Here is a 115,343-nt window from a genome sequence, read left to right on the forward strand (position 1 = left end):
TCAAACTGATAGAGCAAATCCAATGCCTGATCGATACCTGAAACAGCTTCAAGGTACAGTTTAGGCATTAAACGATAACGCAGAGTCAATGTTGCCAGCGAATCGAAAATACCGACACCATATTTCACCTGTAAACCGGGTAAAACATAACCGCTGACCACAACCTGAGAGCTATCCCCTACACCCTGCGTATCCAGTGCCAGATTGCTGACACCGAATGCTTCACCGATTTTACCCACAAGTTTACCACTTTGCGCAACCCCCATACCGATAAGCATTGACGTCATCGCACTGCTGTCAGCACCCGAACTGTCTAAACCTTGCCCGCGAAGCAGGTAGGACAAGGCTTCTTCCTGTGACATCGTCGGATCTGAGAATATTTCAAGTTTAGGTGAATCAGCCTCGCCGGTGACCCGAAGCCCGGCTATCACGCTATTTTCGGTTGAGTCTGGGTTACGTATCGCTTCCAGACTGAGTGACGGCTGGTCGGCCGGACCAGAGAACAACAACTGTCCTTTACGCACGATCAAATCTTGCCCGTATGCGCGGAAGCGACCCGATGGAATATCAATCTGACCGTTCAGACCCAGACCGCGCTTATCCTGCGCCACTTTAAGTGCGCCTTTCAGGCGAGCTTTCAGACCAAAAGCGTCTAGCCTCACATCATCACCGATGTTAATCATCAGGTTGCTATTGATAGGAATCGACGTTGAGGCCGCGGCTATCGGCTGGTGCTGATCGTTAAGCATCACTTCGTCAGGCGAGACGCCTACCGCACTTTCAGGCAGTTCCTGTACGGTGATACGCGCCCACGGAATATCGACACGACCATTAAGCGAGAACAATTGCGGCGTGGCTTCAAACACGATGTCCGGTGACACATCCATACGCACCATCGGCGGGATAGAGACGCGAACACGATCGCCCTTCGCAGCGATTTTAGCGCGCCACGCATTCAATTCACTCCAGTCAGCGTTCCCGTTGAGTTCGAGTTGACCATGCGCGGTACGTACCACGCCTTCCATCAATGACGACATACCGTTGAAGTTGACGTTGAGATTGCCGCTGGTCACGTCGAATGGCATAAACTGTGCGTCAAAATCAATATCAGACAGCGACAACTTGCCAAAGATCTGTGGCTTTTGCGCATTTCCGCCCAAACGAAGATTAGCATTGAGCATGCCAGAAGCCTTTTCACCTTCGGCAAGCAGCGGTTGTAGCAATGCCACAGATATTTTGGTGATATTGACATTGCCACTCAGATCGCGACGATTTTGCGGATCGATAATTTGAACGTTGCCATCAAATTGGCCGTTATTGGCAATTTTGACCAGCCAGTCAAAATTAGCGCGACCATTATTGAGTCCAGCATTGAGATTGAGTGAATCGAAGGCCAACGGCAGCCAATTGCCCTGGATCAGCTGTTGTACCTTCACGCGATTTCCCACTAGCGAGAGGCTTGCTTGTGGCAATCCGCCACCCGCCTTCCAACTCACATCCGCTTTGCCGCTGAAAACACCACTGAGTTGAGTGTCATCGCCGAGCAAAGGCTTAAGCATAGCCAGATTAAACCGATTAAGCAGTAGGCTGGCCTGTCCGCTGGCACCCGCATCAATGGTTTTTGGTACACACAGATCGGCATTGGGATTTTGCCAACAGTGCGGCCCGACGGTTACCCGCTGATCTTTATTGAAATACTCCAGCGCAATCGAACGATTAAGACGCCATTCACCGACCGGCGTATCAAACAGCGTATTGCTAATGCTGCCTTTCCACTGCTCAGTCGTACGGTCGAAGCTACCGGTCAGTGCCAGATGACCAGATACCGGCTTACCTTCTATATTAAGCTTCAGCTCATGCTGCTTTTCGTTGCCTTTAGCATCCAGCGTCAGGTCGCTGATTTTAAAAGCATCCTGTTTAAGATCCTGGACCCGAACGGCAAGGTTTCCCTGGATCTGATCGTCAGAACTGACGTCACCTTTGACAATGACACGGCTGATAGTCAGCGCCTGCCATTTAAGGCCCGTCGCGGTGAGATCGGCCAGCAGCTTTGGTGCTTTCAGATCACCCCGCAGTTGCAGCATACCCTTCGCCACACCGCCTAACCCAGGCAGCGCACCATCCAGATGCGGCGCATCAATTTTGGCATCCAGCGCCCACTTTTCGCTAAGCTTGCCTTTCACGTCGATATTATTGCGACCTAGCTCGAGATGCAGCTGAGGGATATCCCACTGACCATAATTATTTCCACGCAGATTACCGCGGGCTTTGACCAGATTATTTTTCACGTTGCCATCAAGCTCCAGCACCGGCACCTGTACTTGCCAACTGCCGCCATACAGGCTACCGCGTGTGGTGATTTTGCCCTGCAACTTGGCTGGCCAGTCGGGGTACTGCTTGGCTGTGTTGATGTTATTGAGCGTCAGTAAGGTGTTCCAGCTGATCGCTTTACTCCAGTCCACGACACCGGTCAGGTCAGCATTGCCCTGCAACGCAGCGAGTCGCAGCAAGGTGAGTTGGAATTGCTCGACATTACCTTTGCCGTCAATGCTCAGCGTAGCTGGCGGAATTTGATCGCCGCTGAAATCAGAGTGCAGTGAAAGTGTATAGTCTGTCACTTTACCGCTAAATTTTAGTTTGAAACCTTTAGCCTGAAACTGTGGTGTACCGGCCAGCGGCCATTGCAGTGCATTACTCTGCAGCGCCAGATTCAGCGGCAGACCAGCTTGCGCCAGTTCAGTTTGCATGGAAAGCTGAGCCCGAACCGGGCCGGAAAGGTTCAGACCGACATCCAGCTTATCGCGCAGACCGCCGCCCACTTTCAGTTTGATTTTCTCGCCTTTAAGCGGATCCACATTCAGCACAGTATTCACCGTCATATCGACCGGCCAGTGACCATTTAGCGTGGCCTGCCCGATACCGTCCAGCGATCCCTGCGGCGAACGCACCTGAAGCGCCTCGAGTTTCACTACCTGATCAAGCGTGCTGGCCTTCAACATAAAACGGGTGATCAGCACATCGGTATCACCGGTCAGCCGCAAATTGTCGGCGGTCAACTGATCAATATTCAGATCCAACGGCAGGCGGAAGTCAGGCAACTCGGGTAGCAGAGGCTTGGCAAATAACGTCTGCAACGTCTCACCGAGCGGTTTCTCCGGAACGACGACAGGTTTTTCAATGGATTTGCCGGTGACTTGCTCTGTCACTTTCTCGACGGCTTTATTCTGTGCCGCCTGCACGACATCAGGCAGCGGGTTAACCGGCGTTTTTGGCAGAGCAATCAGCAGACCGCCGATATGGGTCGGTAGCAGATGCAATGAACGGCCCTGCCACTGCGCTCCCGTGCGAAACTCTCCTAAAGAGATCGCGCGATCATCAATGGTGACATTAACGTTATTGAGCGTCAGCACGCGCAGAGTGATGGGATAGGGAGTACTAAGATTAGTCAGCGGTTCGCTGTTTTCAGGCTCTGCAACAGATTCTGCAGGCTTCATCTCTTGGGTGTGAACCGCAACGTTTATATCGCTCAGCCGCAATGCATTGATACACAATGCACTGTTTTTAAAACAGGAGAGATCGACCGAAAGATGGAATTCCCCAGCCTTAACGTCCACGCCGGGCATTTCGTAATGCAGTCCTTTAAGCGTCAGATTACGCCAGCCACCCTCGACGCTGGCAATATTCAGACCAGGAACAAACCGCTGCGCACCGTTGATGACAAGATGTAAGCCGGTTTGTGTTCCGATAAGAAACGCCAACGTACCAATCAATAACAGGAGAACAATGAGGAAACCCAGGCATAACTTCTTAAATAAACTCATAATTCCGGACCCAAACCAATGTAAAACTGCAATCCATGCTCGTCCTGGTCGCCGACCGGCGCCGCAATATCAAGCTTTATCGGCCCTACCGGTGAGGCCCAACGCACACCGACACCGGCACCGGTTTTAAGGTTACTTTTGGCCAGATCATTGGTGGCCTCTCCGGTATCAACGAACACCGCACCCCACCACTTTCCTGTGACGTTATATTGATATTCCACCGAGCCAGTCGCCAGTTTTGACGCGCCGGTCAGCTTGCCGTCACTATCTTTTGGCGACAGCGATTTGTACTTATAACCTCGAATGCTGCGGTCACCCCCGGCGAAGAATCGCAGGGATGGTGGCACACGGTCGAAGTCATTGGTTTCAATCCACCCAAGGTTGCCACGCAGGACAAACCTGTTCTTCTCGGCAAATGTGCGGATCCATACGTTTTGCGCCTGAATCACCGCAAAGTCGATATCAGAACCCCACGTTGTGTCGGATATATCCAGTGAATAACGCTGTGAGTCGCCCCAAGTGGGCATCAACCCACCACGCTGGCGGGTACGGTTTATGTTCACGCCCGGATAGAGAAGCATAGTGGTGTTGGTCACACTGCCCTGGGTAAAGTGATCGAGACTCCAGCGCAGGTTAACGGCGCGCTGCCAGCCGCTGTTTAGCTCCCAATAACGCGCGAGATTGACGGTGCTGGAGTCTGATTTGGTGTCATTGAGGTCTTCACGTTTAAAGCCTCCCTGCACCAGATAGTATTGTTCGAGAGGCGCTTTCAGGAGCGGGATTTTATAACTCAGATCGAGAGATTGCTCTGGTGCCGAAAGATTAACCGTACTCTCCAGGCTGTGACCACGATCGTTGACCCAGGGTTTTTTCCAGTTGGCTTTTAGCCGCGGTCCGACGTCGGTCGAGTAACCAATCCCGGTTTCAAGCGTATTGTGCGTGCGCGGCGTCAATACTGCATTCAGCGGCAGCGTCTTAGTTGTTTTGGCATCGGTAAACTCAGGGGAAACCACGACTGAATTAAACCAACCCGTCGCTGCCAGACGGCGGTTCAGCTCCGCCAGATCAGTTGAACTGTAATAATCGCCTTGATGAAAAGGCACCAGGTTCTGGAGATACTCTTCACGGATCTGCGAGCCATGGAAATTAACTGCGCCAAAATGGTAGCGTTGTCCACTGTCAAACTGGATATCCCAGAACGCTTTGTGCTCGTCCTCTATAACGCCCAACTGACTCTTACGCATATCAGCATCAAAGTAACCTTTACGAACGGCCATGCCTGTCAGGGCGCTTTTAAAACCGTCATAGGTTCCGTGATTCAATATGGTGCCAACGGCAGGGACGCTTGACTTTTCTAGCGCGGCAAACTCATTGTCTTTAGCCGCCTGGCCGTCAATCACCACGTGGGTGCCTGCGATCTTGACCGGCGTTCCCGGCGTCACTTTTGCAATCAATACCGGACGGCCCGGTGGTGGCGTCTGGCGGAAATCAAAATCAATGGTCGGTTGGTAATATCCTAAAGGACGCAATCCCTGCTCGATAGCCGCGCTGACGCGAGCACGAAACCGTCCATTGGCTCCCACTTCATCACTCTGAATTGAGGAGAGCCTGACCCGCACATTCTTTTCCAGGTCACCTTCAAGACCTTCTAGCTGCAAGCGCACTTTAGCAGCCATGGAAAGCGAGGGAGCCAGCAACAAACCTAATAACAAAAATTCCCGGTGGTATCGTGGCACGCGCACTCCTGCTAATTCATCTGTCCTGTTAAAATATCAGATGCCGGTCAGGGAATTAATGCCAAAGCACGGCATATTCACCTATTAAAAATATGATTAAGGCATTTTAGTGCTAATTCCCGAAAAATCATCATCGACAAGGCAACGTTACCTATATTGTGTGCAAAGTCGCAATCAGATACAACTAACCATAGCCGATTGACCGCGACCGGTTATTAAACAAACAGCTGGAGTCTCCTGCAATGCAACTTTCCGATAAAAATCTTTTTGATAAAAACCAGATTGTGAAGCAGGAAGATGCTTTGCCAGGCCGCATAACCCCGATGCCGGTCGCCACCACACATGTGGTAAACGGTCATTCGATGACTTACGTCCCAGACCATATGGAAGTGGCAATTTTCGCCATGGGTTGTTTCTGGGGAGTAGAACGCCTGTTCTGGCAACAGGACGGGATTTACAGTACAGCGGCCGGATACAGCGGCGGCTTCACACCCAACCCAACCTACCGCGAAGTTTGCAGTGGCCAGACGGGTCATGCTGAAGTGGTTCGGGTGGTCTTTGACCCAGCAATGATCAGTTATGAACAACTACTGCAGATCTTCTGGGAAAATCATGACCCGGCGCAAGGCATGCGTCAGGGAGGAGATTTAGGCACACAGTACCGCTCAGCAATTTATCTGTTAAGCGCAGCACAACAAGATGCAGCGTGGGCGAGTTTGCAACGGTTCCAACACGCGATGGACATCGCAGGCGATAAGCGCCACATCACCACCGAAATCACTGAAGCGCTGCCGTTCTATTATGCAGAAGACGATCATCAGCAATATCTGTACAAAAATCCTGAAGGCTATTGCGGTCTGGGTGGGATCGGCGTTTGTCTACCTCCTCAGTAAAGTATAAAGAGCGGGATTTTTAAGCGCTGGCGGCAATCTCTACCCTACTGCTATACTACTTCGGGCCGCAAATGTGGCCCGATAAAAGCGTTTCTTACTGTTATATTTGATTTTTTCGCCCTAAATGATGTTTTCTTTTATACAGCAACCCAATGAGTGCCCTCCCATGCCGGTCTTTGAACCGGTGTTAAACGGATAGATTATGTTAAACAGTATCTTACTGATTCTTTTACTTATCGCGGTCAGTGCCTTTTTCTCCCTCTCGGAGATCTCGCTGGCCGCTTCCCGAAAAATTAAACTTAAGCTTCTGGCCGATGAAGGAAACATCAACGCTTCGTATGTATTGAAATTACAAGAAACACCAGGTCGGTTCTTCACCGTGGTTCAAATCGGACTGAATGCCGTCGCCATCCTCGGTGGTATTGTCGGTGATGCTGCGTTTTCTCCTGCTTTCCAAGTGTTCTTCCTCCGCTTCATGTCGCCGGAAATGGCCGATCAAGCCAGCTTTATCTGCTCCTTCGTTCTGGTCACCAGCCTATTTATTCTGTTTGCTGACCTGACGCCGAAGCGCATCGGTATGATTTCACCCGAAACGGTTGCTGTCCGTATAGTCAACCCGATGCGTTTCTGCTTGTTCATATGCCAGCCGATGATCTGGTTCTTTAATGGACTTGCTAATACCATTTTCCGCCTGTTCAAGCTGCCAACCGTGCGTAATGACGACATTACCTCGGATGATATCTATGCCGTAGTGGAAGCCGGTGCACTGGCGGGAGTGCTTCGTAAGCAAGAGCATGAGCTGATTGAAAACGTGTTTGAGCTGGAATCGCGTACCGTACCCTCATCGATGACGTCGCGTGAAAGCGTTATTTTCTTTGACCTGCGCGAAAGTGAAGACAGTATTAAAGAGAAGATATCCACTCACCCGCACTCCAAATTCCTGGTGTGCGACGGGCATATTGATCAGGTGGTCGGTTATGTCGATTCAAAAGATTTGCTCAATCGCGTGCTTGGCAATCAGAGTCTGATGTTAAGCAGCGGCGTGCAGATCCGTTCAGCGCTGATTGTGCCTGACACACTGACGCTCTCCGAGGCATTGGAAAGCTTCAAGGCGGCGGGGGAAGACTTTGCCGTGATCCTCAACGAATATGCCTTGGTGGTGGGGATTATTACGCTCAATGACGTGATGACCACATTGATGGGTGATTTAGTCGGCCAAGGTATGGAAGAGCAGATCGTCGCACGCGATGAGAACTCATGGCTTATCGAGGGCGGCACCCCAATCGAAGACGTGATGCGCGTACTGCATATCGAAGCGTTCCCGCAGGCTGGCAATTATGAAACCATCGGCGGTTTTATGATGTTTATGCTGCGTAAGATCCCTAAACGCACCGACTTTGTGAAGTTCTCCGGTTATAAATTTGAAGTAGTCGATATCGACAGCTATAAAATTGACCAGTTGCTGGTCACTCGCATCACCGATAAACCCGTCGCACCGTTGTTACCAAAAACACCGCAAGAAATAAAAGATGAGAAAAATGCCCTGAGGCTTGCTGAAAAAAACGGCGATCACTCATCGTGACGGTATCAATATCAGAAACACGAACGGCCCTGAAAAGGGCCGTTTTTTTTGGTGCTGACGACGGTGGTTGCCATCATGCGCCGGGCACTTAGCCCACTTCCGTTTGCAGGTGTGTTACCTGACGATTAACTTCTGACATCACGCTAAAGTGGCGCTTATCCCGTATTTTTGGCAACAAAATTTTGCCTTGGTCGAACTCAAATGCACCGACGTCTTTAATATAAAGACGACCACGGAACAGCGTCTTAACGTACTTGGCTACTTTCAATGGATTGTAGCGCTGGAAGATTCTCATTTTTCTACTTTCCTCCGATAAATCACTGCATATTCAGGCTGGGTAAAGCTGCGATGAAAGCCTAAATGGGATCGTACTTGCAGTGAGTAGACATATAACATAGCAGGGAGTTCAGGTTCTTCCAGTCAATTTAACTGCTTTTACTTGTCTTGACAGTACACCTTTCAGGATTGTCGTATCCATGCAGTATAACCCCGCAAATTGTGTCATTTCTGTAATCTATAACACACTGTTAACACACCAACAGGACAGACCACTTGTGTGGTTCTATGATTGTCGGGTCAGCCTCTTTTTACAGCCTCGTTGATTGGGAGTATGTATGATTTTAAAAAGCCTGCTTATCATGTCCATGATTGTCTTTCCGTCACTCGCTTTTGCACACAATCTCACCCTTGGTGAACGCCTCCCCGCCGTGGGTGTTGATGACAAGGGTGAGCTAAACTACATTAATAATGACTTCAGCTACAGCCGCTGGAACAGTGCCAAACTGCAGGGAAAAGTCCGCCTGGTACAACATATGGCCGGACGTTCCAGCGCGAAAGCGTTGAATGCACCATTAATTGATGCCATCAGAGCCGCCAATCTACCGCGCGATCATTACCAAACGACGACAATAATCAACACCGATGATGCCATTATCGGCACTGGGATGTTTGTACGCAGCAGCATTGAAGATGGCAAGATGGAGTTCCCTTGGTCACAGGTGATTGTCGACAGCAATGGCGTGGTGAAGAAGGCCTGGCAACTGGCATCGAAAAGCTCGGCTGTTGTGGTGTTAGATAAAAATGGGGTAATAAAATTTGCCAAAGAGGGTGCGTTGAATCAGACCGAGATCAAGCAGGTGATTGATCTGCTGCATCAGTTAGTGAAGGAATAAAAAATGGAGCATAAAAAAGCGCAAATGCTGCGCTTTTTAAAGTTCAGTGAATCAAAATAACGATACCCGGAACCCCGGATTAAGGAACGACTCTTTCGGGGTATATAGCAGTGGCTGGCCAGCCCAGTCATGTACCGTCGCACCAGCAGCCATCGCCACCGCGTGCCCCGCACCGGTATCCCAGATATTGGTTGGCCCGAATCGGGGATAGAGCTGCGCTTCACCTTCAGCGACCAGGCAGAACTTAAGTGAAGAGCCGATAGCGACCGTTTGATGCTCACCCAGCTGCGACAAGTAATCCTGCAACTCATGATCGTTGTCGTAGTGCGAACGGCTGACGACGACCAAGGGTGGATAGGCTTCCTTCACCTGGATTGGTTTGCACTCACCATTCTCTTCTTTCCAGGCTTTCCCCTCAGCGGCGCTGTACATCACTTTGGTTACCGGCACATACACCACGCCCAGTACCGGCACGCCATTTTCGATCAGTGCGATATTGACGGTGAACTCACCGTTACGTTTCAAAAACTCTTTGGTGCCGTCGAGCGGATCCACCAGCCAGTAACGGGTCCAGCCCTGACGTTCGCTCCAGGTTTGTGGATCCTCTTCTGACAGCATAGGCGTTTGCGGATCAAGCAACGCCAGCCCGCTCTTAATCACGTTGTGCGCAGCCATATCAGCCGCCGTCACTGGCGAGTCATCTTGCTTCTGCCGGGCATTAATGGGCTGTGCGCCGTCATAAACCGCCATGATGGCATCACCGGCATCACGTGCCAGCTGGGAAATTTTCTCTAACATTTTCCACCTCAGTACTCTTTCAGAAACGCTAAGTCATACATGAAGCCTAGTTTTTTTTAGGCGGAATAGCCATCCCGTAATCTACGTCAGTTAACAAGTACACTGCGCATTACTGGTTACATCTCACAATTACTTATGACAACTAATTACATTCTCATCAAATTTTGAGATATATATCGAGTTTTTCCTTTATGGATATTCCCCTTTCTGGAGGCACTGCAATGATTACTCGTCATCTGACGTTATCTCTTTTGGCCACGCTGGTTGCCGTTTCAGCTCACGCTTCGCAGGTGGATCTGCGGATCATGGAAACCACAGACTTACACAGCAACATGATGGACTTCGACTACTACAAAGATAAACCGACGGATAAATTCGGCCTGGTGCGAACCGCCAGCCTGATCCACGCCGCGCGGAATGAAGTCACCAACTCCGTGCTGGTCGATAATGGCGACGTGATTCAGGGCAGCCCGCTTGGCGATTACATGGCGGCTAAAGGCCTGAAGAAAGGCGATATTCATCCAGTCTATAAAGCGATGAACACGCTGGATTACGTAGTCGGTAATCTAGGTAACCATGAGTTTAACTACGGACTGGATTACCTGAAAAAGGCGCTGTCCGGGGCAAAATTTCCTTACGTGAATGCCAACGTTATCGACAGTAAAACTGGCGAGCCGCTGTTCACACCGTTCCTCATCACCGACAACGCTGTAAAAGACCGCCAAGGCAAAACCCATAATCTACGCATCGGTTATATCGGCTTCGTGCCACCGCAAATTATGGTTTGGGACAAGGCCAATTTACAGGGAAAAGTCACCGTTGCGGACATCACCGAGACCGCGAAAAAGTGGATCCCGGCAATGCGTAAACAGGGCGCAGACATTATTGTCGCGATTCCGCACTCCGGTCTGTCGGGCGATCCGTATAAAACCATGGCGGAAAACTCGGTCTATTACCTGAGCGAAGTGAAAGGCATCGACGCCATCATGTTCGGCCATGCCCACGCCGTCTTCCCGAGTGAAGAGTTTGCCAGCATCAAAGGTGCGGACATCAAACAAGGCACGCTAAACGGTATTCCAGCGGTTATGCCGGGCATGTGGGGCGACCATTTGGGTGTGGTAGATTTGGTGCTCAATGATAATGATGGCAAATGGCAGGTAGAAGCCGCCCGTGCTGAAGCACGGCCAATTTATGACAAAGCCAACAAAAAATCGCTGGCCGCCGAAGACCAGAGTCTGGTGAAAGTGCTGGCGGAAGATCACAAAGCAACGCGGGATTTCGTCAGCAAGCCGGTCGGTAAATCGACCGACAACATGTACAGCTATCTGGCGCTGGTGCAGGACGACCCGACGGTGCAGATCGTCAACAACGCGCAGAAAGCCTACACAGAGCATTTTATTCAGGGCGATCCAGATTTGGCGAATTTGCCAGTATTATCTGCCGCCGCGCCGTTTAAAGTCGGCGGTCGTAAAAATGACCCAGCCAGCTTTGTCGAAGTGGAAAAAGGCGATCTCACCTTCCGTAATGCCTCCGATCTCTATCTCTACCCAAACACTCTGGTTGTGATGAAAGTCAGTGGGCAGGAAGTGAAAGACTGGCTCGAATGTTCCGCCGGGCAGTTCAACCAGATTGATGTACACAGCAGCAAGCCGCAGTCTTTAATCAACTGGGATGGTTTCCGCACTTATAACTTTGATGTGATCGACGGTGTGAACTATCAGATTGATGTCACACAGCCCGCGCGTTTTGACGGCGAATGTACGCTGATCAACAAGGATGCCGAACGAATTAAAAACCTGACTTTCAACGGTAAACCCATTGATCCGAAAGCGACGTTCCTGGTCGCAACCAATAACTATCGTGCCTACGGGGGCAAATTTGCCGGAACCGGAGACAAGCACATTGCGTTTGCTTCGCCGGATGAAAACCGCTCGGTAGTCGCGGCCTATATCGGGGCTGAAACGCAGAAATCCGGAGCCGTGACGCCAACGGCAGATAACAACTGGAAACTGGCACCGATAGCCGCAAGTCAGCCGCTGGATATCCGCTTCGAAACGTCACCGACGGAAAAAGCGGCAGCATTTATTAAGACTTATGCGCAATATCCGATGACCGCCAAAGGCACCGATGACGTCGGTTTCGAGGTGTACCAGCTGAATCTGCAAACCCCGCAGAAAATTCAGTAACTCTTCATAAGCTAGAAACGTAAAAAAGGGCGCAAATGCGCCCTTCAGATTGCTGTGCTTTCTGTTTTTATACTTCGGCAGAAATTACAAGATTTCCAGCAGCTCAACTTCGAAAGTCAGTGCGCTGAAAGGTGGAATGGACGCGCCAGCGCCACGTTCGCCATAAGCCAGGTTATGAGGGATATAAAGCTCCCACTTAGAACCTACTGGCATCAGAGTCAGAGCTTCGATCCAACCTGCAATAACACCGCTTACCGGGAATTCTGCTGGCTCGCCGCGTTGCACGGAGCTGTCAAACACAGTGCCGTCGATCAGTTTGCCGGTGTAGTGAACACGCACACGGTCCTGACGGCCTGGGATCGGGCCTTCGCCCTGGGTGATCACTGAGAATTGCAGACCAGATTCGGTACTAGTGACACCATCGCGCTGTGCGTTGGTGGTCAGGAACGCCTGGCCTTCCACTGCCAGCGCTTCCTGACGCTCCAGGCGCACTGCATCCGCACGTTCGTGAACTTCACGCAGCGCACGATGCACCACATCAACCGGAACGGCTGGCGTATTCCCTTCCAGTGCATCGCGTAAGCCTGCCAGCAATGCGTCAGGCTCTAAACCCTGTAAACCTGATTCCTGCAATTGTTGACCGACCTGCAAGCCGATACCGTAACTTGCCTGCGCTTCTACACTGTCAAATGAAGGGGTTGTCATGGAGTTTCCTTTAGTCTTTAAATAAGTCGAACGCGCAGCATAACAGTGCGCGGCTTTTGGGTAAAATTCTCTATAGCGCAGAGAGACACTGACTGCAGATTTGCACGCCATGGATCGAATTTATGATACTTGTTGTGCATAAAGAGACCATTTGCGTGCTATTTATGCTTTGTTCCTTTTCGCATCAAGCAGTTAACCAGCTATACTTAGCGGGTATATCCGACAGAATAATCGGGCATGATTTTTTTCTGTTAACTCTGCCAGCTGTGAGTAAGAAAGAGAGGTTGTCATGGGCAGAATCCCGCCCAGGAGAAGGAAAGCCATCCGTATTTATCAACCAATGTTGAGATCGTGGATTGCCATTATGAAAAGGCCGATGCGTGGTACTACGCCGCTGTCTGAAAACGACGAATCTCCGGAGCAGCAAAAGGTGCAGCCATCAATGATGAGCAAAGCCAAAGCGCTGGCCTGTAAAGGCTGGCATATGAGCGATAATTTTGATTGGATGTCGCCGCTGCCTTACGGGCACCGCCGCTGGATTATTGTCAGTGTACTGGTGGTCCTGCTGGCGTTATTGTGGCCCTATTCACCCCCGAACAGCTATTCGCCGTCACAACCGCAGCAACCAGCGTCGATTCCAATGCAAGCTGACCTGAGAAATGAGCAGGGACGCACGACGCAACTTGCACAACCCCAGCCACAACAGCAACAAGCGACCGAGGAGCCACCTCAACCGCGTGCTGAAGAGAACTGGAAGAGTTATCGCATTCAGTCCGGTCAGACGCTGGCACAACTGTTCCGTGATAATAATCTGGCAGTAGGCGATGTCTTCGCGATGGCGCAGGTTGAAGGGGATGAAAAACCGCTGAGTAATCTGAAGGCCGGACAAGAAGTGAAAATACTGCGTAATACGCAGGGAGCAGTGACTTCACTGCAAATTACTAATGAACAGAATTCGACAGTGCTCTTTACTCGCCAGGCAGATGGCACGTATAAGCGCAGCCGATAGTTGATAGTTGATAGTTATTGCTTCCTCCGTTTTACGTCCTAAACAGTGACCTTCCGCTAAAAAGCAAAACGCCGGCACAAGGCCGGCGTTTCAAAGGTTAACTTCAGCGTTATTACGCTTCAGAAACCACAACGATATTCAGTTTAGCGGATACGTCTGTGTGTACCTGGAACTGAACTTCATGTTCACCAGTGGTACGCAGAACGCCATTCGGCAAACGAACTTCGCTTTTTGCAACTTCAACGCCAGCTGCAGTCACTGCATCAGAAATATCGCGAGTACCGATAGATCCGAACAATTTGCCTTCGTCGCCTGATTTAGACGCGATGGTGACTGAACCCAGTTCGTTGATTTTAGCTGCACGAGCTTGAGCAGCGTTCAGAACGTCAGCCAATTTGGCTTCCAGCTCTGCACGACGTGCTTCGAAGAACTCAACGTTTTTCTTGGTAGCTGGAACAGCTTTGCCCTGTGGCACCAAGAAGTTACGAGCGTAGCCCGCTTTAACGTTAACTTGATCACCCAGGCTGCCCAGGTTTGCTACTTTATCAAGCAGAATAACTTGCATTACCTTAACCTCTCAAAGTCGTTTATGGACAGTGGCCAATTACTGATGACGATCAGTGTATGGCAACAAAGAAAGGTAGCGAGCGCGCTTGATACAACGAGCGAGCTGACGCTGGTATTTTGCACGAGTACCGGTAATACGGCTCGGGACAATTTTACCACTTTCGGTAACGTAGTTTTTCAGCGTAGCGATATCTTTATAATCAATCTCTACAACGCCTTCCGCGGTGAAACGGCAGAACTTGCGACGACGGAAATAACGTGCCATTAGGCTAGTCTCCAGAATCTATCAATTCAATCTGCTCGGCATGTAACACCACTTTGTTCAGTCCATTGCGCCCTTGATGGCAACTAATGAATCCAGAAACAGTGAGTTGCGTGCCGACCGTTATACTGTGAGTTAATGCTTGTGACGCTTGTCCACTGACAACCACGGGCATTCTGCACCATGCTTGTCGGTTAAATCCGGCTTCTTCCTGCTGTGAGCGGTGCTCTAGCACAAACTGACAGTGAGGGATGCCCGAAGGACTGACTTTACGAATGGGCGTCTTGCACACTGTGCCGGACAACACCAAACGATTCGCCGTCACGGCAATTACTCTTCAGAATCCCCAGCTTCAGCATCATCATTAGCTTCAGCAAAATCTTCACGACGATCACGACGTTCGTCTTTCGCTTTAACCATTGGAGATGCTTCAGTTACCGCGTGTTTTGTACGCATAACCATGCTACGGATAACGGCGTCGTTGAAGCGGAAGTTTGTTTCCAGCTCATCGATCGCTTCCTGCGGGGCTTCAACGTTCAGCAGAACGTAGTGAGCTTTGTGCAGTTTGTTGATCGGATAAGCCAGCTGACGGCGGCCCCAGTCTTCCAGACGGTGAATCTGACCAGCAGCGTTAGTGATTACTGCACTGTAGCGCTCGATCATGCCCGGAACCTGTTCGCTTTGGTCAGGGTGTACCATAAATACGATTTCGTAATGACGCATAGAATTGCTCCTTACGGATTATTCAGCCTCCTGTCAGGGTCAACCGCGGCCCATGGAAGCAAGGAACGTGTTATGTGTGCGGTCGAAAAAATGACGCGCAATTATATGTACAGCCCCAGCGAAACTCAAGGAGAAAGACAGATTAATTTCTCTACAGCTTTTTCGCGAAGAATGCGGTCGCTTCTGCGAGCGCATGCACCGTCACTTTATGCTTCGCTTCGGACTCAGAAATGAAGGTCAGATGGTGGTCCGCACCACTGCCCGCCAGTTCCTGTTGCAGCCGTAAACTTTCACCAAACGGCACCACGTCATCCTGCTCGCCGTGCCAGACAAACAGCGGTTTACCCATGATTAACGCCGCTTTCCCGCTGAAATCGAGGCTGAGTAACGGCGCGGATTCACGTTCAAAAACCTCGCGCTGTGCGCTGTCGCCGGCGGTGAAGGCAGGGAAAAGGTGATGCGATAAACCCGAGAAATAGCCCGATCCCATCAGGTTTGCCGCGACTTTTACCCACGGAAATTTCACCAGCGCGGCCATGGTTGTCATGCCGCCCATCGACACACCGCCGACGCCCAGGCGCTCGGGATCTGCCAGACCGCGCCTGACAAACACCTCTTTCAGCACCACCAGCTCTTCCACGTTGTTCTGCAGAATGCGCCAGAAATGCGCCACACATTTTGCCTCATCACTTTCGGCACGAGCACCGTGCATAAGTGCATCCGGCAAGATCACGCGAAAACCGGCCTTCGCCAGCATATAGCCAAAATAGGAGTACATCTCTTTTGAGGAGAGAAAACCGTGGTAGAAAAAAATCGTCGGGAGTTGTTGCTGATATTGTCCGGCAGGCACCGCGTGAATGACCTGGATCCCTTCAATATTTTCTTCGTACATCTCAACCATCTGATACTCCTTTTTGCGCATGCTGGAAAAGAAAGCCACCTGAGTCTGTTTTTCATTTTACGGGCAGGAAGCAGGACGATCAGACCTTTTTCGTATGATTTATAACTTGTTATGTAAAGCAGGCCGAGTCGGCCGGTTTCATCTTAATTCAAATTCATAGCCCCATTATTATTTCATTGATTTAGATCAACATTGCATGAAATAAATCGTTACATATGATCATTAATCCTTTCCGGTTTTTCGCCGTTAGTGCGCTATCAAAAGCTAACGGAGAATATTATGGGGATGACATCAAAAAGCTCAGTCCGACGATGGAGCATAGGCGCAAAAATGGCAGCTCTCGCCTCTCTTCTGGTTGGAGCCTTATTTATTATTTTCACGTTGTCACTGACGCATTCCGCTGAAAAAAAGGTCAATGAATTAGCTGTCAGCGCTATCTCTGAGCAAGTGACTGGCGTGGTAGACATGATCGAAATGTATAACGCCAGCCTGACTGCCGAAGTGGACAGCTATACACGGTTATTCAGCCACTTCCTGCCGGAAAATTTCGAACTGGATACCAGCAATCTGGTCAGGGTCGGCGATCAGTCAGCGCCCGTGATAAAAGCTGGGGGGAATACGCTGAATCTAGACAGCAAGATCCCCGATGATTTTCTGGTGCGTACCGGTGCAATTTCCACCATATTCGCCCGACGTGGCGATGATTTTATCCGCGTGACCACATCCCTCAAGAAGCAGGACGGCACACGCGCCATCGGTACACTGCTCGACAATGCCAGCCCAGCGTATGCGAAAATCATAGCCGGAGAGTCCTTTAGCGGGCTTGCCACACTATTTGGCAAAAAATACATCACCAAATATCAGCCGGTGCGTGACGCACAAGGCAACATCATTGGCATTCTGTTTGTTGGTGTCGATATCACCAAAGAATACACCGATATGCGGGCGAAGATTCTATCGAAGCGCATCGGTGAACAAGGGTATTTCTTCGTACTCAACAGCTCGCCGGGTAAAGATGCGGGTAAATATCTGATCCACACTACCGATGAAAATAAAACACCGGCTTGGCCGAACGGCGTGCTACAGCAGGTCATGTCGCAATCGCGTGGTGAACGTGAATACACAGATCCTAATAGCCAGCATCAGCAATTTATTGTTTATGCAAATGTGCCAGCCTGGCACTGGGTCGTAGTGGGCAGTACCGATAAAGACAGCCTACTCGAACAGGTGACCCGCACACGCAATCATTTCCTGATGATAAGCCTGCTGGCACTGCTCTGTTTTGCGACGCTGTTTATCTGGCTGACGCGCAAACTGGTCAGCCGCCCGCTCAGCGACGTCGTGCGTATCGCCCAACAATATGCCAGCGGCGATCTGCGTGCCCGGGCTGAGACGCAGCGCGTCGATGAGATAGGCGCACTGATGCATGCCATTAACGGCATTGGGCAAGGGCTGGAGAAAATCGTCGGCGAGGTACGTCAGGTTTCTTCCGAAATCATGCACAATACGCAGGTATTATCATCCGACAGCGAACAGATTAATCAGCAGATCAGCACTCAGGCCAGTAGTCTGGAAGAAACATCGGCCAGCATGGAGCAGATCACGGCAACGGTTCAGAGTACGGCGGATAACGCCACGCAAGCCACGCAACTCGTGCAGCAGACAGACACCGCAGCAACGGTCGGTGCAGAGGCGATGGATCAGTCCGTCGAGAGCATGAAGGCCATCAAGCATGCCTCAACGCGCATAGCAGACATCACGACAGTGATCGAAGGCATAGCCTTCCAGACCAACATTCTGGCGCTTAATGCTGCCGTAGAGGCCGCCAGAGCCGGTGAACACGGTCGTGGCTTCGCGGTTGTCGCCTCAGAAGTTCGCGCGCTGGCGCAACGCAGTTCAAATGCGGTGAAAGAGATTGAAAACCTAGTTGCCGATTCCCTAAATAAAGTTGAAGACGGGCATAAGAGCGCAGAAAAAACGCAGGCAAGCATGAGTAATATCCTGCAGGGAATCCGTCAGGTGAAAATACTGATGAGCGATATTGATGTAGCGTCACACGAGCAGTCGGCGGGTATTTCGCAGGTGAATATCGCCATTATGCAGATCGGCAAAGCGACGCAGGAGAACGCCACGCTGGTGGAAAACTCACAGCAAACGGCCGCCGCGCTCAGCGAGCAGGGTCGCCATCTTTCGCAGCTGGTCAGCGTGTTTAAGATTTCCGAACGTTAAGACGTGAGTCGCGCGGCAATAAACGCCGCGCAGACTCGCCAGCGCGCCGGTGAAAGGGCTACACTCTGTGTATTACCCTCTTACCGGATATCACGATGAAATCCCTCCGAATCCCCGCTGCGCTGCTGTTACTGGCGGCACTGAGCGGTTGCAGTAACCTGATGCAAACCACCCCGGTTCCGCCGCCCGCGCCAACGGCCAAAGCGCAGGAAATCACCCGTGCTCAAACCTTTACGCTGACCAAAATCGGCAGCATCACTGCGGATGTGATTGGCAGCCCGATGGACGCCGAAGCGGAAATCCAGCGTAAAGCCGATGCGGCCGGTGCGCGGTATTACGTGATCATGTTTAACAGCGAAACCATTGTGCCCGGACGCTGGTATTCCCAGGCCACGCTGTACCGTTAAACGCTATTCTGCGCCGATGGCACGGCTGATCAGCAACTGACACAGACGTTCCGGCAGCAGCGTTTCGCCGCGCGGGTCAAGCACCATCCTGCACCAGGCGTCCGCCATCGGTGGCGAGGCGAATTCCAGCATTTGCGTCGCCGCCAGCAGATTGAACAATTGTCCGGTCAGCCAGCGCCCCTGCGCTTCCTCCGGCGCACGCAGGTGTTGTAAAAACTGACGGGCTGCGCGATCGAACACCCGATTCTGGCCGCGCGCCTGATGCAGTGTCTGTTGCAAGAGTTCTCCGCTGGCTGGCAGCTTCCTGATCGTACGCAGTACATCGAGACACATGATGTTGCCCGAACCCTCCCAGATGCTGTTGACGGGCATTTCACGGTATAACCGCGGCAGCTCGCTGTCTTCGCAATAACCGATCCCGCCCAGCACTTCCATCGCCTCCGCCACGAACGGTATGCCCTGACGACACACTTCGAATTTGGCGGCAGGCGTCAGTAACCGGCACAGCAGTTGCTCGGTGAGGTTCTCCTGCGCACCGGACGCCGCCGCCAGACGCATCAGCAACATGGTCTGCCCTTCCAGCAACAGCGCCATGCGGCTCAGGGTCTGACGCATCAGCGGTTGTTCGATCAGCGGCTTGCCGAAGACCTGACGCTGAAACGCGTGATACAGCGCCACCGAGAGCGCCCGGCGCATCATCGCGTGACTGCCCAGCGCGCAGTCAAAGCGCGTATGACCGCCCATCTTCAGAATATGGCGGATACCCTCGCCCTCCTCGCCCAGCAGCCAGCCGGTAGCATTGCGAAACTCCACTTCACTGCTGGCATTAGACCGGTTTCCCAGTTTGTCTTTAAGACGTTCGATGCGGATTGCGTTACGTTCTCCGTCCGGCAATACACGCGGCAGGAAAAAGCAGGAAAGCCCGCCGTCGGCCTGAGCCAGCACCAAATGCGCATCACTTTGCGGTACCGAGAAAAACCATTTGTGACCGACCAGATGATAGGGTTTTCCGCTGCCGCGCCCCTCCAGTGCCGACGCCCGCGTGGTATTGCTCAGCACGTCCGAACCGCCCTGCTTCTCGGTCATCCCCATACCAATCAAAACGCCTTTTTTCTGATCGCCAGACTGTAAATGCGGGTCATAACGATCGGACATCAGCGGTTTCAGCCAGCCACTGAACTCTGCGGGCAGGTATTTTTGCAGCAAGGGGATCGCGCCAAACGTCATGGTGACCGGACACAGTGTTCCGGCTTCCACCTGCGCATGGAGAATAAACCGTGCCGCGCGCGCTACCGCCGATCCAATACGGGCATCTTCCTGCCACGGCAGATTATGTACCCGGTTGGCGATCAGTCCCTGCATCAGCAGGTGCCAGGCCGGATGAAATCGCACGTCGTCAAGGCGTTCACCAGTGGTATCAAAACGCAACAATTCAGGTGGGTTAACGTTAGCCAGTCGCCCAAGTTCCAGAGACTCAGCGGAACCTAGCTGCTGACCAAGTGAAGCCAAAACGTCGGCATCCCATCCGGCCTGCTGGCGGCTCACCGCTTCACGCAGCGGTGAGTCAGAGAGAAATAAATTGCTGTTGCTGAGTGGTTTAGGCTGATTAAAAACCCGATGTGTTTCCCAATCCATGATGTTCTCCCTGCCGGGTTGTTAAGGGCAAAGTGACGATGGGATTAAGTATGGTAAAAATTGAGGGATTAACAGGCGGATGGATCACAAAGGCAGGAATGTCTGATGGGAACCCTGAGGTTCCCATCAGATTGCTAGCACGTTCGGTTTTAGGTCAGTCTTTCAGTGCACGCTGACGCACAGCTTCGAACAGGCAGACGCCGGTTGCTACTGAGACGTTCAGCGAAGAGACCGAACCGGACATCGGAATGCTGATCAACTCATCGCAATGTTCGCGGGTCAGACGGCGCATACCTTCACCTTCTGCGCCCATGACCAGCGCCATCGGCCCGGTCATTTTACTCTGATACAGATTGTGATCGGCTTCGCCGGCGGTGCCGACAATCCAGACATTGTGCTCCTGCAAAACACGCAGCGTGCGGGCCAGATTAGTCACGTTAATCACGGGGACATTTTCAGCTGCGCCGCTGGCGACTTTTTTGGCCGTCGCATTCAGCTTCGCAGAGCGGTCGCGCGGAACAATCACCGCGTGCACACCGGCGGCATCGGCAGTCCGCAAGCAGGCACCGAGATTATGTGGATCCGTGACGCCGTCCAGAACCAGCAGGAACGGGCTTTCCAGGCTTTCCAGCAGCGCAGGCAGATCGTTCTCCTGGTACTGACGTCCTTCGCGGATGCGGGCAATGATACCCTGATGTACGGCACCTTCTGACTTGTCGTCCAGCCACTGGCGGTTCGCTACCTGAATCACAATGCCGCTGGCTTCCAGCTCATCGATCAACGGTTTCAGACGTTTGTCATCGCGCCCTTTCAGAATGAAAACTTCAAGAAAGCGTTGCGGGTCGGTGTCGAGTAAAGCTTTAACGGAATGAATACCGTAGATAATTTCGCTCATGATGCTCTTTAAAATAGACTTGCGGAAAGCATGCTGTCCGCAATTTAACTAAGGTTACGGGCGATCCTATCATCGACTGAGTTACCCTTCATACTTCGAGTTGCAGATGTGTTGGCTGCGCTTGAAGTATGAAGGACAATAACAATCGCCTGAAGGGTTAGCTGTCAGACTGTTTTTTCTTCGCGCGCTTAGCTTTGGTGGCGTCCGCGATTTTCTGCGTCTGGTCAGAAGGCTTTTTGGCTCTCTTCGGCTTGCCATCTTTGCCTACCGCACTCACCGCTTTCTCTTTCTTCGGTTTCGCCGGTTTTGTTGCTTTTACATCGTCTTTACGGAATGCACTGTCAGGCTCAAAATTCGCGCCTTTCTTCGCTGTACGACGCCGTCCGCCGTTGGCAGGACCGTTCGGGCGCATAGTACGCTCACCCGGTTTCTTGGCACGATCGCGGGCTGTTTTACCGTCACCGCGAGGTTTGCGGCTGCTGGAAACCAGCGCAAAATCGATTTTCCGCTCATCCATATGTACGGCTTCAACGCGGATTTCGACAGTATCACCGAGGCGATAGACCATCCCGGAAGATTCACCGATCAGGCGCTGGCCGATATTGTCATAACGGTAGTAGTCGTTATCCAACGTGGAGACGTGAACCAAACCGTCGATGAACAAGTCATTAAGGCGCACGAAGAAACCAAAGCCGGTAACGCTGGCGATGATCCCATTGAACACTTCGCCAACGTGATCCTGCATGAAGTCGCACTTCAGCCAGTCGGCCACGTTACGGGTCGCTTCATCCGCGCGGCGCTCGGCCATCGAACAATGTTCGCCCAATTGCAGCATGTCATTGTATTCGCTGTGCCAGCCGCCGGTTGGCGTCCAGCGATCTTTCAGCGTGCCGTGCTCTTTTGCCAACAGATACTTAATGGCGCGATGCAGGGCGAGATCAGGATAACGACGAATCGGTGAAGTAAAGTGGCCGTATGACTGCAGGGCCAGGCCGAAGTGTCCACGATTTTCTGGATCATAAATCGCCTGTTTCATCGAACGCAGCAGCATGGTTTGAAGCATTTCACGATCAGGACGACCGGCCAGCTCATCCATGATCTTGGCGTAGTCTTTAGGTTCAGGCTTCATACCACCGCCCATCACCAGCCCCAATTCACCCAGCACACTTTTCAGCGCTGAAATGTGGTCGTCACTTGGACGGTCATGAACGCGGAAAAGTGCAGGCTCGTTATGTTTTTCAACAAAACGCGCGGCCGCAATATTCGCCAGAATCATGCACTCTTCAATCAGTTTGTGAGCGTCGTTACGCACGGTCGGTTCGACACGCTCAATACGGCGTTCTGCGTTAAAGATAAACTTGGCCTCTTCTGTTTCGAAGGCAATACCACCACGTTCTGCACGCGCCTGATCCAAAGCTTTGTACAGGTGATGCAGTTCTTGTAGGTGTGGGACCAGTGGACCGTACTGTTCGCGCAGCTCTTCGTCGCCATCAATAATGCGCCAGACTTTGTTGTACGTCAGGCGCGCGTGGGAGCTCATCACCGCTTCGTAGAATTTAGAACCGGTTAGTTTGCCCTGCGCTGAAATGGTCATTTCGCAGACCATACACAGGCGGTCAACCTGCGGGTTAAGCGAGCAAAGGCCGTTGGACAGCACTTCTGGCAGCATCGGGACGACTTGCGATGGGAAGTAAACGGATGTAGCACGGCTGCGGGCTTCGTCGTCAAGCGCGGTACCGTGGCGGACGTAGTAACTGACGTCTGCAATGGCAACCCATAAGCGCCAGCCTCCACCGCGTTTTTTCTCACAGAATACGGCGTCATCAAAGTCGCGGGCATCTTCACCATCAATGGTGAGCAGCGGTAAGGCGCGCAAATCAACGCGACCTTTTTTGGCCTCTTCAGGGACCTGCTCGCTCAGGCCTTCAACCTGTTTAAGCACCTGAGGTGGCCAGACGTGTGGGATCTCATGGGTACGCAGCGCGATATCTACCGCCATGCTCGTGCCCATTTTGTCACCGAGTACTTCGACAATTTTACCGACCGCCTTGGTACGACGCGTTGGACGTTGAGTCAGCTCAACCACCACCATATAGCCCATGCGTGCACCATTAATGGCATCGGCCGGGATCAGAATGTCAAAGCTAAGACGACTGTCGTCCGGCACCACAAAACCCGCGCCTGCATCAGTAAAGTAGCGGCCCACAATCTGGCTGACTTTAGGCACCACGACGCGAACGATACGGCCTTCGCGACGGCCTTTGCGATCGGTGCCAATAGGTTGTGCGAGGACCACATCACCATGGATGCACATTTTCATCTGTTCAGCGGAAAGATAAACATCATCTTTTTTCACGCCTTCAAGGCGCAGGAAGCCGTAGCCATCACGGTGACCAATCACCGTGCCTTTTAGCAGGTCCAGGCGCTCCGGCAACGCGTAGCACTGCCGGCGGGTGAAGACTAACTGACCATCACGCTCCATCGCCCGCAGACGACGGCGCAGGGCTTCCAGCGCTTCTTCGCCGGATAAATCCAGTTCAGTACTCAGCTCTTCACGGCTGGCTGGCGCTTCGCGTTTGGCGAGATGCTCAAGAATGAACTCGCGGCTCGGAATAGGTGATTCGTATTTTTCTGCTTCTCGTTCCAGGAATGGATCTTGTGACATAGCGGTTCCTCCGTTGTCATCAGCAGTTTGTTGAAACTTTTTCATTCAACAAGCAATAATTTGTAGAGCGTTGAATTGTCCCTGACCATGTCAGCCAGAGTGTACTGATTCAGCTCATCAAGAAAATGTTCAACAGCAGTGTGCAATATCTGCTTAAGTCGACACGCGGGCGTAATGTGGCAGAAATCCCCTGCGCAGTTCACCAGCGTCAGAGGTTCAAGTTCACGTACCACGTCGCCAATACGGATAGTTTCAGCGGGCTTACCCAGCTTAATACCACCATTCTTACCCCGTACAGCAGTGACCAGCCCAGCCCGGCTCAACTGATTGATGATTTTCACCATGTGATTTCTCGATACACCATAAACATCGGTGACCTGAGAAATGTTAGTCATCTGATCGTCTGGCAATGACGCCATATAAATCAGTGCCCTCAAACCATAATCAGTAAAACTCGTTAACTGCACACATACCTCAGAGTCGTAGTTTACCCGGTCTTTCTACGCCAACTATGACAACAGGGTGAAGAAGATTGTTTAAATTTGCTATTAAATGATAAACCAGCCACGAAGTTTGCAGCTAATCATTTAGATAGTGGATGCTTTATGGAAAGTAAACAAGCGCAGGTGGGTAGAAAAAAACAAACCGGACACGAGGCCCGGTTAGGATTCTATTGAAGCATTTGCAGCCAACAGACGAGTCTGTTATGCGTCAAATGGGTCGCGCAGGATCATGGTTTCGCTACGATCCGGACCAGTCGAAATGATATCAATCGGAACTTCGGTCAATTCTTCGATGCGCTTGATGTAGTTAATTGCTGCTTGTGGCAGTTTATCGAATTCTTTCACGCCAAAGGTGGTTTCGCTCCAGCCAGGCATGATTTCGTAGATTGGCTCGATACCTTCCCAGCCTTCTGCTGCCAGCGGAGTAGTGGTCATTTCGCGGCCATCAGGCATGCGATAACCAATACACAATTTAACGTCTTTCAAGCCGTCCAGCACGTCCAGTTTGGTCAGACAAAAACCAGACAGGGAGTTGATCTGCACAGAACGACGGACAGCGACGATATCCAGCCAGCCACAACGACGGCTACGACCCGTGGTCGCACCAAACTCGTTACCTTGCTTACGCAGGAACTCGCCGGTTTCGTCAAACAGCTCCGTTGGGAACGGACCAGCACCCACACGGGTGGAGTAGGCTTTAACGATACCCAGAACATAATCGACGTAACGCGGACCGATACCGGAACCCGTAGCAACGCCGCCAGCAGTGGTATTGGAGGAGGTTACGTAAGGATAGGTACCGTGGTCAATATCCAGCAAAGTGCCTTGTGCGCCTTCGAACATGATCAGATCGCCACGCTTACGCGCGCCATCCAGCAGCTCAGACACGTCAACAACCATGGCGGTCAGGATGTCGGCGATAGCCATGACATCATCCAACGTTTTCTGGAAATCAACGGCTTCGACTTTGTAGTAATTAACCAGCTGGAAGTTATGATAATCGATGATTTCTTTCAGCTTGATAGCGAAAGTTTCTTTGTTGAAGAGATCGCCAACGCGCAGACCACGACGGGCAACTTTATCTTCATAAGCCGGGCCGATGCCACGACCGGTAGTACCGATAGCTTTATCGCCACGCGCTTTTTCACGCGCCATGTCTAAAGCGACATGATAAGGCAGGATCAGCGGGCAGGCTTCAGAGAGTAACAGACGTTCGCGTACAGGGATGCCACGAGCTTCAAGTTCGCCCATTTCTTTCATTAAGGCGTCAGGCGCCAGTACAACACCGTTACCGATGATGCTGGTGACATTTTCACGCAGAATGCCAGAAGGAATTAAATGAAGAACGGTTTTTTCACCGTTGATAACCAGAGTGTGACCGGCGTTGTGACCGCCCTGATAGCGCACAACATATTTAGCCCGTTCAGTCAGCAGGTCGACGACCTTGCCTTTCCCTTCATCACCCCATTGAGTGCCGAGTACGACGACGTTCTTACCCATCTCAAGAATCACCAGGTTGCTTAAAAAAGGATTCTAACATCTCAATCCTGGGTTTCCAGCACTTTTAGTATACGGTTACGTGAAAATTTTAGAATACGTGCTACACATCAAACAGCGAAGTCGCAGTCAAAATGTAACGAATCGTTACCCACCGGTCTTATTACGCAACATGTAGTAAATTACGAAGCCTGCAACCACAAGTGCCCCGCCAAAGCGGCGTAATATGCTGTCAGGAAGCTGAGTCATTGATTGGATCATTTTTCTCCACCCTTTTGGATAAAGCATTGGTCCCAGACCCTCCAGGACCAAAACCAACCCCAATGCTAACCATATACTCGAGTTCATTTTGCAAATTTCTCAGTGTGCTTATCAGGTCCACATAAAACAAAAGGCCCAGTTAAGGGCCTTTTGAATACCGACAAACCATTACGGTTTGGTTTTATCCGGGGACTTCATAAAGCGGAAGAAGTCGTTGTCCGGACTTAATACCAAGACATCGTTACCGCTCTTAAAGCTCTCTTCATATGCACGGAGGCTACGAATGAAAGCATAGAAGTCGGGAGCCTGACTGAAGGCATCCGCAAACAGTTTCGCTGCTTCGGCATCACCTTCACCACGCGTTATACGAGCTGTACGTTCAGCCTCAGCCACGGTACGGGTTCTTTCGTAGTCAGCAGTCGCACGCAGCTTCTCTGCCTCCTCCTTACCTTGGGAGATGTGGCGCAAAGCAACCGAGTTACGTTCAGCACGCATACGGTCATAGATTGCACTCGACACTTCATCCGGCAGGTTGATTTGCTTGAGCCGCACATCAACGACTTCGATACCCAGTGCCGCCATACTGTTCGCATTCACCGCTGGCTGTTTACCTTTGGTTTCCTGTTCAACACGTTTGGCTACTGAGGCTATCGCGTCATCAGCTTCCGTTGTGGCTTCCACTTCTTCAGTAGAACCATTGTTAAGAGCATCCCGAACATCCTGCGTCATACGCCCGCGGGAGTCAGTCACGATGTCTTTCACATCCAGACGACCGATCTCAGAACGCAAACGGTCACTCAGTTTACGTTTCAGTAGAACTTCGGCCTGGGAGACATCACCACCACCGGTTGCCAGATAGTAACGGCTAAAATCGCTGATACGCCATTTCAGATAGGAGTCAACGATCAGGTCTTTCTTCTCGCTTGTTACAAAGCGGTCAGCCTGATTGTCCATGGTCTGAATACGTGCATCCAGAGTTTTCACAGATTCGACAAAAGGAACCTTGAAGTGCAAACCTGGCGAATAGATCAATGGCTTGTTGTCGCCGTCACGCAGTACTTTGCCGAAACGCAGAACGATGCCACGCTCGCCTTCCTGAACGACAAACAGTGAAGCATAAAGCGCCACCAGCACCACAACGACGATAAGTAAAAATGACTTACGCATTGTTATTCTCTCCCTACGCGAAGTGTATCGTCACGCTGTGCGTTAACACGACGTTGGTCCATGACACTGCCAGAAGAACGGGAACCGCTGTTATTAGCACTGCTGCTTTTTACGTTACCGTTTAAACTCGATACTGACGGTGAAAGCCCGTGATCTTCGCTATCCGTGGCTGTACTGGCATTATTGCCACTCAGAATTTTATCTAACGGCAACATCATTAGATTGTTACTCTTATCATTCACCAGAACTTTACGTGAATGGCTAAGAACGCTTTGCATCGTTTCTATATAAAGACGCTCGCGGGTAATTTCCGGCGCAGCTTTATACTCAGGCAGTAATTTGGCAAAACGTGCCACTTCACCCTGAGCCTCCAGGATGGTACGGGCTTTGTACGCTTTGGCATCTTCTAGCTTACGCTGTGCTTCACCATTAGCCTGCGGCTGAATCTGGTTAGCATAGGCTTCGGCTTCACGGATAGACTGTTGCTCTCTCTCACGTGCGGCAATCGCGTTATCGAAAGCGGCCTTCACCTCTTCCGGCGGACGCGCAGTCTGGAAGTTGACATCCTGAATGGTGATGCCCATTTTGTATGGCCGGATAGTATCTTCCAGCACACGTTGGGTATCACTACGGACCGTGGTACGACCTTCGGTCAGGATCTTGTCCATAGTGTACTTACCGATAACACCACGCAGCGCACTGTCAGTTGCCTGACTCAGACTGTCATCAGGATTAGCAACGCTGTATAGATAGGCCTCAGGATCGGTGACGCGATACTGCACGTTCATTTCAACGCGCACGACGTTTTCATCGGAGGTCAGCATGACGCCAGAGGCAGCCAGTTCGCGGACAGACTCGACGTTAACCGCACGAACCTGATCGACAAACGTTGGCTTCCAGTTCAGACCGGGTTGTACCAGATGGCTAAATTTACCAAAACGGGTAACAACGCCGCGCTCGGCTTCTTTGATGGTATAGAAACCACTGGCAGCCCAAATGACAACAACCGCAACGACAGCGATGCCGACAATACGTCCGCTCATACTATGTTGCGGGCCCGATGCATTACCGGTTCCGTTACCATTACCCGAACCTTTACCTCCGAAACTGCTCAGTTTTTTACTGAGTTTACGGAAGATATCATCAAGATCTGGCGGTCCTTGTTCTCGGCCGCCCTTTTTATCGTTACCACCAGAATTATTTCCACCAGAGTTGCCGCTATTATTGCTGCTTCCCCAGGGGTCGCGGTCCTGTCCGTTATTACCGGGCTGATTCCACGCCATGTTATAGCTCCATTATTCTATGATTGGTGTTCTTCAGGCCAAATCAGACAGGTTCTGGTTGCAGACATAACCACTCAGTTCCTGCTCTTGTTTGCAGAGGCGGTGCCAGTCAACAATGGGCATTCGCACCATAAGACCGATACTTCCATCCTCTTCAATCCATTCTTTCTCAATAGCCTGAAGCTGGTAAAAACGGCTACGAAGGCGGCCGGCCTCTGGTGGTAAACGCAATTCATGCTGCGCTATTTCACCAGAGAGACGCTCCGTCAACGCCTGAAATAGCAACGGAATACCTTCACCGGTCACGGCTGAAAGCCAGACCCTGATCGGTAAATTCTCCTCGTTGCGGTCGATACGCGGGACAAAGTCATCCAACATATCTATTTTATTCATCACTAACAGCACGGGGATGTCATCTGCTTCAATCTCTGCCAGCACCGTATTCACTGCGTCGATATTTTCTTCAACGCGAATATCCGCTGCATCAACGATATGTAGTAACAGAGTCGCCTGTCGGGTTTCCTGCAATGTTGCTTTAAAAGCAGCAACCAAATCGTGGGGCAGGTGACGAATAAACCCTACGGTATCTGCCATCACCGTTTCACCAACATCTACAACCATGATGCGGCGCAGCGTTGGGTCGAGGGTGGCAAACAGTTGGTCGGCGACGTAAACGTCGGCCTCAGTGATACGGTTAAACAACGTGGATTTACCGGCGTTGGTATAGCCAACCAATGAAACAGTTGGAATATCAGCACGCATCCGCGAGCGACGCCCTTGCTCACGCTGTTTAGCGACTTTTTCAAGCCGGCTGAGGATCAAAGTGATCCTGTCGCGTAATAAACGGCGGTCAGTTTCGAGCTGGGTTTCCCCCGGGCCTCTGGCACCAATACCCCCACCTTGGCGCTCAAGGTGCGTCCAGCCGCGAACGAGTCGGGTAGCAATGTGACGTAACTGCGCCAGTTCTACTTGTAACTTCCCTTCGTGAGTTCGTGCGCGCTGGGCAAAGATATCTAAAATTAATCCGGTACGATCAACCACGCGACATTCGCATAGCGCTTCCAGATTTCTTTCCTGGCCGGGCGTCAGTGCATGATCGAACAAGATAACAGATGCACCAGTTGCTTTAACAGCATCTGCAATTTCTTGGGCCTTTCCTTCACCGACAAAGTACTTAGGGTGCGGGGCCTTGCGGCTACCCGTGATGACCTGGAACGTCTCCACACCTGCAGAAGATACCAAAGACTCAAACTCGCTTAGGTCTTCCGTGTCTTTGTCTCGCGAGAAATAGATATGAACCAGTACGGCCTGCTCACCGGCTTCATAACGGTCAAACAAGCTGATGACCTCTCATTTTTAAAAAAACTGCCAACCAGGGACTCATAAGCATAGTCGGAATACTTATGGGCCCCATCATGATTGACCAGCAATGCGCTTTATTCAGCGTCATCGCTTTCCTGCACAGGTTGCGCAGAAGGCGTACTACCTTGATGATAGCTACTGGTACCACCACTGCTTGGATTATTACTATGGTGAGAAACCGGGCGGGAAGGCACAACGGTGGAGATTGCGTGTTTATACACCATCTGGCTTACCGTGTTCTTTAACAGAATGACAAATTGATCGAAAGACTCAATCTGGCCTTGAAGCTTAATACCATTCACCAAATAAATAGAAACCGGAACACGTTCGCGACGCAATGCGTTCAGGAACGGATCTTGCAAAGATTGCCCCTTAGCCATTCTATCTTTTCCTTATTAGTTTGTTGTTTGTAACTCAGAGCCTATCGGCTCGAAAATAAATCACATCAAAAGTTTGCGCGTTGAGTACTAATCAATTGTACACAATCACCCAACCTATGCACTAACAACCTGAATTACACGGCGTAAGGCTTCGTCTGGCTTTTCACTGTCCAACCATTCAACCCCCTCCCAGCCACGCAACCAAGTCATCTGACGTTTGGCCAGTTGTCGTGTCGCGCAAACACCACGATAAACCATTTCATCGTAGTCGGTTTCACCAGAAAGATATGACCACATCTGGCGGTAACCCACACAACGAATGGAAGGCAAATCCGTATGCAAGTCGCCTCGGGCTATCAGCGTTCTCACTTCGTTTTCAAAACCATTCAACAACATCTGACTAAAGCGTTGTTCTATACGTTCATGTAACAACTCGCGCTGATTCGGCGCAATCGCAAACTGATGTACGTGATACGGCAGCGATTGACCAGAAATTTTAGTCAGTTCGGTTAAAGTTTTACCTGAAATATAAAAAACTTCCAGTGCTCTGGACAGTCTCTGCGGATCATTCGGATGAATTCGCATTGCTGCTACCGGATCTACCTCACGTAATTGGTCATGGAGGCTCTCCCATCCGCACTCTGTTGCCTGGATTTCGATGCGCTGTCGAATGGCCGGATCCGCCGGGGGCAACGGCGAAAGACCTTCTAATAACGCTTTGAAATACATCATCGTGCCACCGACTAACAACGGAATTTTATTCCGCGCAGTGATCTCAGCCATTTCTCGCAAGGCATCAGCGCGAAAATCAGCGGCTGAGTAAGCTTCACGGGGATCGAGGATGTCGATTAACCGGTGAGGTGCATCGCGTAATTCCTCTTCAGTCGGTTTGGCGGTGCCAACATCCATGCCGCGATAAATCAGCGCCGAATCCACGCTGATAATTTCCACAGGAAGATGCTCAAGTAATGATATCGCCAGCGCCGTTTTGCCGGAGGCCGTCGGCCCCATAATGAAGATCGCCGGAGGTAAAGGATGTGTATTCAAGTCAGTCACGCTTCAATGCCGCCAGAGTAGGCTGTAAATCAACAGGTTGCAGAAGACCAGACGGAGATGACTTCACGAGTTGCGGGCAAAGACGCTCTACGTCTGTAAGTAATTGTATCGCTTGCGAAATGGTCCAGTTCTCATGATCGCTACCCATGTAGCGGGCAAACCACATAGCTACCGCATCAGGCGTCACCTCCTGCTGAACAACAAGGTAGCCTAACAGGTCGGGTATCAACTTTTGTAAATTTTGTTGGCGTAAAGGTAAAGGTACTGCGCGTAATGTCACACGCTGATGATCAATCACCATCTCTAGACCAAATTTTTGCAGCAATGCCTGATGCTGAGTAAACGCTGCGCGCTCTTCTTTGTTTATATGGAGTTTAAGTGGGATAAGTAAAGGTTGAGGACGTAATCCCTCTTCAGGCGGCGTTAATTGTGCCCGCTTCAGCCAGCGCTCCGCGATGGGTAGCGATAACAGCACCAGCTGTTTCCCACGCTCAAGCAGCGCATATTCCGGCGCGCAGATCGTCAGAACACGCCCGAAACTCTGGCTGTGCGAGTCCAACGTCGACTCAGGTAACTGACTATGTGAAATTTTGGTCGGTAGCGCCGCTGCCGGCTCCTCGACTTTCAGCACCTGCCCGGTCGGTTGCAGTAAGCGCTGATACACATCGCCCTGTCGTTGACTGTAAGGCGGCTTGTCATCTTTAAACAGCGCTTCACGTGGTTGACTGACGCGCGACGTTGCAGGAAAGACATTTTCCCGCACGGCGCGTGATGCGGCGTCATGCTTCACAGCCGGTTGCGAGAAGTGATTTCCTCCCGCAGCCTGGCGGTTTTCGGGCTGCCAGCGCCGTGCATCAATTTCCACACCGTCTTCATCGACAGGATTTGTAGCGAGCAGATCAGGTTTCGCGGCCTGCTGCAATACCGTCATCACAGCCTGATAAATAAAATCATGCACTAATCGCGACTGATGGAAACGGACTTCATGTTTGGCCGGATGAACATTTACATCCACTTGATGCGGATCTACGTCCAGGTAAAGCACGAAGGCAGGTTGCTGATCGTCTTTCAACTGATCCTGATAGGCCTGGCGGATCGCATGGTTAATAAGACGATCTTTCATCATACGATTATTGACGTAGCAATATTGCATGTCGGTCAGGCTGCGCGATCCGGCAGGATCGGCGACCCAGCCGTGGATCCCCAAATCGCCATGTTCCCACTTTACCTCAAGCGCATGTTGCACAAACGTCGGGCTACAGATAGCTCCCAGCCGTCGCAACGACTGCGCAGGGTCTGTCACCGCACGGTATTGTCGCATCAGCTTACCGTTATGCGTGAGATTGACGGCCACATCAAAGCGCGCCAGCGCAATGCGCCGAACTACCTCGTCGATATGTGTAAATTCAGTTTTCTCGGTGCGCATAAATTTGCGCCGGGCGGGTGTGTTGAAGAACAGGTCAAGAACTTCGACTGTAGAACCCTGTGGATGCGCCGCCGGTTTGACCGTAACGGCCATATCGCGGCCTTCGGCATACGCCTGCCAGGCTTCGGGTTGCGTTGCAGTGCGTGACGTCAACATCAGACGGGAAACTGAACTGATGCTGGCCAGGGCTTCTCCACGAAAACCCAGGCTGACTATGGCCTCAAGGTCATCGAGGCAGTGGATTTTACTGGTAGCATGACGCGCCAGGGCCAGAGCCAGTTCGTCTTTAGCAATGCCGCAGCCGTTATCACGGATGCGGATAAGCTTAGCCCCGCCGCGATCGATATCAATGTCTATACGCGTTGCCCCCGCGTCAAGACTGTTCTCCACCAACTCCTTCACCACCGAAGCCGGTCTTTCCACAACTTCACCCGCCGCTATCTGATTGGCTAATTGCGGGGGCAGAACCTGAATCGGCATAATGGCTCCAGAGGTAAATCGTCATAACTCGCCGATACTAAAGGGCCGAATTATGACTGCGGAATGGTTAAGGTTTGGCCGAGTTGTACCTCACCAGACTTCATGTGATTGGCCGTTTTGATATCATTCATGCTGACCCCGTACTTCGACGCAATCTCTGACAGCGTATCACCGCGGGTGACTTTATGTTTTTCCACATTCTTTTTGACCGCAGCATTTTTCTGGCTGTTTACCGATACCGCTTTAGTCCCCGCGGGCACTTTCAAGCGTTGTCCAACCCATACGCCGTCCTTCTTCAGCTTGTTCAAATCACTCAACGCGCCCACAGTCGTACCATATTTAACGGCAATGCCTGTCAGCGTTTCACCGCGTTTTACCTTATGAATCTGCGTTGCGCCACCTGAGGCCGCCGTTGCTTCAACTGGCCCTGGCTGGCTCATGGAACTGTTAACGGAAGTGCTGCTATCAACCGCCGTTGCTGAGGCCAGCAACGGACGGTTTTCGACCTTTGGGCCGGATTGCAACGGATGCGAGAGGAAGTAATTGTGCAGACCAGAATAGATAGCCTGGGCAATTTTATCCTGATACGCACTGCTTCCAAGCAGCCGCTCCTCATGACTGTTACTGATGAAGCCGGTTTCCACTAACAAAGAAGGAATATCCGGTGAGCGCAGTACGCCAAGGCTGGCATGTTCGGGTTTGGCTTTATGCAATGCTCCAACGCGGCGCAGTTGAATTAACACTTTCGACGCGATGTCATAACCGACGCGTTGCGAATGACCAAACTGTAGATCCAGTACCGCCTGACTTAAGTAAGGATCAGCAGCAGTATTTGCCAGCATGTCACCCGCACCACCAAGCAATTCAGATTGCTTCTCATGCTGCTCCAACCAGTTACCCATTTCACTGTTGGCCCGGCGGTTGGACAGTACCCAGACCGATGCGCCGGTAGCGCTGCGGTTAGGTGCGGCATCCGCATGAATAGAGACAAGCACATTGGCGCCTTTCTTACGGGCAACATCTGAACGTCCCATCACCGAAATAAAGTAGTCACCATCACGAGTCAACACAGGTTTAAACATCGGATCGCTTTCGAGTTTGGCTTGCAGTTTACGGGCGATGGCAATAGTGACATTTTTTTCTTTCAGGCCATTAGCCCCAATAGCTCCGGGATCTTGCCCGCCATGCCCCGCATCAATTGCCACAATCACTTGATTACTGCTGTCACTTCCACGAGTTCGCGGCGTGAGTGTCGCGTCTGACTTAGGCCCGCGAGTTACTGCTGTCAGTTTACTGCCGACAAAGGGGCTTGGTTCGCGGCTTTCCCTTGTTAAAGCTGCATTTGGCGACGGTGTTGACGTACTCGAAGGAACAGAACGCCTCGCACTTTTTGTACCTGCAGCGTTCATCGTGAAGACAACACTATTTCCCTGAACCACCGCATTAGTTTTCACTTTTTGCGTCAGCTCAAATACGAGTCGTTGGCTGTGAGCATCTTGTGCATTACTAGAGCGCACCCGATTCACCAGATTCTGACCATTAAAATTCAAGGGCAGACCTTTTATTACACCGCTTTGTTTAATGTCGATGACTACCCGTTCAGGATTATGCAGCGGGAAGAAAGCGTAGTCAGGCTTCCCATCAAAAGTAATGGTGATTATCGACTGGGTCGCTCCGTTGGAAACATTGATATTTTTCATGCCTGCTGCCGATACAGACAGTGGTGTCAAAGCAAAAAATAGCAAAATCGACGTAAAAAACAGCGCCGTAGTAAGGAAAATCTTTTTGAAGCAATCACTCATCGCACGATGATCCTTGCTGTTGTACCAGATGCAGTAAACTTATTCCGCGGGCAGAAACCCCTTTCAGTGTCACTTTTCGCCCATCATTCTGATATTCCAGTGTTAATTCAATATCGGGCTCAGGCAGGACTCCGGCGCCCTGCTGCGGCCATTCAACCAGACAGATAGCGTCTTGGGCAAAATAATCACGAATGCCCATAAATTCCAGCTCTTCCGGGTCGGCAAGACGGTACAGATCAAAATGATATACCGCCATCGGATGTAACTGATAAGGCTCTACCAGAGTATAGGTAGGGCTTTTTACATTGCCCTGATGCCCAAGCGCCTGAAGAAAACCACGGCTAAAGGTCGTTTTTCCGGCGCCTAAATCGCCGAAAAGATGAATGACTGTCGCACCAGTACAAGCTTTGGCCACCGTGGCACCCAGTTTAAGCGTTGCGGCTTCGTCCGGCAGAGAGAGTTGTAGTTGATTCATTGGGTGATATCTTTTTTTTAAAGTCAGGATTAACTAACGGAGCAATTACCGCTAAAAGATCAGTCGCCAGCATGCCGCGTGTACCTTGCAAAAGGGCTATCCGGTCAGCGGCTGCGCCGTGCACTACCGCGCCAGCACAGGCTGCGTCAAACAATGAAAGTTGCTGAGCTAACAATCCGCCGATAATACCAGAAAGTACATCGCCCATGCCGCCGGTCGCCATACCAGCGTTGCCGACGTCGGCCAACGCCATTGGTCCGCCATTCTCTGCAATCAACGAGCCCGCACCTTTGAGGACGACAACACCGCCGTATCGTTCTGTCAGCTTGCGTACTGCAAGTAAGCGGTCACTCTCAATATCTTTCACCGAACATCCCAACAAACGAGCTGCTTCGCCGGGATGTGGCGTTAACACTCGATTTTGCCGTTTCTGAGGAGTGATTGCCAGTAAGTTCAACGCATCAGCATCGAACAGAGCAGGTTTCGTGCTCTCAGATACCTGTTTGAATGCCGCTTTACCCCAGGCTTTCTGCCCCATGCCGGGTCCGACGACCACGACGTCGGCCCACTCAAGGCTGATTGACAGTGATTTTTCATTAAGCTCCTGCACCATGAGTTCGGGCCTGGCGGTCAGAATCGGTCCAGCATGTTGTTTGTGAGTAAGTACTCGCACCATTCCAGCACCCGCTCGCAATGCCGCTTCTGACGCCATAAGGATCGCGCCCGCAAAACCTATATCGCCGCCAATCACCAGTAAATTACCGTGATCGCCCTTATGTGAGCATGGGCGACGCAGAGGTAACCAGTCACCCAGTTGGGTGGCGTCAAGTCGCTGTAAAACGGCTGGATATCCGCCCAGCCAGCTACGTAGACCAAGAGACTCACAATGTAATCTCCCAACATGATCACGCGCTTTACCGGTCAGCAGACCAGGTTTGAGGGCAATGAAACTGATGGTCAGGGTAGCCTGCACCGCTTTACCAGGTACAGTCCCCTTCTCTGCATCGAGACCTGAGGGGATATCCAGAGACAACACCGGGGCTTCATGAGCATTGATCGCAACAATCAACGCGTCATAGGGCGCACACGGTGCTGAGGCTAAACCGGTCCCGAGCAGTCCATCAATAATGAGATCAATATCTGGTGGCCAGCGGGTATCTGCTGCACCGACCGCCCCACCGGCGCTAAGCCAGGCATTCTGCGCCGTCTGCGCTTCATCAGGTAAGGGCTTAGCGTTTTTCACCGCCAAAAGCGTCACGCTTATGCCAGCAGATTTCGCCAGTCGTGCGACTTCATACCCATCGCCGCCGTTATTGCCATGCCCACACAGCACCAGCCAGTGGTGAGCTGCCGGGAACGTCGTCCGCGCCAGATGAAATGCCGCCACCGCCGCGCGTTGCATCAACGTAAACAACGAAATACCGATTTCCTGCGCGGCATGACTTTCCGCCTGACGCAGCCAGTCCGCAGAAAAAACAGAATGTGGTAAACTCAGTGCGTTACGTTCTTCACTTTGGTTAGTCATGACACTCCCTCTTGATCTTGTTCACCTGGCCCAGCTTATCAAGCAATGGGGCCAATCCCTTGGCTTCCAGCAGGTTGGTATCTGCGATACCGATCTTTCTGCTGAAGAGCCAAAATTGCAGGCATGGCTTGATAAACAATACCATGGCGAAATGGAATGGATGGCTCGTCACGGCATGCTGCGCGCGCGCCCGCATGAACTTCTGCCCGGCACGTTACGTGTCATCAGCGTTCGAATGAATTATCTGCCCGCCAACGCCGCTTTTGCCAAAACACTGAATAACCCTGAACTGGGCTACGTCAGCCGTTACGCACTCGGGCGTGATTATCATAAATTGCTACGGCAACGCCTGAAGAAACTCGGTGACAAAATTCAAGCACACTGCACTGAACATGCTGATTCAATAACAATTGATGGTCAGAAAAAGCATGGCACAGAAATCACTTTCCGGCCTTTTGTCGACTCAGCGCCAATTATGGAACGCCCGCTGGCGGCGAAAGCAGGGATTGGCTGGGTTGGTAAACACTCACTCATTCTCAATCGTGAAGCGGGTTCGTGGTTCTTCCTCGGTGAATTGCTGATTGATTTACCTCTGCCAGTTGACAAGCCTCAGGAAGAAAAATGCGGCAAGTGTGTTGCCTGCATGACCATCTGCCCGACCGGTGCAATTGTCGCGCCTTATACCGTAGATGCACGGCGCTGTATTTCTTATCTGACGATTGAACTGGAAGGAGCGATCCCGGAAGAATTTCGCACGCTGATGGGCAACCGTATCTATGGTTGCGATGATTGTCAGTTGATTTGCCCCTGGAACCGTTATTCGCAACTCACCGACGAAGAAGATTTCACACCGCGCACCGCATTACATGCTCCGGAGCTTATCGATCTCTTTGCCTGGAATGAGGATAAGTTTTTACGGATAACTGAAGGTTCATCTATCAGACGCATTGGTCATTTACGCTGGTTGCGTAATATTTCGGTCGCATTGGGCAATGCGCCTTATGCAGAAAATGTACTTTTGGCGCTGCAAACGCGGCGAGGTGAAAATAGCCTGCTGGACGAACATATTGAATGGGCTATAGCGCAACAACTGAAAAGAAGGAATGAAAATAAGGTGGAAGTGCAATCTTCGCAGACGAAACGGCTGATTAGAGTGGTCGAAAAAGGATTACCACGCGATGCATAAGTGTCAATTACAAATGTTTCAATGCCACCTTTTTATCTGTGCATAAAAATATAAATGCTTTGACAATCAAGTGCAAAAGAAAGAGCAAGTGATCAAGATAACGTTTTTTCATAAAAAAATGTTATTTGAATTCAGCAAGTTATTTTCTAACAAAATAAACAGACCAGAAAACGCACTGTGTAAAAATCCAACTAAAACTGTGGATAAGTCTGTTCAGAAAGTTACTACAAAGAATGTAAAGTGATGACGTAACGCGCCTGTAAGTGGCGTGCTGTCTGGCCTGGAGATTGAATGAATAAAATGGAGCGGGAAACGAGACTCGAACTCGCGACCCCGACCTTGGCAAGGTCGTGCTCTACCAACTGAGCTATTCCCGCATTGAGATGTATGATACATCCTGCTGTTAACTGGTTTGTTGGAAAACCACAGCATCACTTCTGAAGATACACATTTTGGAGCGGGAAACGAGACTCGAACTCGCGACCCCGACCTTGGCAAGGTCGTGCTCTACCAACTGAGCTATTCCCGCGTCACATGGCACTTATTTCTAAACTTGATCAACTACTTAAAATTTGGAGCGGGAAACGAGACTCGAACTCGCGACCCCGACCTTGGCAAGGTCGTGCTCTACCAACTGAGCTATTCCCGCTCTGCGCACCCAATGAAATTGTTCACCGGTACGGGGTGCGCATTATACGAGAAATCCTTCCCCTAGCAAGCCCCTGAAAGCAAAAAAACATGTTTTTCGTTCAAGTGCCGATTAAAAGAACAAACCGGCGATTTAATCAACACATCGGAAGGATTGGATGTTCTTCAGTAGGTTAAAAAGATTTTAAAAATAAATAGCCTAAATAATGCGAGTTGCAGAAAGGCCGCAAACGCACGGCTTCCGATGGTCTGACATGAATCAGTGATTCAGTGAGAGAAGACAACCCGGACATGTGCGGCTCGCAGGATAACCGATGATCACAGTTGGATAAAATGCTCGCGGTAGTACGCCAGCTCGGCCACGGATTCACGAATATCATCCAACGCCTGATGGGTATTCTGCTTTTTAAAACCACCCAGCACTTCTGGCTTCCATCGACGCGCCAGCTCTTTAAGCGTACTGACATCCAGATAACGGTAGTGGAAGTAAGCCTCCAACTGCGGCATGTATTTGAAGAGGAAACGGCGGTCCTGCCCAACACTGTTACCACAAATCGGTGATTTACCTTCAGGTACCCACTGTTGCAGGAACTCTATCGTTTTCAACTGCGCCAGATTGTCATCAAAAATACTGGATTTCACCCGCTCAACCAAGCCGCTGCCGGTATGAGTGCGCACGTTCCAGTCATCCATCATCGCCAACTGCGCATCTGACTGATGAACCGCCATCACAGGACCTTCGGCTAAAATATTCAAATTCGCATCGGTCACCAAGGTGGCAATCTCAATGATGCGGTCACGTTCAGGGTCAAGCCCGGTCATTTCCAGATCGATCCAGATTAAGTTACTGTCATTTCCTGCCATGATATTTCCTGTTAACAGCCTGTTATTGGTGCTATTGCATCAACAATCAGAAGTTTATGAGAGACGTCTTGAGTCACCGCCAGCCAGCAACGGTTAATAAATACGTAATAGCTGGTATCATAGACGTTTTGGTCGCAACGAGCGATTAAAGCCAGTCAAGTGAGGCGTAGTGACTAAGTCAAAACTGTCCAAAGGGCAACAACGTCGCGTTCAGGCTAACCACCAGCGTCGTCTGAAACCGACCGACAAACGTAAAGAGCTGGATGACTCCCTGCATGGCGCACCGCAAGACGGCGTGGTGATCAGTCGTTTTGGGATGCATGCGGACGTTGAAGCTGCCGATGGCAGCCAGCACCGTTGCAATATCCGCCGAACTATCCGCTCCTTGGTTACCGGTGACCGAGTCGTCTGGCGCGCGGGCGAAAATGCCAGTGTCAAAGGCATCGTAGAGGCTGTACATGAGCGAACCTCCGTACTGACTCGCCCTGATTTCTACGACGGCGTAAAACCCATCGCCGCTAACATCGACCAAATCGTCATTGTTTCCGCCATTTTACCTGAGCTGTCACTCAATATTATCGACCGCTACCTGGTGGCCTGCGAAACCGTGGAGGTTGAGCCGCTGATTGTGCTCAACAAAATTGACCTGCTCGATGACGAAGGGCGCAAGTTCGTCGAAGGTATGATGGATATCTATCGCAAAATTAATTACCGCGTGCTCGAAGTTTCTAGTCAGACCGGCGAAGGGATGCCCGAGTTTGAAAGTGCCCTGATTGACCGTATCAGCATCTTTGCTGGCCAATCCGGGGTAGGCAAATCTAGCCTGCTGAACGCATTACTGCCACCAGAAGAGAAGCAGATCGTTGTGAATGTGGTGTCCGACAACTCAGGTCTGGGCCAACACACCACGACGGCCGCCCGCCTTTACCACTTCCAGCATGGCGGTGACGTCATCGACTCCCCAGGCGTGCGCGAATTCGGTCTGTGGCATCTGGCACCGGAACAAATCACACAGGGCTTTATCGAATTCCGCCCATTCATGGGCTACTGTAAATTCCGCGACTGCAAACATGGCAGCGATCCAGGTTGTGCCATTCGCGATGCGGTAGATCGTGGGGATATAGCCGAAGAGCGTTTCGACAACTATCACCGCATACTGGAAAGCATGGAAGACGTAAAAACACGTAAAAATTTTGATGCGTTGTAATAGCTAACTGATTGAGTTGTTAAGCGATGAGCTGGATTATTAGCTCATCGCTTAACAGGATTCATTAGCCGGTATTGAAGCGATGATTTACCCTCGTTACAATCCGCAGCCTTAAACTGAGTCGCTGCATTAAAAGGGCCAATCATCACGCTCAGTGGTGCGCTGAGGTAGAGTGCTCTGCCGCAGAATACCTGCCTATTTTCCGCGCCGTGAATTCCGGCGCGATGACATCACCCAAGAGGTTCTCCGTGCTGGACAGTATCAAAATCAAACTTCAATACTTACTTCCTAAACAAGGATTAACCCGTCTGGCTGGCTGGGGCGCAGAGAAGCGTGCCGCAATGCTAACGCATTGGGTTATTAAAGGTTTTGCGCGCTATTACCATGTTGATATGAAAGAAGCAAAGGATCCGGATCTCAAATCCTACCCGACCTTCAATGCATTTTTCGTGCGCCCGCTGCGCGATGGCGCACGTCCCGTCGTCAGTGGTCTGGATATGTTGTGCTTGCCCGCTGATGGCGCAGTCAGCCAGTTAGGTGCCATTACTGACGGTAAACTGTTCCAGGCCAAGGGCCACTTTTACTCGCTGGAAGCATTACTGGCGGGAAATTACCTGTTGGCTGAGCAGTTCAAAGAGGGGCAGTTTGCTACCATTTACCTTGCGCCACGTGACTATCACCGCGTACATATGCCATGCGATGGCGTACTGCGTGAAATGATTTATGTTCCAGGTGATTTGTTCTCGGTTAACCCACTGACCGCAGCTAATGTTCCGAACTTATTTGCGCGCAATGAGCGAGTTATCTGCCTGTTTGATACGGAGTTTGGCCCTATGGTGCAGATTCTGGTGGGTGCAACCATCGTAGGCAGCATTGAAACCGTATGGGCAGGCTGTGTAACACCACCGCGCGAAGGCATTATCAAACGCTGGACGTACCCTGCAGCGGGCAGTGAAGGCGCTATCGCACTCGAGAAAGGCGAAGAGATGGGACGCTTTAAACTGGGCTCAACCGTCATCAACCTGTTTGCTGCGGGTCAGATCAATTTCATGCCTCAGCTGAGTAACGGCACCGTCACCCGCATGGGCGCACCTTTTGCTGAAGCCATTCGCCAGAGTACCAAGGTTAAAGCTGAAACTGCTGTCGTCCAAACCGATCCCATCGTTGTTGATGACATAAAGACGCCGACAGAAACTACACCCGTTCCGGCAGGTATGGCGCAGGCCGGAGTGACCAAGCCTGCGGCACCACCGGAAGAGATCTGACACCTTCCCTGCCCCAAAATATTAAAGGAAATATTGAGTGCGTCTGATCCCTGCGTTACTGATGAGTTTACTGCTGGCCCTGCCGATGATAGCCAGCGCGGCACCGTCGGAGAGTCAGCTCAAACAAGAGCTGAAACAGGCTGAAGCCAATAAGGAAATGGCAAATCAGGCGCAGGTGGTCGAAGCATTACAAAGCGCACTGAACTGGCTGAGTGAAGCGCGTGCCTCAACGGTACGCGCCGAACAGTATCAAAAAGTGATCGATGACTTCCCTAAGCTGACTCAAGGTTTGCGCCAAGAGTTACAAGCGCAGGGTGATACGCCACTGCCGGTCGATAACACCCTGACGGCTGCTCCGTTGGACCAGCAAATCCTGCAGGTCAGCAGCCAACTGCTGGAAGAGGCCCGCCAGTTGCGACAGGAGCAGGACCGCTCGCGCGACATCAGCGATTCCCTCAGCCAAATCCCGCAGCAGCAGTCAGAAGCGCGCAATGCGCTCAGTGATATTGAACAACGCATACAGTCAAGCGTGACATCCGGCAATACTTCGCAACTTAGCCAGGCACAGATGAATGCTTTACAGGCTGAGTCTGCCGCGCGGAAAGCCAAAGTAGATGAGCTGGAGCTAGCTCAGCTTTCCGCGAGCAACCGACAAGAATTGTCGAGAATGCGCGCCGATTTGTACAAAAAACGCCACGATCATCTCGATCAACAACTTCAGACGTTACGCAATAACCTCAACAGCCAGCGCCAGCGCGAAGCCGAGCAAGCTATCGAAAAAACCGAGCTGCTGGCAGAACAAAGCGGTGAGCTTCCCGCCTCAATCAACAAGCAGCTACAAGCCAATCGCGAACTCTCTCTGGCGTTGAACCAGCAAGCGCAGCGCATGGACTTGCTCTCTTCCCAACAACGTCAGGCTGCCGCCCAAACCCTGCAGGTCCGACAGGCACTGAGCACTATCCGCGAGCAGGCACAGTGGCTGGGCGCATCAAATCTGCTGGGCGAAACCCTGCGTGCGCAGGTGGCGAAATTACCTGATGTACCCAAACCGCAGCAATTGGACCGGGATATGGGTCAGTTACGCGTTCAGCGCCTACACTACGAAGACCTGCTCGATAAACAGGCACTCTTCAGGCAGGCGCGTCAGGACGACGGCACACCGCTGACCGCCATACAGCAGAAAACCCTTAATGCGCAATTACGTACCCAAAGTGACTTACTCAATTCGTTGCTTTCCGGGTGTGACTCACAAATTTTGGAGCTCACCAAGCTGAAGGTGGCCAACAACCAACTGGTTGAAGCGCTCAATGATATTCATGAGGCCGCTCACCGCTACCTATTCTGGGTTGCTGACGTCAGTCCTATTAGCTTCTCTTATCCGCTGCAGGCAGCACATGACCTGACACGCCTGCTGTCGCTGGACACTCTGTCACAGCTCAGCAGCGCCTCGCTGATGATGGTTACCAGCAAAGAGACGTTAATCCCCTTGTTTGCTGCCCTGATTCTGGTGATTGTCAGCATCAGTTCGCGACGTCATTATTACGCGTTTCTGGAGCGATCCAGCAGTCGGGTGGGTAAAGTCACGCAGGACCATTTCTCACTGACAATGCGAACCGTGTTCTGGTCGATTCTGGTGGCACTACCGCTGCCGGTGCTGTGGGCTGCGCTTGGCTTTGGGCTGCAAAATGCCTGGCCTTACCCCATTGCCGTCGCTATTGGCGATGGGGTAACCGCCACCCTGCCTATCCTGTGGGCGTTTATGATAAGTGCCGCACTGGCACATCCGCAGGGATTGTTCGTGGCACACTTCGGTTGGCCACAGCGCGCGGTTTCCCGGGCGATGCGCTATTATATGATGTCAATTTGGCTTATCGTGCCGCTGATTATGGCGCTTATCACCTTCGATAACCTCAATGACCGTGAATTCTCCAACACCCTGGGCCGCTTATGCTTCATCCTGCTTTGTCTGGCGCTAAGCCTGGTAACCCATAGCCTAAAACGCGCCGGGATCCCACTCTATCTGGATAAGAAGGGTAATGGAGAAAACCTGCTCAACAATGCTCTCTGGTGGTTGCTGTTAAGCGCGCCAATGGCTGCTGCATTGGCATCACTCATGGGCTATCTGGCGACAGCGCAGGCGCTGCTGGCAAGGCTCGAAACATCAGTGGCCATCTGGTTCGTTCTGTTGGTGATTTATCATATTATCCGCCGCTGGATGCTTATTCAGCGGCGCCGGATTGCTTTTGAGCGTGCGAAACAGCGGCGTGCCGAAATGCTCAGCCAACGCGCACGCGGTGAAGAAGAGTCGCAACACGCTAACAGTAACGAAGGCACCGTCGAGATCGAAGAGCCCGAAGTGGATCTCGATACGATCAGCGCCCAGTCTCTGCGTTTGGTGAGATCTATTCTGACCATGATCGCGTTTGTTTCTGTGATCTTCCTGTGGTCAGAGATCCACTCAGCATTCTCCTTCCTTGAAAATATCCATCTCTGGCAGGTCTCTTCCGTCAATCAGGGGGTGGAAAGCATGCAGCCGATCACCCTCGGCGCAGTGTTGATCGCCATTTTGGTATTGATCATCACCACACAGTTGGTGCGAAATCTGCCTGCGCTGCTGGAACTGGCGCTACTGCAGCATCTTGATCTCTCGCCCGGCACCGGCTACGCCATTCTCACGATCACCAAGTACGTGCTGATGATCGTAGGTGGCGTGAGTGCTTTCTCACTATTAGGGATCGAATGGGCAAAGTTACAGTGGCTGATCGCAGCACTCGGTGTTGGTCTTGGTTTTGGTTTGCAGGAGATCTTCGCCAACTTTATTTCTGGTCTGATCATTTTGTTCGAAAAACCGATCCGCATCGGTGATACCGTGACGATCCGCAACCTCACGGGTAGCATCACGAAGATCAATACCCGTGCAACCACCATCGCTGACTGGGATCGTAAAGAGATCATTGTTCCAAACAAGGCGTTTATCACCGAACAGTTTATCAACTGGTCGTTGTCTGACTCGGTTACTCGTGTGGTATTAACCGTTCCAGCCCCTTCAGAGGCTAACAGCGAGGAAGTCTCTCAGATCCTGCTTAGCGCGGCGCATCGCTGTTCGCTGGTACTTGATAACCCCGCACCAGAAGTCTATCTGGTCGATTTGCAGCAAGGTATTCAGATCTTCGAACTGCGTATGCACGCAGCCGAGATGGCACACCGTATGCCACTACGCCATGAAATCCACCAACTGATCCTGGCAGGCTTCCACGAGCACGGCATCATATTGCCGTTCCCTCCATTCCAGGTCCGTATGGAAACGCTACGCCGGGCGCAAAATGGCAGCAACGCGACGTTCACTACCTCCAGCAGCGGTAACATGACCAGCAGTAGTGCGCGCTCAGCGGGTGATTTGTAATCTAACTCAAGACACCTGACTGACTGAGTTACCCACTAAAAGACAACTAAAAGACAAAAGGCCGGCAATTCACATTGCCGGCCTTTTGTAACAACGTCTTCTGGATTCCAGAATATTCCCCTTTTAGGCTCTCATCACCGGGAATGCCAGGATCTCGCTGAGGCTATCGGCACCTAACGCAATCATAATCAGGCGGTCAACGCCCAGCGCCACACCGGAACATTCTGGCATACCGTGTTCCAGCGCATCGAGCAGGTTGTTATCTACAGGCTGCACCGGTAAACCGCGCACGGAACGCTTCTGGTTGTCCTGCGCAAAACGCTGACGCTGCTCTTTGCTGTCGGTCAACTCGCGGAAACCATTCGCCAGTTCGACGCCTTTGTAATAAACCTCAAAGCGCTCCGCCACTCGGTGATCTTCGGTACTAATTTCAGCCAGAGAAGCCTGTGTGGCGGGGAAGTGGTAAACAAACGTCGGTTTATCGCGGCCTATATGCGGCTCAACACCCATGGTGAACAGCAGCTGCAACAGCGTGTCGCGGTCCTCTTCGGTGTCAGCAATGTTCGACAGATCGAGTTTTGCTGCCGCTTCACGCAACTGGGTTTTGTCGGCCGAAAGCGGGTCAACATCGAGATGACGAGTAAACGCCTGCTGGTAAGAAAGCGTTTCTGCCGTTTCGCAGTCCAGCACTTGTTGCAGAAAGTCATCCACTTCATTCATCAAACGGTACATGTCATAACGCGGGCGGTACCACTCCAGCATAGTGAATTCAGGATTGTGGTGACGCCCCGCTTCTTCATTGCGAAAACTTTTACCCATCTGATAAATCGGCCCACTGCCCGCTGCCAGCAACCTTTTCATGTGGTATTCAGGGCTGGTCATCAGATACAGTGTCATGCCATCAGCTGCACCTGGCCCTACAAACCGCGTGGTGAAAGGCACCAGATGAATATCGGTGACTGTCGCCTGGCTCATCGCCGGCGTTTCTACTTCTAATACGCCACGATCGGCAAAAAAACGTCGAATCTCAGCGACGATTGCCGCGCGCTTCAACAAATTGGCGATAGGAGCACTGGGTTGCCAGCTTGCTGTTTCGCTCATGGTTCTTAACTCCGAAGTGAGAAAGGGCATGCAGTCTACCTGCATCCATAAAGGCAAACAAATATCTCATTCTGTGCCCCAAAGCGATAAGAGAAGAGATATAAAGCCGAAATCAGCATTTACATCAAATTCCCTGGTCTACCCCTTAGGTATAATAATCCCTTACAAAAAATAAGAATACTCACCTCTGAGACCGTACCTGCGTGCCATCAGAGTCAACGAAGCCATCAATAGTACTGGCTTCTCAAAGGGTCTTAAGGCCCAAAATCATGATGATAGTGGAGGAATGCAGTGCAAACCTTTAACGCCGACATTGTAATTATAGGCGCTGGTGGGGCTGGCTTACGTGCAGCCATAGCCGCAGCGGAAGCCAATCCCAGCCTTAACATTGCGCTGATATCTAAAGTTTACCCAATGCGCAGTCATACTGTGGCTGCAGAAGGTGGCTCGGCCGCTGTCACACAGGATCACGACAGCTTCGACTACCATTTTCAGGATACCGTATCCGGTGGTGACTGGCTCTGCGAACAGGATGTAGTGGATCATTTTGTCCACCAGTGTCCAAAAGAGATGGCACAACTCGAAATTTGGGGCTGCCCATGGAGCCGTAAAGAGGATGGGTCAGTCAACGTGCGGCGTTTCGGCGGTATGAAGATCGAGCGCACATGGTTTGCGGCTGATAAGACCGGCTTCCATATGCTGCATACACTGTTCCAAACCTCGCTGAAATACCCGCAAATCAAACGATTCGATGAGCATTTTGTTCTGGATATTTTAGTCGATGATGGCCGTGTTCATGGGCTGATTGCTATCAATATGATGGAAGGTACGCGGATACAAATTCGCGCCAACGCCGTGGTAATGGCTACCGGTGGCGCAGGCCGCGTTTATCGCTACAACACCAATGGTGGCATTGTTACCGGCGATGGCATGGGCATGGCATTCCGCCACGGTGTTCCGCTTCGTGATATGGAATTCGTGCAATATCACCCGACTGGCCTTCCCGGTTCAGGTATTTTGATGACGGAAGGTTGCCGTGGTGAAGGCGGTATTCTGATTAATAAAGAAGGCTACCGTTACTTGCAGGATTACGGTATGGGGCCGGAAACGCCATTGGGTGAGCCGAAGAACAAATATATGGAACTCGGCCCGCGTGACAAAGTGTCCCAAGCTTTCTGGCATGAGTGGCGTGCAGGTCGTACAGAATCGACCCCGCGCGGCGATGTGGTCTATCTCGACCTGCGCCATCTCGGTGAGAAGAAATTGCGGGAGCGTTTACCGTTTATCTGTGAACTGGCGAAAGCCTACGTCGGCGTTGATCCAATCAAAGAGCCGATCCCGGTACGTCCAACAGCGCACTACACCATGGGCGGTATTGAAACCAATGCTCAGTGTGAAACCCGTATCAAAGGCCTGTTTGCTGTAGGTGAGTGTTCATCCGTTGGCCTGCATGGTGCTAACCGCCTTGGCTCAAATTCACTCGCAGAACTGGTGGTGTTTGGTCGTATGGCCGGTGAACAAGCCGCGTTACGCGCAACTGAGCAAATCCCTTCAGCTAACAATGCCGCACTCGATGCGCAGGTTGCCGATGTTGAGAAACGCCTGGCAGATCTCATGGCACAGGAAGGCGACGAAAGTTGGGCAAAAATTCGCGATGAAATGGGCATGTCGATGGAAGAAGGCTGTGGGATTTATCGCACACCTGAACTGATGCAAAAAACCATTGATAAGCTGGCCGATCTGAAAGAACGCTTTAAACGGGTAAAAATCAAAGACACTTCAAGCGTCTTTAATACCGACCTGCTGTACACACTCGAACTGGGTTACGGGCTGGATGTTGCTGAATGCATGGCGCACTCTGCTTTCAACCGTAAAGAGTCTCGAGGTGCTCACCAACGTCTTGATGAAGGTTGCACAGAGCGCGATGACGTCAACTTCCTCAAACACACTTTGGCCTTCTACCAGCCCGACTCTGCTCCACGACTGGAATATGGCGAAGTGAAAATCACTACGCTGCCACCAGCCAAACGTGTTTATGGTGGCGAAGCCGAAGCTCAGGACAAAAAAAACAAGGAGCAATCTCATGGCTGAGTTGAAAAGCCGGAAAGTTGAGATCATGCGTTACAACCCAGAAACTGACAGTGCGCCGCATCCGGTAGTGTATGACGTACCTTTCGATGAGACGACATCACTTCTCGATGCCCTGGGCTACATCAAAGATAATCTTGCCCAAGATTTGTCCTACCGCTGGTCATGTCGTATGGCGATCTGCGGCTCATGCGGCATGATGGTCAATCGTATACCTAAACTGGCCTGTAAAACCTTCCTGCGTGAATACCCGGAGGGCATGCAGATCGAAGCTCTGGGCAACTTCCCGGTTGAACGCGATTTAGTGGTCGATATGACTCACTTCATCGAAAGTCTGGAGGCGATCAAACCTTATATCATTGGCAACACACGTGACACCGATCAGGGCCCAGGGAAACAAACGCCAGCACAGATGGAGAAATATCATCAATTCTCCGGCTGTATCAACTGCGGTTTGTGTTATGCCGCCTGTCCGCAATTCGGTTTAAACCCCGAATTCATTGGTCCTGCGGCCATCACGCTGGCGCACCGCTATAACCTCGACAACCGCGACCATGGCAAACAGCAGCGCATGCCGCAATTAAACGGCCAGAACGGCGTCTGGAGCTGCACATTTGTTGGTTACTGCTCCGAAGTCTGTCCGAAGCATGTTGATCCTGCGGCGGCTATTCAGCAAGGCAAAGTCGAAAGCATGAAAGACTTCATGATCGCGAGGCTTAGACCGCAATGAGGGAACCGAATATGATAAATATGCCAAGCAAACGTAAAGCTTACGTCCGAGAAATGAAGCCTAATTGGTGGCAAAAATCGGGATTTTACCGTTTTTATATGCTACGTGAAGGCACCGCGATTCCTGCGGTCTGGTTCAGCCTACTGTTGTTGGCCGGGCTGTTCTCACTCAAAAACGGTGCAGAAAGCTGGGTCAGTTTCGTCGGTTTTTTGCAAAATCCCATTGTGATGGCCATTAATTTGATCGCTCTGCTGGCAGCCTTACTACATACCAAAACCTGGTTTGAACTGGCACCGAAAGCATCAATTATCATCGTTAAAGGCCAGAAAATGGGGCCGGAGCCGGTGATTGCCGCCTTTTGGGCAATCACGGGTATTGCCACGCTGGCTATTCTGGCTATCGCCCTATTCTATTAATGGAGGAGATAATGAATAAAATGCTTCCAAAACGCTCTGATGAGCCTGTTTTCTGGGGCCTATTCGGCGCAGGCGGTATGTGGAGTGCCATTTTTGCTCCAGTGATGATCCTGCTGGTGTGCTTTCTGTTACCGCTGGGTTTATTCCCAGGTGATGCGCTGAGTTATCCGCGCATCATGACTTTTGCACACAGTTGGATCGGGCAATTATTCCTATTGCTGATGATCGTTCTACCTTTGTGGTGCGGCCTGCACCGGATCCACCACGCCATGCATGATGTAAAGATCCATGTCCCGGCAGGCAAATGGGTGTTCTACGGATTGGCATCCATCCTCACCATCGTGACTATTATTGTTTTGATTAGAATTTAATCTTTCCTCACGGCCCGACCCTCGGGCCGTTTTCCCGCCGTTGTATTGCCTCTTTCCCTCATTATTACCTACACTTAGAGAACACCCTAAGGAAGGAACTGTCATGCGTATTTGGTCAAAACTCAGCGTTGTACTGTCGGCGGTCATGTCGGTCGCCTGCAGCATCACGCCGCCTTCCGACGTAAAAGTCGTTAATAACTTTGAATTAAACCGCTATCTCGGTACCTGGTATGAAGTGGCGCGACTGGATCACAGCTTTGAAAGTGGATTAGAGCAGGTTACAGCCAATTATAGTCTGCGCGAAGACGGCGGTGTAAAAGTCATAAACCGCGGTTTCAACCCGGAAAAACAGAAGTGGCAGGAAAGTGAAGGCAAAGGCTATTTCACCGGACCGAATACCCGCGCGGCGCTTAAAGTCTCCTTCTTCGGCCCGTTCTATGGCGGATATAACGTCATCGAACTCGACAAGGATTACCAATATGCGCTGGTGTGTGGACCGGATAAAAGCTATCTGTGGATTTTATCACGTACACCGACACTCAGTGATGGAGTGAAGCAGAAGTTGCTCAACACAGCTCAGCAATACGGCTTTGATACCCATCAGTTAGTGTGGGTTAAACAACACGAGTGAGCGTAGCGGAAAAAGAGGTGCTGCCTGCATGCTACTGCAAGCAGCATCTACATTAAGCGGGGATTTTAGACGCAAATTATTATTGCGCGCTTTTTTGGATAGCTTTTCCACCAGCAGAAACATCCTCACCCACACCACGAGTGGTGTTACAGGCAGTCAATGCACTGGACAGCACCAAAACAGACAAAACAGTGAGAATACCTTTCTTCAGCATATAAATTTCCTTCCTATAAGAGAATGTAAAGTATGACCACTTAAGTGTAGTAAAAAAAAAGCAACGCAAGGTTTAAATGAGGATTTTAGGAAAGAGAGAAAATTGCGGCTGAAGGGATCAACTCTTTCTGGAGATAGCGCCACCCAGATGCTGGATATCTTCACCAAAGCCGTGAACGGTATTACAGCCACTTAGGATAGCTAGCAGCAATACAGAAACCATGATAAACACCATTTTCTTCAACATCGTTAAAGTAATCCACCGAAAAAGTGATGAGTTGAAAGTCACGGTAGGTTTAAATCTACCGTGACTTTCGCTGGCGTTATGTCGTTGTCGACTTACTTAACGCGGGAAACATATTCGCCAGAGCGGGTGTCACAACGGACAATTTCGCCGATCTGCACGAACAATGGGACCTTAACTACTGCGCCGGTACTCAACGTAGCAGGCTTGCCGCCGGTGCCCGCAGTATCACCTTTCAGACCTGGGTCCGTGTCGACGACTTCTGCTTCGATAAAGTTCGGTGGCTGAACAGCGATAGGACGGCCGTCCCACAGAGTGATGATACATTCCGCATTGTCCTGCAGCCATTTCGCCGCATCAGCAACAGGTTTAGCATCAACCTGGTGTTGTTCGAAAGTCTCAGGGTGCATAAAGTGATAGAACTCACCATCGTTGTAGAGGTAAGTCATGTTGGTATCTACCACGTCTGCACCTTCGCAGGAATCCGTAGATTTGAAGGTTTTTTCTACACGTGAACCTGTCAGCAGACGACGCATTTTCACACGTGCAAAAGCCTGACCTTTGCCTGGTTTTACGAACACACTGTCTTCGATAGCGTAAGGCTCGCTTTCGAACATGATTTTAAGACCCGGACGGAAATCGTTGCTAGAATAAGTCGCCATGATGGCCCTCTAATTTTAAACTGGTATTAGCCAAAAAATGGCAAACATTGTAACCCTAAATACGCCATTTAGAGAAGATTGGTTGTATCAACTCGGCGATGTTATTACAGACCCGGATGAACTGCTTACTCTTCTGGCACTTAACGATAATGCAGAGCTGCAAAAAGGGCGTGATGCCCGTCGTTTGTTCCCGCTACGTGTTCCGCGTACCTTTGTTGCGCGCATGCAACCGGGTAATCCGCACGATCCTCTACTGTTGCAGGTCCTGACCGCACGCGAGGAGTTTATCACCGCGCCGGGCTTTACGACCGACCCTCTGGACGAGCAACGCAGCGTCGTCCCGGGACTTTTGCACAAATATAGTAATCGCGCATTGTTGCTGGTCAAAGGCGGTTGTGCGGTGAACTGCCGCTACTGCTTTCGCCGTCATTTTCCGTATCAGGAAAACCAGGGAAATAAAGCCAATTGGGTTCAGGCGCTGGATTATATCCGCACACACCCTGAACTCGATGAAATTATTTTCTCAGGTGGTGATCCCCTGATGGCGAAAGATCACGAACTTGACTGGTTGATCACAGAGTTGGAGGCCATAACGCATATCAAACGGCTGCGGATCCATAGTCGCTTACCGGTTGTGATCCCGTCACGCATTACGCCAGCACTCTGTCAGCGCCTTCGCGAATCACGCTTACAGGTGCTCATGGTGACGCATATTAATCACGCCAACGAGATTGATGAAGAACTGTGCAATAGCATGTCAAAGCTGAAGCAATCAGGAGTAACGCTGCTTAATCAAAGCGTGTTGTTGCGCGGTGTTAATGACTGCGCCGATACTCTTGCGCAACTGAGCAACGCATTGTTCAATGCGGGGATCCTGCCGTATTACATTCATGTGCTGGATAAGGTGCAAGGTGCTGCGCATTTCATGGTCGGCGATGATGAAGCACGGATGATCATGAAAGGACTGATGGGCAAGGTTTCCGGTTATATGGTGCCTAAGCTGACGCGTGAGATCGGCGGTGAGCCAAGTAAAACCATTCTGGATTTGCGACTCAAGCAGTCCTGAATTGGCTGAAAGTCAGGATCAAAAAGGGATGCCCGGTGGCATCCCTTTTACTATTTCGTGTATTGCTCAGGAGAAAGCCCGCCCGCTTAAGGACACTTATACACCTGGCCAACCATTTTGCTGTCTACCGGCACGAAACTGGACAGTAAATTTTGTGTCGGACTGTTTGCACCATAAATAGTGTTGCCACCCATTGATGCCGCTTTGTTACGCAGGTCGTTTGCCGCGCCGCGCATTGAGCTGCCGTCACCGCCACTGCCTGAGAACCAATTGCTTTGCGCACCAGTAACATCACCGATCAGCTGGCATTCGCTGCCAGGTTTAGTATCGGTGAATTTTACCTGCTGGCCCGCTGCATCAAGTTGATGAGTGGTACTGCACCCGGCAAGCAGCATGGCAGCTGACAGGCCCAGTAACATTTTAATCCGCATCACTTTCCCCATTTGATATTGAAATCTCTTAAAGCCTATCAGAGAACGCTTGGCTCTCTTAGGCATCCGTTGCCACGTTTACCTAGTGTTCAACGCGTTACCTGAGATAAACAGGCAATGGCGATAGGCTACAGTTTACACGTTAAACTCCAGAGACAATGAGAGTTATCTTACTGAATCGGGCGAAAAAAGGTCAAATAAAGAAACCCGGCCATAAATGACCGGGTTTCTTCAACATACAAAAGGCTTTCGCCATTCATACGCCTAGCGGATAAACGCCAAGGGGATGATTTACATCATGCCGCCCATGCCGCCCATTCCACCCATACCGCCAGCACCGCCCATGTCGCCTTTATCATCTTTCGGCAAGTCGGTGATCATGCACTCAGTGGTGATCATCAAGCCAGCAACAGAAGACGCGAACTGCAAAGCAGAACGGGTAACTTTAGTTGGATCCAGGATACCCATTGCGATCATGTCGCCGTATTCTTCGGTGTAAGCGTTGTAGCCGAAGCTGCCTTCACCTGCTTTCACTTTATTTGCGATAACAGAGGCTTCTTCACCGGCGTTAACGACGATCTGACGCAGTGGAGATTCCATCGCGCGCAGAGCAACACGGATACCGACGTTCTGGTCTTCGTTGTCGCCTTTCAGGCCAGCCAGAGTGTGAGCAACGCGGATCAGCGCAACACCACCACCAGCAACCACACCTTCTTCAACAGCAGCACGGGTAGCGTGCAGTGCATCTTCAACGCGGGCTTTCTTCTCTTTCATTTCAACTTCAGTCGCTGCGCCTACTTTCAGAACGGCTACGCCGCCTGCCAGTTTAGCCACACGCTCTTGCAGTTTTTCGCGATCGTAATCAGAGGTCGCTTCTTCGATCTGCTGACGGATCTGAGAAACACGGCCCTGAATGGTCGCTTCTTCGCCAACACCGTCGATGATGATGGTGGTGTCTTTGTTGATAACAACGCGCTTAGCCTGACCCATGTCTTCCAGCGTCGCTTTTTCCAGCTCCAGACCAATCTCTTCAGAGATAACGGTACCGCCAGTCAGGGTTGCGATGTCCTGCAACATAGCTTTACGACGGTCGCCGAAGCCTGGTGCTTTAACCGCAGCCACTTTCACGATGCCACGCATGGTGTTCACTACCAGAGTCGCCAGGGCTTCGCCTTCAACGTCTTCAGCAATGATCAGCAGTGGTTTACCGGCTTTAGCAACAGCTTCCAGTACTGGCAGCATTTCGCGGATGTTAGAAATCTTTTTGTCAGCCAGCAGAATGAACGGGCTTTCCAGTTCGATTGAACCGGTTTCTGGTTTGTTGATGAAGTACGGAGACAGATAACCGCGGTCGAACTGCATACCTTCAACCACGTCCAGCTCGTCTTGCAGGCCGGTGCCTTCTTCAACAGTAATAACGCCTTCTTTGCCAACTTTTTCCATCGCTTCAGCGATCAATTTACCGACGGTTTCATCGGAGTTAGCAGAGATAGTCCCTACCTGTGCGATAGCTTTAGAATCTGAGCAAGGCACTGACAGTTTTTTCAGTTCTTCAACTGCGTGGATGACAGCTTTGTCGATCCCGCGTTTCAGGTCCATTGGGTTCATGCCAGCAGCAACGGCTTTTAAGCCTTCGGTGATGATGGCTTGTGCCAGAACAGTTGCGGTAGTGGTACCGTCACCCGCTGCATCATTCGCTTTGGACGCGACTTCTTTCACCATCTGTGCGCCCATGTTTTCGAACTTGTCTTCCAGTTCGATTTCACGTGCAACAGAGACACCATCTTTAGTGATGGAGGGTGCGCCGAATGATTTGTCCAGGACAACGTTACGGCCTTTAGGACCCAGGGTAACTTTAACTGCATCAGCAAGGATGTTTACGCCACGCAACATTTTTACACGAGCGTCGTTGCCGAATTTTACGTCTTTAGCTGCCATTGTTATTTACCTTCAATTCGTTCAGTTCAGAAAAAGTGATCGGGAGCGGATTATGCTTCGACGATGGCCAGAATGTCGCTTTCAGACATGATCAACACTTCTTCATTGTCGATCTTCTCTGCTTTCACGCCGTAACCGTCGTTGAAAATAACGATGTCGCCAACTTTGACGTCCAGCGCTTTCACTTCACCATTTTCCAGGATGCGACCATGACCGACGGCAAGGATTTCACCGCGGGTAGATTTACCAGCAGCAGAGCCAGTCAGAACGATGCCGCCAGCGGATTTAGATTCAACTTCTTTACGCTTGACGATAACACGGTCATGCAATGGACGAATTTTCATTGATAACTCTCCTGTGAGCGGGGTCCATAACTATTTTAGGTTTGAATGCCTGGCAGTCATCTGCCCGGCCTCGTGGTTTGTTTAATGGGGGCGTTACGCCGTCCTTCAAGGGGAGAAAACAAAAAAACATTTTTTCTTTTCCATTTCAAAGATCATTTAGTCGACGCTTGAAATGCCCTTTTCAACAATAATTCAACAAGTAACACCGCGAATCTTAACGATCACGACGATCAATGTCGTCCTCTTTTTCAGGCGAAACCAGACGCTCTTGGTGTTCTTCGGTACGTTTAAATTCACCCTCGAAAGTATTTCCGGTCGGCTGGCTTTTTCCCCAATTGCCGCCAGAACGAACAATATTGAGATGCGGCATCAGTTTTAGTGTCAAGGATTTCTGCACCGGCGGCAATAACAGTAACAGCCCCAGAAAGTCGGTAAAGAAGCCTGGAATCAACAGTAAGAAGCCAGCCATCACCAGTGATACACTTTTAACCATTTCGGCAGCCGGACTTTCGCCAGCAGCCAGTTTCTGCTGCAACTGCATAAAGGTTTTCATACCCTGATTTTTTACCAGCGACACCCCCACGCAGGAAGTGAAAACCACCAGCAGCAAGGTCATGGCGACACCAATAAAGGCGGCGACTTTGATAAATAGGGTTATTTCGATGTAAGCCAACAAAAATAATACCAGCAACGGTAACCAGCGCACCGCATTCTCCTTGTGATGAAGTCCCGGTTAGCCCAAAGCGGCACCATTCCAGAACTATAAAATAAGGCTTGGGGGATCTGCGAGATCGCAATGCCGCAAGCTTGTCTACAATGAAATGGTAGCGAAGGCCGCTGTTTTCAACCTGTGCTGAAGATTTAATTCACTGAGCGAATGATTTGTGAGAGTTCTCACAGATACAGAAATAGATGCCCCGTAACAGTGCAACAGAGTGATCTTAGGGTGTGCAATTCGCTAACAGCAGCATATGATCGCCCTCGTTGTAGCACGAACGGTTGATCGTTTTTAATTTCCCGCTGTTAGTAACATAATTATTAACATCACATAACGCGTTTCCGCACCAAGAGAAGGTTCTCATGTCAAATACGATTCGTATCGAGGAAGATCTGCTAGGTACTCGTGAAGTTCCGGCCGAGGCTTATTATGGAATTCACACCCTACGGGCAATTGAAAACTTCTACATCAGCAACACTAAAATCAGCGACGTGCCGGAATTTGTCCGGGGCATGGTGATGGTTAAAAAAGCAGCGGCGTTAGCGAATAAAGAATTACAGACAATCCCCCGTCATATCGCAGATATCATTGTTCAGGCCTGCGACGAAGTTCTCGATAAAGGCAAATGCATGGATCAGTTCCCGATTGACGTCTTTCAGGGCGGCGCGGGCACTTCGGTTAATATGAACACCAACGAAGTTCTGGCAAATATTGGCCTCGAACTGATGGGCCACCAGAAAGGTGATTATCAGTATCTGAGCCCGAACGACCATCTGAATAAATGTCAGTCCACCAATGATGCTTATCCAACCGGTTTCCGTATCGCGGTTTACGCCTCCTTACTGAAACTCATTGATGCGATTTCCCAACTTGGCGACGGTTTTGAGCATAAAGCTAAAGAGTTCCAAAACATCATCAAGATGGGCCGCACCCAGTTGCAGGACGCCGTACCGATGACACTGGGTCAGGAGTTCCATGCCTTTAATGTGCTGCTCAAAGAAGAAACCCGCAACTTACTGCGTACCGGCGAACTGCTGCTGGAAGTGAATCTCGGTGCGACCGCCATCGGTACTCGCCTGAATACCCCGGAAGGTTATCAGCAGTTGGCTGTAGGAAAGCTGGCGGAAATCAGCAATCTGGCCTGCGTACCCGCAGAAGACCTGATCGAAGCCACCTCAGACTGTGGAGCCTACGTTATGGTTCACAGTTCGCTTAAACGCCTTGCGGTTAAGCTGTCTAAAATCTGTAACGACTTACGCTTGCTCTCTTCAGGCCCTCGTGCTGGCTTGAATGAAATCAATCTGCCAGAGTTGCAGGCCGGTTCTTCCATCATGCCGGCCAAAGTTAATCCCGTTATCCCTGAAGTAGTAAACCAGGTCTGTTTTAAAGTTATCGGTAACGATATCTGCGTAACCATGGCAGCCGAAGCTGGCCAACTCCAATTGAACGTGATGGAACCGGTGATCGGCCAGGCAATGTTTGAATCCATCCATATTTTAACTAATGCCTGCTACAATCTGCTCGAAAAATGCATTAATGGCATTACGGCTAATAAAGAAATCTGCGAATTCTACGTATTCAATTCGATCGGTATCGTGACGTATCTAAACCCATTCATCGGCCACCACAATGGCGATATCGTGGGTAAGATATGCGCGGAAACGGGCAAGAGTGTACGGGAAGTGGTGCTGGAACGCGGGCTACTCACGGAAGCTGAGCTGGATGACATCTTCTCAATCGAGAACCTGATGCACCCTGCTTACAAAGCAAAACGCTATACAGATGAAAATGAACAGTAACAGAATAACCACGTAGCCACTCAAGGCTCGTTGTTCTCATGAACAGCGAGCCTTTTTACTTTGTACACAATAACAATTATACAACATCTCATTTTCATTTTATCTCATTGAGAGATACGGGAACAATGGACGGACAACTATGTTAATCATCGAATTTATTATTGTACTGGCAGCAATCTTTCTCGGCGCTCGTCTGGGAGGCATTGGTATCGGCTTTGCCGGAGGTATTGGGGTGCTGGCACTCGCGCTATGTGGCGTAAAGCCCGGCTCCATCCCTTTTGATGTTATTTCCATCATCATGGCCGTTATAGCAGCAATTTCAGTGATGCAAGTGGCCGGCGGAATGGACTATCTGGTCCAGCAAACCGAGAAACTGCTGCGCAAGAATCCTAAGCACATCACGATACTGGCTCCGATTGTCACTTACTTCCTAACCATCTTTGCCGGTACGGGCAACATTTCACTTTCAGCCCTACCGGTGATCGCAGAAGTGGCGAAAGAGCAAGGCATCAAACCTTGCCGACCGCTCTCGACCGCCGTAGTGGCTGCACAGATTGCCATCACTGCATCACCGATATCCGCCGCCGTGGTTTATATGTCGTCAGTCATGGAAGGCCATGGTGTCAGCTATCTGCACTTACTGATGGTCATGATCCCGTCAACACTCGCTGCCGTGATCGTGACGTCACTGATAGTAAGCTGGTGTTTCAGCGCCAAACTCTCTGATGATCCGATCTATTTGAAGCGTTATGAAGAAGGGTTGGTGCAGCTGCGAGGCGACCGTGTCACGGAGATCAAACCGGGTGCCCGGCTGTCGGTGTTGTTGTTCCTGCTGGGCGTCCTGACCGTGGTCGGTTATGCCGTGGTGAATAGCCCAAGCCTGGGTTGGGTTGGAACACCATTGATGAACACCACCAGTGCTATTTTAATCATCATGTTGAGTGTCGCGACGTTGATCACCTTGTTATGCCACATCAATACTGATGCCATCCTCTCGTCCAGCACATTCAAAACCGGTATGAGCGCCTGTATTTGTATCCTCGGCGTGGCATGGTTGGGTGATACCTTTGTGCAGGCGAATATGGATTGGATTAAAGAGACTGCTGGCGGGCTGATTCAATCCCATCCTTGGTTACTGGCGGTCATTTTCTTCTTTTGTTCCGCTCTGCTGTATTCCCAGGCTGCGACAGCGAAAGCCCTGATGCCACTTGCGCTAGCACTGAATGTCACGCCGCTAACGGCTGTGGCTTCATTTGCTGCCGTTTCCGGACTGTTTATTTTACCGACGTATCCGACATTGGTTGCAGCAGTGCAGATGGATGATACCGGTACGACAAGAATTGGCCGCTTTGTCTTCAACCATCCGTTCTTCATTCCGGGCACTATTGGGGTGTTCCTGTCGGTGCTTTTCGGATTCGGTCTTGGCAGCATCATTCTTTAATCGTCCTCGACAGGGGCTTCGGCCCCTGAAATAAGGGGTATTTCCCCTCATCTTACAAACCCTGACACTCCGACGCTTTCTGCTCACCGAATAGACGGGGTATAATCACATCCTGTCAATGCGCTTTGGCATGATGCCATCGCAGCCTTTTTAGATTCACCCAATGGCCCGTATACCGCCGCGAACTGAGATTAATGACCTGCATGGATTTTCGTCTGCCTCATATTTTATTGCTGTTTTTCAGTTTGTTTTTGCTGCCGCTTCATGCGCAGGCTTCGCTGTTTGATAAACCCGCCCATGCTCAGTTTGTGCCCGTTGATCAGGCTTTCGACTTCGATTTCCAGCAACAAGGGCCAAACCTAAAGCTGAATTGGAAGATCCGTGAAGGCTATTACCTTTACCGCGATAAAATTGAGCTGGTGGGCCATGAGGCGCAGCTGGCCGCATTTATTTTACCCAAGAGCCTTGAGCACCATGATGAGTTCTTCGGCAAGACTGAAGTCTATGAGAAACAACTCAGCCTAAGTGTTCCACTCCGCCAGGCCAGCAGCCAGGCTTCGCTCAAAGTGACCTATCAAGGTTGTGCGGCGGCGGGATTCTGCTATCCGCCAGAGACACGTGAAATCCCGCTTAACGAAGTCATTGAACAGACAGCAACATCAGATAGCTCAGTGGTTCCGTCTGTCAAAAGCCTTGATGTCACGCCTTCGCCACAAGTGACATCGTTGCCATTCTCCCCATTATGGGCATTGTTGATTGGTATCGGCATCGCCTTCACTCCTTGCGTACTACCGATGTATCCACTGATTTCCGGTATTATTCTGGGACGCCAGAGGCCACATAGCATGAAGCGTATTTTCCTGCTGGCGATGTTTTACGTACAGGGGATGGCACTGACCTACACCCTGCTTGGCATGGTGGTTGCGGCAGCCGGATTACAATTTCAGGCTGCCCTGCAAAGCCCTTGGGTGCTGATTACGCTGTCAGTCGCCTTTGTTGCACTGGCGCTGTCAATGTTTGGCATGTTCAGCCTGCAGTTGCCTTCATCGCTGCAAACCCGCCTGACACTCTGGAGTAACGATCAAAAAAGCGGTTCGCTGGCTGGCGTGTTTGTCATGGGCGCCCTCGCTGGGCTTATTTGCTCTCCCTGCACGACCGCGCCATTGAGCGCCATTTTGCTCTATATCGCCCAAAGCGGAAATCTATGGGCCGGTGGTGGAACGCTCTATCTTTATGCGCTGGGCATGGGGATCCCGTTGATTATCGTTACCCTGTTCGGTAATCGCCTACTGCCACGCAGCGGCCCGTGGATGCAATACGTCAAAGAGGGCTTCGGCTTTGTGATCCTGGCGCTACCCGTTTTCCTGCTCGAACGTATTATCGGTGATACATGGGGATTACGTCTGTGGAGCGCGCTGGGTATCGGATTCTTTGGCTGGGCATTATTCCTCAGTCTGAAAAGTCAGCACGGTGCAGTGCGCACTCTGCAACTCCTGCTGCTCGCCGCGGCGATGATTATCAGCCGGCCGTTGCAGGACTGGGCATTTGCTCCCGCGAATACAGCGATGACGACTCAGCATGCCCTCACTTTTCAGCCCATAAATAATGTTGATGAACTGAATGCGGCGCTAGAGACTGCGGGCGATAAACGAGTGATGCTTGACCTCTACGCTGACTGGTGTGTCGCCTGCAAAGAATTCGAGAAATATACTTTTACCGCACCACAGGTGCAGAATGAACTGCGAGATACAGTGCTATTGCAGGCTAATGTCACGCAAAATAACCCGCAACAAGTTGCGTTACTCAAACGGCTTGAGGTCCTGGGCCTGCCGACCATCCTATTCTTTGGTGCACATGGAAAAGAGTTGCCAGAATCACGTGTAACCGGCTTTATGGATGCAGCCCAATTCACCGGGCATTTGCAGAAACTCCAGCCTTAACCGACACTACTTTCTGAAGTACGCAAATTTTGAGGAGGCAAACGTGCTACGTGAACAGGTCCTTGACCAGACACTTAATCTTTTGGAACAGCGCGGTTTGGCCACACTGTCACTGGAGTCAATCGCGGAGCTGGTCAGTGTTCCGCTCAGTGATTTGCGCCGTTTCTGGCCCGATGCAGAGGCGCTGCTGTATGACAGTCTGCGTCATCATGGCGAACAAATTGATATCTGGCGACGCCAATTATTGCTTGATGACACGCTGAGCGCACCGCAGAAATTGCTGGCACGGTATAAAGTTTTAGATGAACAGGTTCGTTTGAACCGCTACCCAGGCTGCCTGTTTATCGCGGCATGCAGTTTCTACCCAGACAGCGAAGCGCCTATCCACCAGTTGGCTGAGAAGCAGAAACAGGCCTCTTACCAGTACACGCTGGAGCTATTGCAGGAAATGGGTTCAGACGATGCACAGATGGTTGCTGAGCAGATGGAGTTGATACTTGAGGGTTGTCTCAGCAAGCTGCTGGTCAAACGTCAGCTGCATGATGTCGCGGTTGCCAGACGGCTGGCTGAAGATGTACTCAACGTAGCGCGTTGCCGTGAACACGGTGCGTTGGCTTGATAAACAGGCAAAAATAATCTTTTCGTGACTTTCTTGCGTGAAAAGCCAGCAAACGAACTCTTTTTCTGGTATTTGTCGCATAAAGCCGTTGACGAGATACAGCCAATACGGTTTAATGCGCCCCGTTGCCCGGATAGCTCAGTCGGTAGAGCAAGGGATTGAAAATCCCTGTGTCCTTGGTTCGATTCCGAGTCCGGGCACCATCTTCAGAGCCTGTTCGTTAAGAGATGAGATCCTTAACGGGCATGAAAATAGTTCCCAAAATCAGAATCTGAGTTGTCGCGATAAGACACACAACTTGGTTGTTGAACAAAGGAACTTAAGAATCCGGAGTGTGCTGGCGGCGCACTCCGGATTTCTCACGTCCATCCGATAAGAATTCTGACAGTATCTAACCGGTAGTGTCAATCTTATGTAAAGAAAAGCTTCTATTTTTTGCTTTCAGTCACTTAGATTTAACTTAAGATTAATCCTATCTCGCAAAAACCTCTTCCACCGCAGTCCTCATGGCATCCAAATTCCCTTCCACATACTCCAATGTCACATTGACCGTTGAATGTCCCAGTAAAGCTTGAACCGTTCTCAGGTTTCTATCAGGAGATTTCATCATATTTGTGGCGATAGTGTGCCTGAAACGATGAGGTGAAATTTCTGAACGACATTCTTTCGACAGCCGGCGGAAAAAAGCTCGCAGGTGTTGGGGATCCATACAGCCTTGTGAATCAGTTCGCTTACTGGAAAACCGGGACACGTTGAAAAGTGGGTCTTCGGGTTTTGCTTCCAGCGCTAAAGACCTGTCATAAAGCACCTGCAGCCCGGGACGAAGCGCCCTGGCAATAGGGACAGCATGCTCACGATGGTTTTTTGCCGATTCTGCTCTGAGGTTAATGATCCCGGCCTCAAGGTTTATATCGCCAAGCTTCAGATTCAGAAGTTGGTTTTGCCGCATTCCTGTATATTTCAGAGTATCGAGCACCGTCAGCCAAAACCAGGCAGGCAGTAAGGCACACCGTCTTGGGTGTTGTACTGTGCCCATTCGCTCCGCTTCATCATAAGACTGCATGATGATATATATACTGCTCATCTGATTGGGTGTCAGCGTTTTCTTACGCTTAATGTCTGGTCGGGTCACGACACCGTTAAAAGGATTATCCCGAGCGGAGAGCATCCCCTTTTTTATGGCATGATTAAATATTGCTCTCATATGTGCGACTTTATTGTTCCAGGTACGTCTCGATAATTTCATCTCAGTAAGTACTTGCCGCCGCCAGAAGAGAACCAACTCTTTATTCACCTCTGCCGGAGTAATTTCAGGCCCGGTAAATTTGATAAATGACTTCAGTACTTTTTGATAACTCCATTCCGTCGCAGGTCTTAAATACTTCGAGAAAAAGTAATCTTCCAGAATGTGATCGTAATTAACATTATTCATTGTCATTATCCATTTCATGATTTTTAATAAAATTAGAATACTATCGATTTGGCGATAGCCATGAACTATCAGAAAGCACTACACCTTGCTTAAAGAGTTGTGAGGCTAAAATCATGTAGCCGGACATACGGGTAAAACGCCCCTCCCTGCCCTCACTCTCATATTTCCTGTAGATATATATTCCTTTGCCACTCCTTGAAAAATGTTTATTCAACGCTTCAAAGCTTTTTTGGATTTCGTCTTTATCGACCTTTATATTTTCCTGCGAGGCTATGTACCGGTAAAAACAATCCGGCGTCTGAATAAAGACGTACTGCGCCATGACGTGCAGCAGGCTGTCCTGCGCATTCACGCTGAGTGCCCCCTCCTCAATGGAATCAACCAGCCAGCTCCAGAAATATTCGCCCGATGTGAACACCTGGGCAGAAGCAGGCTGCGCTGCTGTCACCGTTGGCAAGTTATCAGCCTGATCCGCTTCCTCCGCTGTTTCAGCGCCGGTCATTTTATCCAGCAGCGTCAGCAATTCCCACGGAGTTCCTCCCTCTGATTGCACATCCGTTCCCGGGTCTGCATCCTTATCAGCCAGCCTGGATTGACTGATAGCAGAGACCAGTTCTGGCATGTCCGCAATGACAGACGCACTGCCCAGCGACGGGTTCTTATTGTCATCAATTGCAGTAGAAACAACGGGGTTAACAGGAATTTCAATAGTGAGGTGTTCGGCAGGATCAGAAGGGCCGCTCTGGCTTAAGGTTTCAGGATTATCTGTGGCCAATTTGACAGAAGACTGAGCAGATATGTCTTGAGCAAACAGTCCGCATTTTTCGCGGGCCTCACTCACAGCGGCATGAAGGATAGCACCGGCGGGCTTATTGCCCGACAGGTAAACCAACAATGCGTCAGCCAGTGCCGGCCAGCGAGCTACCCAGATAAGCCCCTCGTAAGGTAGCAGGCGATATGCAAATGCGGCAGCACGAACCGCTGAATTTGTGTCTTGGTCACAAAATTTCACCCGCCAGGGCGCATCAGGCTTCCCTAATCCAGGATACCAGCGGCGACCATCTTCATAGAAAGCCGCCATCTGTTCAAGGCTGCCCAGGTTATGCAGTAATGCTGCCCAAAAAATTACCGTACACCAGGCAGCGCTCTGCGCCGACTGCTCTTCCGGTGGTGCCCCTGGCGGCAACATCCACCCCCGGGATAACCTCACCGCGCAAACTGCCACCTCCAGCGCTTCATCCAGCATGCCGCCTTCGCGCGCGTAAGGTCCCGATGACGCAGCCGGCAGTTGCTGCAAGCTAACGGCCAGCTGTTTCACGGGCTCCAGCCAGAACGCTTCCCACACCGTTTTTGAAAAAGGGCTGTTGTCCCATAACTGTTGCAGCGCCTGTTTTCTGGGCCGCGAGGCCAGAAGCACATCTGCATTCTGCGGTGAAAACCATCCCCCGGCACTCGGGCTCTCTGATGCCTTACGCACCTGCGGTGCCGTCTCTACTTTCTGGACCTGAAATCTGCCCGCCATCCACTTCAGCATTGCCGCCCCCGTGTCAGTCATCTGTAAAGGAGCATTACGCTATGCTTTACCCCTGTCATGGCAAGCGGTAACTCTTTATTGGTTTCCTCCATTAACCCCTTGACCTTTATTTTTTAGATCTGCATGAAGAATTTTTGCAGGCCACGAGTCCCGGAACATGCATGAATGTGGCTTTTCCAAGAGGAGACACCGCCATGACATCGGATGCTGTTCCGCTGGCCACAATAGCTACCTGCTGGATGTTGATTTGCTTAGCACTCACAGCCCTCATCACTGGAGGCTCCTTCGCATCGGGCAGTCTGGTCGTATTCATCACACTCAGCTGTACGCCCGGGCTGTTCAACCCCCTGGCAAAGGTTGTGCTGTTTCTCAGGCCACGCCCCTTCGTATTGATGAAAAAGAGACACCGGGTATGGCTGCACCTCAACCCCTGGCTCGCTGTCGGCCAACCGGGGCTCAGGGATATGAACGGGTACTGGCGTGCCCTGACAGACACACTCCGCGCCGGCCTGGCAACGCCCAGGCATACGCTTATCCTGTCGTCTCATCTACTCAGTCCCCGACGAACAGCCCGGTTGTTACGACACTTCCCCGCAGAACACTATCGCTGCCACACCCTGAGCAGACCCGTCGGCCGCGCGGAACGTACAGGCTTGCAGATCGACACATTCCTGAAGGAATGGCGTTGGTACGCCCCCTCAATGCACTGCGGCGTCCTAATGATACGCAAAAAAGACAAGAGGCAATGACGACTATGCTGTCCTGGAAACTGATAAACGTCCCAGAACGTGCCTGCAGGAATGTCTGTGAGCCCCGATTGATCAGAGCCTTGTTGTAGGCTTTCCAGTTTGTGATTTTGAACTTTTGTTTTGCCACGTGATAACGCCAGAGTGGGCAGGAATGTGGTGAGCTGATCCTGATTGTGGCCAAAAGTTCGATTTAATCAACAAAGCCGATGGCATGCCTGAAAGTGTACGGATTGAGTGAGGAAATAACTTATGGGGTATTTTTATCTAAACCCGATTTATTAAACAACCTCATACATTAAATACGTTAGCGTTTTTTACATTTGGAACCTTTATGTTTTGAACAAAAAAAATCAAATAGTTCATTTTGGGATTGCATATGGAACATAACTAACTGTGGAATATAGATTAATAAAGGTTTAATTAAAATATAATAAAATTGAAACACACAGGTGCACATTGAGATCATAAAAATTTTTTACATATATAAACATTATTTTTTTTGATAAAACAAAAAATTTACTTATATTTACTTAATACGCAAATAAAAAACAAACCAGAGGTAAACATATGAAACAACAGTTAAAATCAAAGAAAGACAAAGATTCCCAGCTGAAAAAAGCAATTTTATCATCTGAAATAACCTTCGCTATGGAAGCCCATGATGCAATTTCTGCACTTATATCTCAAAGGGCTGGTTTTGAAATTCTATGGGCATCTGGATTAACCATTTCAACATCTTTAGGTTACCGTGATGCAAATGAAGCTACTTGGCTGCATACAGCAGAAGTTGTAGAAAGAATGGCAGACGCTGTAAGTACCCCTATATTAGTAGATGTTGATAGCGGATACGGTAATTTTAATAATGCACGTATTTCGGTGAAAAAGATATTTGAAAGGGGTGCTTCAGGAGTATGTATTGAGGACAAAGAATTCCCTAAAATGAATTCTTTTGTAGGAAATAAACACCCACTTGCAGAGATAAATGAATTTTGCGGGAGAATAAAAGCAATAAAAGATCATGTACCTAATAGTGATTTTGTTTTAGTAGCCAGAATAGAGGCTCTCATAGCAGGGCATTCAGAATCTGAGGCTTTGGATAGAGCTCATGCATATATAGAAGCCGGTGCGGATAGTATACTAATACACTCAAGAAAGTCCAACGCTGACGAAATACTATCATTTTCAGAAAAATGGGATAATAAAGCACCTCTTGTTATAGTTCCAACTAAATACTACAACACACCAATTGAAAAATATAGAGATGCAAAGATTTCAACAGTAATCTGGGCCAATCATAATTTAAGAGCGTCAATAAGTGCAATGACAGAACTTTGCAACCGAATTTATAGAGATGAGAATATTATTAGTTCAGAAGATAAAATAGCGACACTAAATGAAGTCTTTGAGCTATTAAATTACAAAGAACTTGAACTATCAGAAAGCAGTTTTCTTGATAAAAATAAGGAATGATTCTCAATGGAAAACTTATCAAAAAGAAGTAAAGTTGATGCGGCTTATCTCAAGCTTAAAGGATATGTCAATAGTGGTGCATTTCACTCTGATAAACACCTCCAACCACACGAATTAGCAGACATTCTTAAAATAAGTGCTACCCCTATAAGAGATGCTCTCGCACGACTGGCTAACGAGAAAATGGTATCATATATTCCTGGCCATGGATATTTTGGTAAAAGATATGATATTATGGAGCAAGAGGAATTACATGGTTTAGCAGACATGATTTTAATAGCTTGTTTGAAAAAAAATGAATCGTGGAAAGATGAATATAAAATACTAATAGAGCTATATAAAAAGGACGATCTACTTTCAATACTAGATATTTATCAATATATTTCCTCAAAAAGCAATAATAAGCAAATAATTGAAATAATGGAGAATTACTCTGACAGAGTCCGATTCATCTATATAACCATTTTCTCAACAAAGAGTCATAATGATGACATAAATAAAGAATTTTTAAATTTCATAAAAGATACAAAGTCAGGAGAAAAACCAGATTTAATTTCATCTTTCGAGTCACATAGAAAAAAAATATTTTTATTAATCCCTGCAGGTGTTAAAGGAACCTTTTTAGATCAAAATGCCAGCCGCTTTAAAAAAATATACTGATCATTGCAAAGAAATGAAGTTATTCTGTATGAATAACCCCTCAAAATTTAATAAAGACGAGGTTTGCAAAAATGGATCTTGAAGGTACTGAAACTTTTCCTGATGATTATAAGTATGGAACTATAAAATTAGAATCAAATGTGAGGACTATGTCGACAGATTTTTTTGAAACTATCTCACAAGCTCACGGCCCTTATTTTAAAACCTTACAAAACCATGAATACTTTGATTTAACATCTGGTGCAGGAGCCATGAACTACGGATTTAGCCATAAACTGATGAAAGAGGAGCTAATAAAGTACATTAAGAGTGATGGAATAACAAATTCACTAGACTACTTTACAACGTCACGTGAAAAGTTTATGAAAAGTTTCAATAAAAATATCCTTTCCCCAAGAAATTTAAAATATTCTATCCAATTTACAGGCCCAACTGGTGCAAATTCTGTAGAAGCAGCATTAAAACTAGCACGCAAAATTACAAAGAGAAAAAATGTAGCGGCCTTTACCGGTGCATACCACGGACTATCTCTTGGAGCCTTATCGGCCTCTTCAAATGACTATTTAAGAAAAACATCGGAAAACTTACTAGATGGCATAGTTCGACTGCCATATGATGGTTATTTTTCTGAAGGTAGCAATGCAGTAGGTCAGTTACGAAAAATTTATTCTGACCCAGCCAGTGGATATGATAAACCTGCAGCATTTATTGTTGAAACAATTCAGGGCAAAGGAGGAATGAGAACAGCAAGCCAGGAATGGCTAAGAGGAGTACAGCAACTAGCCAAAGATCTCGGAAGTCTTTTTATCATCGATGATATATTTGCGGGCGGAGGTAGAACAGGAGACTTTTTTAGCTGGGAAAAAATGGGTTTAAGTCCGGATATTGTTTGCTTATCTAAGTCTGTAAGTGGTTACGGACTCCCACTTTCTTTACTACTTATAAAACCTGAGTCAGATTTATGGTCGCCAGGTGAGCATGCAGGAACATTTAGAGGAAATTCTCATGCGTTTGTTACAGGTAGTATTGCATCCGAATTATGGAGTAACCCACGCTTTATCAAAAACATTTCCGAACTAATTTATTGTATTGAGGGTAGCCTCGGAGAAATCCATCATATGTCTCATGGGGAAGTTAATTTAGTCGGGAGAGGATTAATGCGGGGATTAAAATTTAACAACTTTGAACTAACAAAGAAAATAATTCTTCTTCTAAGAAATGAAGGTATTTATACATCAGCATGTGGTGGAAATAATGAGGTTTTAAAGATTTTACCTCCATTAATAACAGAAGTAAGTATTTTACTTGATGTTCTAGACAGAGTTAAACGTGCATTAATAAAAATTAAATATTGATATAAGGCCTAACCTTTATGAGAAATAGGAAGAATTATAATCACGCCGAAATAGAAAATGAAAAAAATAACTCAAAAATCGCCCTAATAATTTCCACTTCAGGGTTTGGATTGACACAAATAATAGGCTGGGGAACTATTTTCTATCCTCCAGCAATTATTTCGTCACAGATAGGAGTAGCAGTTGGTTTAACAGAGGAGCATGTTTACTTCGGGATAACAATCATGATGTTAGTTGGTGCCTTATCCTCACCTAAGCTTGGTAAAATAATTGATAAACATGGAGCTCGCACGCCAATAATATTAGGTTGTTTAATAACTGCATTATCCCTTTTACTTATGGCAGTTGTAAATAATCCATATTCTTTTTGGGTTAGTTGGGCTTTACTAGGTTTAGCCTCTCCCTTAGTTATTACCAGTGGAGCATATACAGCTTTAGTTCAAGTAACCGGTAACAATGCTCGGAAAGCCGTATCAGCGTTATCATTATTTAGCGGGTTCTCTTCAACACTTTTTTATCCAGCCACACATTATTTAGTATTACATTATGGATGGCGAGAAATGTATGTTATCTATGCAACACTCCATCTTTTAATATGCATGCCGATTTTTATTAAACTTTTACCAAAAGAATATAACAAAAAAATAGTTAATGAAAAAACAACAACTACAAAAACCACACCAAACAACACTAATTTAATTTTAATCAATTTCTTTATATTGATACTAGTAAATACTATGATATCTGCAGGATTAACCCTCCATCTTTATAAACTATTTGGATTGCTGGGCCTGTCAACAAGTGTCGCTGTTTTTGCAGTTTCGTTGACAGGACCAACTCAGGTCATTGGAAGAATAATTGAACTAACTACTGGTAGAAATCACTCACCTTTGAGCACCGCATTATTTTCCACAATAATTCAAGTGATTTCTTTTGTTATTATAATATATGTTAATTCGTCTAAAGTCATCTGGCTTTTCATTATATTATATGGATTATCTAATGGCCTAATGACTATCGTGAGGGTAGCATTACCATTAATACTTTTTGGTTCTAAGGATTATGGACGCTCATCGGGAATTATTAATTTTGGATTCTCCCTGACAAATGCTATAGCACCTGTTGCCTTTGCTAACATAATTGAAAATTATGGAGCAAAAGTTATATTTGTTATATGCCTAATCCTTTCATTTTTTTCATTTTCAACGTGTTTACTTTTAAAGTATTTATTCAACCAATTAATAAAACCCAAGAACGAGAGTTAACACCGGGAAAATTATAGTGATGAATAGTTTTGTGACTGCATAACCATTTGAATTAAAAACCTCCTCATAGGAGGTTTTTAATTCATCGTTTAGTCAACTTTGATGTGATGGTCAACTCGAGTCCTGAAAAATCCCCCTCAATAAGTTCATCATTATCCTCCATACTAACCACCTCGAAACCTTTACTTTCCAAAATGTACCTAAGTTCCTCAGGGAAAAATAATCGATATGAGAAATTATCAATGGCAATTTCCGCATTGGAAACTGTCCAGTTTCTAATGCGTTTTATTTGTTGATTTTTCCTATCTAAAATAAAGATAGATTTACCGCATGTATTACTGCCTTCAATATCAATTGTAACTTCGTGAGCTAATTCTTTTATGTCTTTTCCTAAAAATCGTGCTCCATTCCAAAGATTTATAATTAATAGACCATCATCTTCCAGATGAGAAGTAACATTATCCAAAAAAGCATTTAATTTTTGATTGGAAGTAAAACATGAAAGAACATTTCCTAGTGATAATATCACCTCAAATTTCTGGTTGAGTTTGACAGTGCATACATCCTCTAAAATAAATGTTGCAGAACCGTTCCTTTTTGCAAAATTTATCATATCTCTGTTAATATCAACAGCCGTGACATCCACACCTAGAGATGAAAATGCGTTTGACTCACGACCAAGGCCACATCCAAAGTCAGCAAGGCATGATGGTAGTTCGCCTAAATAACGCTGGATCTTAATAAGGCACATCTTTATCCTCTGATTATTGACATCAGGATAAACTTTTTCATAGAGTTCAGGGTTAGAATATAAAAAATTTTCATTCATCTTATACTAACCTTAATATCAATTACCATATGGCCAGTTAGTAGGGAAATATTCTAAGGAAGATGGCTTTTCTCCTCCTAGAAATTCCTTACTCCATTCATATATTTCTTTTAAAAAAGGAACATCAATATTCATTCGATTTGCTAACTCTATGACTATTGGCATTCCAAAATAAACATCCTCGTGAATTCCAGCATGGTCCATTTTAAAAAGATAACCGTCACCACTAGATTGCTTAATCATAGGAACATATGATTGAAAAGCTGTGCAAGTGCGAAATGTGGACATCAATGTTCTTGGATCGTCAATTAAAGAATTATACTGATCTACAAGTTTACCATGAAGGGTTCCGGCGCCTGAAAGATCTTTAGATATTAAATTTTCTATTGAAGAAATAATTTTCTGTTGCTCCTCATCGCATTTTGTTAGGAAATAAGCTGAAAGCTCTGAGAGATCTCGCCACCACCTGAAACGTTCCTTAAACGGTTTACCATCCCATTGAGAGTATGGCCCCATATTTGCGTATAGCACACATGGGTGAATAAAACCAAGTGGGCTAAGTGTCATTTCAAGGAAGCTATTTAATATGATTGTTTCTTGAGGAAATAATATTTTCAAAATTCCCACAGTTTCATATTTTTGAATATCGGTAGTATTTTCTCCAAAACCTAAATATAACTTATCTTTAAAGCCACCAAAATCCACACTCTTACCAACATCCATTGTTGGACTTGTTGCGGGAACCCCCCTTAGGCCCCATACAACTACATTTTTTTTATCCTTTAAATATTTATTCAAAAGCCAATCGAACCCGCTGCAAGCAGGTATCGCACCTATATATATTTTTTTATCAGAGGGTAGATTTTTAGCAAATTTTTCAATGACTTCAGGACGTCCATTCGAGGTTTGAGTAAAAATAACGACCTCCGTTTCCGGTATTAGATCCTCAATATTTTCACTAATTCTGTCTGGTTTACCAACTGCTATAACATTGGAATCTGAGACAAGTGAAATTCCTGACTCAGGCATAACCCTCTTGATTATTTCAGCTTTTCTTGTGTGCCAAAACACGTTCACACCTGGAATTTTCTTTAATAAAACAGTATATAGATGACCTGTGCGCCCACCGCCAGATATTAGTACATTAATCATCAAAACCTCCTATTTGAATTAAAATTTAGTCGTCAATAAAACATATTACTAATGATTAATTATTTCAAAATTATTTAATGTTTATATTTAATTAATTTTGAAATAATAAAGATAATTGATGCTATGCTTCCTTTAACTATTACCGGAGGCTTAAATGAATAGTGAAAGCAACTCATCATCATTAGTTATCAATTCTAAAATTTATAGTTTAATTACAACTTGTAGAGTTACCGCTTCTTCGGGTTGCCACAGATATCCATATTGGAATGAACAATTTCTTTTCGACGGCAGATCTGACACTGGTTGGTGCACACCTAGTAGAACTAGGGAGCAACTAGAATTTATCAATGTGGATCTTGGCACTACTTCTCCAATAAATAAAATACGACTACTTTCACGTTCCATCAATAAAAATGCCGGGCTTCCAGAGAAAATAATCATTAGAAAATACATCGATGGATTAGTACTTGCTGTATTAGAAATTGGTGAGCAGGAAATATCCACTTGGTACGAATGGGAAACCCCTGACATATATGGGCCAGATTTATACATTGAATTTGATCAAATAAAAATACGGCCTGAAGGTAAATATTTCCTCCAATTTATGTGTTTGGAGTTTTATACAAAAAATTTTAAACTTGAGGTGTAACCTATGAAAATGCTTCAGCTAAATCTTAATATTGACAATCTTGATCAAGTAACAAAATTCGGTGCGTTAGGGGAGAGTGGCCTCGTCGGTTCTTATTGGATATTAACCCCAAGACAAGAAATGGTTCCCTATTTTCTTCCAACTGAAGACCTCGTATACTTTGTTCTTACAGGAACCGGTGTAGTTTATACTTTTGATAAAACAAAAGTCTCGAATATATATCTTTACACCCCAAGACCTAATGAAACTGTTATACCTTCCCCTAAATATAAAGATATTGATTCTGCTGTTAAATCAAAAAATATTATATCATCCAGTGAAATATTTCATATTACACCTGGTGTGATGCACTCTATTTGCAATGAAGGTAAAGAAAATTTAGTTTTGTTTTCAGTTCATTCCAACACTCATAATTGTGTTTACACCTCAAGATAATTTAAGGGAATACACTATGGAAATTGAACATAAATATCCAGGAATTATTTTTGACCTATACTCAACTTTAGTTTTCGAAGATCGAAACAATGCGTTTTACAAAAAAATGCTAAATAATCTTAATTTAAACAAAGAATTCATGACTGTTTATAAAGAAACTGGCCGTGATTCGATGAGTGGAAATGTTGATGGTATGGTTGAAAGAATTTCACTAGCTTGTCAACGCAGTTATGTAGACATTAGTCATAAAAAAATATCTGATTTTGTGGATAAAAACATCCATTTATTTAATAACTCCGTACATCTCTACAATGATACTATTACCACACTACAGACCCTAAGAGACTATGGGTATCAACTATCAATGATTTCTAATGCGTCATCTTATACAAAACCTATTATAAGAAAACTAAAAATCAATAAATACCTCGATGAAATAACTTTATCCTGCGATGTAAAAACAATGAAGCCTGACTCTTCCATATATTTTAAACATTGCGTAAAAATCAAACACTCCCCTAGCTCTTGTATCTATGTCGGAGATGGAGGAGATAATGAACTTTTGGGTGCGAAAAACCTAGGCATGTTAACGATTATTATTGACCGTGAACTTCCTCATACTAAGCTCGCAAAAGAAAGCGCGGACTTTCACCTGCACAACTTATCTCAACTACCTGAAGTAGTTAACCAGTTGAATAAATAAACCAACTCTACTCAACATTACGAAAAACAAAAATTGGATTATATCATGCCTATTTCTACATCTAAATTGCGCGACCTACTATTAACTAGCGGATTCAATTTTTTCTGTGGAGTACCTTGTTCTTATTTAACAGGTTTAATTAATGGTATTATTAGTGATGATAATTGCAAGTACATAGGGGCAACAAGTGAGGGAGAAGCTATTGGCTTAGCCTCAGGTGCATGGCTAGCAGGTAAGAACCCTGTTGTTATTATGCAAAACTCTGGATTAGGGAACGCGGTAAACCCTTTAACATCATTGACTTTTCCATTTTCAATTCCATTACTGCTTTTCGTATCTTGGAGAGGTGAGCCTGGGCGTCAAGATGAACCTCAGCATGAACTAATGGGAAAAATAACACCCGATCTATTAGAGTCCATGAATATTGAATACAGTTTCGTCCCAAGTAACTTTCAAGATATGTATGACATTCTCCAGCGAGCCTTGCACGCTATCATGCAAGAAAGACGCAGCTTTGCTATTATAGTACAAGAAGATGCATTACAAGATGACTGTGGTACTTTAACTATAGAAGATAACAAACATCTTAGCGGTAAATTATCTCGCTATGCCGCCTTGGAGATAATACAAAAAAAATACCCAAAAAAAATCCCTATTATAGCTACCACTGGTAAAACGGGTCGTGAACTTTACACAATCGGTGATAGAGACAATCAGCTTTACATGGTTGGATCAATGGGATGCGCATCAGCTGTTGCAGCTGGTCTTTCCTTGAATTTAATAAGCAAAGTATTAGTGATTGATGGCGATGGAGCAGCTCTAATGAAAGCCGGAAATATGGCCACCATTGGTTCATTGAATATAAAAAACCTTATACACATCATTCTGGATAATGGTACTCATGACTCAACCGGTGGCCAGTTAACGGTTTCAAAAAATATAGATTTTTGTGGCATAGCTAAGGCTATGGGCTACCCTTTTGTATATGAATGCAACACTATGCATGAGTTGCAAAATGCGATTAGCGAAAGCTTACTAAATAATGGCGCAACATTTATTCGTTGTCACATTTTGCCAGGCTCAGTTTATCCTTTGGGTAGACCAAAACTCAAACCGGTTGAGGTGGCAAATCGATTTAAAAAAAGCTTGACAGTTAATTAGGTATTAACCATATCTCGCGCACTAGCTCTTCTATTTTTTGTGTGGGATTGAATAAAGGGGGAATATGCCCTGAAGGGGATATTTCCCCTTCAGGATGGTAAGTGATGCGGAATGACGTTCCGCTTATGTTATCGAATTATTAATGCTCAATATAACCTGCACGTAATTGCGTTTCGGACACATCAATGAATACGTCACATCCCTTATTAATGACCTCTTCCAGGAAGGTGCCCCAAAAATCGTTTCCAAGAACCTCCCCAAAGTCATCGCCGCCCACTTCGAGATAAGCGTTTTCATACCAGTCTTCGTTTTCAGTTAAGCGGGGATCAAAACCTTCCGCATAGGCGATATGCAGCCTGCGGCCTTTTCTGAATTCGCCCTTTTCAGCCATCAGGTAAATGCCCTCATCTTTCACGAAAAGCATGTTCCCTCCTTTTTCCTGCAACTCTTCCATCACAGGTTTCAGAACGGCATTTTTGAACAACAGCATGATTTTCACCTTCATAAATTATGGGGAAAATCCTCCCGGGGGATGATTTCCCCCAGGGGTTTGTTTAACGCGATATCGGATATAGCCCGGACTTACCAGTCATGAACGGCAAACCCGGACAGTACCTCACCACAGCAGTCAAAATGAACGAGCGAAACATTAAGCCGCTTCATCAGTACGTAGGTCAGACGGCGCGCATCTTTTGAAAACCCCCGCTTCTTTAACTCCAGCAGCGGGAAGTTATAGGCACTCAGCCTGACTACATAGCCGGTACCCGTCAGGTGGATCCACTCGGCATCCCCCCACTCGCAGCGCTGATGACCAAGACGATGAAATATTTCTGCGTCTTGCTCAGTCAGGTGCGCCGTACTGCACACGACTTACTGGTAAAGTTCCACAGGTTGCACATCGTTGATAGTGGCCATGTTAAGCATCCCTCGCCGGTGACGCATTTGTCTGCTCCTGAACAGGCAGCGCCTCCGGCGGGAAAGCCATCAGAGGAGCCGAAAACGGCCCCGCCCCGTACTTCCCGCTGTCAACATGGTCTCCGCGGTCATAACAGTCATAACCCAGGACACCGTTGACCGGCTCCTGGTACCAGTGGCGGATCTCACAGTCAAACACGGCCGAGAGTTCCCCCATCAGCTCGCTGGAAGGCGGATATGACGGTGAATCAAACTCCAGGCGCAAACAGTTTATACGTTCACGATGCCAGAGAACGTTGTGACCACACGGCCACTCCATCCCGTGGATACGACTGTACAAACTGCCCGTGCTGGACATGCCTGCCAGCAGGCGGCTGTTGCCGTTGAGTTCCGCCGCAAGCCGGGAAGGAATAATCATCAGCATGTCACAGTGACAGGCACGCTCAGGTCTCCTCCCCAGTTTCTCCCAACACTCTCCACCGTCGATATGGGGTGACCAGGTGGCCACACCAAACCAGTCAACGTACTGCCGGGTCATCAGCTGCGCCATTATCTGGCGTGCGGCCAGCGGGAAAGTTTCCCACCGAACAGCACTGAGCCCTGACTGCGTCCAGATACGGTCAATTTGTCTGACGGTATCCGGATTAAGTACGGCATCTTTCTGCAGCAACTCCAGCCAGTGATGGAAAGCCAGGTTGGAGGCGATAGCCGGCCCAGTTCCGTGTGAGACCAACCCCGGGTAAGGGGGATATTCCACACTTTTCACCGGCTTAAGCACCCCGGCTGAGCCTGCCAGAAACAGCTGAATGCTCTGTTGTACGGCGTAGCGGTATAGCGGCACCTCATCGCCGGTAACCCACTGCAGCATGACGTCGATAAACACGGAACGGCCTGTGATTTCCAGGCGGTTTTTGCACCATTCAAACATCGTTACTTCTCCTCTTCAGACTATAAAAGAGGGAGCCGCCCCATCGGGGGAGGTCTCCCCCGATGGGTGGTTTACAGGTTAAGTCGGGTCAGCCCCGGATCACGGGTGACTGATAATCCCGAGTGTGGCACCAGCCTCAAGGCCAGCAATCAGCTCATCGGCTGCACTCAGATAAGGCGAGCGTGGCAGGTAAGCAGAGTCGTTAAGGTGTGTCAGGTGATACTTATCCACCAGGTCATTAATAGCTTCAAAGGGCTTCACGCCCGCTTTTTGCAACGCTGCCACACAGGCGTCGTCGCATAAATCGGTATCATTCAACGTCAGGCCATAGTGCCTGGCCAGCAGCGCCGATGCGGTGGCCTGCCAGAATTGTGGTGTCTGCATCATTGTCTCCTTCAGGCCACTTTTGAGGCCGTTGATAATGCCTGTGAGTCAGTCGTCAGAGTTAACAAAAACTCTGACGCTTCCCGCGCCTGCCGGCATGCCCGGAACAGCTCTCTTTTGTCTTCTTTGAGGGCCTTCAGCCAGCCACTGACGTAGCTTTCATGCTGCACCTCACCGTAAACGCCAAGTTCTGCGCAGAGGAAGGCGCTGCCCATCTCGGCAATCAGCTCCTCAAACGCATATACCGGATCCCCGAATTTTCGGGTCGATAAAGTTATTCCCTCCCGGTTTAACCGCTTTTGATGCCCACTCGCATGCACCAGTTCGTGAAGTAACGTGGACCAGTAATCAGCCTCAGTAAAAAACTGCCCGGAGGTGGGCATCACTATCTGATCCACCACCGGCCGGTAATAGGCACGGTTTTGCTCCAGAAAGTTGACGGCTACTCCGCTCGCGTTGACTATTTCCATCACCCGGTTCATCACCGGTACAGAAACCGTCTCCGCTTCTTCTTCAGTCATCAATGTGGCCGGTTCACCGGAAAGCGCCGCCGGCAGACCGTCGCACTGCTGGGTGTTAAACAGCTGCAGAGGTCTGAGCATTGTCCTGGACTCCATGACGGGATTGCCATCATCGTTAGTAAGTTTGGCGCCCTGCTTATCTTCAGCCTGGACTTCAAAAGGTTTGAAAATCACAGCAAGACTGCAGGTCTCTCCCGGGCGGACGTGTCCGCCCGCGAGTTGCGCCTGCCGGAAGGTGAGCCAGCGGTCAGAGCTAAACCCACGCTCCTCCGCCGCCATCCAAAGCAGTGGAATATTTATCCCGCTGTAGGCTTTGCCTGTTGTGGCATTCGCCGGCAGGCAGTTGCCCGCCCTCTTTTGAGCTGCACGCCAGGGTTTACGCCATGGCGCGGTGCCTTTCTCAAGAGCCGCAACGATTTTGTCAGTGACCTGCTGATACAGGTCTGCACGTTCAGTTTTGGGTGCCCTGCGGGCTGAGGTATGTTTTTTCATGGGATAAACCTTATAAAAGGCGTATCCCGGCCAGCGGCGGGATACGCCACTGGGAGTGAATGAAAATTAATGTGTGAAATAAGGGGTGATAATGTCCCCCGTCGGTGTCACCGAACTGATACGGTCTTTGAGCCGGGAGAACGCGCGAACAAATTGTTCGTGGTCAGCCGGTTTTGCCCGTTTGCAATCGGTCCGGATAACGTCATCGAGCACATACAGTGCTGCCAGGCGCCACGCTGCTTTCTCCCGCTGACCTACGCAGGCATGAAAGTGTTTATGCGACTGATCAAACATCCGTTCGATACCGTTTCGGAACTCTGCGACCGGGATAAAGACTTTTTCCGGAGGCCGGGTTTCACTCCGTACGGTTGAAATCAGGGGCGTCACAAAGAAGTCATGATGTTCGTTGAGTATCGCCTCCCTCGTGGTGTGACTGATAAAGAAGGTGAAGGAATAGTCGATGCCTGGAAGCAGTTCGCTAATCTTTTCTTCCCATCCATTGTCTCGTCGGGGATCGAAACCCTCGGCATAAGCCATGTTCATATACCCGGGTTGTTTTTCATCCTCAACCCGGATGTAAAAGCCGTAGCCGTTTTCCAACGTGATCGGTTTATTCAGGCCGGACGGGAGAGTTAATACCTTACGCAGAGAAGCGGAAGTAAAACGGAACATGATAAATACTCCTGTGGTTAACAGGAGAAACTTCCCGGGAGGAAGTCTCTCCGGGAAGCATGGTCAAATAAGGAATTACGCGACGTTTTTAGCATCATCGCTAAAACGATAACGGTACAAAGCCAGATCGCGGGCCATTATTCGTGCCGCTTTCATGGCCTGACGTGCAGATCGCCATTGGCCGCAGGTACCAAAACCCTGCACCTTCCAATCGCGGGAACTGCACCCCGTACGACACGCTATCCTGGCGGTAAACTGCCCCTTGCCGTTTCGAATCACCTCGGGACGAAAACTCAGGTGCCCCGTACGGTTAGTGAACCAGTCGTTGTCGTTCTGCCCAAGCACAGCAGAACAATGTGCCAGGACATCGGACGCCTTCTGTAAAATTGAAATGATGATTTTCATGGTGTTTCTCCTGCAGTTGAGCGGAGAAACCTTTACCCATGCGGGGAAAGTTTTCCCCGCATGGGTGGTCAGTTAGGTTGTCCTGTCAGGACATGGGTGAAGCGCAATTAATAATAGTAAACAGCCTCGACGCCTTTACGGAAACCATAGTTCCAGGCATGTTCATCTGTGGTGTGGCCAAGAAGGACGAGCTCGGTCACATACTTTTGAAAAAGATAATCAGGTATCAGGCCGGACTCGCAAGCATGACCAAGCTGTTCAGCAATCCAAATTATTTCCCAGGTTCGTGATGGGAAGCCGTCAGCATCGACGTCATCCGCAATACCACAACGTTCCAGCGCACGTATCGACAGTAATGCCGTTTCAATGTCTGAAACCAGCACGATGAAATCGACAGTTGAACGTGTACACGCATGGATACGCCCGACAGTGATGTCGTATGAAGACATGGTAAAATCCTCGAAGTAAAGGGGTACCATGCCCGCAGGGAGCAAAGTCCCGGCAGAGTAAAAAATGTGAAAAGCTAGATGGCAAAACACCGTGAGGTAGAGCGAAAAGAGTAAAACGTGTGAAGTGAGCCTTAACCCGAAGGTCTCTGTTTGCAAAGGTTAACAGATTTAACACCGCCCGAAAGCGCCATCTCTCAGGTCATGATGGCATTGGCATGTGATCACCCGAAGGCGTCCCTCTCAAATCACCGGAACATTGGCAGTTGTCAGAGACAACGTTAGCAAATTAATCGTACACAATCCGCGCATGCTCAGCAATACCATCCATCCCAAAATTTTCCACAGGATAGGGGATGAGTTAGCCATTACAATGCAACATCCTGACGTGAGCCAGCCCCCAATCAGCCTCCAGTTTCTATCTTCTGCTTTTATGAGGACGTTCCCGTTAATCGTCCTTAACACCGCTGCACAGTTTGAGAGCTAATCACCTTCAAATTGACGTCCCTGCTGAAAACATTTTTAATAGGCTCTTCGATTAGACGTTAACAAACCGCCAAACACATTCACCAACAAACCGGCAATGATGATCAGAGCCCCGATAAGCTGTTGGGAGGACAGCTCTTCACCAAGTATTAACGCGGCGCTGAGAATGCCAACAACGGGTACGAGTAATGACAGCGGTGCAATACGCCAGGTTTCATAGCGGACTAATAAAGTTCCCCAGATTGCGTAGCTGAGGATGGTGGCAACAAACGCCAGATAAATCAGAGCCAGGATGGTTTGGCCATTTATATTCAATAAGCTATAGCTGATTGCCGCTTTTCCTTCAAACAGCCATGAGCAGGCGAAAAAAGGCACTATCGGCACTAATGCACTCCAAACAACCAATGATATTATTGGCACCTGGCGATCACGCATGATCACTTTGTTTGTAATATTGCCCACCCCCCATGAGAGTGCAGCAGCCAGTGTCAGCATCATTGCAGTCAGCCTGATACCTCCAGCGACCTGACCTTGCACACCTGCTGCAGCCAACATAAACAAGCCTATAGCAGCAATAAAAATTCCGGTGATATGATTCCATTTTAGTTTTTCGCCGAGTATCAACGCGCCTAACAAAATGGTAAAGAAAGCCTGTGCTTGTATCACTAATGATGCCAATCCTGCAGGCATACCCATTTTGATCGCCATAAATAAAAAGGCAAACTGACCAAAGCTGATGGTCATTCCATACGCCACTAACCAGCGGAGCTGTATTTTCGGCGCCTTGACAAAAAAGATTGCCGGGAATACAACCAGTGCAAAACGCAAGCCAGCCAATAAAAATGGTGGCATAGTATGAAGTCCAACCTTAATAATCACAAAATTAACTCCCCAAGCTACAATTACACAGAGAGCCAATAGCGTATCTCTAAACGACATTATGTATTCCTTATATAATTCGCTAAACTTTCGCTATCATCGGTGTTGCTATTTCAGCAATACAATTTCGCCCTACCACCTTGAAATAATCATCGGCGTTCAACGATATCGATTTATTCAATTCTCCAGCATTAAAATACAGTCTCCCTACGCTGCAAAGGCGTTCATCTACACACAGCGTTAATTTGTCATTAAAGCTAAAAGGGGGGACTGCCCCCATCTGACACTCCGTAAGTTTTTGCGCCACTTCCGGCGGCGCAAAGGTGGACTTCTTCCCCCCCATTAAGCGGGCAATACTTTTGAAGTTGACCTTGCTGTCGCCCGGAACTATTGCCAGAACATATTGTAGCTGTTCCGTACCATTCTGTACCTGCAGAACCATAGCTTTTGCTGCTTGCTGAAGTTTATTGCCACGTATTTTGCTAATAATATCGGTGCAGCCCTCAGCCTCATGCTCAATGATGTCAAAATCCACCTGCCGATAAATAAGCAACTCTTTGATTTTATTAAATATTATCATGTAATACCTTTTTAGATGGGTAGTAGTGCTAACTCCAGGCGATTGCCTGCTTCATACCTTTATCTCGTATCCCGAAGAAGAAACCCATGGTGATGCGCGTATCGCCGACGACACGATCTATTTCATGGTAATAAGCTGGATTAAATATGTAGATATCGCCACTGAGAGGTCGGAATTCAAAACTTTCATAGCCTTCTTTTATGCCATCTTGATAGCCCAATTCACCTAACGTTTTAAAACGCTCATCTTCCTGTTGCCATTTTTTCTTGTAGATACGCAAGGCTCCGCCATCGTTACACTCTTGTAGACAAACGACACAACTCAGCTGATGTAGTATTTCAGTTACCACTAAGCCGGTACCTGCGGCGTCACGGACTATATGGTCGTTATGTAATGGATTTGACACGCCATTCGCATGAAAACGTACAATTGACCCCGCATATAGCCCGTAATGAACATCATTCGCCGTCTCCAGGATGTCTAGTTTCAACACCTGTTTTACCCATTGATATACTTTCTGTTGCAATGAAGTAAGTGAGCTCGGCAACAATGGTTGGATATCGCGGAATCCTGTAAAATAGTTTCCCGGGGCGGAGATATATTTTGCCAAATACGGTCCCAAGGTAGTCAAAGCCCCATTTGAATAATGAGAAACCTGGATGCTATTTCGGCATTGCTGCAAATCATCAACCACCCCCCTTCTTACTTCAGGTTTCAGAAAGTTGCGTAAGACCAGCAGTGGAACTCGTGCGCTAACGATTTCATCAAGCCAGGCAGACTCAACCTGCGTCGTCGGATCAATTATTCGGACTTGGTTCAATATGGTCATATATTCACTCCGCTAAAGATATTTCATACAGTTCGTGATTAAGCATCTGACGCCAATGAGATGCTTCTCCCAGAGCTAAAACTTGTTCTGATGCAATGTATTTAGTATTGCCATTTTGATAAAGATGCATTGTAAAATAACTCTGTAACAATGTATTTTCTGGATACCACTGCCAAGCCCAAGCTTTATCACCTGTAATAAAGAAAGCATTACCCGAACTGCTACCAGGGGCTAAACTCGCCATTTTCCCAGAGAGGTAATACCGAGTAAAATCCCCCGGATTTATATGGTCTACAATATATTCAAGGTATTCTGCCGAGTCGAAGTGTGAGACATCTAAACTTAGGTGCGGATAAATTGTTGGCAGAAAACCATTATGCATCAAATACCATGCAGTGGAATTACACTGACGAAACAATGGATGAGAGAATTGAACTCCGATATTTTTACTCAGCGTTGCATGACGTACATGAACTGCTAAAAATTTTGTACGAATGCTGTCAATATCAATATTTGATAACGCATCAGCAAAAGACTCTGATCCATGTAGAGTATTTATTTTTCCATTTTCTAGCCACAGGCAACCCCAGCCATTAGGATGCACCTTTATAGGCCCGTCGTGTTGTGCCGTTTCTCCACAGCACATGGACCGAGCAGCCTCCATGACTTGCGCTACCGAGAAATCGCCACGTGCCAAGATCATTCTGCACATTGCAACCCCTTATTAGCAGATGCCCGACTCGTTGATATAATGCCATGGAAGGCCGTCAAAATTTCCCGTGTGTCATTCGCCGTCAGACGCAATGTACCGAGAATACCGGCGTGGCGGGTCAAATCCGCATAAAGAGAGGATTCACTAGAGATATTAAGCTGCGGAAAATTAATTGGTAGTAACACATTGCCGCACTGATTTTGTTGTACCCAAAACTCGGCGGCAGAAAGATGCGATGCCTGACGCAAACGTAAGTGACCTACTGCAGGAGAATGCGGTAAATAAGTAATACCTTCAAACGATTTGCCTTGTTCGATGTTAAAGGCAATTTCCGCCCAGTTAAGGCCCGTTGTTTCCTTAACCAAGTTAACCACTCCCATACCAGATAAGCGAAATCCCATTTCGAGGAAATAGGGGACACCATCCACCACGATGAAATCGATATGGAATGCCCCCTGTTGATAATTAAAGGTTTCACAGCAGAAGTGCATCAAGTTGATAAATTCTTTGGGCAATTTATTGGCAGCTTCTGCCACATGGCCTGATTCGTAAAAACTGATATTACCGTCATTATTCTCTGTTACTTCAATGACCTTTTGACAGCAGGTTAGTGCGAATGGCCGTCCATTACAAACAACTCCTTGTAACGAATATTCTTCACCTTGCAGGTAGTTTTCAATAATGAACCCGGAGAATAAGCGTCCGCCATAGTTCATAGTAGCCGCCAGCTTATTGACAGCAGAATCCAGATCTTCAGGCGTTTTAATAAGCCAAATACCCAGCCCACCGCCTCCATCTATTGGCTTAATTACAGAGGGGTAACTTAAAACGTCACGTGAATCTTTGATACTGTGTGCTGATGAGAAAAAACGAAAATTGGGCTGAGAAAAAGTAATATTGGTCGTTTTTAGAGCCATACGTTGGGCGTACTTATCCAACGGTATAAAGCTTTGACCTTCGTGTGAATTGCTGAGCATTTCCCGCACACGACCGGCACATTGGTTATAAGCTTCAAATCCTGCGAGCACAACTTCCGGCTGCTTGAGTAACCCGGCATTCATGTAGGCTTGCAACACCTCAACGTGATTTTCGGGATGATCAATACGCAAGATCATATCGAAGGGGAACGCTATACATAGCGACTGATAGTCAACAAAGTCACCCATTTCAACCAACACGGTATAAAATCCCTGACCCTGAGCTATTTCACAGTAGGGGTTCTGCCCATCACGTGTAGCCCCGATCTGCAGAAAGATATTTTTCATAACTTCGTCCCTTGATTAACGTCCAGAAATTACTTCACTAACAACCTCCTGAGTCACTCCATTACTCACCTGAATAACCGCTTTATGCGGGTCAAAACGGAGTATTCGTGCAAGTGGGTCTGCCGACTTACCTTCCAATAGTGAGTTAACCAGTAAACTGCCATAACATTGACGCAACTGTGGCAAGGTAAGACCGGAGAGTTGTTGCAAATCCCCACTTAGAGATGTGTTATTTGGCGTACTACTGTCACCAAGAAGCTTATGGATATCATCAACTGAAAAATGAAGATTTTCCTGCACCAAATAAGTGGCCAAATTTCTCCCTCGTTCAGTAAACGGTGAGTAGATCATACAAGTCAGATGTTCGGTAGTGAGGTTGAAAGCGTCCAGCGCGAACTGCTCTGCACGCTGACGCTGGCTTACGATTGCATCGTCATCCTTATAGCGCTGGGCCATTTCCGCAATTAAATGAGGTGGAAAATCCTTCTGCCTCATTAGTCCAAGGGCGAAATGTACATATTCGCGAATTCCCTCTTTATAGCTGCGTTTCAACAATGTCTCAGCTCTTAAACCACGAATGTGAGCCATCAATGTTGGATTGCCACAATCCGACTCGGAAAAACTAAACATCAGCGGGTCAAAGCTAAAATGCATAAAATCGCTCAATAATGTCCAGTGGGCTCCCGCCTCATAGGCAGTGTCCTGATAGATATTAAAAAACAATGGGTCACGCGGCAGTTTGAAGATAATGCGATGGGCCGGATCAACATTGTCAACACCATAGATATTGCTAAAGTATGCTTTCGCTACACCATCCAAGGTTTCGAGAAAACCCGAGAATCCATGATGCTGCTCAGTTTTTGGCGCTTTAAACAGGCGGGAAAGATGGCGAGCCCATGCTATATAAGCCGTTTGCTCATGTGTAGAGTCTCCTGTGATAATGATATCAACCCCCCCATTGTAATGAGCAGCCATGCCGAATGAGTTCACCATACTCAGGTTACAGGCGTTACAAAAGGTTGAGCGAGCATCTGCTTGAAACCGGTGACCATTCATTAACACATCCATACGATTCTGGCAGCGGACAGCATCAGGCATTATTAAATGTCGTTGGAAGGGACGAATGAGTAAGCCATCAGTAATTAAACATTCGACTAATTCATCACCGTGAATCTTTAATGCCTGGTAAACTCGGTCAATATTTTCCATCACACTGTCATTCATTCCTGCATGACGATTTGTAACAATCCTTAAAAGAAAAGTATCGCCTTTCTCCGCCAATACTAAACCTTGAACATACCGGATATAAGCAACCATATAGCTGCTATCCTTCCCACCGCCATAAGCAAGCAATACCGTTTTCTGACGGTCACATGAATCATTATTTAAGGCGGACATCAATCTCTTTGCACATTTCTTTGCAGATTCAATAATCGATGGGGAAAGATATTTATCAATATCCTTCATCATTTGTAATGTATTATTCATCGTTTTCCATTTATCAGAGATAATAAATAATGAGCTATGCACCAGGCAGAGGCCATTGGCTAATAATTGAACGAATTTGGACTTTTAAGACCTTCGATAATGAATGACTGGAGTTCACTATTTTTAAGCCTTGATAGTTAAACTACTATCAAAGTAATCTCTTTAATACACACAGATAAGAACGAAATGGGGTGGAACAGATGCTAATTGAGAAAGCACAGCGACATGGAATATCAGCCAGCCGATATCGCCAGATTACTGAGCAGATAAAGCACGCAATTCATGCAGGTTTGTTACCTCCCAATGCGCGTTTGCCGTCAGTAAGAACATTGGCTACCCAGTACAATATCAGCCTGACAACTGCGTTGAAAACCTTGCGAACGCTGGAGGATGAACACTACGCAGTGGCAAAACCCAAATCCGGTTTTTTTGTTGTTCCACGGTTAAATCCTCTCCAAAATAATGCGATATTGGCTGAGCAGCCGCGTGAGATTGCACCGCTCGATGAACAAACTGAACTGCACATGGCGATGGTTGGTGAAGATTGTCGTGTTCGTTTGGATCTGGCTAACGGTGATAGTTCTTTGTATCCTATCAAAAAACTCAGTTTGATCATGCGTCAACTTGGTTACAGTAAACCTTTTTTGCTCGGAGATACGGTAAAAGGTACTGGTTACATACCATTAAAGACTGAAATAGCCCGACGAGCTATAGACTATGGCTGCAATATCAATCCGGATAATATTTTGATTACCAATGGTTGTATTGAAGCCCTTTCCCTTTCGCTTCGCGCAACTGTAGAGCCGGGTGATGCGATCGCCGTTGAATCGCCCTGCTATTTTGTTTTATTACAAATGTTACGTAATCTCAATTTGCGAGTAATTGAGGTTGATGCCTGTAATGATGGTTACGTTGATAGTGAGAAGTTGGTTGCGCTTTTCCAGAGAAAAGCCGTTAAAGTATTTGTTACATTATCAAATATTAATAACCCTTTGGGAAAAAATATACCGAATGAGCAGAAGGCATATATCGCGCGACAGGCTGATGAAAATGATGTGATCATTATTGAAGATGATATTTTTGGTGATACAGCATTTAGTGAGCAACGACCTTTTCCGATGAGAGCTTTCAGCCCGCATGTCATCCTGTGCAGTGGTTTCTCTAAAACAGTGGCACCTGGAGTACGTATCGGCTGGGTACACAGCAACAATTACATGCGCAAAATCACCTCATTGAAATATACATCGACTATGGGTTCACCAATATTACCGCAGGCAACCATTGCAGAGTTGCTGAAAAATGGCGGATATGATGCGCATCTGCGTAAGCTAAGGCGTGAACTGGCCAGTCAGATGAGCAAGATTCGTCAAACGGTAATACGAGAATTTCCCTTGGGAACCAAAATTACTAAACCTGAAGGAGGGTATGTATTGTGGGTAGAAATGCCAGAGCAAGCATTGAATGTACGAACTTTGTTTATTAAGGCTCGCAACGCAGGGATTGGAATTGCTCCCGGACATATTTTTGCTACCGATGATCGCTATGATCACTGCTTCCGGTTGAACGCCGGTTTTGGTTACAACGATGAAGTCGAAAAAGCGATAGTGCAGCTTGGCCAATGGTGTCTTCAATCACTGTCGGAAAGTCTGAGTACCAGGCTTTAGACACCCAATAAAACATGCTCTAAAAATGCCTGAGTGATAAGGAAACAGGATGCGGATGACATCATGGCGCGTGTTATTTAACCCAGTAATAACGCCGGATATATGGCAGCAAACCGTATCAACTCATTGCTTGCACAACACGGGACGTCCAAATATGGCACACTGAATTTGGCCACCTTAATAAGGTTGCAAGTTACTAGGGCAGATTTTTACTTATCTCTGTCTAGCTTATTATAAACGCGAGTCACGTAATGCCCCCGACCGTCCCCATGACCTAAATCCATGGAAACTAATGCCTCGGCTTCTTTCTGGCTATATCCCTTTTCCAAATGGTATTGCATGGCATCTCTTGAATATGCATATCGCAAACTGTGCGGGGCATATTTACCGATAAGACCGGCCTCTCTGACAATATTGCGGTATCGTTCAATGGCAAGGTGGATCCCAGTTTTATCTATCAATTTCCCGTTGTTATTTTTCATAAAGCGTATTGCATTATTTACGACGCTAAGCAAAGTCTGGCGGTCAATAATCGTCGTATCGCGAGGTCGCCCCCCTTTCGTACCGAAAACGATCCTGACTTTTTCCTGATCACTCTGAAGAACCGTTTGCCATGTCATTAGTGACTTAACGGATTGCATCGTTTCTTCCGTACGCAAACCAAGATGTCGTGATAATTCCATGGCGATCGCAGCACCCGCATCGACTTCACGGATTTTATCAAGAGTTTCTTTATATACATCATCAGGAATAGCGACTTTGGTACCATCTCGACTGGCTCCTGAAATACCTAACGCTGCATTGCTTAATTTCTCATGTTCTGGATTAGCCATAAACGTTTTACCCGCAGTGCGAAGCACCGCCCGGATTGCCGCCATTTCATTTTGCAAAGTACGTTTGGAGATATCCTCTGAAAGCCGGCTTTTTATGTAAAGCGCAATATGATGTGTTTTCAAATTCCCAGCATCGCGAATTTGAATATTCATTTTTAATAAACGGTCAGCCAAACGATCGGCAATTTTCATTCTGTCGGAAACCGTCTTGAAACTTCCTCCCGCCTGGCGAGCAAGCGTGACCAGGCTTTTATTTAATTTCGCCATAAACACTCCAAATTGACACGAGGTGAGTTAGGCATTCCGTCCCGGTGAACGGAATGCCTAACTCACCGGCTCCCCGGATACTTCAGTAAAAAACATCTCACCCCGACGGCACGGTTAATTTTGCGCTTCCTGCGTCTCAACAGACATCTGTGCATCGGGGCGGCGAAATGTTGAGTTCTTGCGAGGCTCCCCAGGTCTCAGACCTGTTCGCGGCTTATGCCGGGCTGATTTGCATCAGTCTACCTCCACACACCAGTTTCCTGGTGTCGCCATCGATGTCGTGTTGATTTACCTCCTCTAATTTAAAAATTGTCTTCATACAGAGTTTCCGCAGATAGGACAGTTGGTGAGCAATTAATGACCTGAATGACAGTTAAACGATCTGTTATGCGTTTTAAAACCGTCACTACGTGTTGGTCAGATGGTAGAAATGTTGTTGAAGTGGCAGTACGTCAGTGCTGCCGGTTGTGCGCTGCGCGCGTCACTTGGTACTCGTTTCACTCGGACGCAAGTGACGCCGCGCTCCTCTGCTCTCAATGCGTACGTGGAAGATGCCAAATGTTCCAATTGGCATACCCACAGTCCGCAAAGTTCGCAACCGGCAGCTGACGTCAAAGCATCAAATCGAAGTGAAACTGGAGTGAAAACTGCAAAACGTAATTGCGTAAAAAATCTGCAAATTGAAGTAGAAGAGACCTTACCGCGATCCTATCGCGATCCCCATTCTCAAAGGTTAACGGGGGTACCGCCCGAAGGCGCCACCTCTCAGGTTACGGTGGCATTGGCAGTGCGATCACCCGAAGGCGCCCCCCTCAGATCGCTGGGACATTGGCATGTTGCTTAAAGCAACGGTAATACAGCTGGTATACTAATCATTCCTGCATGGCCAAGGCAAGATCCTATCTTATTTTTCTTTGAGCGCTTCTACTCTTGGCGTCATCCAGTCGACTATTGATGTCATGAAATCATTCCATTCGGGATGTTTTGAAACCAAGGAAATGATGTTGTTGAGAGCAACTGCGCGGTTTATACCTAACTCATCAATAACCTGGTCGATATATTTGTGACCATCCTTGACATATTTTATTTTTTTAGCTGCTTCGATGATCTCTGTTTCCTCATCTTTCAAGTCATTTATTAAATCAGAACATAGAAGGTAATGAACGTATGATTCTGGATTATGGCCTTCGGGTAAATTGAATTGAAGAACCTTATTGCGTGCCACGCCCCTCAGTCTCTTCACTTTTTCATCTTCACCAGTAAGTGATTTATTAATCCGTTCAGTTTTACTTTCTGGCGTTCGGTATTCATCGCCATTTAGTACTACGCAAAAATCATCACATGACTCCCCCTTCAAGAGCAGACCTGATAAAATAGTGAACGCATTAATTGCAGCACCATAAGTACTTACAGACACGAACTTATTGGCTTTCATTTTTCCAGCCGCGTTTTGTATTATTCCCTCTGCAAAATCTGTAGTGATGTGATGGACGCCCCTTTCTAACGTAGTCAGTGCCATACTTTTACTGACTGAATTAATCTGGGAGTAACACCACATGAACACGATCAGAGTTGTTGGTATCGATATTGCCAAATCTGTTTTTCAGGTATGTGTTTGGATGGTTGATGGTTCCGTTGCCTGGAACAGAAAAATATCACGTCAGAAATTGCTGGATACGCTTCGCCAGTTTGAGCCGGGTACTTTAATCACAATGGAGGCTTGTTTAACCTCACATTTCTGGGGGCGAACCCTCAGTTCTATGGGGTATAGCGTAAGGCTTATACCCGCGAGACTCCCTGAACAGTTCTCGTTAATCGGGAAACTCAGGGCGCGTTATCCCGTGGCCTCTCTCTGCCACGTGTTCGGGGTTCATCGTAGCAGCTACAAATACTGGCAAAACCGTCCTCAAAAACCAGACGGCAGACGGGCTGTATTACAAAGCCAGGTGCTGGAGCTGCACAACATCAGCCATGGCTCCGCTGGGGCAAGGAGCATCGCCACAATGGCAACCCAGAGAGGCTATCGGATGGGACGCTGGCTTGCTGGCAGACTGATGAATGTGGCGGTTCTCACTTTATGGCACGCAAGTTGGAAGAGTTAGGCCATTTCCCAAAACTCATATCACCACAATTTGTCCGCCCATTCGTTAAAAGTAACAAAAACGACTTTGTCGACGCCGAAGCTATTTGTGAAGCTGCATCGCGTCCGTCTATGCGTTTTGTGCAACCTAGAACTGAATCTCAGCAGGCAATGCGGGCTCTACATCGTGTCCGTAAATCCCTGGTTCAGGATAAGGTAAAAACAACCAATCAGATGCATGCTTTTCTGCTGGAATTTGGCATCAGCGTTCCACGAGGAGCTGCCGTTATTAGCCGACTGAGCACCCTTCTTGAGGACAGTAGTTTGCCTCTTTATCTCAGCCAGTTATTGCTGAGATTACAACAGTATTATCACTATCTTGTTGAGCAGATTAAAGATTTGGAATCTCAGTTGAAACGAAAGTTGGACGACGATGAGATTGGACAGCGCTTGCTGAGCATTCTCTGCGTCGGAACGCTGACAGCGAGTACTATTTCAACTGAGATTGGCGACGGGAAACAGTACGCCAGCAGCCGTGACTTTGCGGCGACAACAGGGCTGGTACCTCGACAGTACAGCACGGGAGGTCGGACGACATTGCTGGGAATTAGTAAGCGAGGCAACAAAAAGATCCGAACTTTGTTGGTTCAATGTGCCAGGGTATTTATACAAAAACTGGAACACCAGTCTGGTAAATTGGCCGATTGGGTCAGGGATTTACTGTGCAGGAAAACTTTGTGGTCACTTGTGCTCTGGCAAACAAGCTGGCCAGAATAGCCTGGGCACTGACGGCACGACAGCAAATTTATGAAGCATAACGGCAGAAATAAACCGGTTTAATGAATCACTCATCTGGTTTTACGAATACTGATATTGATGATACTAACGGCCCACCGGCCTGTTGAGGAGCCTGTAAAACGGAAAGGCTCATTGAAGCCGTATATTTTCTAGAGGTTCATCAGACGCGGAACTCATCGAGGCTCGGGAATAAAATCCCATTCAGACGCCGGATAGATTCAAGCAAGCCAACTTATCGTCAAAATCGGTGTTGCAAAAACGGGAGTGACCATAGATCCGTTTTCTGAAGCGACCCCTGTCAGGACTCATCTTTGTTTGATCTGAGATTTTCCGATACATTATCGGATAAAAAAATGCTCTCTAAAGTTGTTATTTATTTGACATTAACAGCCTCGACAATTGCTGCGCGGAGGCACCAACTATAAGTGAAATAATAATGATGCCCACTGTGGGTAATGTATTGCCGGTAAACAAGCATCCCAGGAATAAAACGGCGTAAGTTGCGACAATACCTGTAAACATAGAAATAATAAAAATGTGAGTTTTCATCATATCTCCTTAATCCCCCCGGTGGTGTTCCAGGGGGATTAATACGGTAAGGTTATTTAAAGGCAGACTTTCCTGCGAACTTTGCCGACGAACCCAGCTCATCCTCAATTCGCATGAGTTGGTTGTATTTTTCGATACGCTCACCCCGACATGGTGCCCCTGTTTTAAGATGACCGGCACGCATTGCCACTGTCATGTCGGCGATAAAGCTGTCCACTGTTTCACCGCTGCGGTGTGAGATAAAAGCGCCCCAGTCGTTGTCATGGCAGAGCTGAATCGCGTCAAAGGTTTCACTCAGAGAACCAATCTGATTGAGTTTAATTAATGCGGCATTGGCAAGGTTTTCATCGATACCGCGCTGAATATATTTCACGTTGGTCACAAACAGGTCATCACCGACCAGTTCCACCTGCTCCCCTAAAGCATCGTGCAGAACTTTCCACCCTGCCCAGTCATCCTCAGCAAGGCCGTCTTCGATCAGTGCAATCGGGAAGTTTTTCACCAGCGTTTGATAGTAGTTTGTCATCTCCTGTGAGGTCAGCTCGGCATTTTCTGTGCGCAGATGATATTTTCCGTCTCGGTAAAACTCACTGGAGGCCGGATCCATGCAGATCACAATGTCTTCACCAGGGCGGTACCCAGCTTTCTCAATGGCAAGAACAATCAGCTCCAGCGGTTCACGATTTGAAGAAACTACCGGAGCGAATCCGCCTTCATCCCCCACACCGGCCGACAACCCCTTATCAAGAAGAACTTGACGAAGTGCCTGATACACTTCACTACCCCAGCGCACGGCTTCCCTGAACGTCGGTGCACCGCAGGGGGCAATCATGAATTCCTGAAAGTCAGCACCTTGTCCGCGGGCATGTACACCTCCGTTAATGATGTTCATGCAGGGTACGGGCAGCAGATTTGCCCCTATCCCGCCAAGGTAACGGTATAAAGGCGTATGGGATAATTGAGCCGCGAGTCGCGATACGGCCAGTGACACGCCCAAAATAGCATTTGCCCCCAGGCGCGCTTTGTTATCCGTTCCGTCCAGAGCAATCATGATGTTATCGATGCCACGCTGATCGCGCACATCATGCCCTTTAAGGCTGTCATAAATTTCGGAGTTAACGCTTTCGATAGCGTTGAGAACACCCTTTCCGCCAAAGCGCGCTTTATCACCGTCGCGACGCTCATTGGCTTCGCGCGAACCGGTACTGGCTCCGGAAGGGACTGAGGCTCTTGCCATTGTGCCGCATTCGGTTGTGACATCTACTTCGATGGTCGGGTTACCCCGTGAGTCCAGGATTTCGCGGGCAACAATTTTATCAATAATAAAGCTCATATAAACCTCGAATATTAGTGAGTAGTAATGTGCTTAATCAACACATCGACGGTCAGGTGGTTGATGAATTCAATAGAATGGGAAGAGAGCGTCCCGAACAGCCTGTTTTTGTGTCCCATAATCACCAGATCTACACCTGCTCCGGTGACACAGGCCTCGACGTCCTTAAAGCGGCTGATAGTAACGATTTCTTTCACATCCACGGGAAAGCTCACGGTTTCTACCAACCGGCTAAGCATGGCTTTGGCCGCAACAATTTCAGCAGACTGTCTGTCTTTCGTTAATGAGTCAGAGGCAATGTCTAACTCCCGGTAATCTGAAGTGAGGTGCCCAAGGGTGATTGCCGTCCCTTGCTCATGGAATCCCTTTGCAACCCCCTGCAGCAGGAGTTGGCCGTCGGTTTCATCGCTAAGCAATATCAGAGCATGTTTATAGAGTGGCATTGATTACCTCGAGGAGGTTGAGATGGCACCCGTCAGCCACGGCAGTATGTCCTTTTTCCTGCTGATAACGCCGGGAAGAGACAGACACGTGAGATCGAGCGCATTATCTTCTGAGAAATATAACGTTGTGTTTTTCTGGAAAATGTCCGTGACAGCCAACATTGCAATATCAACGTCGCCTGAAAGATACACTTTTGTTAACGCGGCAAGTAGGTCAGTGAGCACGGCATCGACTGCCGACATGCCTGCCACTTCGATTTGAGACAACAGCACTGACTTACCGTTAATCTGGTAGCGCTTGGCATCCTTCATAAGAAGTAGCTCGGGTGTCTGCCCAGTGATGTCGGTTTTAGCGATAAGCAGCTCTTTCACAAAGGCGTCATAGTCCAGTTGGCTTATGCTGGATAATGCCTGCACGGCAGCAATGTCCTGAGCTGTAGTGGTCGGGGATGTGAGCGCCACGGTGTCACTCAGTATCGCGCCCAACATTAGGGTAGCCTGAGATGAAGAAATGGGCTGAGGGTATTCTAGGGTAAGGATTTGCCAGAGCACGGTGGCACAGCAGCCGACGGAGCGTATCCAGACATCCGGAGGGTTTTGTGTCATGACCGTACCCAGTCGGTGATGGTCAATGATGCCCACAATATTACTTAAAGCTAAAGAAGGCGGTCCCTGCTCAGCGTCCGTAAAATCGACCAGCCAGACCTGTTTTCCACTCAGGTCTTCGTTGAGCTGGGGAGGGGGCTCCACGCCGGCCTTCTGCAGAATAAACGCCGTTTCCGGGGTAATGTCGCCAAGCCTGAAGGGTGTGGCGTGCTTTCCGAGGTATTGAAGCCAGTCCGCTGTAACGAGTGCGCTGCAGATGCTGTCGCTGTCGGGGTTGAGGTGGCCAAAAACGCGTATCATAGCGTCTTCCTCTGACGGGGCAGAAGATCGGTGACAGACGAGTAAACATAGATTTTTTTCATAAGAGTACCTGACATACGTGCCTAAGGGAAAAAGCAAAAATGTATATCAGGCGTCATCATCCAGACTGAGGAGTCCGGCGGTTGGGAAAGGTGGAACGCCATCACCTTAAATAAACTATAAGCCAAAAGTACAATCAGTTCAATCAGTGCAAAGAAAGTTCATTGCCACTTATATGCAGGCTGCGCTGGATCACTTGAGGGCTCAGGGAGATACGCTGAATGATGAAGATATCGCTCGTTTTGCTATGAATATGTAAACATGCTCGTCCATTATTCCAAATAGGTATACGCATATGCGAAAAATTGTACTGCTACGTCATGGAGAAAGCTTATGGAACCAAGAGAATCGTTTTACCGGCTGGACTGATATCCCGTTAACTCATAAAGGACAGAGGGAGGCAACTCTGGCAGCGCAGTTAATAAAAAAGTCAGGGATTCAGATAGATGCAACCTTTACCTCGGTACTCGTTCGTACCATTCACTCATTATGGCTTGTGCTGGACGAATTGGGGAAACAATGGTTACCTGTAGATAGATCGTGGCGTTTAAATGAACGTCACTATGGTGCCTTGCAGGGATTAAATAAAGACCTGGCGGCACAGCAACTGGGAGAGGAACAAGTCCACGCCTGGCGCAAAAGCTTTCGTGCTATTCCCCCCTTGCTCAAAGATGAACCCAACCGACTGCATCTTGATGCGCGCTATAAACACGTGGCACTGTCTGATTTACCTATGGGGGAAAGCCTTGAAATGACCATCCGACGTATGCTGCCTTATTGGCAACATGCAGTTATCCCGCGGATTCGCAGTGGGGAAACGCTGCTGCTTGTTGGGCACGGAAATACACTACGTGCACTGATGATGTATTTGGGTCGTCTTGATGAAAATGCAGTCATGCATTTGCACGTTCCGACGGGAATCCCCATAATTTATACTATGGAGGACAATATGGATGTCGTCCGCCATCAACTCCTTGAATGATACCCAAGTGGTATAACCTTTGTTCGGGGGAGGTCACCTTTTCTATCATTTCTGTCGAGATCGTGGCCTTGCTACAGGCAGAGAGTTATTTCTGAACCATCACTTCTGTGTTGACGCATGTTCTTGGACCTTTGTTCAAGACAGCCATCGGCTTTTATATTATGGCTAGCAGATACTGTGTCTTATCGGTCTGGAATAACCAATCACACTGCGTCATTTAACCGGTTATCATCGAGTTGGTCATCCTTGGTAAAAATGGCCCGGTACAGATCCTCACCATAACTGGTTTCTTGAGGTTCTCCCTGAATGATCTTAAATGTCCGCTTCCCACCGCAGCGTCTTTCTGCACAAAGATACACTGTATCCTGATGGTATTCCTGATAAAATGCACAAGCAAACTCTGATGAATGAGTAACAAAAAACACTTTAACTTCACTTTCAGCTAATGCTTTGACAACCCCTTTTATGATTTCAGCCCCTTCCCGACTATTGGTGGCAGAAAAGGACTCATTAAAGAGCACCAGGTCATCGTGCCGCAACGCGTTAACGATATCCCGCATTCGTCTCAACTCTTCATCCAACTTCCCGCTGACCATCTGGCTGTCTTCTTCACACTTATAATGGGTAAATACCTGTCTGCAGACATCGGCAGAATAGCATTTCGCCGATACAAACATGCCAGATTGCATCATCATCTGCGCAAGACCAATGCTACGTAAAAAAGTCGATTTTCCTCCCTGGTTAGCACCAGTAATAATAAATGTATTTTTATTGTCGGTATTTAAGGTGTTACTGACGACACACTTTGTTGTAGTGAGTACCAAGCAGGTATCAGAGAGTGCTTCAAACACGTGATAGCGCTCTCCTTTCCGCATGGGAACAGGGAAACAGAACGGGACATTACGTTGATTTAATGCATCAGAAAGGTTTAAACATGCAATATAAAATCCCAGTTCAGCACGTAATGAATTAAAGAAGTTGAGTAAATGGGCTGTTGCCTGTGCCATCGCACAGGCCACCAATGCTAACCCTTCATCTTTTAAATTGCTTAATGCTCTGAAGCCATTTTCATCACGCGGTGCGATCTGAACAATATAGTGTTCGGGTTTTTTGGCGAAAAGTCGCTTAAACCATCCTCCATCAGGTGTATTGGGTTGTCGCAGAACGTAGCTAAAACCCTTGTTTCCCTGTCCAAGTTTTACGCTCATCAATACCCCTTTTTTGAACTCCATCTGTTTCAAATGGGCCTCAATCTCATTCAGGTAATTATCATTCAATTCCATAGTGATCATTGTGAGCAAACGGGTCATTCCTGGTGATTCAAATTGACTAGTTATTTTTTCAGCAAGAAAACGGATTTTCTTTAAATTCTCCAAAAGGAAACGAGTAAAACGAATGGACTGGTGCAGGACCGTAGAAGGATAGTGACCAAACAACCCAAAATGCAGTTTTTCCTTTTCCATAAGTAAACACTCAACAACCATACGATAGAAATCACGGATTACATCTCTATTATACAGACAGTCTCTGAGAATAGACTGTCTGTATTCAATGTCATGAACTTCAATAAGTGGACGAGAAAATGCTTGTTTAACCACGGAATATAAAAATTTATCACCAGCAGACAGACTTTGGAATAAAACGTCTAGCTCTAGGTCCTTCATGACGGTTTTATAGTTACATGAATAATTATCATCAAGGATAAAATCAGTATCGCTATACATCAGATAAGCTTTCATCGACCTAACCTCTCTTTTATTTTGTCATACGTCAGTGAATATTTTTCGACCAATGTGGTTGAATAGGCAACTCCATCTGCTGGTTTTCTGATGACCTGATATGTTCTTAATGCGCAGTCATTACTACCAACGGTGCTCATCATGCTGACGATAGAACAGTTGAGATGGGTGAGCTCATCAATAAAGGTCACACAAACACAGAGTGCATCTAATGCCAAGATCTTTTCCATAATTCGAGTCCCCAGATAGACAGCATCCTGGGTGCTCGTGGATGTAAAAATTTCATTCATGATAATCAGACTTCGAGACGTTGCAGAATCCAATATGACTTTTATCCTCACCAGGTCGTCATAAAGTTTTCCTCGCAAATTATGGATATTTTCACTTTTTTCGAAGTGAGTGAATATCCTGTCTGTAAGATATAATTTGGCTTCTTCTGCCGGAACGAAAACACCTAACAAGGCCAAGTAATGAAGTTGTCCGACCATGCGTGCAAATGTTGTTTTTCCCCCTTGGTTGGGACCTGATACCACGAGAATCCGTTCATTGTCCTGCAAGTAAAATTCATTACAGATGACTTTCCTGTTGCTTTCAATTACCGCATCAGCAAGGGCCAAATCAAATGCCTTCGAGACAGAAATGCCTTTCTTTTCTCGGGTCACCGTCGGTATGCAAAACGGCAACTCCTTCTGAAATTTCTGAATATATTCAATATAGGCAAGATAGAATTGGATCTCGCGCTCAAACTTCGTGAGAGTACTGTCAACGTAATCTGGATGATTTGCGATGAATGTATTAAGAACGTCAAATTCACTGTGGAAGAGTTTGGCCACGCAATCAAGTATTTGAGCCTCAACATGATTGATACCGCTGTCATTGCTTTTGAAGTCCAATTCAACTCTGACGTCTCGTTGCTTAAATTTGGAAAAAAGATTAATTATTTTATCGCTGTAATCTATTTCTTGGCAGTACCTTTCAACAATAATGGTATTGCCATTTATTTTTGTGCTATATTTAATCTCTTCGAGTCTATTTTTAACCAAGCATGCATTTGCGTGCAGTTTTTGAAAAATCTCACCATGGTTATATTCGTTGATATAACTTTTGAAATTAAGCATGCCTCGCGATTCCACAGGAAATTCATTCAATCTTGCACATAGCTCAGAAATGGCATTAGTGTATAAAATAATGCAATCAAGTTCCCATCGACGCTTTTGGAAATGATAGAACATATTTTCTTTCTTACTCAAAATCTCCCGTATTGTCCTCATATGTGTAGAATAGGCAATCAATGTAGCATAGACCTCCTTTTTTGCCACATCCTGAATGACTTCTTGCCGATAGGAGATATCTTCAACATTTTTTAGTGGAGAGAAAAAGAATGCATTGATGTCATACTCATCTCGACCTTGAGTAATAGCGCTGACAACCCTATCAAGATTGAGATCAACAAAACACTCTGGGGCGTTCATTGAGAGGTTGTAATCCCTCTCCCTTTCGGTAGATTCAACAAATAGTATGCTGGTAAAACTCATGGCATTCCTCCACAACAGAAATACATAGATGATTTATTTGGTCATACACTAAATTCATAGACATTCTTGTAGGCACTGTACCGCTATAAGTGATCAGAATTTTTTAATCACAATTATATGCCCAAAAATGCAGCGCAGAGAAAGAATGCATGAATAGGCCTATCTATAAAAATTAGCACAATCATATCCGCTTAATATAATATATTACATTTGTGAGGGTGGAGGTATTTGTGCTCAACCGTTTCGCTTGTCATACGATACTTGTATGGAGAGATTGAAAAGTATTTTTTAAAGGTTCTGGTAAACGCTTGCTGGGAATCAAACCCATAACGTTCAGCAAGGTATATAATTGACTCATCACTATCTTTAAGCCTTTGCGCAATTATAGTCAACTTACGATTTCTAATGTATTCACCAATAGCACACCCAGTTTCTCTTTTAAATATTTTCTGTAAATGCCATTGTGAATATCCACAATATTCAGCTATTACTGCTATAGTTAAAGTTTGGTCGAAATTATCCTCAATCCATTCACAAACGCATCGTATGACTTGTTGGTTTAATTCTCTAGCAGACATAAACTCTCCTATTATACATTTCAGTAATTTGTATAAACAGCAGTGAAAACCGTAAATATGCATTCACATAAATCTCCAGCAGTGGAAATTATACTATTGTCATTGCATTCGAAATTAAGAATTCCCCCTTCCATCTGGAAGACTTTGTGTCATGACCGTGCCTGGTCGGTGATGGTCAATGATGCCCACATGTTATTTAAAACTAAAGAAGGCGGTCCCTGCTCAGCATCCGTAAAATCGACCAGCCAGACCTGTTTTCCACTCAGGTCTTCGTCAAGCAGGGGAGAGGGTTCCACGCCGTTTTGCTGTAGAATAAAGGCGATTTCAGGCGTGATATCACCGAGTCTAAATGGGGTAGCGTGCTTTCCGAGGTGGGTAAGCCAGTCGGCTGTAACAAACCCGTTGCAGATACTGTCGGGATTGAGGTGACCAAAAACGTGAATCATAGCGCCTCCTCTGACAAGCCAGAAGAGTGAAAATACACTGATAAGAATAGATTATTTTTCATATGAATACCTGACATACGTGCCTAAGGAAGAAAGCAAAAATGTATATCAGGTGTCATCATCCAGGCAGAGGAGTCTGGCGGTTGGGAAAGGTGGAACACCATCACCTTAAAAAAACTATAAGTCAAAAGTGCAATCAGAGCAAAGATATTTTATTGTCTCTTTATTTTCCCTTTTGGCTTTCTAGGGGGCGTTGTCGATCTCTCACTTGTTAGCCGTCAAAGAAAACTGATGGCATTGGTTGATGTCGGAGAAGTTTGGGGGGTGGGCCGACGTATATCGAAAAAGCTTCATGACATGGGCATCAAGACGGCGCTGCAATTGGCCGAAACCCCGACGCCACTGATCCGCAAGCATTTCAACATTGTCTTAGAACGGACCGTTAGAGAACTTCGCGGTGAACCTTGTTTGGAGCTCGAAGAGTTCGCACCTGCGAAACAGCAGATAGTCTGCTCCCGTTTATTCGGCGACAGAGTTACTGAGTACGACATGATGTGTGAAGCAATTTGCAGTCATGCCGTGCGTGCAGCAGAAAAACTACGCGGCGAGCATCAGTTTTGCCGGCATATCTCAGCATTCGTTAAAACCAGCACTTTTGACGTGAATGAAGTCTATTACGGCAAGACCGCTAGTACGATGTTACAGATCCCCACACAAGATAGTCGGGACATTGTGGCTGCAGCTACTAAATGCCTTGATGCAATCTGGCAAGATGGACACCGTTTCCAAAAATGCGGAGTCATACTAGGAGACTTTTATAGCCAGGGTGTAGCGCAATTAGGGCTGTTTGATGAGTATAAGCCGCGCTCTAACAGTGAGCAGTTGATGGCAGTGCTCGATGGTATCAATCATAGCGGCAAAGGTCGGGTATGGTTTGCTGGCCAGGGGATCCAGAAAAGTTGGGAGATGAAACGTCAAATGCTTTCTACCGCTTACACAACTCGCTTCAGTGACCTTATGCGCGTTAAGGTTTAAACCAGCAGGTCATTTCTATATTTTTATTCTGGCTTCCTTCTTCAATACATAATCTAAAAATGCCGCAACAGATGACGACAAGACATCCGCTTGAGTCTATTTGCTTGCCATGATATTTTTGGATGAGTGATTTATAACCAAAGAGTGATAAAGATTATGTCGCAAGGTTTTGATCCGAAAGATCTTGAGGAAATTTGCTCCAGGAAACCAACAAAATTCAAAATGAAGAAAGCAGATTACAAAGAACTTGGTCGTAATACGCTTTTGGGGTCTGTTGATCTTGTCTTCGGAGCCTTAGGCGCTGCGGTTCTTACTGTAGGAGCATTGAATAATAGTAATAAAGTCATCTCAAAATCCGAAAGCGATGATCTTGGTTATGGTTACAAAGACGGTAACCAAGGGTACGGTTATTATTTTGGTGATATTAAAGATGACAACTAGTAACTGAGAATCCATTCCAAGTTACTAGTTTTTGTTATTTTATGCCTTTAGTTGCAGCCGATGTTGCAGCATCCTTTGCCAATTTACCTCCCTTTTCACCTGCTTCCTGCGGCATTTTGCCTCCTTGTGACAAAGACTTCGCTACATCACCTACATTTACTCCTATCCAGCCTAGCATCCCAACCCAGAACATGGGGAAGACCACATACATCATTCCCAACACCAGGTTCATGATCCAACCATCAGCAGTTGAACTGGTAAATTCCGCAAACGGTACGCTGCTGTTTGATATGCCCTGTGCGGACATGCTGTCATACAAAATGGTAATCATCCTGTCATCGAGCCAGCCCGCTAATTCCCACCAGAATGTAATAAATATCAGTGCAAACAGCGCAAACGATATGGTCACCACCGTCTTAGGTTCATAGGCGCTGAACATCATCAGCACCGGAATGACGATGATAATCATCATCTCCAGCAGAGCCTGTATCATTGGCAATGCCTGCTTCAGCGCATCAAACCCCGGCAACGCTTCGGCCTGCTTAATTCCCACACCAATTGTCGACACGAGGCGGGTTACGTTAAATGCCAGGCCTGAGCCCACATCACTGCTGCCAGTAGCATAAGTCTCACCGCTGCCTGAAAGCCCAACGTTGCGCGGACTCACCAGCCAGCGCAGTGCCATCTCCTCCCACTGATCCTTGCTAAATTTCCGCTGTAGCTCAGCCTTGGTCGACTCATCCATATTGGCCAGCACCCGGGCCTTCAGGCCATTAGTGCCGTCAGACCACCACTGTTTACAGGTAGGATAACCGCCTTTTCCCACATCCGGATAGCCGCTGTCCCGGGCGTTGTCATACGGCCACTGGCTGCGCGGACTGGTCGATGTGTAATAATCATAGTAACCACTGGTATTGAGAAAGTAGCTGCTACCTATCCACCCTACTGAATTGATTGTTGCGTCACTCAGCTGGCTGTTGCTGTTTTTAAGCTTGAAGTAAGAACGGGAATAGCACTGATCTGCAAAGTCCTGCACTTCCTGCAGCACTATAGGGTCGCGAATTTTGGTGTTTTGCACGTCAAAGCGCATCTGGCGGAGCTGGTCTCCGCAGGGGATAGAGGCAATCATCGCCTGGGTGATGCCCTTGGAGATCATATGCAACAGGTACCACCAGACCGGGACTTCTGCCGTCTTGCCGTCAAAGTCATTAACCAGCCCCTTGTAACCGGAGTTCTGCGGCGTAGGTACGCTTACGCCGCACTGTTTCGCCCGTGAAGTGTCGAATTTAATGGTGCTGATATCGACCGGCAACAGCGGAATGCAGCAGAACAGCATCACGCAAAATGATACGTAGAGCGCGTGCTCAACCCGCGGCAGTGCAAGAACGCCTTTATTCCCCTCATCGGCGCCTTCTTCTCGCACCTTCAGCCAGATACCCAGGACCTTGAAAACCAGAGGCAGCGCGAAAAGTCCCGTACTAATAAGGATGTTCCACAGGGCGTTATTCAGCATCCAGCCGAACAACACCAGGAAGTACTCCAGAAAACTGTTGGCCGTCATGACGCCTCCTTATGCCAGTACGGAACGCCAGGCGGTGAATTCGATAACGATAATAAAACCCGCCGCCATCCACTCCAGGCGATGAAGTGATTGACCCGGGGATTTCTTCACAACCTGCGGTCGCACAACGTAAAACCAGGCCCAGCAAAGCCCGGTATAAATTGTCAGCCGCCAGGCAAACAGACCATACCGACTTGCACTCAGCCAGTCGCGCACCTTATGCACATCCGGATCGGCTTCGAACAGCACTGAGGCAATTAAGAAGAGCCCCACAGTCAGCGCGAGGATAACCAGAAAAGTCAGCACGAAACGGCGCGTACGGCCAAAACGACGCTGAGAGGAGACGGGTATCGTCATTATTGTGCTCCTGATTTCTGGCTCATGTTAATGAATCCCTGATCCTGACTTCCGCTGTGCTGCTGCAGGCGGCTGTCCTGATTGCGTACACCCTGACGTTCCAGGGTCGTGAGCAGACTGTTATTGCTGATGGACTTTCTCAATGCCATTTCGTTACTCAGCGCGGCCAGCTCCCGGTCGAGGGCATCAACGCGACGGTCCCCCTCGGCCAGCGCTTCCGGCTGGTCGGCCGCATTGGGTTCAGACTGGCCGGTAGTCAGCATGCGTCGCATGGTCAACGCCTGTTCCACAGTGTCAGACATGGCCAGTTCTCCTGCGAGGCGCTGTACCAGCGCCGCGTTATCCGGGTCGTCTTTCAGGGACTGAATAACCCCGCGGGTCACGACCAGGCTACCCGTTTTAAGCTTGCCCAGATTAACCGCCGTCGGCGCTTCAGAACCCCCGACCAGTTTGGTTAACTGCTCGAGGTTTTCTTTAGTCGTATCTTCAAGTATCGGTGAAAAGCCGGTACCGGCGACCGTGCTGCCGGCGGCATTTTCATCGCCGCCGCCGCCGCACTCGCTGGCATCACGACAAGTTCGGATCGACCTGTCACCCAGCACTTTCACCACCGCGCTCGCAGCAGTCTCGGAGTTCGGATAACGCTGGCAAACGGACCCATTACAGCTGGAAGCTCCCACGCTGCTGTTGCTGGTCACCGGCAGGTTGTTCATCATGTTGTAACCGGCCTTGGCCAGGTCATGCGTCGGTTTGATTGCCGGCTGGCCTTTGCCGCCACGCTTCTGGCCCCCGATCCATGTAGCACCTTCCTCCCCCGTCGCCTTCTGCAGTTTCTGATCGCTGCTGACTGCATCGCCGTCGCTGGAGGCGACAATATCCTTGTACTCCTCGGTGACGGCCGCCTGCGTCCACTTGCTTCCCATCGTGTAATCGGCCATTTTATTGGCCATGTTCTGACAGTTGAGTTTGGCCTTGTCAAAACTTAGTCCGGCCTGCAGCACGCCGTTGGTCAGCATTTCATACAGCCCGGGATTGGCGCGCTGGATAATCATCGCCGGCATACTGGATACTGCGCCGGTAGCCCCCTGCATCACGGTGCCCATCAGATCCTTAAAGCCGCTGGTCACACCGTTAAGCTGATTACCTACCGTCGTTTTCAGGTCAAAATTACCGCACATCAGGTCGCTGCTCATGCCGGCGTTCATACCCAGACGCGTCATGCTGTTTCGGGAAGCGGGTGGCGATATGACCGAGCCGCCGCCAATGGAATAAAACAGGCCGTCACTGATGGCCCCGTTGGCAGAAGCGCCGCTGGGAGAGGTGGTGACCTCAGCGTATGCATTGGGTGTGCCGCTGGCTAACATCACCAGCAACGTAAACGGGAGAGCGAGAGTAACTTTTTTTAGCTTTGTCATAGTGTGAGTCTCACGAAAAATCAGTGCTGGAAAGGAAGGTCTGCCCGCGTCTCTTGCAGCAGCTGTAAGGTTGCCAGAGTGCCCAGGCATAATTACCGTCCTGAGAAACCGTCGCGCCGGTGTCGGGGAAGACTGCACAGGTGGTCGAGAGCGTCGGAGAAAGACGTTGCCATTTATGGTTTTGGGTACCGGTATTCTCTTTCACCGGTGCAGGTGGCCAGTAGCCTGGGGATTGCTGGCCTACCAGCGGCTGGTAGACGTGCAGTTGGCCAGTGCGGGTGATGACATCGGCCACGCGCTGTGCGACGACGGCTGCGGACTTATACGCGTCCTCCTGGGTGACAAAACCGCTACGCGGATAGATGTTTCCCCACATATTGGCCCCGGCCTGACTGCCCAGCTCACGCTGTCCGGGGATAAGGGCTTCCGGGTAAAGGCCTTCAGGCAGGCCACTTCGCCAAATCAGCCCATCGAGCGAACTGACAAAGTACGGCACAAAAGGCGTGGCAACGGACTTGCAGGAATAACCCGCTATCTGTCCCCCGATAAGCGTGGTGGCCGGATGGCCATAGGCGTCGGCATAGTGAAAATGCAGGTTCTGTTTACGCATCCCCGGGGCTTTCATTTCCTGCTGTCCGCCGCCGGCGCTGACGCCGCTCAGTGAACCGACAATGCCGCTTTCTCCGCTACCGGCCGCACCGCTGACCGCTGACATTTCCGTCCAGGGATTATCGCCGGGGCCGGAATAGGCTGACACCACAGCTTCCGGGATGAAATGTTCAACCTTCACGGATGTTTTGACAGAGCAGCCAAAAGGCGTGCAGAGGAGCCAGTAGCAGATCCCCTTCACCTTCCAGCCGATACACGAGACGCTGGCCGCGCTGGAAATCAGGCTGGCTGTGTTCACGCTGGCCGCACACAGCCCACTGCCGGTCAACAACGTGGCCAACAGCAGCCGGCGGGAACGCGGTGAGGAAAATGTCATTGGTTCGCCCCCCGCCAGTCAGCCAGATGTTGCATGGCCACGCTGACGTCCGTAGTGCCGTAGACCACCCATTTATCGTCAAACACGACCGCAGGGTACTTAGCCAGACCCAGCGACCAGGCTTTCATCAGCCCCTGATAAGCACTGACCAGTTGCTTTTGTTGAGATGAAAACGCAAGTGAGTTGAGAAGATCCCAGGCCTGTTTTTCAGCCAGGGCGGGATTTGCCGGGAGGCTGCCAAAAATATCCCTTTGAACATTCTCGGGCGCATCGAGGTAAACCACAGGAATATCTGGAGAGGGAGAACTGACGGGGTTCGAACTGTCGGTATAAATGACGGTGCCAGCACAGGCACTTGCAGACAGGCACAGTGCCGACAAACAGCTGATGAGTTTTTTCATAGAGAACACTCCTTAAGCGGATAACTCGCCTAAGGTGCGTCGATACGCCGCTCACGTCAGTAAACAACTCAATATCTGACCGCGAAAATTTATCTGCTCTGCTCTGCGCGCCACGTCAGCATTACGTTAAATCATCCAGTGCGTTGCACCAGGAAGTAGGTAAGATTTCCAGTCGTGAGGGATATACGCGCAATACCGTACGAAGCGCGCGCCTTACTCACCACCATGATCGTCCGTCGTCGCCAACTGAATAACATCCTAGTCCCGAACGTAATCGTCGCTTCCCCTCTCCTCTGCAAAGTTTTAAGAGTGTCGATAACATGGTTGATACCCCTGAAAGCGTGCTCGAGTTGAATGGGAGTATAAAAGGCTTAGGCGAAGTCACTGTCGCGTCTCTGATTGCAGAGCTGCAGGAGTTGAGAAAAATGAATCGAAGAAAGATTAACGCACTGAATGGCGTTGCCTCCAGAACAGAGACTCAGGAAAAGTGCGGGGTAGACGAACCGTATTTGGTTGCAGGCCCAGTATACGCAAGGCTTTATATGGTAGCACTGGCTGCTATGCAGTTTATTCCCGCAGATAAAGAGTTTTACTAGCGACTGATTACAACGGGTAAACCCAGAAAGCTCGCACTCGTCGCATGCATGCGAAAACTGATTACTATACTCAATGCCATAATGGAACATGCCAGAGCAAGAGATCCCGTGTATTTTCGGTCGACATGACACTGGGGGTGACCGCGTGCGGAATGAATGCCACCGCGATAAATAGAATTCTGGGCCTTAGCTCTGGAACGTTCTGGCATTGACCCTATGATATTTTCGTTTATAGTACTGTGCTGTTCTTCTGAGCTGCCGCACATGGTGTGCATGCAGCCCAGGTTAGCGGCCAAGACAAGCAGTGTGTTTTTCTGGTCATGTTTATTCCTGAAGGTGTATACACCAACCGTAAAGGATCAATTAAAACAATCATGCGTATCACGCCACCCTGAGTCCCCCTCCTCTGTCGCTCTGAGTCATTTCAGCGCGAACTCATGAGCATCCCGTCTGCGGATGTGTTTCATCGTACATAAAATTTAATGCCCTCAACGGGCTGACTCTATTCAAAAACTGAGAAAATACTATGTTGCTGTCCTCGACGCGTAAGGACTGGCTGGGTAACGTCCGTGGTGACGTACTGGCCGGTATTGTTGTCGCGCTCGCGCTCATTCCAGAAGCGATCGCCTTTTCCATCATTGCCGGTGTTGACCCCCAGGTCGGGCTCTACTCAGCATTCTGTATCCCGCTAGTTATGGCCTTCTTTGGCGGCCGCCCGGCGATGATATCTTCATCCACTGGCGCAATGGCGCTGCTGATGGTGACGTTGGTGAAAGATCATGGCCTGCAGTACTTACTGGCTGCCTCCATACTGACCGGGATATTCCAACTGATGGCCGGTTATCTGAAGCTCGGCGGGTTGATGCGCTTCGTCTCACGCTCAGTGGTGACCGGATTCGTGAATGCACTCGCGATTCTGATTTTTATGGCGCAGTTACCTGAGCTGACCAATGTGACCTGGCATGTTTATGCCATGACAGCAGGTGGGCTCGCCATTATCTACCTTTTCCCGTATCTGAATAAAACCATCCCCTCACCGCTGGTCTGCATCGTGGTGCTCACGGGGATTGCCATGTGGTTGCATCTGGATATTCATACCGTCGGGGACATGGGCAAACTGCCTGACAGTCTACCGGTCTTCCTGTTACCAGATATCCCGCTAAATCTCGATACGCTCCTGATTATCCTCCCGTATTCCGCAGGCCTCGCCGTTGTGGGATTACTGGAATCGATGATGACAGCCACTATTGTGGACGACATGACAGATACGCCCAGTGACAAAAATCGGGAATGCAAGGCGCAGGGTATTGCTAATATCTGTACATCCTTTATCGGGGGAATGGCGGGTTGTGCAATGATTGGGCAATCCGTTATCAATGTAAAATCTGGCGGGCGGGGGCGTTTATCCACCCTCACGGCAGGTGTAGTCCTGTTGTGTATGGTGGTCTTCCTGCGGGACCTGGTCTCACAGATCCCTATGGCCGCACTGGTCGCCGTGATGATCATGGTGTCGATTGGTACCTTTTCATGGCGTTCTGTTGCTGACCTCAAAACTCATCCCCTGTCAACCAGCGTTGTGATGCTGGCAACGGTCGTGGTGGTGGTGACCACTCATAATCTGGCATTCGGGGTACTCACAGGCGTGCTAATCGCTTCTCTGAATTTTGCCACCAAAGTGGCACGTTTTCTGGTTGTCTCTTCAGAGCTTAAAGAGGGGGGGCGGTTCTATAAGGTGACAGGGCAGGTATTTTTTGCCTCCGCCGACCGCTTTATGGCGCATTTCGATTTCCGCGAAGCGGTAGAGAAAGTTGTCATTGATGTTTCGCATGCCCATTTCTGGGATATCACTTCTGTCAGCGCACTGGATAAGGTGGTCATTAAATACCGCAGAGAAGGAACTGAAGTTGAGATCCATGGGATGAACGAAGCCACTCGTACTATCGTTGACCGCTTTGGGGTTCATGATAAACCCGAAGAAGTCGAAAAACTGATGGGAGGTCATTAATGTCAGGATTTAATGATATGAACAACACCGTTATTGCCTGTGTTGATGGATCGTCATCAACACGCGCTGTCTGTGAATATGCAGCCTGGGTTGCCGGAAAGCTTGAAGTTCCTCTTGCCCTGCTGCATGTGCTGGAAAAAAACGAACAACCCGCTGTTTCGGACCTGACTGGCACTATCGGTATTGACAGCCGGGAGCAACTGACGCAGGAGCTTGTCCGGATAGAGGGGGAGCGTAGTCGTCTGTTAATGGCTCAGGGACGCGCCATTCTTGCAGGATGCGCGGAACTGCTCAGTCAGATCGGTAACCCGGATGTTCAGCAGATTCAGAAACATGGCTCACTGGATATGATCCTGGCTGACCTGAAGGATATCCGCCTGATGGTGCTCGGGCGCCGGGGGTCACAGAACCCGGTTGGCAGTAATCTGGAGAGTATCATCCGCCTTCAGAAAAAACCGGTAATGATTGTACCTGAATCTTTTTCTCCGCCCTCAAAAGTCATGTTTGCGTTTGATGGCAGTGAGGAAAGCCGGAGAAACCTGCGCCGTCTTACATTCAGCCCTCTGCTGCAGGGAATCGAGTGCCATGTTGTGATGGTGAACGGGGATGTCCATACTCTCGAAGAGGCGCGCCGAAGCCTGCAGACCACAGGCATCAGTGCGATATCCCGGTTAGCTGAAGGGCGCTCTGTAACGGAGGCACTCTGTCGTTACGCCGCAGACAACAGTGTGGATTTGATTGTCATGGGTGCATATGGCCACTCTTCCCTCCGACGTTTTTTCATCGGCAGTAATACAACTGCAATGCTCGAACAGACCAGCGTCCCACTGCTAATGCTCAGATAAGCCAGCACCTGGAGGAAACTCCGGGTATTTTTTAATTCAGAACGGTAATTAAAAGTGTAAATCCAGCAGTCAAAGGAAAAAATGGGCATCTAACATATATGTTTGATGAGCTTCTGGCTCTCGCCCTACTTAGCCTGGTTGCATTTGAGAAACCCTTAAAATATATGGATGACACGGATGCTGAACGTATCGCTCGCTTTAAAAAACCATTACACCAGGACTTATTGAGCAGGTACGTCTCAGGATTCTGAGCTTGAAGCGAAGCTTCAGACTTTAAACGAATAAGCGTCAGGAATATGATAAATAAAGGCTGGACAGGGACTGCAGAAAGACTGCCAGCAGTTAGAGAATCAGAGTGTAAACTTCACCTGCTGTGGGGAGCGCCCCGGCAGAGATGAAGGCATACCTTCATCTCTGGGCCTGAACTTTTCATTCAAAAAAGGTTACTGCCGGGTGTCCTATACAGGAATCATAGCCGTATATTTCAGACAATGAACGAACAGGGATTACTTCCCTGCCTGCAGGTCAGAGCCAGCTTTCGATAATGTCTCTTGATGGTATTCCTCCGGCATGAACAACGATGTCATCAATGACAACTGCCGGGGTTGACATCACTTTGAGTTTTATTATTTCAGACAGTGACTCCACTTTTTCAAGTTGAATAGTGACGCCACGCTCATCAGCCACTTGCTGGATAAGCCGGATGGTTTTTTTACAGCTGGAACAACCTGTACCCAGTACTTTTACATGCTTCATTTTATGCTCCTCATCAGGAAATTAATGGGAATACAACGTTAAAAATCCAGCCAACCAGGGTGAAAGAGGTCAACAACAGCAACAGCAGGATGCAAAGTAATTTCCACTTCATCACTTGTTTGAGCAGAATGAACTCAGGAAAGCTGGCTGCAACAGTGCTCATGCAAAAAGCCAGTGTTGTACCTACTGGCAGGCCGTTAGTAATCAGGCTCTCCATCACGGGGATCACACCGGTAGCATTGGAATAGAGTGGTATGCCAATCAGCACGGCTACCGGGACTGTCCACCATTGACCGGCGCCGAGATGCGACGCGATCCATCCGTCTGGCACAAATCCATGCAGTGCCGCGCCAAGTCCTACCCCGAGAATGACCCAGAGCCAGACACGCTTAAAAATGGTGAGCGTTTCATCTCTAGCAAAGGCATGTCGCTTTGAGAGAGACATATGTGGTGTCACGGCAGATTGTCGGATCAAATCAGTTTGATGTTGCTGCCCATCTTTGAGGGCATCAGCGGCAAAGTCAGCTAACCAGCGTTCGGCCTTAATCCGATCAAGAAAAGCACCGCCAGCGATACCAACAGCCATTCCGACAACAATATAAATGAGCGTGAACTTCCATCCGAGCAGGCTGACCAGAAGCAGGACGGCGACTTCATTGATAAGGGGGGAAGTGATGAGAAAGGCCATGGTAATCCCGAGTGGTATACCAGCCGAAGTAAATCCCAGAAATACCGGGATACTTGAGCAGGAGCAGAACGGGGTAATGGCACCAAAGCAGGAGCCCAGTAAATACCCTATCCCCCGGTGCTTACCTGCAAGATAATTTCTTACCCTCCCGATATCCAGCGAGGCCCGTAACATGGCCACGAAGTAGATCATGACCAGCAACAGAACGAAAATCTTGCTCACGTCTTCGATAAAAAAATGGAGCGCGTCCCCGAGTTTGGTTGCAGGACTCAGACTAAGGCGTTCATAGACCAGCCAGGTGGCAAAATCAGTGAAAATCTGGAACATAACGGACAGGCCTCACGATGGTTGTTTCCCCGGAAGACGCCGTTTGACAGAAAAGGATGCAGTTTTTTGCGATTTATTTCATTTGCTGAGAAATGTTACTGAGCAGGATTTCACTACATTCGTCATCCTGATAACTTAAATACTACCTGTGCAATATATACATCCAATGCAACAGAAATAGCTTATTTGTGTACTCTTAAAGGTAAACTGATCCTTCATCGGGGAGTGAAACAACATACCCGACCAGACTCATCCAGTCTGACCTGGCAATCTCTGGAGAGTTTCTGATGCAACCTCTCTCTCGCACGTGACAAACGCGATTTGGTTGCAGCAAGCGTCAGACCATTTCGGTCTGCGAAATCAGCCTGTTTCATCCCTTCAAGATCACAGAGTGTAAGGATAGTCCGATCAGCCTCTGTCATTTTATCCAGTATGCGGGACAGACAACCAGCCAGTGAGTCGACAGTCTCAGGAATATTATCCGGTATGGATACATCATCGTGGAGAGGCATACATGGGCGCTGCCGGCGACTTTTATCAATAACCAGATGCCTGGCAACCTCAAATAGCCAGGCTCTGGCATTCACGATGGCACAGAATTTCCCCTGTTGACGTATTGCCCGGAGGAAGGTTTCCTGTATCAGATCATCGGCATCAGCCTCATTCCCCACTTTTCTGAGTAACCAGCAAAGCAGTTCGTGTTCATGCTTCTTCCACGCCTTCATCAGGCAAGGCGGCGTGCCGGTCAGTTGCACCATTTATTACTCTCTCGTCATATGTCCAGCATAGCTGGAGGATATTTATTTAGATGCTGTCGGGTACGGATTCTGGTATGAGGCGACTGTCGGAGCCACGATGATGTGATGGACTGACAGTACCCGATCAGTTATCCATCTTTGGGGAATCCCTTCCTGCAACAGGGCATGCTGTCTTCTGTTCAGTATCATTCAGCAAAGAGTCATGCGCAATACCATCAATTTCCGCGCATTCGCTCCCGGATAAAGCGTCAAAAAAGCTGTCCGGAATCTGCCTGATAAGCCAGCCAATGACTTTTTCGATACGCATGATTGCCTCCTTTACTCAGCCTCATAATTATAGCCTTTCACATTCGATTAATCGAATGTGTCATTGACATAAAAACAGAGAGGACTAAGATGAAGCCGAACGAAACCACGGAGTATTTATGCACCCGATTACCGCGCTTCAGCTTTTCAAAAATCTCTCGGATGAAACTCGCCTGAAAATCGTGCTGTTACTGAGAGCTTCGGGAGAACTCTGTGTTTGCGAGCTTTGCGGAACGCTGGAGGAATCTCAGCCGAAGATATCCCGCCATCTTTCCATGCTACGGGAAAGCGGGTTGCTTATTGACCGCCGTGAGGGTAAATGGATCCATTATCGGCTTTCAGCGCACATGCCCGCCTGGGCGGCAGCAGTAATTGAGCAGGCTTATTTGAGCCAGGAAGAGGAAATCTCGCTTCTGACCGGACGGATTGCCCGTAACAGTTCCACAACAGGTGGCAGAGCAGTTTGTCTTTAACTGACTATAAAAATTTATTTAAACATATATGGTTTAACGAATTTATATGGCGATGTTATGAATATTCTTTTTCTCTGCACCGGTAATTCCTTCCGCTCCACTCTGGCCGAAGCGACATTTAACGCGCGTCCTTCGAAAGAGCATCATGCATTGAGCGCAGCCAGCAAAGAGGTGAAGTACATCTCCGCTCTCTTACTCTTCTCAGGAAAGAAGGGATACCCACGGATGGGTACTACAGCAAATCGTGGGACAACCTCCCTGTGACGCAGGATGTGGTGATCACGGTGCTCAGGAATGCGGCTGGTGAAACCTGTCCTGCCAACCTGGCTCCAGCAGGCAGGACACACGGGGGAGTGGAGGATCCTGATAAGACTACCGGGAGTGAACAGGAAATCGATGCCGCTTTCGAAAAGGCCTGGCAAATTCTTCATCACCGGATTGAAGCCTTTCTGTCGCTTCCGCCATCAGTCCTGTCCGGCCCTGAAAAGCGTCTTCAGGCAGAACTAAACCGGATCGGTGAAACCATTTTTTAATTGAAACCTGAAGGAATAGATAATGAAAACGCTGTCAGTGTATGACCCGGCACTTTGCTGCACTTCTGGCGTGTGCGGTACGGAAGTTGATCAGGCTTTAGTGTCATTTTCTGCAGACGTAGCGTGGTTGAAACAGCAGGGTGTGTCGGTGGAACGCTTTAATCTTTCACAGCAGCCGATGGCATTTGCTGAGAACCCGTCAGTTAAAGCCTTTCTTGAGCGCTCTGGCGCTGAAAGCCTGCCATTAATTCTGCTTGATAGCGAGTTCGTCCTGTCCGGTCGCTATCCGACACGGCAGGATCTGGCTCGCTGGTTTGGGATTACTCAGGAGAAAGTTGGAGTTGGTATGGCTCCGGCGAAAAACTGCTGTGGCGGCAAAACTTCATGTTGCTGAACCCAACCGGAAAGGATCCCATGATGAACTATCTGAACAGTATTCCGAAGTTTCTCTTTTTTACGGGGAAAGGAGGGGTCGGAAAAACCTCGCTTTCCTGCGCAACGGCTATTCGTCTTGCTGATGATGG

Annotated in this window: 110 protein-coding genes, 4 tRNA genes, 5 pseudogenes and 2 riboswitches (2 of these 121 only partly in view); of the genes and pseudogenes, 44 read left to right on the forward strand and 75 right to left on the reverse strand. The window is 48.5% G+C overall.

The window, feature by feature from the left end; genetic code table 11:
• Positions 1-3,821, reverse strand: partial view of an autotransporter assembly complex protein TamB gene (gene tamB / locus IEV89_RS09560; RefSeq protein WP_188472891.1) — the 5' portion only. It extends 7 nt beyond the left edge of the window; the window shows 3,821 of its 3,828 coding nt (coding positions 1-3,821); it begins with the start codon at positions 3,819-3,821; the stop codon falls past the left edge of the window.
• Positions 3,818-5,497, reverse strand: coding sequence for an autotransporter assembly complex protein TamA (tamA, locus tag IEV89_RS09565; RefSeq protein WP_188473275.1), 1,680 nt, complete (start codon positions 5,495-5,497; stop codon positions 3,818-3,820). Before tamA ends, tamB begins: the two co-directional genes overlap by 4 nt.
• A 302-nt stretch (positions 5,498-5,799) precedes the next feature.
• Here tamA and msrA point away from each other — a divergent pair, with 302 nt between their 5' ends.
• Together msrA and paeA are read left to right on the forward strand one after the other, a co-directional pair.
• The gene (gene msrA, locus IEV89_RS09570; protein ID WP_188472893.1) at positions 5,800-6,450 is read left to right on the forward strand and encodes a peptide-methionine (S)-S-oxide reductase MsrA; all 651 of its coding nucleotides are present in this window, start codon (positions 5,800-5,802) and stop codon (positions 6,448-6,450) included.
• Positions 6,451-6,652: 202 nt separating this feature from the next.
• Entirely contained in the window at positions 6,653-8,032 is a 1,380-nt protein-coding gene (gene paeA / locus IEV89_RS09575; RefSeq protein WP_188472894.1) for a polyamine export protein PaeA, read from the forward strand.
• 88 nt (positions 8,033-8,120) lie between these two features.
• Here the strand turns inward: paeA and IEV89_RS09580 are convergent, their stop codons facing one another.
• The gene (locus IEV89_RS09580; RefSeq protein ID WP_188472896.1) at positions 8,121-8,327 is read right to left on the reverse strand and encodes a DUF1107 domain-containing protein; all 207 of its coding nucleotides are present in this window, start codon (positions 8,325-8,327) and stop codon (positions 8,121-8,123) included.
• 319 nt (positions 8,328-8,646) lie between these two features.
• Here IEV89_RS09580 and IEV89_RS09585 point away from each other — a divergent pair, with 319 nt between their 5' ends.
• Positions 8,647-9,204 (forward strand): YtfJ family protein, encoded by a 558-nt coding sequence (locus IEV89_RS09585; RefSeq protein ID WP_188472898.1) that lies wholly within the window; start codon positions 8,647-8,649, stop codon positions 9,202-9,204.
• 51 nt (positions 9,205-9,255) lie between these two features.
• Here the strand turns inward: IEV89_RS09585 and cysQ are convergent, their stop codons facing one another.
• Positions 9,256-10,002, reverse strand: coding sequence for a 3'(2'),5'-bisphosphate nucleotidase CysQ (gene cysQ, locus IEV89_RS09590; RefSeq protein ID WP_188472900.1), 747 nt, complete (start codon positions 10,000-10,002; stop codon positions 9,256-9,258).
• Between the two features lie 221 nt (positions 10,003-10,223).
• Here cysQ and IEV89_RS09595 point away from each other — a divergent pair, with 221 nt between their 5' ends.
• Complete coding sequence (locus IEV89_RS09595; RefSeq protein ID WP_188472902.1) at positions 10,224-12,188, forward strand: bifunctional 2',3'-cyclic-nucleotide 2'-phosphodiesterase/3'-nucleotidase; 1,965 nt, start codon at positions 10,224-10,226, stop codon at positions 12,186-12,188.
• Positions 12,189-12,272: 84 nt separating this feature from the next.
• On the opposite strand, the gene bamJ is transcribed toward IEV89_RS09595, so the two are convergent.
• A complete protein-coding gene (bamJ, locus tag IEV89_RS09600; RefSeq protein ID WP_188472904.1) occupies positions 12,273-12,893 on the reverse strand; it encodes a BamJ family beta-barrel-assembly machinery protein in 621 nt (206 codons plus the stop codon).
• A gap of 289 nt (positions 12,894-13,182) precedes the next feature.
• Here bamJ and IEV89_RS09605 point away from each other — a divergent pair, with 289 nt between their 5' ends.
• On the forward strand, positions 13,183-13,902 hold the full coding sequence (locus IEV89_RS09605) for a LysM-like peptidoglycan-binding domain-containing protein (RefSeq protein WP_188472906.1): 720 nt from the start codon (positions 13,183-13,185) through the stop codon (positions 13,900-13,902).
• 112 nt (positions 13,903-14,014) lie between these two features.
• Here the strand turns inward: IEV89_RS09605 and rplI are convergent, their stop codons facing one another.
• The 5 genes from rplI to yjfP all read right to left on the reverse strand — a co-directional run bounded on the left by rplI (position 14,015) and on the right by yjfP (position 16,355).
• Complete coding sequence (gene rplI / locus IEV89_RS09610) at positions 14,015-14,467, reverse strand: 50S ribosomal protein L9 (RefSeq protein ID WP_188472908.1); 453 nt, start codon at positions 14,465-14,467, stop codon at positions 14,015-14,017.
• A 39-nt stretch (positions 14,468-14,506) separates the two neighbouring features.
• Entirely contained in the window at positions 14,507-14,734 is a 228-nt protein-coding gene (gene rpsR / locus IEV89_RS09615) for a 30S ribosomal protein S18 (RefSeq protein WP_004392491.1), read from the reverse strand.
• A gap of 4 nt (positions 14,735-14,738) precedes the next feature.
• The gene (gene priB, locus IEV89_RS09620) at positions 14,739-15,056 is read right to left on the reverse strand and encodes a primosomal replication protein N (RefSeq protein ID WP_188472910.1); all 318 of its coding nucleotides are present in this window, start codon (positions 15,054-15,056) and stop codon (positions 14,739-14,741) included.
• 5 nt (positions 15,057-15,061) lie between these two features.
• On the reverse strand, positions 15,062-15,454 hold the full coding sequence (gene rpsF / locus IEV89_RS09625; protein WP_013573776.1) for a 30S ribosomal protein S6: 393 nt from the start codon (positions 15,452-15,454) through the stop codon (positions 15,062-15,064).
• A gap of 151 nt (positions 15,455-15,605) precedes the next feature.
• A complete protein-coding gene (yjfP, locus tag IEV89_RS09630) occupies positions 15,606-16,355 on the reverse strand; it encodes an esterase (protein WP_188472917.1) in 750 nt (249 codons plus the stop codon).
• A gap of 279 nt (positions 16,356-16,634) precedes the next feature.
• Between yjfP and IEV89_RS09635 the strand changes: the two genes are divergently transcribed.
• Both IEV89_RS09635 and bsmA read left to right on the forward strand, forming a co-directional pair.
• A complete protein-coding gene (locus tag IEV89_RS09635) occupies positions 16,635-18,584 on the forward strand; it encodes a methyl-accepting chemotaxis protein (protein ID WP_188472924.1) in 1,950 nt (649 codons plus the stop codon).
• A 95-nt stretch (positions 18,585-18,679) separates the two neighbouring features.
• Entirely contained in the window at positions 18,680-18,991 is a 312-nt protein-coding gene (gene bsmA / locus IEV89_RS09640; RefSeq protein ID WP_188472926.1) for a biofilm peroxide resistance protein BsmA, read from the forward strand.
• A gap of 3 nt (positions 18,992-18,994) precedes the next feature.
• On the opposite strand, the gene IEV89_RS09645 is transcribed toward bsmA, so the two are convergent.
• The 15 genes from IEV89_RS09645 to nnr form a co-directional block, all read right to left on the reverse strand.
• Complete coding sequence (locus IEV89_RS09645; protein WP_188472928.1) at positions 18,995-20,626, reverse strand: isovaleryl-CoA dehydrogenase; 1,632 nt, start codon at positions 20,624-20,626, stop codon at positions 18,995-18,997.
• A gap of 154 nt (positions 20,627-20,780) precedes the next feature.
• Entirely contained in the window at positions 20,781-21,521 is a 741-nt protein-coding gene (gene rlmB, locus IEV89_RS09650) for a 23S rRNA (guanosine(2251)-2'-O)-methyltransferase RlmB (protein ID WP_188472930.1), read from the reverse strand.
• A gap of 157 nt (positions 21,522-21,678) precedes the next feature.
• A complete protein-coding gene (gene rnr, locus IEV89_RS09655) occupies positions 21,679-24,186 on the reverse strand; it encodes a ribonuclease R (RefSeq protein WP_188472932.1) in 2,508 nt (835 codons plus the stop codon).
• 41 nt (positions 24,187-24,227) lie between these two features.
• Complete coding sequence (nsrR, locus tag IEV89_RS09660) at positions 24,228-24,653, reverse strand: nitric oxide-sensing transcriptional repressor NsrR (protein WP_188472934.1); 426 nt, start codon at positions 24,651-24,653, stop codon at positions 24,228-24,230.
• A 237-nt stretch (positions 24,654-24,890) separates the two neighbouring features.
• Positions 24,891-26,189 carry an adenylosuccinate synthase gene (locus tag IEV89_RS09665; protein ID WP_188472936.1) on the reverse strand — a complete coding sequence of 433 codons (1,299 nt, stop codon included), beginning with the start codon at positions 26,187-26,189 and terminating at the stop codon, positions 24,891-24,893.
• Between the two features lie 144 nt (positions 26,190-26,333).
• Positions 26,334-26,534 carry a DUF2065 domain-containing protein gene (locus IEV89_RS09670; protein ID WP_188472938.1) on the reverse strand — a complete coding sequence of 67 codons (201 nt, stop codon included), beginning with the start codon at positions 26,532-26,534 and terminating at the stop codon, positions 26,334-26,336.
• 81 nt (positions 26,535-26,615) lie between these two features.
• Positions 26,616-27,614, reverse strand: coding sequence for a protease modulator HflC (gene hflC, locus IEV89_RS09675; RefSeq protein WP_188472940.1), 999 nt, complete (start codon positions 27,612-27,614; stop codon positions 26,616-26,618).
• A 2-nt stretch (positions 27,615-27,616) separates the two neighbouring features.
• The gene (gene hflK / locus IEV89_RS09680; protein WP_188472942.1) at positions 27,617-28,897 is read right to left on the reverse strand and encodes an FtsH protease activity modulator HflK; all 1,281 of its coding nucleotides are present in this window, start codon (positions 28,895-28,897) and stop codon (positions 27,617-27,619) included.
• Positions 28,898-28,930: 33 nt separating this feature from the next.
• Positions 28,931-30,235 (reverse strand): ribosome rescue GTPase HflX, encoded by a 1,305-nt coding sequence (hflX, locus tag IEV89_RS09685; protein WP_188472951.1) that lies wholly within the window; start codon positions 30,233-30,235, stop codon positions 28,931-28,933.
• Positions 30,236-30,333: 98 nt separating this feature from the next.
• The gene (gene hfq / locus IEV89_RS09690) at positions 30,334-30,639 is read right to left on the reverse strand and encodes an RNA chaperone Hfq (RefSeq protein WP_188472959.1); all 306 of its coding nucleotides are present in this window, start codon (positions 30,637-30,639) and stop codon (positions 30,334-30,336) included.
• A 114-nt stretch (positions 30,640-30,753) separates the two neighbouring features.
• Positions 30,754-31,650, reverse strand: coding sequence for a tRNA (adenosine(37)-N6)-dimethylallyltransferase MiaA (gene miaA / locus IEV89_RS09695; protein WP_373283367.1), 897 nt, complete (start codon positions 31,648-31,650; stop codon positions 30,754-30,756).
• Positions 31,651-31,687: 37 nt separating this feature from the next.
• Complete coding sequence (mutL, locus tag IEV89_RS09700; RefSeq protein WP_188472963.1) at positions 31,688-33,601, reverse strand: DNA mismatch repair endonuclease MutL; 1,914 nt, start codon at positions 33,599-33,601, stop codon at positions 31,688-31,690.
• 50 nt (positions 33,602-33,651) lie between these two features.
• On the reverse strand, positions 33,652-35,403 hold the full coding sequence (gene amiB / locus IEV89_RS09705; protein WP_188472965.1) for an N-acetylmuramoyl-L-alanine amidase AmiB: 1,752 nt from the start codon (positions 35,401-35,403) through the stop codon (positions 33,652-33,654).
• Positions 35,396-35,878, reverse strand: coding sequence for a tRNA (adenosine(37)-N6)-threonylcarbamoyltransferase complex ATPase subunit type 1 TsaE (gene tsaE, locus IEV89_RS09710; RefSeq protein WP_188472967.1), 483 nt, complete (start codon positions 35,876-35,878; stop codon positions 35,396-35,398). Before tsaE ends, amiB begins: the two co-directional genes overlap by 8 nt.
• Positions 35,832-37,403, reverse strand: a complete 1,572-nt coding sequence (gene nnr / locus IEV89_RS09715) for a bifunctional ADP-dependent NAD(P)H-hydrate dehydratase/NAD(P)H-hydrate epimerase (protein WP_188472969.1) — start codon at positions 37,401-37,403, stop codon at positions 35,832-35,834. The genes tsaE and nnr overlap by 47 nt, the downstream gene beginning before the upstream one ends.
• On the opposite strand from nnr, the gene queG reads away from it, so the two are divergent.
• Positions 37,402-38,589 carry a tRNA epoxyqueuosine(34) reductase QueG gene (gene queG, locus IEV89_RS09720; protein ID WP_188472971.1) on the forward strand — a complete coding sequence of 396 codons (1,188 nt, stop codon included), beginning with the start codon at positions 37,402-37,404 and terminating at the stop codon, positions 38,587-38,589. The two genes, nnr and queG, sit on opposite strands and share 2 nt — an antisense overlap.
• Before the next feature lie 301 nt (positions 38,590-38,890).
• Here queG and IEV89_RS09725 read toward each other — a convergent pair.
• From IEV89_RS09725 to orn, 4 genes are all read right to left on the reverse strand, one after another.
• A tRNA-Gly gene (locus tag IEV89_RS09725) sits at positions 38,891-38,966 on the reverse strand.
• 76 nt (positions 38,967-39,042) lie between these two features.
• A tRNA-Gly gene (locus IEV89_RS09730) sits at positions 39,043-39,118 on the reverse strand.
• Between the two features lie 44 nt (positions 39,119-39,162).
• Positions 39,163-39,238, reverse strand: a tRNA-Gly gene (locus tag IEV89_RS09735).
• A 317-nt stretch (positions 39,239-39,555) separates the two neighbouring features.
• Complete coding sequence (gene orn / locus IEV89_RS09740) at positions 39,556-40,101, reverse strand: oligoribonuclease (RefSeq protein WP_188472973.1); 546 nt, start codon at positions 40,099-40,101, stop codon at positions 39,556-39,558.
• A gap of 169 nt (positions 40,102-40,270) precedes the next feature.
• Here orn and rsgA point away from each other — a divergent pair, with 169 nt between their 5' ends.
• From rsgA to mscM, 3 genes are all read left to right on the forward strand, one after another.
• Positions 40,271-41,308 (forward strand): small ribosomal subunit biogenesis GTPase RsgA, encoded by a 1,038-nt coding sequence (gene rsgA, locus IEV89_RS09745; protein ID WP_188472975.1) that lies wholly within the window; start codon positions 40,271-40,273, stop codon positions 41,306-41,308.
• A 248-nt stretch (positions 41,309-41,556) separates the two neighbouring features.
• Positions 41,557-42,573 carry an archaetidylserine decarboxylase gene (asd, locus tag IEV89_RS09750; RefSeq protein ID WP_229746433.1) on the forward strand — a complete coding sequence of 339 codons (1,017 nt, stop codon included), beginning with the start codon at positions 41,557-41,559 and terminating at the stop codon, positions 42,571-42,573.
• Between the two features lie 37 nt (positions 42,574-42,610).
• Positions 42,611-45,976 carry a miniconductance mechanosensitive channel MscM gene (gene mscM, locus IEV89_RS09755; protein ID WP_188472977.1) on the forward strand — a complete coding sequence of 1,122 codons (3,366 nt, stop codon included), beginning with the start codon at positions 42,611-42,613 and terminating at the stop codon, positions 45,974-45,976.
• 123 nt (positions 45,977-46,099) lie between these two features.
• Here mscM and epmA read toward each other — a convergent pair whose 3' ends face one another.
• Positions 46,100-47,077 (reverse strand): elongation factor P--(R)-beta-lysine ligase, encoded by a 978-nt coding sequence (gene epmA / locus IEV89_RS09760; RefSeq protein ID WP_188472979.1) that lies wholly within the window; start codon positions 47,075-47,077, stop codon positions 46,100-46,102.
• A gap of 291 nt (positions 47,078-47,368) precedes the next feature.
• Between epmA and frdA the strand changes: the two genes are divergently transcribed.
• The 5 genes from frdA (at position 47,369) to blc (ending at position 51,313) form a co-directional block, all read left to right on the forward strand.
• Positions 47,369-49,168 (forward strand): fumarate reductase (quinol) flavoprotein subunit, encoded by a 1,800-nt coding sequence (gene frdA, locus IEV89_RS09765; RefSeq protein ID WP_188472981.1) that lies wholly within the window; start codon positions 47,369-47,371, stop codon positions 49,166-49,168.
• A complete protein-coding gene (locus IEV89_RS09770; protein WP_188472983.1) occupies positions 49,161-49,895 on the forward strand; it encodes a succinate dehydrogenase/fumarate reductase iron-sulfur subunit in 735 nt (244 codons plus the stop codon). Before frdA ends, IEV89_RS09770 begins: the two co-directional genes overlap by 8 nt.
• Before the next feature lie 20 nt (positions 49,896-49,915).
• Positions 49,916-50,311, forward strand: a complete 396-nt coding sequence (gene frdC, locus IEV89_RS09775) for a fumarate reductase subunit FrdC (RefSeq protein ID WP_188473277.1) — start codon at positions 49,916-49,918, stop codon at positions 50,309-50,311.
• A gap of 11 nt (positions 50,312-50,322) precedes the next feature.
• Positions 50,323-50,682 (forward strand): fumarate reductase subunit FrdD, encoded by a 360-nt coding sequence (frdD, locus tag IEV89_RS09780; protein WP_188472985.1) that lies wholly within the window; start codon positions 50,323-50,325, stop codon positions 50,680-50,682.
• Between the two features lie 103 nt (positions 50,683-50,785).
• On the forward strand, positions 50,786-51,313 hold the full coding sequence (gene blc, locus IEV89_RS09785) for an outer membrane lipoprotein Blc (RefSeq protein WP_188472987.1): 528 nt from the start codon (positions 50,786-50,788) through the stop codon (positions 51,311-51,313).
• 79 nt (positions 51,314-51,392) lie between these two features.
• Here the strand turns inward: blc and IEV89_RS09790 are convergent, their stop codons facing one another.
• From IEV89_RS09790 to efp, 3 genes are all read right to left on the reverse strand, one after another.
• The gene (locus IEV89_RS09790; protein ID WP_188472989.1) at positions 51,393-51,527 is read right to left on the reverse strand and encodes an entericidin A/B family lipoprotein; all 135 of its coding nucleotides are present in this window, start codon (positions 51,525-51,527) and stop codon (positions 51,393-51,395) included.
• A 117-nt stretch (positions 51,528-51,644) separates the two neighbouring features.
• The gene (locus IEV89_RS09795; protein WP_188472991.1) at positions 51,645-51,773 is read right to left on the reverse strand and encodes an entericidin A/B family lipoprotein; all 129 of its coding nucleotides are present in this window, start codon (positions 51,771-51,773) and stop codon (positions 51,645-51,647) included.
• A gap of 92 nt (positions 51,774-51,865) precedes the next feature.
• Complete coding sequence (gene efp, locus IEV89_RS09800; RefSeq protein ID WP_188472993.1) at positions 51,866-52,432, reverse strand: elongation factor P; 567 nt, start codon at positions 52,430-52,432, stop codon at positions 51,866-51,868.
• Between the two features lie 37 nt (positions 52,433-52,469).
• Between efp and epmB the strand changes: the two genes are divergently transcribed.
• Positions 52,470-53,498 carry an EF-P beta-lysylation protein EpmB gene (epmB, locus tag IEV89_RS09805; protein ID WP_188472995.1) on the forward strand — a complete coding sequence of 343 codons (1,029 nt, stop codon included), beginning with the start codon at positions 52,470-52,472 and terminating at the stop codon, positions 53,496-53,498.
• 86 nt (positions 53,499-53,584) lie between these two features.
• Here epmB and IEV89_RS09810 read toward each other — a convergent pair whose 3' ends face one another.
• The 4 genes from IEV89_RS09810 to IEV89_RS09825 form a co-directional block, all read right to left on the reverse strand.
• The gene (locus tag IEV89_RS09810) at positions 53,585-53,929 is read right to left on the reverse strand and encodes a DUF4156 domain-containing protein (protein ID WP_188472997.1); all 345 of its coding nucleotides are present in this window, start codon (positions 53,927-53,929) and stop codon (positions 53,585-53,587) included.
• Between the two features lie 291 nt (positions 53,930-54,220).
• Positions 54,221-55,867, reverse strand: coding sequence for a chaperonin GroEL (groL, locus tag IEV89_RS09815; RefSeq protein WP_188472999.1), 1,647 nt, complete (start codon positions 55,865-55,867; stop codon positions 54,221-54,223).
• Between the two features lie 50 nt (positions 55,868-55,917).
• The gene (locus IEV89_RS09820) at positions 55,918-56,211 is read right to left on the reverse strand and encodes a co-chaperone GroES (protein ID WP_009636718.1); all 294 of its coding nucleotides are present in this window, start codon (positions 56,209-56,211) and stop codon (positions 55,918-55,920) included.
• Positions 56,212-56,425: 214 nt separating this feature from the next.
• Positions 56,426-56,917: an FxsA family protein gene (locus IEV89_RS09825; RefSeq protein WP_188473001.1), complete on the reverse strand. Its 492-nt coding sequence runs from the start codon at positions 56,915-56,917 to the stop codon at positions 56,426-56,428.
• A gap of 374 nt (positions 56,918-57,291) precedes the next feature.
• Here IEV89_RS09825 and aspA point away from each other — a divergent pair, with 374 nt between their 5' ends.
• The 5 genes from aspA (at position 57,292) to IEV89_RS09850 (ending at position 62,931) form a co-directional block, all read left to right on the forward strand.
• Complete coding sequence (aspA, locus tag IEV89_RS09830; RefSeq protein WP_188473003.1) at positions 57,292-58,728, forward strand: aspartate ammonia-lyase; 1,437 nt, start codon at positions 57,292-57,294, stop codon at positions 58,726-58,728.
• Between the two features lie 139 nt (positions 58,729-58,867).
• Positions 58,868-60,169, forward strand: a complete 1,302-nt coding sequence (locus tag IEV89_RS09835; protein ID WP_188473005.1) for an anaerobic C4-dicarboxylate transporter — start codon at positions 58,868-58,870, stop codon at positions 60,167-60,169.
• Positions 60,170-60,372: 203 nt separating this feature from the next.
• Complete coding sequence (locus IEV89_RS09840) at positions 60,373-62,109, forward strand: protein-disulfide reductase DsbD (protein ID WP_188473007.1); 1,737 nt, start codon at positions 60,373-60,375, stop codon at positions 62,107-62,109.
• Between the two features lie 43 nt (positions 62,110-62,152).
• Complete coding sequence (gene dicD, locus IEV89_RS09845; protein ID WP_188473009.1) at positions 62,153-62,728, forward strand: division control transcriptional repressor DicD; 576 nt, start codon at positions 62,153-62,155, stop codon at positions 62,726-62,728.
• 127 nt (positions 62,729-62,855) lie between these two features.
• Positions 62,856-62,931, forward strand: a tRNA-Phe gene (locus IEV89_RS09850).
• A 269-nt stretch (positions 62,932-63,200) separates the two neighbouring features.
• On the opposite strand, the gene IEV89_RS09855 is transcribed toward IEV89_RS09850, so the two are convergent.
• From IEV89_RS09855 to IEV89_RS22105, 3 genes and pseudogenes are all read right to left on the reverse strand, one after another.
• Entirely contained in the window at positions 63,201-64,160 is a 960-nt protein-coding gene (locus tag IEV89_RS09855) for a tyrosine-type recombinase/integrase (protein WP_188473011.1), read from the reverse strand.
• Positions 64,161-64,200: 40 nt separating this feature from the next.
• On the reverse strand, positions 64,201-65,694 hold the full coding sequence (locus IEV89_RS09860) for a TraI domain-containing protein (RefSeq protein ID WP_188473019.1): 1,494 nt from the start codon (positions 65,692-65,694) through the stop codon (positions 64,201-64,203).
• A gap of 798 nt (positions 65,695-66,492) precedes the next feature.
• A pseudogene (locus IEV89_RS22105) lies at positions 66,493-66,615 on the reverse strand (hypothetical protein); the annotation flags it as partial.
• Positions 66,616-67,010: 395 nt separating this feature from the next.
• Between IEV89_RS22105 and aepX the strand changes: the two are divergent.
• From aepX to IEV89_RS09880, 4 genes are all read left to right on the forward strand, one after another.
• A complete protein-coding gene (gene aepX, locus IEV89_RS09865; protein WP_188473025.1) occupies positions 67,011-67,913 on the forward strand; it encodes a phosphoenolpyruvate mutase in 903 nt (300 codons plus the stop codon).
• 6 nt (positions 67,914-67,919) lie between these two features.
• On the forward strand, positions 67,920-68,573 hold the full coding sequence (locus IEV89_RS09870) for a GntR family transcriptional regulator (protein ID WP_188473027.1): 654 nt from the start codon (positions 67,920-67,922) through the stop codon (positions 68,571-68,573).
• Positions 68,574-68,644: 71 nt separating this feature from the next.
• Positions 68,645-69,928 carry a diaminobutyrate--2-oxoglutarate transaminase gene (locus tag IEV89_RS09875; RefSeq protein WP_188473029.1) on the forward strand — a complete coding sequence of 428 codons (1,284 nt, stop codon included), beginning with the start codon at positions 68,645-68,647 and terminating at the stop codon, positions 69,926-69,928.
• Positions 69,929-69,945: 17 nt separating this feature from the next.
• The gene (locus tag IEV89_RS09880; protein ID WP_188473031.1) at positions 69,946-71,193 is read left to right on the forward strand and encodes an MFS transporter; all 1,248 of its coding nucleotides are present in this window, start codon (positions 69,946-69,948) and stop codon (positions 71,191-71,193) included.
• An 82-nt stretch (positions 71,194-71,275) separates the two neighbouring features.
• Here the strand turns inward: IEV89_RS09880 and IEV89_RS09885 are convergent, their stop codons facing one another.
• Positions 71,276-72,022, reverse strand: a complete 747-nt coding sequence (locus tag IEV89_RS09885) for a class I SAM-dependent methyltransferase (RefSeq protein WP_188473032.1) — start codon at positions 72,020-72,022, stop codon at positions 71,276-71,278.
• 18 nt (positions 72,023-72,040) lie between these two features.
• On the reverse strand, positions 72,041-73,174 hold the full coding sequence (locus IEV89_RS09890; protein WP_188473034.1) for an NAD/NADP octopine/nopaline dehydrogenase family protein: 1,134 nt from the start codon (positions 73,172-73,174) through the stop codon (positions 72,041-72,043).
• 154 nt (positions 73,175-73,328) lie between these two features.
• Between IEV89_RS09890 and IEV89_RS09895 the strand changes: the two genes are divergently transcribed.
• From IEV89_RS09895 to aepY, 4 genes are read left to right on the forward strand one after another with little or no spacing between them, the layout of a single operon-like run.
• Entirely contained in the window at positions 73,329-73,823 is a 495-nt protein-coding gene (locus IEV89_RS09895; protein ID WP_188473036.1) for a discoidin domain-containing protein, read from the forward strand.
• A gap of 3 nt (positions 73,824-73,826) precedes the next feature.
• Positions 73,827-74,258 (forward strand): cupin domain-containing protein, encoded by a 432-nt coding sequence (locus IEV89_RS09900; protein ID WP_188473038.1) that lies wholly within the window; start codon positions 73,827-73,829, stop codon positions 74,256-74,258.
• Positions 74,259-74,274: 16 nt separating this feature from the next.
• Positions 74,275-74,961, forward strand: coding sequence for an HAD family hydrolase (locus tag IEV89_RS09905; RefSeq protein WP_188473041.1), 687 nt, complete (start codon positions 74,275-74,277; stop codon positions 74,959-74,961).
• Positions 74,962-75,006: 45 nt separating this feature from the next.
• Positions 75,007-76,122 carry a phosphonopyruvate decarboxylase gene (gene aepY, locus IEV89_RS09910; RefSeq protein WP_188473048.1) on the forward strand — a complete coding sequence of 372 codons (1,116 nt, stop codon included), beginning with the start codon at positions 75,007-75,009 and terminating at the stop codon, positions 76,120-76,122.
• 139 nt (positions 76,123-76,261) lie between these two features.
• On the opposite strand, the gene IEV89_RS09915 is transcribed toward aepY, so the two are convergent.
• From IEV89_RS09915 to IEV89_RS09980, 15 genes are all read right to left on the reverse strand, one after another.
• The gene (locus IEV89_RS09915; RefSeq protein ID WP_188473050.1) at positions 76,262-76,612 is read right to left on the reverse strand and encodes a DUF3085 domain-containing protein; all 351 of its coding nucleotides are present in this window, start codon (positions 76,610-76,612) and stop codon (positions 76,262-76,264) included.
• Between the two features lie 92 nt (positions 76,613-76,704).
• On the reverse strand, positions 76,705-76,989 hold the full coding sequence (locus IEV89_RS09920; protein ID WP_188473052.1) for a DUF5983 family protein: 285 nt from the start codon (positions 76,987-76,989) through the stop codon (positions 76,705-76,707).
• Between the two features lie 49 nt (positions 76,990-77,038).
• Positions 77,039-77,965: a DUF1281 domain-containing protein gene (locus tag IEV89_RS09925; RefSeq protein WP_188473054.1), complete on the reverse strand. Its 927-nt coding sequence runs from the start codon at positions 77,963-77,965 to the stop codon at positions 77,039-77,041.
• Positions 77,966-78,064: 99 nt separating this feature from the next.
• On the reverse strand, positions 78,065-78,352 hold the full coding sequence (locus IEV89_RS09930; protein ID WP_188473056.1) for a TA system toxin CbtA family protein: 288 nt from the start codon (positions 78,350-78,352) through the stop codon (positions 78,065-78,067).
• 8 nt (positions 78,353-78,360) lie between these two features.
• The gene (locus IEV89_RS09935) at positions 78,361-79,362 is read right to left on the reverse strand and encodes an ArdC family protein (protein ID WP_188473058.1); all 1,002 of its coding nucleotides are present in this window, start codon (positions 79,360-79,362) and stop codon (positions 78,361-78,363) included.
• A 66-nt stretch (positions 79,363-79,428) separates the two neighbouring features.
• A complete protein-coding gene (locus IEV89_RS09940) occupies positions 79,429-80,034 on the reverse strand; it encodes a hypothetical protein (protein WP_229746434.1) in 606 nt (201 codons plus the stop codon).
• Positions 80,035-80,109: 75 nt separating this feature from the next.
• Positions 80,110-80,439 carry a hypothetical protein gene (locus IEV89_RS09945; protein WP_223509844.1) on the reverse strand — a complete coding sequence of 110 codons (330 nt, stop codon included), beginning with the start codon at positions 80,437-80,439 and terminating at the stop codon, positions 80,110-80,112.
• A 107-nt stretch (positions 80,440-80,546) separates the two neighbouring features.
• Positions 80,547-80,888, reverse strand: a complete 342-nt coding sequence (locus IEV89_RS09950) for a hypothetical protein (RefSeq protein WP_188473061.1) — start codon at positions 80,886-80,888, stop codon at positions 80,547-80,549.
• 240 nt (positions 80,889-81,128) lie between these two features.
• Positions 81,129-81,254, reverse strand: a complete 126-nt coding sequence (locus IEV89_RS21905) for a hypothetical protein (RefSeq protein ID WP_268235657.1) — start codon at positions 81,252-81,254, stop codon at positions 81,129-81,131.
• Between the two features lie 153 nt (positions 81,255-81,407).
• The gene (locus tag IEV89_RS09955; protein WP_188473063.1) at positions 81,408-82,310 is read right to left on the reverse strand and encodes an EamA family transporter; all 903 of its coding nucleotides are present in this window, start codon (positions 82,308-82,310) and stop codon (positions 81,408-81,410) included.
• Between the two features lie 22 nt (positions 82,311-82,332).
• Positions 82,333-82,830 carry a YbaK/EbsC family protein gene (locus tag IEV89_RS09960; protein ID WP_188473065.1) on the reverse strand — a complete coding sequence of 166 codons (498 nt, stop codon included), beginning with the start codon at positions 82,828-82,830 and terminating at the stop codon, positions 82,333-82,335.
• Positions 82,831-82,858: 28 nt separating this feature from the next.
• Positions 82,859-83,659, reverse strand: a complete 801-nt coding sequence (locus IEV89_RS09965; RefSeq protein ID WP_188473067.1) for a 2OG-Fe(II)-dependent halogenase WelO5 family protein — start codon at positions 83,657-83,659, stop codon at positions 82,859-82,861.
• Positions 83,660-83,663: 4 nt separating this feature from the next.
• Entirely contained in the window at positions 83,664-84,371 is a 708-nt protein-coding gene (locus IEV89_RS09970; RefSeq protein ID WP_188473068.1) for a class II glutamine amidotransferase, read from the reverse strand.
• Positions 84,359-85,636, reverse strand: coding sequence for an ATP-grasp domain-containing protein (locus IEV89_RS09975; protein ID WP_188473071.1), 1,278 nt, complete (start codon positions 85,634-85,636; stop codon positions 84,359-84,361). Before IEV89_RS09975 ends, IEV89_RS09970 begins: the two co-directional genes overlap by 13 nt.
• 15 nt (positions 85,637-85,651) lie before the next feature.
• Positions 85,652-87,124, reverse strand: a complete 1,473-nt coding sequence (locus IEV89_RS09980; protein WP_188473073.1) for a hypothetical protein — start codon at positions 87,122-87,124, stop codon at positions 85,652-85,654.
• A 200-nt stretch (positions 87,125-87,324) separates the two neighbouring features.
• Between IEV89_RS09980 and IEV89_RS09985 the strand changes: the two genes are divergently transcribed.
• Entirely contained in the window at positions 87,325-88,788 is a 1,464-nt protein-coding gene (locus IEV89_RS09985) for an aminotransferase-like domain-containing protein (RefSeq protein ID WP_188473075.1), read from the forward strand.
• 209 nt (positions 88,789-88,997) lie between these two features.
• Here IEV89_RS09985 and IEV89_RS09990 read toward each other — a convergent pair whose 3' ends face one another.
• Together IEV89_RS09990 and IEV89_RS09995 are read right to left on the reverse strand one after the other, a co-directional pair.
• Complete coding sequence (locus IEV89_RS09990; RefSeq protein ID WP_188473077.1) at positions 88,998-89,888, reverse strand: integrase domain-containing protein; 891 nt, start codon at positions 89,886-89,888, stop codon at positions 88,998-89,000.
• A 904-nt stretch (positions 89,889-90,792) separates the two neighbouring features.
• On the reverse strand, positions 90,793-91,407 hold the full coding sequence (locus IEV89_RS09995) for a hypothetical protein (protein ID WP_188473079.1): 615 nt from the start codon (positions 91,405-91,407) through the stop codon (positions 90,793-90,795).
• A gap of 37 nt (positions 91,408-91,444) precedes the next feature.
• On the opposite strand from IEV89_RS09995, the pseudogene IEV89_RS21720 reads away from it, so the two are divergent.
• Positions 91,445-91,945, forward strand: a pseudogene (locus IEV89_RS21720) (hypothetical protein); the annotation flags it as partial.
• Positions 91,942-92,786 (forward strand): annotated as a pseudogene (locus IEV89_RS10010) (IS110 family RNA-guided transposase); the annotation flags it as partial. The pseudogenes IEV89_RS21720 and IEV89_RS10010, both read left to right, overlap by 4 nt.
• Positions 92,787-93,367: 581 nt before the next feature.
• On the opposite strand, the gene eno reads toward IEV89_RS10010, so the two are convergent.
• Genes eno through IEV89_RS10025 form a run of 3 tightly spaced genes read right to left on the reverse strand, consistent with a single transcriptional unit; the run spans position 93,368 to position 95,997 of the window.
• Positions 93,368-94,648: a phosphopyruvate hydratase gene (gene eno / locus IEV89_RS10015; RefSeq protein ID WP_188473081.1), complete on the reverse strand. Its 1,281-nt coding sequence runs from the start codon at positions 94,646-94,648 to the stop codon at positions 93,368-93,370.
• Between the two features lie 14 nt (positions 94,649-94,662).
• On the reverse strand, positions 94,663-95,091 hold the full coding sequence (locus tag IEV89_RS10020) for an adenine nucleotide alpha hydrolase family protein (protein WP_188473083.1): 429 nt from the start codon (positions 95,089-95,091) through the stop codon (positions 94,663-94,665).
• 3 nt (positions 95,092-95,094) lie between these two features.
• A complete protein-coding gene (locus tag IEV89_RS10025; protein ID WP_188473085.1) occupies positions 95,095-95,997 on the reverse strand; it encodes a manganese-dependent inorganic pyrophosphatase in 903 nt (300 codons plus the stop codon).
• A 102-nt stretch (positions 95,998-96,099) separates the two neighbouring features.
• Positions 96,100-96,174: riboswitch (Fluoride riboswitch) on the reverse strand.
• A gap of 178 nt (positions 96,175-96,352) precedes the next feature.
• On the opposite strand from IEV89_RS10025, the gene gpmA reads away from it, so the two are divergent.
• Positions 96,353-97,039: a 2,3-diphosphoglycerate-dependent phosphoglycerate mutase gene (gene gpmA / locus IEV89_RS10030; protein ID WP_188473087.1), complete on the forward strand. Its 687-nt coding sequence runs from the start codon at positions 96,353-96,355 to the stop codon at positions 97,037-97,039.
• A 203-nt stretch (positions 97,040-97,242) separates the two neighbouring features.
• Here the strand turns inward: gpmA and IEV89_RS10035 are convergent, their stop codons facing one another.
• The 4 genes from IEV89_RS10035 to IEV89_RS10050 all read right to left on the reverse strand — a co-directional run bounded on the left by IEV89_RS10035 (position 97,243) and on the right by IEV89_RS10050 (position 101,337).
• Complete coding sequence (locus tag IEV89_RS10035; RefSeq protein ID WP_188473089.1) at positions 97,243-98,778, reverse strand: MutS-related protein; 1,536 nt, start codon at positions 98,776-98,778, stop codon at positions 97,243-97,245.
• Entirely contained in the window at positions 98,775-100,313 is a 1,539-nt protein-coding gene (locus IEV89_RS10040) for a MutS-related protein (protein WP_188473091.1), read from the reverse strand. The genes IEV89_RS10035 and IEV89_RS10040 overlap by 4 nt, the downstream gene beginning before the upstream one ends.
• A 191-nt stretch (positions 100,314-100,504) precedes the next feature.
• Positions 100,505-100,891 carry a helix-turn-helix domain-containing protein gene (locus tag IEV89_RS10045; protein ID WP_188473093.1) on the reverse strand — a complete coding sequence of 129 codons (387 nt, stop codon included), beginning with the start codon at positions 100,889-100,891 and terminating at the stop codon, positions 100,505-100,507.
• Between the two features lie 149 nt (positions 100,892-101,040).
• Complete coding sequence (locus IEV89_RS10050; protein WP_229746435.1) at positions 101,041-101,337, reverse strand: hypothetical protein; 297 nt, start codon at positions 101,335-101,337, stop codon at positions 101,041-101,043.
• 102 nt (positions 101,338-101,439) lie between these two features.
• A riboswitch (Fluoride riboswitch) is annotated at positions 101,440-101,514 on the reverse strand.
• A 72-nt stretch (positions 101,515-101,586) separates the two neighbouring features.
• Between IEV89_RS10050 and umuC the strand changes: the two are divergent.
• Positions 101,587-102,372, forward strand: a pseudogene (gene umuC, locus IEV89_RS10055) (translesion error-prone DNA polymerase V subunit UmuC); the annotation flags it as partial.
• A gap of 156 nt (positions 102,373-102,528) precedes the next feature.
• Positions 102,529-102,813: a hypothetical protein gene (locus IEV89_RS10060; RefSeq protein WP_229746436.1), complete on the forward strand. Its 285-nt coding sequence runs from the start codon at positions 102,529-102,531 to the stop codon at positions 102,811-102,813.
• A 34-nt stretch (positions 102,814-102,847) separates the two neighbouring features.
• On the opposite strand, the gene IEV89_RS10065 is transcribed toward IEV89_RS10060, so the two are convergent.
• The 5 genes from IEV89_RS10065 to IEV89_RS10085 all read right to left on the reverse strand — a co-directional run bounded on the left by IEV89_RS10065 (position 102,848) and on the right by IEV89_RS10085 (position 107,532).
• Positions 102,848-104,374, reverse strand: coding sequence for a conjugal transfer protein TraG N-terminal domain-containing protein (locus IEV89_RS10065; protein ID WP_060435722.1), 1,527 nt, complete (start codon positions 104,372-104,374; stop codon positions 102,848-102,850).
• 9 nt (positions 104,375-104,383) lie between these two features.
• On the reverse strand, positions 104,384-104,731 hold the full coding sequence (locus tag IEV89_RS10070; RefSeq protein ID WP_188473095.1) for a hypothetical protein: 348 nt from the start codon (positions 104,729-104,731) through the stop codon (positions 104,384-104,386).
• Positions 104,731-106,095 (reverse strand): integrating conjugative element protein, encoded by a 1,365-nt coding sequence (locus IEV89_RS10075; protein WP_188473284.1) that lies wholly within the window; start codon positions 106,093-106,095, stop codon positions 104,731-104,733. The genes IEV89_RS10070 and IEV89_RS10075 overlap by 1 nt, the downstream gene beginning before the upstream one ends.
• 61 nt (positions 106,096-106,156) lie before the next feature.
• Positions 106,157-107,131, reverse strand: coding sequence for a TIGR03756 family integrating conjugative element protein (locus tag IEV89_RS10080; protein WP_188473097.1), 975 nt, complete (start codon positions 107,129-107,131; stop codon positions 106,157-106,159).
• On the reverse strand, positions 107,128-107,532 hold the full coding sequence (locus IEV89_RS10085; protein WP_188473099.1) for a TIGR03757 family integrating conjugative element protein: 405 nt from the start codon (positions 107,530-107,532) through the stop codon (positions 107,128-107,130). Before IEV89_RS10085 ends, IEV89_RS10080 begins: the two co-directional genes overlap by 4 nt.
• Positions 107,533-107,709: 177 nt before the next feature.
• On the opposite strand from IEV89_RS10085, the pseudogene IEV89_RS21725 reads away from it, so the two are divergent.
• The 3 genes and pseudogenes from IEV89_RS21725 to IEV89_RS10100 all read left to right on the forward strand — a co-directional run.
• A pseudogene (locus tag IEV89_RS21725) lies at positions 107,710-108,257 on the forward strand (transposase); the annotation flags it as partial.
• Between the two features lie 397 nt (positions 108,258-108,654).
• Positions 108,655-110,133: a SulP family inorganic anion transporter gene (locus IEV89_RS10095; protein ID WP_188473103.1), complete on the forward strand. Its 1,479-nt coding sequence runs from the start codon at positions 108,655-108,657 to the stop codon at positions 110,131-110,133.
• A 17-nt stretch (positions 110,134-110,150) separates the two neighbouring features.
• The gene (locus IEV89_RS10100) at positions 110,151-110,978 is read left to right on the forward strand and encodes a universal stress protein (protein WP_188473105.1); all 828 of its coding nucleotides are present in this window, start codon (positions 110,151-110,153) and stop codon (positions 110,976-110,978) included.
• Between the two features lie 525 nt (positions 110,979-111,503).
• Here the strand turns inward: IEV89_RS10100 and IEV89_RS10105 are convergent.
• The 4 genes from IEV89_RS10105 to IEV89_RS10120 form a co-directional block, all read right to left on the reverse strand.
• On the reverse strand, positions 111,504-111,734 hold the full coding sequence (locus IEV89_RS10105; RefSeq protein WP_188473107.1) for a thioredoxin family protein: 231 nt from the start codon (positions 111,732-111,734) through the stop codon (positions 111,504-111,506).
• Positions 111,735-111,747: 13 nt separating this feature from the next.
• Entirely contained in the window at positions 111,748-112,749 is a 1,002-nt protein-coding gene (locus tag IEV89_RS10110) for a permease (RefSeq protein ID WP_188473110.1), read from the reverse strand.
• Positions 112,750-112,964: 215 nt separating this feature from the next.
• On the reverse strand, positions 112,965-113,507 hold the full coding sequence (locus IEV89_RS10115; RefSeq protein ID WP_229746437.1) for a sigma-70 family RNA polymerase sigma factor: 543 nt from the start codon (positions 113,505-113,507) through the stop codon (positions 112,965-112,967).
• Between the two features lie 124 nt (positions 113,508-113,631).
• The gene (locus IEV89_RS10120) at positions 113,632-113,814 is read right to left on the reverse strand and encodes a hypothetical protein (RefSeq protein WP_188473112.1); all 183 of its coding nucleotides are present in this window, start codon (positions 113,812-113,814) and stop codon (positions 113,632-113,634) included.
• 118 nt (positions 113,815-113,932) lie between these two features.
• Here IEV89_RS10120 and IEV89_RS10125 point away from each other — a divergent pair, with 118 nt between their 5' ends.
• The 5 genes in view from IEV89_RS10125 to arsA are tightly spaced (at most 57 nt apart) and all read left to right on the forward strand, a layout consistent with a single transcriptional unit that may run on beyond the window.
• Complete coding sequence (locus tag IEV89_RS10125) at positions 113,933-114,286, forward strand: metalloregulator ArsR/SmtB family transcription factor (RefSeq protein ID WP_188473113.1); 354 nt, start codon at positions 113,933-113,935, stop codon at positions 114,284-114,286.
• A 57-nt stretch (positions 114,287-114,343) separates the two neighbouring features.
• Complete coding sequence (locus IEV89_RS22110) at positions 114,344-114,550, forward strand: arsenate reductase/protein-tyrosine-phosphatase family protein (RefSeq protein WP_506256299.1); 207 nt, start codon at positions 114,344-114,346, stop codon at positions 114,548-114,550.
• On the forward strand, positions 114,502-114,819 hold the full coding sequence (locus IEV89_RS21730; protein WP_506256300.1) for a low molecular weight phosphatase family protein: 318 nt from the start codon (positions 114,502-114,504) through the stop codon (positions 114,817-114,819). The genes IEV89_RS22110 and IEV89_RS21730 overlap by 49 nt, the downstream gene beginning before the upstream one ends.
• Positions 114,820-114,841: 22 nt before the next feature.
• Positions 114,842-115,213: an arsenite efflux transporter metallochaperone ArsD gene (gene arsD / locus IEV89_RS10135; RefSeq protein WP_188473116.1), complete on the forward strand. Its 372-nt coding sequence runs from the start codon at positions 114,842-114,844 to the stop codon at positions 115,211-115,213.
• A 23-nt stretch (positions 115,214-115,236) separates the two neighbouring features.
• Positions 115,237-115,343, forward strand: the start of a protein-coding gene (gene arsA / locus IEV89_RS10140; RefSeq protein WP_188473287.1) for an arsenical pump-driving ATPase. The gene runs 1,654 nt beyond the window's last position; the window shows 107 of its 1,761 coding nt (coding positions 1-107); it begins with the start codon at positions 115,237-115,239; the stop codon falls past the right edge of the window.

Source organism: Hafnia psychrotolerans, from assembly GCF_014639435.1.
In the GTDB taxonomy this organism is placed as follows: Bacteria; Pseudomonadota; Gammaproteobacteria; order Enterobacterales; family Enterobacteriaceae; genus Ewingella; species Ewingella psychrotolerans.

What these genes read in the sequence shown, in the direction of transcription:
- eno (WP_188473081.1), bottom strand. Translation starts at nt 94,648, where the DNA reads ATGAGCTTTATTATTGATAAAATTGTTGCCCGCGAAATCCTGGACTCA.
- IEV89_RS10120 (WP_188473112.1), bottom strand. Translation starts at nt 113,814, where the DNA reads ATGCGTATCGAAAAAGTCATTGGCTGGCTTATCAGGCAGATTCCGGAC.
- bamJ (WP_188472904.1), bottom strand. Translation starts at nt 12,893, where the DNA reads ATGACAACCCCTTCATTTGACAGTGTAGAAGCGCAGGCAAGTTACGGT.
- IEV89_RS09580 (WP_188472896.1), bottom strand. Translation starts at nt 8,327, where the DNA reads ATGAGAATCTTCCAGCGCTACAATCCATTGAAAGTAGCCAAGTACGTT.
- arsD (WP_188473116.1), top strand. Translation starts at nt 114,842, where the DNA reads ATGAAAACGCTGTCAGTGTATGACCCGGCACTTTGCTGCACTTCTGGC.
- IEV89_RS10035 (WP_188473089.1), bottom strand. Translation starts at nt 98,778, where the DNA reads ATGAAAGCTTATCTGATGTATAGCGATACTGATTTTATCCTTGATGAT.
- IEV89_RS10045 (WP_188473093.1), bottom strand. Translation starts at nt 100,891, where the DNA reads ATGTCTGCTAGAGAATTAAACCAACAAGTCATACGATGCGTTTGTGAA.
- IEV89_RS09875 (WP_188473029.1), top strand. Translation starts at nt 68,645, where the DNA reads ATGGATCTTGAAGGTACTGAAACTTTTCCTGATGATTATAAGTATGGA.
- mutL (WP_188472963.1), bottom strand. Translation starts at nt 33,601, where the DNA reads ATGCCGATTCAGGTTCTGCCCCCGCAATTAGCCAATCAGATAGCGGCG.
- IEV89_RS09605 (WP_188472906.1), top strand. Translation starts at nt 13,183, where the DNA reads ATGGGCAGAATCCCGCCCAGGAGAAGGAAAGCCATCCGTATTTATCAA.
- frdD (WP_188472985.1), top strand. Translation starts at nt 50,323, where the DNA reads ATGAATAAAATGCTTCCAAAACGCTCTGATGAGCCTGTTTTCTGGGGC.
- tsaE (WP_188472967.1), bottom strand. Translation starts at nt 35,878, where the DNA reads ATGAATCAACTACAACTCTCTCTGCCGGACGAAGCCGCAACGCTTAAA.
- IEV89_RS09990 (WP_188473077.1), bottom strand. Translation starts at nt 89,888, where the DNA reads ATGGCGAAATTAAATAAAAGCCTGGTCACGCTTGCTCGCCAGGCGGGA.
- IEV89_RS10065 (WP_060435722.1), bottom strand. Translation starts at nt 104,374, where the DNA reads ATGACGGCCAACAGTTTTCTGGAGTACTTCCTGGTGTTGTTCGGCTGG.
- IEV89_RS09925 (WP_188473054.1), bottom strand. Translation starts at nt 77,965, where the DNA reads ATGTTTGAATGGTGCAAAAACCGCCTGGAAATCACAGGCCGTTCCGTG.
- IEV89_RS10085 (WP_188473099.1), bottom strand. Translation starts at nt 107,532, where the DNA reads ATGAAAAAACTCATCAGCTGTTTGTCGGCACTGTGCCTGTCTGCAAGT.
- rpsR (WP_004392491.1), bottom strand. Translation starts at nt 14,734, where the DNA reads ATGGCACGTTATTTCCGTCGTCGCAAGTTCTGCCGTTTCACCGCGGAA.
- groL (WP_188472999.1), bottom strand. Translation starts at nt 55,867, where the DNA reads ATGGCAGCTAAAGACGTAAAATTCGGCAACGACGCTCGTGTAAAAATG.
- IEV89_RS09935 (WP_188473058.1), bottom strand. Translation starts at nt 79,362, where the DNA reads ATGAAAAAACATACCTCAGCCCGCAGGGCACCCAAAACTGAACGTGCA.
- hflC (WP_188472940.1), bottom strand. Translation starts at nt 27,614, where the DNA reads ATGCGTAAGTCATTTTTACTTATCGTCGTTGTGGTGCTGGTGGCGCTT.
- IEV89_RS09985 (WP_188473075.1), top strand. Translation starts at nt 87,325, where the DNA reads ATGCTAATTGAGAAAGCACAGCGACATGGAATATCAGCCAGCCGATAT.
- msrA (WP_188472893.1), top strand. Translation starts at nt 5,800, where the DNA reads ATGCAACTTTCCGATAAAAATCTTTTTGATAAAAACCAGATTGTGAAG.
- IEV89_RS09975 (WP_188473071.1), bottom strand. Translation starts at nt 85,636, where the DNA reads ATGAAAAATATCTTTCTGCAGATCGGGGCTACACGTGATGGGCAGAAC.
- IEV89_RS10060 (WP_229746436.1), top strand. Translation starts at nt 102,529, where the DNA reads ATGTCGCAAGGTTTTGATCCGAAAGATCTTGAGGAAATTTGCTCCAGG.
- IEV89_RS10100 (WP_188473105.1), top strand. Translation starts at nt 110,151, where the DNA reads ATGAACAACACCGTTATTGCCTGTGTTGATGGATCGTCATCAACACGC.
- epmB (WP_188472995.1), top strand. Translation starts at nt 52,470, where the DNA reads ATGGCAAACATTGTAACCCTAAATACGCCATTTAGAGAAGATTGGTTG.
- cysQ (WP_188472900.1), bottom strand. Translation starts at nt 10,002, where the DNA reads ATGTTAGAGAAAATTTCCCAGCTGGCACGTGATGCCGGTGATGCCATC.
- IEV89_RS10020 (WP_188473083.1), bottom strand. Translation starts at nt 95,091, where the DNA reads ATGCCACTCTATAAACATGCTCTGATATTGCTTAGCGATGAAACCGAC.
- IEV89_RS10080 (WP_188473097.1), bottom strand. Translation starts at nt 107,131, where the DNA reads ATGACATTTTCCTCACCGCGTTCCCGCCGGCTGCTGTTGGCCACGTTG.
- IEV89_RS09885 (WP_188473032.1), bottom strand. Translation starts at nt 72,022, where the DNA reads ATGAATGAAAATTTTTTATATTCTAACCCTGAACTCTATGAAAAAGTT.
- rlmB (WP_188472930.1), bottom strand. Translation starts at nt 21,521, where the DNA reads ATGAGCGAAATTATCTACGGTATTCATTCCGTTAAAGCTTTACTCGAC.
- IEV89_RS09960 (WP_188473065.1), bottom strand. Translation starts at nt 82,830, where the DNA reads ATGATAATATTTAATAAAATCAAAGAGTTGCTTATTTATCGGCAGGTG.
- IEV89_RS09790 (WP_188472989.1), bottom strand. Translation starts at nt 51,527, where the DNA reads ATGCTGAAGAAAGGTATTCTCACTGTTTTGTCTGTTTTGGTGCTGTCC.
- IEV89_RS09945 (WP_223509844.1), bottom strand. Translation starts at nt 80,439, where the DNA reads ATGAAAATCATCATTTCAATTTTACAGAAGGCGTCCGATGTCCTGGCA.
- gpmA (WP_188473087.1), top strand. Translation starts at nt 96,353, where the DNA reads ATGCGAAAAATTGTACTGCTACGTCATGGAGAAAGCTTATGGAACCAA.
- IEV89_RS10050 (WP_229746435.1), bottom strand. Translation starts at nt 101,337, where the DNA reads ATGATTCACGTTTTTGGTCACCTCAATCCCGACAGTATCTGCAACGGG.
- rplI (WP_188472908.1), bottom strand. Translation starts at nt 14,467, where the DNA reads ATGCAAGTTATTCTGCTTGATAAAGTAGCAAACCTGGGCAGCCTGGGT.
- paeA (WP_188472894.1), top strand. Translation starts at nt 6,653, where the DNA reads ATGTTAAACAGTATCTTACTGATTCTTTTACTTATCGCGGTCAGTGCC.
- rpsF (WP_013573776.1), bottom strand. Translation starts at nt 15,454, where the DNA reads ATGCGTCATTACGAAATCGTATTTATGGTACACCCTGACCAAAGCGAA.
- IEV89_RS09820 (WP_009636718.1), bottom strand. Translation starts at nt 56,211, where the DNA reads ATGAAAATTCGTCCATTGCATGACCGTGTTATCGTCAAGCGTAAAGAA.
- IEV89_RS09915 (WP_188473050.1), bottom strand. Translation starts at nt 76,612, where the DNA reads ATGCTGTTGTTCAAAAATGCCGTTCTGAAACCTGTGATGGAAGAGTTG.
- aepX (WP_188473025.1), top strand. Translation starts at nt 67,011, where the DNA reads ATGAAACAACAGTTAAAATCAAAGAAAGACAAAGATTCCCAGCTGAAA.
- yjfP (WP_188472917.1), bottom strand. Translation starts at nt 16,355, where the DNA reads ATGGTTGAGATGTACGAAGAAAATATTGAAGGGATCCAGGTCATTCAC.
- aspA (WP_188473003.1), top strand. Translation starts at nt 57,292, where the DNA reads ATGTCAAATACGATTCGTATCGAGGAAGATCTGCTAGGTACTCGTGAA.
- IEV89_RS09810 (WP_188472997.1), bottom strand. Translation starts at nt 53,929, where the DNA reads ATGCGGATTAAAATGTTACTGGGCCTGTCAGCTGCCATGCTGCTTGCC.
- frdC (WP_188473277.1), top strand. Translation starts at nt 49,916, where the DNA reads ATGCCAAGCAAACGTAAAGCTTACGTCCGAGAAATGAAGCCTAATTGG.
- miaA (WP_373283367.1), bottom strand. Translation starts at nt 31,650, where the DNA reads ATGGGGCCGACGGCCTCCGGCAAAACGGCGCTGGCGATATCATTACTT.
- IEV89_RS22110 (WP_506256299.1), top strand. Translation starts at nt 114,344, where the DNA reads ATGAATATTCTTTTTCTCTGCACCGGTAATTCCTTCCGCTCCACTCTG.
- IEV89_RS10070 (WP_188473095.1), bottom strand. Translation starts at nt 104,731, where the DNA reads ATGACGATACCCGTCTCCTCTCAGCGTCGTTTTGGCCGTACGCGCCGT.
- IEV89_RS09840 (WP_188473007.1), top strand. Translation starts at nt 60,373, where the DNA reads ATGGATTTTCGTCTGCCTCATATTTTATTGCTGTTTTTCAGTTTGTTT.
- IEV89_RS09795 (WP_188472991.1), bottom strand. Translation starts at nt 51,773, where the DNA reads ATGTTGAAGAAAATGGTGTTTATCATGGTTTCTGTATTGCTGCTAGCT.
- bsmA (WP_188472926.1), top strand. Translation starts at nt 18,680, where the DNA reads ATGAAATCCCTCCGAATCCCCGCTGCGCTGCTGTTACTGGCGGCACTG.
- IEV89_RS10025 (WP_188473085.1), bottom strand. Translation starts at nt 95,997, where the DNA reads ATGATACGCGTTTTTGGCCACCTCAACCCCGACAGCGACAGCATCTGC.
- IEV89_RS10105 (WP_188473107.1), bottom strand. Translation starts at nt 111,734, where the DNA reads ATGAAGCATGTAAAAGTACTGGGTACAGGTTGTTCCAGCTGTAAAAAA.
- IEV89_RS09835 (WP_188473005.1), top strand. Translation starts at nt 58,868, where the DNA reads ATGTTAATCATCGAATTTATTATTGTACTGGCAGCAATCTTTCTCGGC.
- IEV89_RS09980 (WP_188473073.1), bottom strand. Translation starts at nt 87,124, where the DNA reads ATGAATAATACATTACAAATGATGAAGGATATTGATAAATATCTTTCC.
- IEV89_RS09890 (WP_188473034.1), bottom strand. Translation starts at nt 73,174, where the DNA reads ATGATTAATGTACTAATATCTGGCGGTGGGCGCACAGGTCATCTATAT.
- IEV89_RS09645 (WP_188472928.1), bottom strand. Translation starts at nt 20,626, where the DNA reads ATGGATTGGGAAACACATCGGGTTTTTAATCAGCCTAAACCACTCAGC.
- IEV89_RS09670 (WP_188472938.1), bottom strand. Translation starts at nt 26,534, where the DNA reads ATGAACTCGAGTATATGGTTAGCATTGGGGTTGGTTTTGGTCCTGGAG.
- IEV89_RS09895 (WP_188473036.1), top strand. Translation starts at nt 73,329, where the DNA reads ATGAATAGTGAAAGCAACTCATCATCATTAGTTATCAATTCTAAAATT.
- IEV89_RS09940 (WP_229746434.1), bottom strand. Translation starts at nt 80,034, where the DNA reads ATGTTCCGTTTTACTTCCGCTTCTCTGCGTAAGGTATTAACTCTCCCG.
- IEV89_RS09950 (WP_188473061.1), bottom strand. Translation starts at nt 80,888, where the DNA reads ATGTCTTCATACGACATCACTGTCGGGCGTATCCATGCGTGTACACGT.
- IEV89_RS09970 (WP_188473068.1), bottom strand. Translation starts at nt 84,371, where the DNA reads ATGTGCAGAATGATCTTGGCACGTGGCGATTTCTCGGTAGCGCAAGTC.
- IEV89_RS09635 (WP_188472924.1), top strand. Translation starts at nt 16,635, where the DNA reads ATGGGGATGACATCAAAAAGCTCAGTCCGACGATGGAGCATAGGCGCA.
- IEV89_RS09585 (WP_188472898.1), top strand. Translation starts at nt 8,647, where the DNA reads ATGATTTTAAAAAGCCTGCTTATCATGTCCATGATTGTCTTTCCGTCA.
- IEV89_RS10110 (WP_188473110.1), bottom strand. Translation starts at nt 112,749, where the DNA reads ATGTTCCAGATTTTCACTGATTTTGCCACCTGGCTGGTCTATGAACGC.
- epmA (WP_188472979.1), bottom strand. Translation starts at nt 47,077, where the DNA reads ATGAGCGAAACAGCAAGCTGGCAACCCAGTGCTCCTATCGCCAATTTG.
- rnr (WP_188472932.1), bottom strand. Translation starts at nt 24,186, where the DNA reads ATGTCACAAGATCCATTCCTGGAACGAGAAGCAGAAAAATACGAATCA.
- IEV89_RS09665 (WP_188472936.1), bottom strand. Translation starts at nt 26,189, where the DNA reads ATGGGTAAGAACGTCGTCGTACTCGGCACTCAATGGGGTGATGAAGGG.
- IEV89_RS09955 (WP_188473063.1), bottom strand. Translation starts at nt 82,310, where the DNA reads ATGTCGTTTAGAGATACGCTATTGGCTCTCTGTGTAATTGTAGCTTGG.
- IEV89_RS09880 (WP_188473031.1), top strand. Translation starts at nt 69,946, where the DNA reads ATGAGAAATAGGAAGAATTATAATCACGCCGAAATAGAAAATGAAAAA.
- IEV89_RS10095 (WP_188473103.1), top strand. Translation starts at nt 108,655, where the DNA reads ATGTTGCTGTCCTCGACGCGTAAGGACTGGCTGGGTAACGTCCGTGGT.
- IEV89_RS09860 (WP_188473019.1), bottom strand. Translation starts at nt 65,694, where the DNA reads ATGCTGAAGTGGATGGCGGGCAGATTTCAGGTCCAGAAAGTAGAGACG.
- IEV89_RS09595 (WP_188472902.1), top strand. Translation starts at nt 10,224, where the DNA reads ATGATTACTCGTCATCTGACGTTATCTCTTTTGGCCACGCTGGTTGCC.
- blc (WP_188472987.1), top strand. Translation starts at nt 50,786, where the DNA reads ATGCGTATTTGGTCAAAACTCAGCGTTGTACTGTCGGCGGTCATGTCG.
- hfq (WP_188472959.1), bottom strand. Translation starts at nt 30,639, where the DNA reads ATGGCTAAGGGGCAATCTTTGCAAGATCCGTTCCTGAACGCATTGCGT.
- efp (WP_188472993.1), bottom strand. Translation starts at nt 52,432, where the DNA reads ATGGCGACTTATTCTAGCAACGATTTCCGTCCGGGTCTTAAAATCATG.
- IEV89_RS10115 (WP_229746437.1), bottom strand. Translation starts at nt 113,507, where the DNA reads ATGGTGCAACTGACCGGCACGCCGCCTTGCCTGATGAAGGCGTGGAAG.
- IEV89_RS10040 (WP_188473091.1), bottom strand. Translation starts at nt 100,313, where the DNA reads ATGAGTTTTACCAGCATACTATTTGTTGAATCTACCGAAAGGGAGAGG.
- IEV89_RS21905 (WP_268235657.1), bottom strand. Translation starts at nt 81,254, where the DNA reads ATGGCTAACTCATCCCCTATCCTGTGGAAAATTTTGGGATGGATGGTA.
- IEV89_RS09770 (WP_188472983.1), top strand. Translation starts at nt 49,161, where the DNA reads ATGGCTGAGTTGAAAAGCCGGAAAGTTGAGATCATGCGTTACAACCCA.
- queG (WP_188472971.1), top strand. Translation starts at nt 37,402, where the DNA reads ATGACACTCCCTCTTGATCTTGTTCACCTGGCCCAGCTTATCAAGCAA.
- IEV89_RS09995 (WP_188473079.1), bottom strand. Translation starts at nt 91,407, where the DNA reads ATGGCACTGACTACGTTAGAAAGGGGCGTCCATCACATCACTACAGAT.
- IEV89_RS09870 (WP_188473027.1), top strand. Translation starts at nt 67,920, where the DNA reads ATGGAAAACTTATCAAAAAGAAGTAAAGTTGATGCGGCTTATCTCAAG.
- amiB (WP_188472965.1), bottom strand. Translation starts at nt 35,403, where the DNA reads ATGAGTGATTGCTTCAAAAAGATTTTCCTTACTACGGCGCTGTTTTTT.
- tamA (WP_188473275.1), bottom strand. Translation starts at nt 5,497, where the DNA reads ATGGCTGCTAAAGTGCGCTTGCAGCTAGAAGGTCTTGAAGGTGACCTG.
- IEV89_RS09965 (WP_188473067.1), bottom strand. Translation starts at nt 83,659, where the DNA reads ATGACCATATTGAACCAAGTCCGAATAATTGATCCGACGACGCAGGTT.
- IEV89_RS09900 (WP_188473038.1), top strand. Translation starts at nt 73,827, where the DNA reads ATGAAAATGCTTCAGCTAAATCTTAATATTGACAATCTTGATCAAGTA.
- hflK (WP_188472942.1), bottom strand. Translation starts at nt 28,897, where the DNA reads ATGGCGTGGAATCAGCCCGGTAATAACGGACAGGACCGCGACCCCTGG.
- orn (WP_188472973.1), bottom strand. Translation starts at nt 40,101, where the DNA reads ATGGCAGGAAATGACAGTAACTTAATCTGGATCGATCTGGAAATGACC.
- IEV89_RS09905 (WP_188473041.1), top strand. Translation starts at nt 74,275, where the DNA reads ATGGAAATTGAACATAAATATCCAGGAATTATTTTTGACCTATACTCA.
- nnr (WP_188472969.1), bottom strand. Translation starts at nt 37,403, where the DNA reads ATGACTAACCAAAGTGAAGAACGTAACGCACTGAGTTTACCACATTCT.
- aepY (WP_188473048.1), top strand. Translation starts at nt 75,007, where the DNA reads ATGCCTATTTCTACATCTAAATTGCGCGACCTACTATTAACTAGCGGA.
- IEV89_RS10075 (WP_188473284.1), bottom strand. Translation starts at nt 106,095, where the DNA reads ATGTTAGCCAGCGGCACACCCAATGCATACGCTGAGGTCACCACCTCT.
- IEV89_RS09855 (WP_188473011.1), bottom strand. Translation starts at nt 64,160, where the DNA reads ATGAATAATGTTAATTACGATCACATTCTGGAAGATTACTTTTTCTCG.
- IEV89_RS10125 (WP_188473113.1), top strand. Translation starts at nt 113,933, where the DNA reads ATGCACCCGATTACCGCGCTTCAGCTTTTCAAAAATCTCTCGGATGAA.
- IEV89_RS09930 (WP_188473056.1), bottom strand. Translation starts at nt 78,352, where the DNA reads ATGATGCAGACACCACAATTCTGGCAGGCCACCGCATCGGCGCTGCTG.